Raw genomic sequence first — 115,343 nt, 5'->3', positions numbered from 1 at the left:
GGAAGAGTTCGCGCTCAGCGTCGTAGTCGAAGATGAGGGCCGTGCGCCCGACCGTCAGCCCGGGGGCCTCCTCGGTCGTACGGACCTGGACGGTGGCGGTGGAGCCGTCCTCGGCGGTGACCTCCGCCTGCCCGAAGCCGGCAGTCACCCGGCCGGTGCGGATCACGCAGACCCGGCCGACGAAGTCCCCCCGGGTGGCGGGCCGGTCCTCGGGGAAGAGCCGCGACAGCGGCCGCACGACCGCCCGGGTGCCGAGCCAGGCGGCCACCAGCGCGACGGCGAACACCCCGCCGCGCGCCGGCGCCCCCGAGGTGAGGACCGTCCCGGCCAGGCTCACGAACCAGGCGACCGCGACCAGCAGCGACACCGCCACCGTCACGGGAACCCCGCCCAGGCCCAGCCGGTCCAGCACGCCCCCGTGGTGGTGGGAGCCGGACCCCCCGTGGGCCGCGTCCGCCGTGCCGTGGTGCCCCCCGGCACCATGGCCGGCATGACCGGCGTGACCCACATTCCCGGCGTTCCCGCCGTGCCCGACGTGACCCGGATGGTGTCCGACGCCGTGCCCCCCGTGCAGGGCGTCGAACCCGAGTCCGCCGAGCAGCATCACCAGCCAGTAGCCGACGACCACCACCAGCGCGAAGCTGAACAGCGCGGTCGGGAAGGCAAGCGCGGCCGCGACGAATCCCCCCATCCCGGCCACGCTCCCCCCGCCTCCCCGTCCGCGTCGCCGCACCTCGGCGCCACGGAGATCGTGACAGCGGAGGCGGTGTCCGCACATTGCCAGGTTCCGGCAATCTTTACGGCCCTTTGACACCCTGGTACGTGCGCGCCCGGTGACACTGCCACAGTTCGGCAACAGCCGGTCGACGGGACGGCTGCGGGGGTTTCGGGCGGTGGGGCTACAGGGGCTGCTCGGGCCAGTTCAGCAGTCGCGCGCCCATCGCCGCCGTCTCCAGGGTGAAGCGTTGCAGCGCGTCCGCCGGGTCGTACCCCGTCAGCGCCTTGATGCGCTCCAGCCGGTAACTGAGCGTGCGCACGCTCAGCCCCAGCCGCCGGGACGCCTCCGCGTTGACGTACGCCGACTCCGCGTGCACCACGATCGTGTCCAGCAGCGGACGGGCCCCGCCGCGCGCCTCCGTCAGCGGGCCCAGGACGCTGCCCACCAGGTCCGCCATCGCCGCCCGGTCGCGCATCAGCACCGGGAAGACCAGCAGCTCCTCCGCCTTGAGGTTGCGGGCCGGCAGGTCCAGGCGCCGCGCGTAGTCCAGCGCGTCCAGCGCCTCCTCGTAGCTGCGCAGCACCCCGCTCGCCCCCGAGTGCCGCCGCCCCGTCGCCACCCGCAGCACCGGGAGGTAGCCCGGGCCCGGGCGCAGTGTCAGGTCCGCGAAGGCGTCCAGCACCGCCCGCTCCGAGTCGGGGGCGATGCACACCAGCCGGCCCTGCTTGCTCGCCAGCAGCACGTCCCGCTCGCCGAACCGGCCGGCCAGCTCCCGCTCCACCCGGCTGACCAGCGGGTGCACGTCCTCGAACGGCTCCTCGCCCACCGCCACCGCCACCGTGTAGGCGCTCGCCAGCCGCAGGCCGAAGCGCTCCGCGCGCTCGGCCAGCAGGCCCAGGTCGCCGCGCCCGTACAGCAGGTCCTCGATGAACTCCCGCCTGGCCGCCTCCTCCTGGCGCACCGCCAGGCGCTGCGCCCGCTCGTGGCCCTCGCCCAGCGCGGCCAGCGCGGCCTCGGTGGCGGCCAGGACGGAGTCGCCGGTGCGGCGCAGCTCGGCGACGGTGCTCGCGCCGGGCAGGGTCTGCCAGGCGCGCCGGGCCGCCGCCAGGCAGTGCGCCACCACCGCGCGCAGGCCGTACCCGGCCTCGGCGCAGTGCTCGCCCAGCTTGCGTAGGCCCTCCAGCTCCTCCCGCCGCAGCAGCCGGCCGGTGCGGGAGGCGTCGGCGAGCAGGAGCAGGTACGCCTCCGTCAGCTCGGCCGGTATGTCGTGCTCGATCCCCTCGGCCACCGTGCGCCGCCCCCGTTCTCGTCTCCCGGCTCGTCTCCCGGCGGACAAACGAGCCCCGAACCCTACCAGCCGGTCACCCGGCCGCCACCGGGGTGGCCTTGGCACGGAAGGTGGTGAGGGTCGCGGCGGGGACTCCGCAGGTGGGGAGGAAGGCGGCGGCCCCGCCGTGGTGGGCGTGGACGCCGTCGAGGAAGACGGCCATGGCCTGGGCGGGGGCCTCCAGCAGCGGGGCGGGCACGGTGAGGCTGCGGTCGTTGAGGGCGGTGCGGTGGCGGGCAGCGAGGCCCGCGAAGATCTGCGGCAGGGCGTCGGCGGTGCGGGCGTAGTCGGCGACGATGCGCTCCGCGGGCACGCCGAGCAGGTCCAGCAGCAGGGCGGTGACCAGGCCCGTCCGGTCCTTGCCCGCCGCGCAGTGCAGCAGGACGGCGCCCGGGCGGGACGCCGCCTCGACGGCGACCCGGACGGCCTGCGGGGCGGAGACGGCCAGCTGCACGTAGTACTCGCCGAGGTCGGCCGCCGTGGCCATGGTGCGCAGCCGCTCGGCGAGGCCCTCGGTGGCCGGGTCGACGGGCGCCTCGACGACCGTGATCCCGGCGGCGCGGGCGGCGGCCCAGTCGTCGGGGTGGGCCTCGTGGACGTTGCGCAGGTCGACGACCGTCCGGATGTCGCAGCCGCGCAGCTGGGCGACGACGGCCTCGTCGGCGGCGGGGAAGGGCTGGGCGGAGCGGTACAGCACGCCGGGGCGTATGCGCAGGCCCTCCGGGTCGCTGAGGACGGCGGCGTCTCGGAAGTTGACCAGGGACATGGGAGGGCCTTTCGCTGGAGCCGCGCCCGGCACGTCCGGATCATCCGGAACGTCCGAACCATCGGAACCGGAGGCGACACATCCCTATGTGTCTAACCCGACCCCGGCCCGCCGGGCAAGCGCGGCCCCCCACCTCACACGTCCCGGCGCCTCACACGTCCCGGCGCCGCACCACGACCACCGCCACCGCCGTCGCGACCACCGCCCACACGCCCATGGTGATCCAGGCATCCAGCACGCTCGGCGGGTTCAACCCCATCGTGGTGGAGGAGTGCGGGTTGAGGGTCAGCCGCGCCACCGTGTGCGAGGGCAGGTGGTCGCCGATCCGCTTGAGCCACGGGTAGCGGTCCCCGCCGAACATCAGCGGCAGGATGAACAGCATCAGCACCAGCGACACGATCGAGGCGGTGGCGTGCCGCAGCAGCGCGCCCAGCGCCATCCCGATCAGCGCGCAGGTGGGCACGATCGCCGCGTACCCGAGGACGGCCCGCAGGCACCCGTCGTCGCCGAGGGAGAGCCCGACGTGCCGCGAGGACAGCATCGCGTTGGTGGCGAGGAAGGACGCGAAGGACACCACCAGCCCGGCGATCCCGGTGATCACGCCGATCAGCAGCACCTTCGCGCCGATCACGCCCCGCCGGTCGGGGACGGCGGCGAAGGTGGTGCGGATCAGGCCGGTGGTGTACTCGCCGAACACGGTGATCGCGCCCAGCGAGCCCGCCGCGATGGCCATCAGGTCGCCCGCGATGCTGCTGAGGCCGTGGTGGAGCGGGTCGTAGTGGTACTTGGGGAAGCCGGGAATCGGCGGCGGCGGGTTGTCGATGTACGTCAGGTCGCTGTGCACCGCGTTGAGGTTGATACCGATCGCCACCAGGCAGGCGAGGGCCAGCACCCAGTACGTCGACCGCAGCGAACGCAGCTTGATCCACTCGGCGGCGAGCAGATCGACGAACCGGGGCCTCGGCTCCGCAGCAAGACTCATGGTGCTCATCGGGCCTCTCCAGCCAGGTACTCGACACTGTCGGCGGTCAGGGACATGAACGCCGACTCCAGGGAGGACGTCCGGGTGCTCAGCTCGTGCAGCACCAGACCGTGCCGCAGGGCGAGTTCGCCGATCCGCGCGGCCGGCAATCCGGTGACGATCCCGGACTCCGGCTCGGTGCGCCGCAGTTCCGCGCCCTCCGCCGTCAACACCGCCTCCAGCGAGGCCAGTTCCGGCGTACGGACCGCCACCCCCGTCACCGCGTTGCGCGCCGAGAACTCCGCCAGGCTCTGGTCCGCGATCAGCCGCCCCCGCCCGATCACCACCAGGTGGTCGGCCGTGTGCTCCATCTCCGCCATCATGTGGCTGGAGACGAACACCGTCCGCCCCTCCCCGGCGAGCCGCCGGAACAGCCCGCGCACCCACAGCACCCCCTCCGGGTCCAGCCCGTTGAGCGGCTCGTCGAACAGCAGCACCGGCGGATCGCCGAGCAGCGCGCCCGCGATGCCGAGCCGCTGCTTCATGCCCAGCGAGTACCCGCCGATGCGCCGCCCGGCCGCCTTGGCCAGGCCCACCTCCATCAGCACCTCCTCCACCCGCCCGAGCGGGATGCGGTTGCCGCGCGCCAGCGCCGACAGGTGCGCCCGGGCGGTGCGCCCGCCGTGCACGTCGGAGGCGTCCAGCAGGGCGCCCACGTGCCGCAGCCCGCGCGGCCGGCCCGCGAAGGGCACCCCGTCCACGGTGACGGTGCCCGAGGTGGGGGTGTTGAGGCCCAGGACCATCCGCAGCGTGGTGGACTTGCCCGCGCCGTTGGGGCCGAGGAAGCCGGTGACGGCCCCGGGCCGGACGGTGAAGCTCAGCTGGTCGACGGCCGTGGTGGCGCCGTACCTCTTGGTCAGTCGCTCGATCTCGATCATGGGGACAACGGTGCCGCCCGCGCCCGCCACCCGGCATCGGGCGGCGGGACACAACCGATCGCCCCCGCAGTGGCCTGCGGGATTACGCCCCCGGGCCGATGCGACTTCCCGGCGACCGCGGCTACCATCGCGTCATGATCATCGAGCCCCGCCCGCCGCTGCTCCGGCGCCTGCCGCCAGGCGTGTGGGTGGCGGCCTTCTGGACGACCCTCGTGGTGTTCCGCTGCTTCACCCGCGACCGCGAACTGGAGCACCTCTTCAACTACCAGGGCAACCCCGAGGACATGGCGCTGCTGGTCACCGCCGTCGTCACCACCCTGGTCGCCACCTTCCTCGTCCGGCTGCCCCTGGTCGCCATCGCGGCGGCACTCGCGGGCGGCCTCTACACGCTCGGCATGTGGAAGGTCCAGGAGGCGGCCCCGCTCCAGTTCCTGATCGCGATCACGGTCGTCGGCTACTGCGCGGCCACCCGCGCCCGGCGCGACTCGCTGATCGCCCTCGCCCTGCCCATGGGCACCCTCGCCGCGCTGTACCTGTGGGGCCAGGTGACCCGCTACGGGTCCAACCCGTGGGTCTACCTCGGCTACGGCGCCGTCACCGCCATCGCCTGGCTGGTCGGCAACACCGTCCACCAGAGCCGCAGCCACACCGAGGCCCTGCGCGGCCGCGCCACCGAGCAGGCCGTCACCGCCGAACGGCTGCGCATCGCCCGCGAGTTGCACGACATGGTCGCCCACAGCATCGGCATCATCGCCATCCAGGCCGGCATGGGTCGCCGGGTCATGGACACCCAGCCCGCCGAGACCCGCAACGCCCTCGACGCCATCGAGACCACCAGCCGCGAGACCCTCGCGGGACTGCGTCGGATGCTCGGCGCGCTGCGCCAGGCGGAGGCGGAGGCCGCACCGCTCGAAGTCGCCCCGGGCCTCGCCGAGTTGGACCATCTGGTGGCCGGCACCGCCGGAGCGGGCGTCCGGGTCGCCCTCACCCGCGACGGCGAGGCCCGGCCGCTGCCGCCCGAGGTGGACCTCGCCGCCTACCGCATCGTCCAGGAGGCCGTCACCAACGTGGTCAAGCACTCCGGCACCCGCGACTGCCACGTCACCGTCCAGTACGGCCCCCGCGACCTCGCGCTCAGCATCGTCGACCTCGGCGGGGGCTCGTCCGCCGACCCGGGCACCGGCTACGGCCTCGCCGGGATGCGCGAGCGGGTCGCCCTGCTGCACGGCGAGTTCAGCGCCGGCCCGCGCCCCGAGGGCGGCTTCCGCGTCGCCGCCCGACTGCCCTACCCCGCCGAGGAGCCGGCCCTGTGATCCGCGTCCTCCTGGTCGACGACCAGCCGCTCATCCGCACGGGCCTGCGCGTCCTGATCGCCGACACCCCCGACCTGGAGGTGATCGGCGAGGCCGGCGACGGCGCCGAGGCCGTCGACCTGGTCACCCAGCTGCGCCCCGACGTCGCCGTGATGGACATCCGGATGCCCGGTATGGACGGCATCGAGGCCACCCGCCGCATCACCGCCGACCCGGGCCTGCCCACCCACGTCCTCGTCCTCACCACCTTCGACGACGACGAGTACGTCTACGGCGCCCTGCGGGCCGGAGCCGGCGGCTTCCTGGTCAAGGACCTCGCCCTGGAGACCATCCTCGACGGCGTCCGCACCGTCGCCGCCGGGGACGCCCTGATCGCCCCCGCCATCACCCGCCGGCTCATCGGCGAGTTCGTCGCCCGCCCGCAGCAGCCGGCCCCGGCGCGCAGGCCGCTCACCCCCGGCGTCACCGAACGCGAACGCGAGGTGCTCACCCTCGTCGGCCGGGGCCTGTCCAACACCGAGATCGCCGCCGAGCTCACCATCAGCGTCGCCACCGCCAAGGCGCACGTCGCCCGGCTGTTCAGCAAGCTCGACGCCCGCGACCGCGTCCATCTGGTCATCCAGGCGTACGAGTTCGGGCTCGTCGGCACGCCCTGAGGACGCGCGCCTCGGCAACGGCGGAACGGCGCCGGGAGGACCCACCCCCGGCGCCGTCCCGTCAGCGGTTTCCGGTCAGGGAACGATCGCGTGCGAGATCTGGCACCCGCTCACGGCGTTCGACCAGGTGCCCTGCATCGCGAACGAGCCCGTCGCCATGGCCACGTTCTGCGCGCCGCCCGCCCCGCCGGTGCCCTTCCAGGCGCACTTGTCGGCGTTCTCGTAGCCGGTCGAGTCCGTCCAACCGCCCGCCGGGTTCTGGTCGGTGATCGTCTCCGAGTACTCGTGCCCGTAGACGATCGTCACGCCGTCCAGGGTGCCCGCGCCGCCGCTGTTGACGTAGTTCTGGCCGCAGGAGGTGCCCATGTCGGGCACGTACGGGTCGTTGGTGAACGCCACGTCGCCGTACGGGCTCGGCGCCGCGCCGCCGGTCAGCGTGGTGTCGCCGTTCCAGTCGTGCCAGGCGCAGAAGTTGCCGCCCGCGGTGTTGAAGCCGTCCGGGTGGGTGCCGGTCGGCGAGAGCACCACGTACTGCACGTTGCGGTTGGAGGCCGCCGTGGTGTTGCCGAAGTGCCCGGCCGCCTTCACCGCCTCCGCCGCCAGCTGGTTGCCGGTGGCCTGCCCCGGCGCGGCCGCCGACTCGTCGACCCAGACGCCCGCGAGCGCGCCGCCCGTCGGGTAGCCGACGTGCGCGGCCGTGGACGGGCAGCTGGTGGCGCCCTTGGCGACGCCCTCGCAGTACTGCGTCATGACGCCCGACCAGGTCTCGCCGTTGGTGCCGAGCCCCTTGAACAGCTGCTGCGTCCGGACGGCCTCGCCCTTCGGGTCGCCGGACAGGGTGGTGTAGCCGCTGGAGTCGGTGCCCTGGCTGCCCCACTGGGTGCCCCAGAAGACCAGGTACACCTTCGGGGCACCGGTGGTGACGCCGATCCCGTCGACGCCCCCGCCGTAGCGCAGGTTCGACGTGCGCTGGGCGGCCGCGCTGTTGGCCGCCTCCTTGGTCGGGTGGACGCCGTGCCGGTACGGGTGGCTGTTCCCGGCCGTCTCGCGGACCGGCTGGTCCGCCTGCGCGGCCGGCGCCGCCGCGAACCCGGTCGCGGCCAGCGCGAGCGCGCTCAGCCCGGTCAGGACCCGGTTCCGGTTCCGGCGCAGCCGGGAGGTGGGGGAGATGCCCATCGTGAGGGTTCCTCTCTCGTACCGGCGCGCACCGGTGGGCGGCGACGGCACTGTGGGGGACGAGGGGTGAGGTCAGCGGCGACCGGCAGGAGTCGACCGCACATCGACTCCGGACCGTGGGGTGGTGAGCGCCGATCGCCGCCGACCGCTCGAAGGAAAGCAGAGTCGCCGAAACCGGGTCAACGAGCCCGTACGTAAAGAAAACCCACCCGAACGTAGCGAACGTCAAAACCCCGCAGGCCGCGGCCCGTCGACACGCGTAGCGCAGCAGAGTGCCAACAGTTGACGGGAGGTTCTACACCGTATGCGCGACTCGTGCAGGAACCGCCGGGAATGCCGGGAAGCCTTTACGGCAGGTCGAGTTCGCCGATGCGGGAGATCCGGCCGTGCGGGTCCAGGGCGACGTCGTAGGCGTTGTCGTGGCAGGTGGCCGGGTCCTGGGCGGCGAGGCAGTCGCCGAGGTGGTCGATCAGCTCGTCGAGGGGGACGGGGCGGGGCCGGTCGGCGAGGGTGGCGGTGACACCGCTGTCGGCGAAGCCGTAGTGGACGGCGGGGCCGGTGGGCAGGTAGCGGGTCTGGGCGCAGGAGTAGTCGGCGGGGCGGGCGGTGAGCTCGGAGGAGTCGGCGGTGACGACGAGCACCACCTGGTGCCCGGGCTGCGGGACGCGGGCGGTGCAGCCCGGCGTGGGGGCGGCAGGGGCAGCAGGGACTCCGGGGAGGGAGGGAACGGCGTCGAGGTCGCCCTCGTCGCCGAAGTCGTCGGCCAGCGGGTCCTCGCCCTGGTCGTCCGCGGCCGCGGCGGCGGAGGCGGCGGTCACGGTGGGGCCGGAGTCGGCGGGGTCACAGGCGGTCAGGGCCGCCATGGCGGTACAGCCGAGGAGGGCGGCGGCGAGGAGGGTGCGGGGCACGGCCATGGCACAAGTCTCCCCGTTCTCGGCCGACGTCGGTAACGGGGTACACGTCTGAGGCTCCGTCCACGGTTCCCGTCCCCTCCCGATCCGCACGCCGGGAGGAGACGGGAAGACAGGAGCGAGGTCAGGCCGAGACCTCGTACGCCGCCCGCACCCGCGCCTGGGCCCCGGCCCCCGCGTGCAGGTGGTCGAGCCCGAGCAGGGCCGCGCCCAGCACCGGCGGCGCGACGACCACCCGGGGTTCGGCCAGCGGAGCGGCCTCGGCGAGGCGGGCGGTGACGTTGTCGAGCAGCAGCGGCTGCCGGGAGGCGAGCACCCCGCCGCCGAGCACCACCGGGGCGGGGGAGTCGAGCAGGTCGAGGCGGGTGAGCGCGACGACGGCGAGGCGGACGATCTCGTCGGCCTGGCGGTCGATCAACTTGAGCGCCACCGCGTCACCCTGGCGGGCGACGGCGAACAGCAGCCGGACGATCTCGTGCAGCCGCGTGCCGGGCAGGTGCCCGAGGTGGACGGCCTCCGCGACGGCGCCCGCGGTCGGCAGGCCGAAGTGCTCGGCGATGGCGGCGGCCAGGGTGGTGGGGCCACCGCGGCCGTCCTCGGCGCGGACGGCGTTCCACATGGCGGAGATGGCCAGCCCCCCGCCGCCGCCCCAGTCGCCGGTCAGCTCGCCGAGGGCGGGGAAGCGGGCGGTGCGCCCGTCCGGCAGGAGGCCCGCGCAGTTGATCCCGGCGCCGCAGACGACGGCGACGCCGCGCGGGCCGTCGGTGCCGGCGCGCAGCAGACCGAAGGTGTCGTTGACGACGGTGTTGTCCAGGCCCCACGGGTACGCCTCCAGCGCGCGGCGCAGCCCGTCCTCCTGGACGGGCAGGTCGGCGTTGGCGAGGCAGGCGCTGACGTGCGTGGTGAGCACGCCGCTCCAGCCGGCGTGGCCGGCGGCCGCGGCGGCCTGCTCGACGAGGGGGACGAGCCCGGCGACGGCGGCCGCCTCCCCGACGCTGTGGGGGGTGAAGCCGCCGCCGCGGGCGCTGCCGAGGACGGTGCCGTCGAGGCCGATCAGGGCGACGTCGGTCTTGGAGTTGCCCGCGTCGATGGCGAGGACGCCGGGCAGGGTGGGTTCGGACTGGTGGGTCATCAGATCCCCGGGCTCGTACGTGGCCCGGCCGTGATCCCCGGCCGGGGGCCCGGCCGGGTGAGCGGCCGGGGGTGGTCGGCCCCCGGAGCGGGGGCCTGCCCGGGGCCGTCAGGCCCAGGCGAGGTGGTCGCGGTTGTGGGCGAGCAGCCGGTCGGTGAGCCGGTCGGCGAGTTCGATCTGGCCGACCAGCGGGTGCGCGAGCAGGGCGTCGAAGACCCGATCGCGGCCGCCGTGCAGGGCGGCCTCCAGGGCGAGGTGCTCGTAGCCGGTGACGGCGGCGATCAGCCCGGCGTACAGCGGCTCGACGGGCCGCTGCGGCAGCGGCCGCACGCCCGCGGCGTCGACCTCGGCGGGCACCTCGATCACGGCGTCGTCCGGCAGGAACGGCAGCACCCCGTCGTTGCGGGTGTTGACGACCTGGACGGAGGCGCCGCCGTCGGTGCCGAGCAGGGAGGCGATCAGCTGGACGGCCGCCTCCGAGTAGAAGGCGCCGCCGCGCTTGCCGAGCAGCTCCGGCTTGGTGTCCAGGGCGGGGTCGGCGTACATCTCCAGCAGCTGCCGCTCGATCTCGGCGACCTGCGCGGCCCGCGAGCCCTGCGCCTTCAGCTCCTCCACCACCGCGTCGTGCTGGTAGAAGTACCGCAGGTAGTAGGAGGGCACCACACCGAGCCGCTGCACGAAGGGCTGCGGCAGGTGCAGGTCCTCGGCGATCTCCTTGCCGAAGCCCCGCAGCAGTTCGGGCAGCACCTCGCGGCCGGTCGCCGAGCCGGGGGCGTCGAGCAGGGTGACGCCGCGCTCCCAGGTGAGGTGGTTGAGGCCGACGTGGTCCAGGCGGATCAGCTCGGGGTCGACGTTCAGGTGGGCGGCGAACTTGCGCTGGAAGCCGATCGCCACGTTGCACAGGCCCACGGCCTTGTGCCCGGAGGTCTGCAGGGCGCGGGTGACGATGCCGACCGGATTGGTGAAGTCGACGATCCAGGCGTCCGGGTTGGTACGGCGGACCTGCTCGGCGATGTCCAGCACCACCGGGACGGTGCGCAGCGCCTTGGCGAGCCCGCCGGCGCCGGTGGTCTCCTGCCCGACGCAGCCGCACTCCAGCGGCCAGGTCTCGTCCTGGTTGCGGGCGGCCTGCCCGCCGACCCGCAGCTGGAGCAGGACGGCGTCGGCGTCCGCGACGCCCGCCACCAGGTCGGTGGTCGTGGTGACGGCGGCCGGGTGCCCCTGCCGGGCGAAGATCCGCCGGGCCAGGCCCCCGATGAGCTCCAGCCGCTCGGCGGCCGGGTCGATCAGCACCAGCTCGCCGATCGGCAGGGTGTCGCGCAGCCGTGCGAAGCCGTCGATCAGTTCCGGGGTGTACGTCGAACCGCCGCCGACGATGGCCAGCTTGAGCGTCTTGGGCGTCTTGGGCGACTTGAGCGACTCGAGCGAGGAGGACATCAGCCCTTGACCCCTGTCAGTGTCACGCCTTCGATGAAGGACTTCTGGGCGAAGAAGAAGAGGGCGATCACCGGCGCCATCACCAGCAGGGTCGCGGCCATGGTGAGGTTCCAGTTGGTGTGGTGGGCCGCCTTGAACGACTCCAGGCCGTAGCTGAGCGTCCAGGAGTCCTGGTCGTTGGCGGCGTAGATCTGCGGGCCGAAGTAGTCGTTCCAGCAGTAGAAGAACTGGAACAGCGCGACGGCCGCGATGGCCGGCTTGGCCATCGGCACGACGACGCGCAGCAGGGTGCGCAGGTCCCCGCAGCCGTCGATGCGGGCGGCCTCCAGGTACTCCTTGGGGATGGTCAGCAGGAACTGCCGCAGCAGGAAGATGGAGAAGGCGTCGCCGAAGGCCATCGGGATGATCAGCGGCCACAGCGAGTTGCCCAGGCCCATCTGCTTCGTCCAGAACAGGTACATCGGGATGACGGTGACCTGCGGGGGCAGCATCATCATCGCGATGACCGCCATCAGCGCCAGGTTGCGGCCGCGGAAGCGGAACTTGGCGAGGGCGTAGGCGACGGGCAGGCTGGAGACGATGGTCAGCAGGGTGCCCGCGCCCGCGTACAGCAGGGTGTTGCGCCACCAGGAGAGGAACCCGGGGGTGTTCCAGACCTTGCTGTAGTTGCCCCAGTTCCAGTGGGTGGGCCAGTAGTCGGTGGTGAGCGCCTGCTGGTCGTCCATCACCGAGGTGAGGAAGACGAAGGCGAAGGGCAGCAGGAAGAACAGCGCGGCGGCCACGGCCACCGAGTGCACGGCGACCCAGTTCAGGACGGCGCGGCGGCGGGCGGCGCGGGCGGCGGGGCTGTTGCCGGCCGGGCTCTTGCCGGCCGGGCGGGCCGGGGCCTTGGTCAGGGTGGGGCTGGAAGTCATGTCGGAGTCCTCATCCGTCCGCTAGTCGTCGCTCGCCATGAAGCCGGACCGGCGGCGGAGCAGGATCGAGGTGACGGCCATCGAGATGGCGAACAGCACCATGGCGATGACACAGGCCGCGCCGTAGTTGAAGCGCAGGAAGCCCGTGTTGTAGACCATCTGCGGCAGGGTCCAGGTGGAGCCGTTCGGGTATCCGGGCTCGAACTGCTGGCCGGAGTTGCCGGCGATGCCGCTGGCGACCTTCCCGGCGACGATCGCCTGCGTGTAGTACTGCATGGTCTGGATGACGCCGGTGACCACCGCGAACATGATGATCGGCGAGATGTTCGGCAGCGTGACGTACCGGAACCTCTGGAACGGGCCGGCGCCGTCGAGTTCGGCCGCCTCGTACTGCTCCTTGGGCACGTCCAGCAGCGAGGCCATGAAGATGACCATCAGGTCGCCGACGCCCCACATGGCGAGCAGGGTGAGCGCGGGCTTGGACCAGTCCGGGTCGGAGAACCAGCCCGGCTGCGGCAGTCCGAGCTCGCCGAGCAGGTGGTTGAGCGGGCCGGTGCCGGGGTTGAGCAGGAAGGCGAAGGCGACGGTCGCGGCCACCGGCGGTGCCAGGTACGGCAGGTAGAACGCGGTGCGGAAGAAGCCGACACCGGTCTTGACCTTGGTGATCAGCATGCCGATGCCGAGGCCGAAGGCGACCCGCAGGGTCACCATGACGACGACCAGCCACAGGGTGTTCCGCAGGCCCTGCCAGAAGGCCGGCATGTCGTTGAAGACGTAGTCCCAGTTGTTCAGACCGTCGAACTTCGCGGCGCCGACGCCGTTGTACGAGGTGAAGGAGAAGTAGGCGGTGGAGACCAGCGGGTAGACGAAGAAGACGCCGAAACCGACCAGCCAGGGGGAGAGGAAGGCGAGGGTGCGGGCCGCCTCCCGGCGGCGCTTCCTTCGCAGCTGCTGCTGCGAGGAGAGCGCCGCCGGGCCGGTCGGTCCGGCGGGGCCTTCGGGGGCTGAGCCCTTGCGGGTGCCGAACGCGAGTGACATGGGGGACTTCCGTGGACCGCGGCCGCTACTTGGCCTGGGCGAGGTCGGTGTCGATCTGCTTGGCGGTCGCGGCCAGGCCCGCCGCCACGTCCGTCTGCTTGCCCGACTCGATGTCGTAGCCGAGGTTCTGCAGGGTGATGATGTAGGCGCCGCCGTTGGCGACCGGCGGGGTGGTGCCGGAGTACTTGTTCTTGGCGATGTCGAGGAAGGTCTTGACGTTGGTGTCGGCCTGGAGCTTCGGCGAGTCCAGCGCGGCGAAGGTGCTGGGCACGTTGTGGATCGCGTTGGCGAAGTTGACCAGGGCGTCGGTGTCGGTGGTCAGGTACTTGACCAGCTCCCAGGACGCGGCCTGCTTCTTGCTGCTGCTCGCGATGCCGACGATCGTGCCGGTCTGGTAGCCGCGGCCCCAGGTGTCGGCCTGGTCGTCCGGGACGGGGAACGGCGCGGTGGCCCACTCGAAGTCGGGCTTGGAGGTGGCGAGGGAGGCCGTGCGCCACTCACCGTCGAGGATCATCGCGACCTGGCCGGTGTGGAAGGGGTTCTTGGCGCTGAACTCCTCGCCGAAGGTGGAGCGGAACTTGTCGAGCTTGGCGTAGCCGCCGAGCTGGTCGACCATGTCCTTCTGCCACTTGAGCATCGCGGCGACCTTGGGGTCGGTGGCGAGGTTCGACTTGCCGTCCGCGCCGAAGTAGGTGGCGCCGTACTGGCCGAGGTAGTGCTCGGTGGTCGACTCGTAGCCGTGGTACAGCGGCATGAAGCCGAGCTGCTTGTACGAGTCGCCGTCGGTCTGGGTCAGCAGCTTCGCGTCGGTGGCGAACTCGCTGAAGGTCTTCGGCGGGTTGGCGATGCCGGCCGCCGCGAACGCCTTCTTGTTGTAGTACAGGCCGTACGCGTCGCCCAGCAGCGGCAGCGAGCACTGGTTGCCCTTGTACTGGGTGTAGTTGAGCATCGTGGCCGGGAAGGTCTTGGCCGGGTCGATGCCGGACTTGTCCAGCAGCGGCTTGAGGTCCAGGAACACCTTGGTCGAACAGAACATGCCGACGTTGTTGGTGGTGAAGGAGGACACCACGTCGGGCGCGTCGTCGCCGCCGGCCCGCAGCGCCTGGTTGACCTTGTCGTCGGCGACGTTCCCGACCGCCTTGACGTGGATGTTCGGGTGGGCCTTCTCGAAGGCGGCGATGTTGTCGTTGATCGCCTTGAGCTCGTTGTCCTGGCTCCAGCCGTGCCAGAAGGTGATGGTGACGTCTTTGCCGCTGGCCGAGTCGTCGGTGCCGCCCGTGTCGCTGGAACCGGTGCAGGCGGAGGCGAGCAGGGCCAGGACGGCGCTGCCGGCGAGGGCGGCGATCGTGCGGCGGCCTCTGCGGGAGGTGGTGGCGAGCACTTCGAGGTCCTCCAGGGGGTGCGCGGGCAGGCGTCGTTGCCTCGGCGCCCGCGTTCGGGGGTTGGGGAGAGGTGGGTGCGGGGAGCAGGTGGGTGCGGGGAGCAGGTGACAGGGGAGCGTCAGTGGGTGGAGAAGACCGCCTCGCGGGCGTCCGCCAGGGCGCGCTGCAGTGCGCCGAGGAGGACGGGCGAACCGGACAGGGCACTGCTGCGGACGGGCGGCCGGGCGATGGAGATCCGGGCCAGTTCGTCCTCGACGAGCGCGCGCAGGCGTTCGCCGCCCGCACTCGGCACCGCACCGGAGAGGACCACCAGCCGGGGGTCCAGCACGGTCACGATCGCGGCCAGCCCGACGGCGAGCCGACGGGCCAGTTCGGTGAGGAAGGCGTCGCCGGCACCCGGGGTCTCCAGGGCTCTGGCGATCGACTCCTCGGCGGTGGGAGCGCCGAGCCCGTGCTCGCGGGCCAGGGCCCGGACGGCGAAGGCGCCGACCATGTCCTGGAACCCGCCGTGACTGCGGCGCCGCGCGTCCCACTCGACCGGCGAACCGGGCACCGGCATGTAGCCGACCTCCCCGGCGACACCGGTGAAACCTCGGTACAGCCGCCCCGCGATCACGATCGCGGCGCCGACGCCCGCCCCGGCCCAGAGCAGGACGAAGTCCTCGTAGCCCGCCGCGGCGCCGCCCGCCTGCTCGGCGACGGCGGCCAGGTTCACGTCGTTCTCGATCGACACCGGCGCGCCGATCGCCTCCGTCAACTCCTCCACCAGGCGCGGCGAATGCCAGCCCGGCAGGTGGGAGGCGTAGCGCAGCTTGCCCGTGACGGGATCGGGGGCGCCGCCGATGCCGACGGCGACGGCGCGCAGGCTGCCCTCGGGGAGCCCGACGGCCCGTACGACCTTCGCGGTGGCCGCGGCCGCGGTGGCGACCGTCTCGGCGGCCGGCACACCCTTCGTCGGCTCGGTGTGCTCGGCGAGCGTGGTGCCCGTGATGTCGGCGACGGCGACCCGGATCCCGCTGGGCGTCACATCCATCCCGGCGACGTACCCGGCAGCCGGATTCACCTGGTACAGCTGCGCGTTGGGCCCCGGCCCCCCAGCCGTGGTGCCCACCGGCACCACCAGCCCCGCCGCCTCCAGCCGCGCCAGCAACTGCGAGGCCGTCGGCTTCGACAGCCCCGTCAACGTCCCGATCTGCGTCCGCGACAGCGGCCCGTTCGCCAACAGCAACTCGAGCGCCGCCCGGTCGTTGATCGCCCGCAGCAGGCTGGGCGTCCCGGCGAGGGGCGCCTTCGCAGTGGTTCCCGTCATGCGCGGCATCCTCCTCTTCCGGTGAACTGTTAGGAAACTTTCCAGTCGCTTGGACATGGACCGTACGGCCGCGTCAGCAGGGTGTCAATGCCCGATCGACGGGTGGATGCCGAAGCGTTATCCGGGCAGCGAAGAGCCCCCACCCACCCACCCCGAGAAGCAGCCACACATGGCAACCCCGATGGAATTGGGCAACGGAAAAATGAACTTCGAGAATTTTGTGGGCGGCCCGGCCGAATCGGCCGGGCCGCCCACAAAATTCGCGGGGAATTGCGGGCCCGGGTGCAAGCACCCGGGCCCGCCCAAGCACGGAGTTCCCCGTCCGCCCATCCTTGCCGGAGGTGGAACCCTGCACAGGAAGTCGGTTGGGCCGACTTCCTGTGCAGAAGACTGGAAGGGCTTCGGAAAGTCGAAGTTCGCTGACCAGCCGCCATCATGATCGCGGCTGGTCAGCGCGCAATGCAGTTCCGCGGAGAGGGAAACGAATGCGAAAGGCGGCCCCGGCCAAGCGAGGCCGGGGCCGCCAGTACTGGAACTGGGGATGCTCAAATCCGACCCAATAGGCAATCGCGCACCACTTCGCTGCGATGCGCACTGCCTTGGTGTCTGCCATCCGCATCTCACTCATCGCAGCGCCGATCGACCCGGCCCCTGTCTCGCGCCATCGCCGTGAGGTGGGGTGACTCGGGCGACGGTTGCTGGGTGTTGATGGCCTGATAGCCCCAAGACTTGTACACGGCCTGGACCTTGCCGTCCCCGGCGAACGGGTCGACCAGCAGGGTGACACGGTCCTCGCTCCGGCCAGCCAGGAGTTCATCGTGGATGCGGCGGGCGGTACCGGTTCCGCGCCAGGGAGTCCGTACGCCGATCTCCTTGATGGCGAGCGCGGGTACGTCGGTGTAGCCGTCGGGCAGGGGCTCGGTCATGCGCTTCCAGTACCGATCGCCGGCCTCGACGGTGTTTCCGTAGGCGTACCCCACCGGAACATCCCCGTCGTAGCCGAGGACGAGTTCGAAGCCGGGCTCGGCGGCGTGCCGGTCGAGGCGTTCGGCGAACACCTCGACCCGGTAATTCGCCAGGTGCAGCAGCGGTGCGCGCACGTCCGCGTAGACGTCGAGCAGATCCTGCCGGGCATCGAGGGGCAGGTGGGTGTAGTGGCGGAGCTCGATGGTCACGCGGTGGTCCTCCAAGTGTCGTGGGCATACTCGGCCCAAGTTCGGGCTGACTTGCTCATGCTGCTTGGAGAAGAAACTGGGTGTAGTCCCCCGGCCCGTCGGGGGACTGCACCCAGGAATGGAAAGTGGTCCTGTCACCCGTCGCCGCTTCGGCGGGGCCGAAGCGGCGACGAAGGGGCGGGCGGGAGTTGGATCACGCTTCGAGCCCGTTGCGCAGATACCGGATGCGGCCGTCCGACAGGGCTCGGACGGCCGCAGTGAAGCGGTTGCGTTGCCGGGTTCGCAGCCGGCCGGCGACCTCCAGGGCGGGGAGGAAGACGGCCTCGGACAGCTCGTCGTCGTGCGGGTGCAGGCATGCTGCCAGATCGGGCTGGAGGATGCCCGCGTCGAAGATGAAGGCGAGTTGGTCGTCCCACGGCCCGTGAGGAGCGACCCAGTCCACCACCAGCAGGCGGTGGATGGAGATCTCCAGGCCCAGTTCCTCACGAAGTTCTCGCACCGCGGCGGCGTCCGGCGGCTCGTTGGCCTCGGCCATCCCGCCGGGCAGGTCCCAGCCTTCCTTGTAGGTCGGGTTGACTGTCAGGACCCGACCGGCGTGGTCCCGCAGGATCACGTCGGCCGAGACGCGTTTGCGGGCTTGCCGGGCGTTGCCTTCGGCGAGATGTGCGTTCCAGGCGTCGGTGTCGGTGGGCGCAGGCTTCATCTCGAACCTCCCCGAGGTGACGGGATGATGTCGGCAAGCAGGAGTTGTCGGGCTCTGCGGGCCTCGTCGAATCGTGCCAGATACTCACGGACCGGTCCGTACTCACGGTGCTGCCCGAGCAGGTCACCGAGGCCGTCCAGTTGGTGGACGACACGGACGGACCCGAGCCCGGGATCGGCGGTCAGGAGCTCGGTCCCGACACCGATGGCGGCGTCCAGGTCGCCGCCGTCGACATGGATGCGCGCGAGCGTGATGCGACTGAAGGTGAGCGAACGTGCCCGGTCTTCTTTCCTCAACTCCACGGCCCGTTCGCCGTATCGAAGAGCATGCTTGGAGCTCCCCAGGTCGCTGTACGCCAGGGCGGACTCACTGGCGAGAGTGGCGTCGTCGAACGGGCTCAACCACGGGTGATGGCCATCCGTTCCGGACGCAAGGGCGGCATGGGCATCGTCGAGCGCCTTGACGGCTGGCCCGAACTGCTGGGAAGCCGCCAGCGCACGAGCCATCATGGTGTTCAGCCGAGCCATGAGGCTGGGTAAGTGTGGGCCCCGACAGGCCAGCTGGGCGCCGATCGTGGCCCAGTGCACAGCCCCCGCAGGGTCTCCGGTTTGGAGCGACAGATGGCTGGTGCTGGCTGCCGCATGTGCCGCCAGCGGTAGGTCGCCGGAGACGCGCGCAAGAGGAAGCGCACAGGCGAAGTACCGGGCGGCCAGATCGTCCCGCCCGGAATCATGGGCCATCTAGCCGGCCATCCCGGTCAACGCGGCGGCAGCGGCGAACACCTGTGGGCTGCTCGCGACATCGACCAGGCGGGGCGCGACGTTTCCCGGGAGGTGGTGAACCACGGCCGAGTAGAGGCGCCCACCTCCGGTTTGCCGATCGGCGCTCCTGAACGCATCCACGGTGGCGAGGTCATCTCCATGATTCCCGACCAATCCACCTGCTGGGAACGAGGGTTCGGGTGGTTCGGCCGGTTCCCACGGCCTGCGGGCGAGACCGAGCTCTCTCGGGATGTGGAGTGCATCGGCGATCTGCTCGAACAGAGCCATCTTCTCGACCTTGGTCTTGCCGTTCATGTAGTCGTAGAGCCGACCTTGGCTGATCTCCACGGTCGTGGCGATTCGCCGTGTGCTGATGCCGCGAGCATTGAGGAGTCGGAAGACTGCGCCCATGTCACGAGTCGCACATGCCGTCGAGACCGGTTGCCAGACACGCATGGTCGTCGCCCTGCGGCGCCCCTCGTCCTGATCAACCGCTCCCACTGAACCCCGGCCGGGAACACCAACCCCTTGCGACGGTTCCCCTTATGGCGTCGGCGCGGATCTCCCGTTGTCACTGGTCGCCGCTTCGGCCTGGCCGAAGCGGCGACGGCATGGGTCCGGCCTCTGCGTAGGAAGTCGGCCGGGCCGACTTCCTACGCAGAACAAGCGTCAAGGGCAAGGAGGATGGCCGCCGGAACGGTGCGGTTCCGGCAAGGGATGGGTGGACGGGGCACCCCATGCTGTGTGGGCGGACCGAGTGATGAAAACGGGGCGGCGGCCTCCTCGGGTGAGGAGGCCACCGCCCCGCAGTCGTGCCGGGTTCTTTTCGTGGCGGGGGCTACGGCTTGGCGAGGTCGTCGGCCGGCTTGGGCAGCGGGATGGGCTCGGTGGCCTTGTAGCGGGGGGAGGCCGGGTCGGCGAGGGCGGAGGGGGGTGTGGCGTCGGCGGGTGGGGTGGTGGCTGTGGCGGAGGCGACTACGGCGGCGGAGGCGGCGGCTGCGGCCGCTGCCGCGGCGGCGGGGGTGTCTTCCTTGACCTTGATGCCGGCCTCGTCGAAGGCGGCCTTCAGGCGCTGGCGCAGGGCGCGGGAGACCATGGGGGCCTTGCCGGGGGCGGTGCGGGTCTCCAGGCGGACGATGACCGAGTCGGCCGCGACGGACTCGACGCCCAGGATGGAGAGGGGGGCCCAGACCAGTTCGTCGTAGGGGGGTTGCTTGGCGAGGGCCTCGGCCGTCTCCTCGATGAGGGTCTCGACCCGGGGCAGGTCCTCCTTGTAGGCGACCTGGACGTCCACGGAGGCCGTGGACCAGCCCTGGCTCATGTTGGCGATCCGCTTCACCTCGCCGTTGCGGATGTACCAGATCTCGCCGTTGGCGCCGCGCAGCTTGGTGACCCGCAGGCCGACCTCCAGGACGGTGCCGGTGGCGACGCCGGTGTCGATCTCGTCGCCGACGCCGTACTGGTCCTCCATGATCATGAAGACGCCGGAGAGGAAGTCCGTCACCAGGTTGCGGGCGCCGAAACCGATCGCCACACCGGCGACACCGGCGCTCGCCAGCAGCGGCGCCAGGTTGACGCCGAGTGCGCCGAGGATCATCAGTGCGGCGGTGCCCATGATGCTGAACGAGGCGACGCTGCGCAGCACCGAGCCGATCGCCTCCGAGCGCTGCTGGCGCCGCTCCGGGTTGACGACCCCGTGGTTGGCGAGCAGTCCGCCGAGGCGGCTCTCCTCGTGGCTGTCGTTGGAGCGCGCCATCCGCGTTATCAGCTGGGTGATGAGCTTGCGCACGACGGCCCGCAGCACCAGGGCCAGCACCAGGATCAGGACGATCCGCAGGCCGGACGCCAGCCAGCCCTGCCAGTGGTCGTCGAACCAGGAGGCGGCCTGCTTGGTGGTGTCGGTGACGTCCTGCGCGCTGGTGGGGATGCGCAGGTCCAGGTTCGGCAGCTGCGGCGCGGTGGGGCTGGGATCCGGCGTCGGTGTGGAGAGTGCCGTTGTGGCGCCGGTGCGGAACACGGTGCGGACCTTCCTTGCAGGGGGCGTTACCGGTCCGCACCGCCGACGAGCGGCCCGCGGACCGTGCGCGCTAGCCTATCCGCCGCCGAAGAGCGGTTCTGACACGCCGGGGAACGGGCACGGACCCCGCACAAACCCGCCCCAGGGCGCACGAACGTCGCCGGACGCCCCGTCAACGCCACCACGCGCTCCCCGCGCCGTCGCGCGCCCGCACTGCTCCGACCGGCCGATCCGTCCCCCGGGAGGGCCGCCGTGCCGCGTCACCGGGGCACAGGGTGCAATGCGACCCTTGCCAGGGCATACCGCCTGTGACGGAAACCACGCCCGGAGTTCACGCCGGGTCCGTTACACAGGAGTGGTGGCGCCGTACGAAGGCGTAAGGCGACACTGGTGGAGATCACCCACTCGTTGGGTGATCCAACCGCTCGTCCCGGCGCGAGCCACGCGCCGCAGGCGTCCAAGGAGGCCTCCGTGCCGCATGTCCTGGTCCTCAACGCGTCCTACGAGCCACTCGGCGTCGTATCGATGCGCCGCGCACTCATCCTGGTCCTCAACCACAAGGCGGTCAGCCTGGAGGATTCGGAAGTCACTCTGCACAGCGCCACCAGCGCCCTACCGGCGCCGTCCGTCGTCCGTCTGACCCGGTTCGTCCGGGTCCCGTTCTGCGGGCCCGTCCCGCTCACCCGCCGGGCGCTGTTCGCCCGCGACCACGGCCGTTGTGTCTACTGCGGGGCCGCCGCCACCAGCGTCGACCACGTCATCCCGCGCAGCCGGGGCGGCCAGCACCGGTGGGACAACGTGGTGGCCGCCTGCCGCCGTTGCAACCACACCAAGGCCGACCGCCACCTGACCGAACTGGGCTGGCGGATGAAGCGCCCGCCCGCGCCGCCGACGGGCCTCGCCTGGAGGATCATCGGCACCGGCATCAAGGACCCGCGCTGGCGGCCCTACCTGGAGCCGTACGGCGGCGGTGACCAGCTGCGCGCCCCGCAGTGGGGCGAGTACGAGCACCACGACCATACGGAGCCGCCGGCCCACACCGTCCCGCTGGGCCGGGCACACGGCGTCCACCCCACCCCCGTCCGCCGCGGCGAGCAGCCCGAACCGCTCTCCGCCTGACCGAAGCGACACAGGGCCCGCCCGTCAGTGCACTGCCGGTACGCGCCTCATGGGCCGCCGCGCCCCCCGAATCCGGGGAGTCCGGCGGCCCGCCGCGTTCTACGGCTTGGGTGCCGTCGGTGCCACGGGCGGCTGCGCCGGCGCGGAGACGGCGTACAGCTCGACGCCCCACAGCGAGTACCCGTACTTGGTGGCCCGCGCCACGCCCTGCACGCGCAGGAAGCGCACGCCCTGGGCGTCGAAGCGCACCGTCTCGTCCCCGCCGCGGCCGTTGTCCACGGTGGCGGCGTCCGTCCAGGTGCTGCCGTCCGCCGAGACCTGGATCTTGTACGAGGAGGCGTACGCGGCCTGCCAGTGCAGCACCGCCGAGCCGAGGCGGACGGGCTGCGGCAGCTCCAGCTGCACCCAGGCGTCGTCCTTGGCGGGGGAGGACCAGCGGGTCTTGGGGTCGCCGTCGGCGATCGCGGAGGCGGGGAAGTTCGCGGTCTCGTCGCCCGAGGAGGTGGCCTTGGCGCCGACGGCGAGGTCGGGGCCGCCGGTGGGCGGCACCACGTGCACCTGGAGCACCTGGCGCACGGTGGTGGACCCGGCGGCGTAGGTGACCGGTATCGCGTACGTCCCGGACGGGGTGCCCGGTGCGGCCGTGACCAGCAGCGGGACGCCGACGCGCCCGCCGCGCGGCACGGTGACCCCGCTCGCCGGGGCGACGGTCAGGCCCTTGGCGGCGGCCGGCACCTCGGCGCTGAGCGAGCCGGTGGTGCCCTCGGGGCGACCGGCCTCGACGGTGGCCTGGGTCTTCGCGGGGGTGGCCGCGCCGGTGACCACGTCCAGGGCCGGGTCGGCGAGGCTGAGCCGGGCCGCGGGGGCGTCCGCGTACCAGGGGATGACCTGGTTGACGACGGGCGGGTCGCCGCCGGGCTTCCAGGTCATCCGGAAGGCGTCGGCGAGCTGCCCGCCGGCCGGCAGCTCGTTGTAGCCGGGCTGCACGGTGCCGATGGTGGTCCAGGTGCCGTCGGGGTGGCGCACCGCGACGGTGGCGGTGGCCTTCACGTTCGGGTCGGTGAGCACGGTGAGCCGGTCCAGCGGGCGGGCGGAGCCCAGCTCGAGGGTGAGCGGCTCATCCTGCGCGGTGGGCGCGACGGCGGCGCGGTAGGCGGTGTCCGGGTTGCCGTCCAGGACGGCGGCGGCCGAGGAGCCGGGCAGCGCGGCCGGGCCGCCGGAGACGCTGGCGGGGGGCTCGTCGGGCGCGGTGACGGTGAACTCGCGCACGGCCACGGCGGTCTTCTGCGCGGCGGTGGCCCGCAGCCGTACGGCCCGCACGACGGTGCCGGGCGGCAGCTGGGCGCTGACGGCCTTCTGGTTCTTCGCGACGGCCAGCTGCTTCCAGCCGCCCGCGCCGGTCGTGTACTCGAGCACGCCGTCGCGGATGTAGTCGTCGGCGGCGGTGCGCGCGTCGGGGCCGTCGCCCCAGCCGCCCATCAGCACGGTGACGGAGCCGACGGGGCGGCCGGCGCCGAGGTCCAGGCCGACGGCGTCGCCGGGCTGCGGGGGAGCGGCGCTCCAGTAGAAGGTGTCGGCCCTGCCGTCGGCCATCAGGGCGGGCAGGTGGTCCTGGGCGGTGCCCAGGGTGGAGGTCGGGGTGACGCCGCCGCCCGCGACGCCGGCCCAGTTGTCGGCGGCCCGTACGGCCCGCTCCAGGAAGGGGCCGAGCACGCCCGCGCCGATGGTGGCGGGGCTGGTGGCGAGCTTCTCGCGCAGCTGGTTGAGCTGGACGCGGGCCTTCCAGGCCGCCGCGCCGTCGCCGCCGTGCTGGGCGACGAGCATGTCCAGGGCGGACTGCCCGGCCAGCCCGTAGTCGTGCAGCGGGCCGAGCCAGGGCGAGGCCTCCGCGGCCAGCTGGGCGGTGGCCGCGGTGCCGGTCAGGGTCTCCTGGGCGGAGGCCATCGCGGCGAAGGACTCGCGCAGCGGCGCGGCGGCGGCCGTCAGCTTCGCCAGGTCGGGGGAGGCGCCGGAGGTGGGTTCGGCGGCGGCCCAGAACTGGTCCATCAGCGGGGTCAGGTAGCCGGACTCCTGCTTGGCCAGCGGCGAGGAGGAGCTGTTGCCGGCCAGCGCGGTGACGGCGGACAGCGCCGAGCCGGCCGGGGTGGTGCCGTCGGCGGTGGGGCCGGCCAGCGAGCGCACGGCGGCCTGCCAGGACTCGGCGGGCTTGTAGCCGGCGGGGTTCCAGGCGAAGTCCCCGGCCGTGGAGAGCGCTATCCGGGAGGCGACGGGCTGGCGCATCGCGCCGGTGACCAGCGCGGCCGAGCGGGTGGCCAGCTCGGGGTCGCGGCCGGTGTAGGCGCCGAGGAAGAGCCGGTCGGGGCTGGAGTCGTTGGCCGGGTAGTTGTCCAGGGTGATCAGCGGGTGGCCGTACAGCGAGCCGGTCTCGGAGGCCTGGGCGCCGGTGATCTTCTCCGGGATCACGCCGACCCCGCTCCAGGCGACCTGCACCCCGGCGGGCAGCGCGTCGGCGAGCGCCTTGCGGTACGGGGTGGCGCCCTGCTGGTGGTACTCGGTGGGCACGACGGACAGCGGTGCCAGGCCCGGGTTCTTCGCGATCAGTCGGTCCTGGACCTTCTTGACCAGCTGGGCCTGGGCCTTGGCGGCCGCGGCGGGCCCGGAGCCGTACTCGTCGTGGTCGTCGTCGCAGTGCCACTCGGTGTAGCTGACGTCCAGGAACTGCAGCTGGAAGGCGGTGAAGCCGAGCTTGCGCAGCCCGTCCAGCTTGGCGACCAGGGCGTCCGTGTCCTTGTCGGAGCTGAAGCAGAGCGACTGGCCGGGGTCGATCGCGTAGGCGAGGGTGACGTGGTTCTTACGGGCCCGGGAGGCGAGGGCGCGCAGGTCGTCCTGCTGGGCGGTGGGGTAGGGGGTGCGCCAGTCGGCGAGGCGGTACGGGTCGTCGCCGGGGGCGTAGAGGTAGAAGTTCTGCTTGCCCCGGCCGAGGAAGTCGATCTGGTCCAGGCGCTGGCGGGGCGTCCACGGGGTGCCGTAGAAGCCCTCGGCGGTGCCGCGCACGGCGGCGCCGGTGGGCCAGTCGCGCAGGGTGATGCCGGGCAGGCCGAGGCCGGCCACGCCGGGGGCCTGGCCCTGGCCGGCGGGGACGGCGGCGAGCAGCTGGCGCAGGCTCTGGGCGGCGTAGAAGGTCCCGGCGGCGTCGGCGCCGGCGAGCACGACGACGCCGTAGGTGCCGCCGCCCTGGGCGGGCAGCTGACCGGCCGACAGGACGTAGCCCCCGGAGGGCAGGCCGTCGAGGCTGGGCGCGAGTCCGTCCTTGGCGCCGGCGGCGGTGGCGAGGGCGCGCAGGGTGCGGTCCACCTCGCCGCCGGCGCCCTCGGCGGGGCCGCCGACGTAGACGACCAGGGAGCCGGCGGCGGGGGTGCCGCCGTCCGGCTGCGGGGAGACGTCGGTGGCGCCGGCGACGGCGAGCACCTCGCGGACGGCGTCGAGGGCGCCCTGGTCGGCCTTGTCGGTGGGCACCAGGGTGACGGTGGCGGGCACGGTGACGGCCTTGCCCGCCACGGTCTGCTCCTGCGGCCGGGGGAAGACCTGGGGGTTGGTGACGCTGCCCAGCGGGGTCTGCGGGGTCTGCGGGGCGGTGCTCACGGTGCCGGGCCCGGGGGTGGCGGCGTACGCGGCGCCCGGCACCGGGCCGGCGAGCAGACCGCCGACCACGGCGGCGGCCGCGACGCCGGCGGCGATCCGTACGGCGGTGGCCGCGGGCCGGCGCTCGGCCCGGGAGGTGCGTTCGGCCCGGGAGGTGCGTTCGGCGCGCTCCGTACGCTCCGTACGCTCGATGCGCTCGATGCGCTCGGCGCGGACGGAGGGGAGCAGGGGCGCGGTGCCCTTGAGGTCGGCGATCAGCCGGTCGGCCGCCTTGGGGGCGAGCTGACGGCAGGTCCGCGCGGTGGCCCGCCGGGCCGCGAGCGCCGCCGGGTGGTACAGCACCTCGCGCAGCGCCGGGCTCTGCTCCACCTGCTGCCGCAGCCGACGCCCTGCCGCCTCGGAAACTCGGGCCTGCACGGGAGCCTCCTCGATGGCCTGGACCGCTTCGTCCGCAACCCCACCAGCTACCCGACCCGGTGTCAACGCCGTCGACGGCTATGGCAGGTTTGCCGGATTTATCCGCATGTCGAGGCGTGCCCACGACAGAGCGGGCGCCGCCGTCCGGAGGTTCCGGACGACGGCGCCCGCGGCAGTTCACGACCCTTCAGCGCGGGGTCACGGCCGGTCGCGCGTCAGGCCGCTCACGCCCTCTCGGGGTTGAGCGTCCAGCGCTGGTTCGGCCCGCCGGCGCAGGCGTACAGGATCGGCTGGGTGCCGTTCCCGGTGGCGCCCCCGGGCAGGTCCACGCACAGGTCCACGGCGGTGTTGCGCAGGGTGCCGTCTCCGCGCATCGCCCACTTCTGGCCGTCCAGCCCGGCGCAGGGCTGCATCTCCAGGCCCGTGTTCGGGGTCAGCGCGTTGCCCTGGGTGGAGAGGCAGTAGCCGCTGTTGCGCACGGTGCCGTCGGTGGAGAAGTTGAACCGCTGGTTCTGGGTGTCCCAGCAGCCCCAGTAGGCGATCGTCGCGCCGGGGTGCGCGCCGCCGGAGGCGTCGAGGCAGCTGCCGGTCGCGGAGACCGAGCGGATCGAGACGGCGGCGGTGACCTTGCCCATCGGCTCGCCCTGGGTGAAGCCGTTGACCCAGCCCGGGGCTCCGCCGCCGGTGCCGCGCCAGACGTACATCTGGCCGTCGCCCGCGATGGTCCACAGGTCGGCCAGTCCGTCGCCGTTGAGGTCGCCGGAGGAGCCGACGTACGGGTAGTCGGCGGCGGTGGTGCCGCTGCCGTCGAGGATCAGCCGGCCTCCGTTCGGGTTGGTGAGGGCGCTGTACTCCACGGTGAACAGGCCCGTGGTGGCGTTGACGGCGCCCGAGAGGCCGTACGCGAGGACCCTGCCGCTGTCGCGGTGGCGGGCCCACAGGGTCGCCTGGCGGTAGGAGAGGGTCTCGCTGATCTTGGTGGGGCCGTTGGCCGGGCCCGGGTTGATCAGGTCGTACTCCGCCCAGTCGCCGGTGCCCGGGGTGGTCGGGATCAGCTGGGCGGTGTCGCTGAGCCCGTTGACGCCGCCGGGGCGGAACAGCCAGAGCCGGTGGTTCTCCACCGTCAGCAGCGAGGTGCGGGTGGCCTGGAGCGTGGCGCCGCCGGTGCCGGGGGCGGTGGCCTCGCCCTCGGGGGTGCCGATGGCGACCAGCTGGTCCACGGCGGACCAGTCGGGCGCGTAGACGTCCGGCACGGTGGAGCAGGCGACGGGCGAGCCGCCGAGGGTCAGCACGCACTGGCTCGGGCGCGTGAGCGAGGAGGAGACCAGCTTGTCGAAGTGCCCGGAGCCGTCGTTGTAGACCAGGCTGAGCAGCTTCTTGAGGTCCGGGTCCTTGGTGTTGTGGGCGATGATCTGGTCGACCAGCGCGCCCTTGACCAGGGCGCCCCGGTGGGTGATCAGGTAGTCGTTCCAGGTCGGGTGGTGGTTCTGGTCGTTGCCCGGGGCGCTGGCGGCGACGGCCGAGGTGGTGCGGGTCGGGTCGAGGTTGGCGCCGATCGCGTTGAGGTTGCCGGCGCCGTCGGGGCGCAGGACGTCCGGGTTGCGGTCGCCGTCCACGTCGCCGAAGACCGGCAGGGTGCCGGGGCGCCAGGGGGCGTAGTAGGCGTAGCTTGCGGGCTGGCTGTAGTTGCCCGCGTTGTCCTGGGCCTGGGCGTAGATGATGTTGGTGCCCCAGTTGCCCGCCACGTGCTGGAAGTTGGCGTTGCCGTTGCCGTCCGCCATGACCGTCCCGGGGTCGCCGCAGCGCCAGCCGGTGACGGGCGTCGAGGAGGTGCTGACGCGGAAGCAGGCCAGGCCCGAGGCGTTCAGGCCGTTGCCCGGCGCCGGGTCGGTGCCGTTCAGGGTGAACCAGGCGTTGGTGTCGGAGAAGGCCGTCGGGTGGTCGTTCGGGGTGCCGGACGGCGGGAAGTCGGTCGAGCTGATGCCGACCTGCGGCGAGGTGCGGTCGACGCGGAAGTAGCACCAGTCGCTGGCGGCCGAGGTGGTGGTGCCGTCGGTCACCTGGGCGTTCCAGCCGTACTGGTGGCCGTCGGCGAGGCTGCCCAGGTCCGCGACGTACGGCGAGTTGTAGCTGCCGCCCGGACCGCCGGGCAGGGAGCTCCAGTTGCTGTCGTTGTCGTCCCAGACGTGGAAGCCGGTGTAGAGGTTGAACCCGGTCGGGGACCAGCTGTTGACGGCGATCTGGATGCTCTTGTTGTTGCCGATCCAGGGCGCGTTGTCCCAGGCGTGGGCGCCGCCGCTGGTGCAGTCGAAGTTCTGGTTGTTGCTCGCGAAGCCCGGGGCCGGGATCGTGCGCGGGTACCAGATGCTCGGCGTCAGGTCGTAGTCGGTGGTGATGGACGGGTTGTTGGAGAACCGGTGCCGGTACATCATGTTGTACTCGTCGTCCGGGGCGAGGCCGATGATCATCTGCCCGCGGCCGCGGGCCACCGCCTGCTGCACGCCCCAGGAGACGTCGAGGTTCATCGTGCCGTAGCCGGTGAACGAGCCGTTCCCGCCGATCCAGGTGCAGCCGTCCATGCGGCCCGAGGTGCCGCAGGGCTGGTGCCACCAGTCGGTCCAGGTGCCGATGTCGCTGTTGTCGGCCCAGTAGGCGCCGAACGGCGTGGGCTGCGAACTGTTCGCCGCCCAGCTGACGTTCATGTTCAGCGTCGAGCCGAAGACGGTGGGCGGGGACGGGGCGCCGTCCGGCTTGGTGGAGAGCGCCGGGTTGAGGCCGATCTTGAAGTAGGCGCGCTGGCGTTTCTTGGGGTTGCAGTCGCTGAAGCCGCAGAAGCCGGTGGCCGGGTCGGAGATGACGTTGTAGTTCCTGGTGTCCGGGTGGTTCTCCTGGACCTCCACCGAGCCCTGCGCGGTGCTGGTGGCCGCGACGGTCGGGTCCAGGTACCAGGGGCCGGTGCCCTTGCCGAACGTCGTTGCGTCCGGGGTGAGTTCGAGGGTGCCGTCGCCGACCTTGACGCCCATCGGCGCGACCGCCGCGTGGTCGCCCGGGGCCTGCGGGGTGGAGACCCCGCCCTGGCCGGCCTGGTCGCCCGGGCCGGCCGCCGCCGTGTCGCCGGCCGCCGCCGTGTCGCCGGCCGCCTGGGCCGCCTTCGCCGCGGCCTTGACGCCGGGCGCCGGGGCGGTGGCGGAGTCCCACTGCAGCGGGGTGGGCGCGTTGAACCGCGCCCGGCCCTTGTCGTCCTCGGCGGTGAGGTTGCCCGCGGCGTCGGCCTTGACGGTCAGGCCCTCGGCGCCGGTGCGGAACACCAGGGACTTGAGCTCGGGCCGCGCGGCGGCGGCCGCCGTACGGACGACCAGCACGTTGCGCCAGCCGCCGGCCGGCAGCGCGGTGACCTGGAGGTCGACGTCCGGCAGCACGCCCGGGTACGTCGCGGTGTCGCCGTTCAGCGTGGGCGTGGGCAGGGTGAACGGGGCGGTGACGGAGAGCTTCTTGCCGTCCGGCGTGGTCAGCACGGCCATCGGGCCGGTGCCGCCGCCGGAGAGCGTCAGGGCGGTGCCCGAGACGGCCGGGGCGAGGCTGCCGTCGGCGTTGCGGCGCAGGGTCGGGTCGAGCGCGGCCCAGGCGTCCTTCACCTTCGCCCGGACGGGCCGGGCGGAGTCGGTGCTGCTGAGGCGCCCGGCGGGGTTGACCACGGTCTGCGAGGTCTCGGTGGTCCACGCCTCCACGACCACGGGCTTGCCGGTGGCCTTGGCCTTCGCCAGGGCGTCCCGGTAGGAGCGCTGCTCCTTGGTGGGTTCGACGTTCGGCGAGCCGCTGATCGGCGGGACGGAACCCTGGGTGTGCGAGGGGGCCGGCGGGGCGTCCGCGGCATGGGCGTCCGGTATCGCGCCGACCAGTGCGAGGCACAGGGCGGCGGCCACCGGAAGGCTCATAACCGGACGTGTCGGTCCTGCCCGGCGAATTCCGGTTCTTTTCGGTGTCTTGACGGTGTTTCGCATGGTCTTGGTGAGGGATCCCCCCGGGAAATGCCGCCCCGCTGGCGGACGTTCGGATGGGAACGATGCTCATGAACGCCGGGCTGGTCAAGCCGGATTCTTCTTGTCGGCACATGTCCTGATTGATCCTCAGGGCTTTTCCGAAAAGTGATTTCGGTACGGCTTGTTACTCATGGGTAGGGCTATGTGCGGGCCAGAAGTTACTTCTATGGTCGTCCACGCACTGTGCCCAGGCGTCGAACTGACGCCGCGTCTGAAACAGGGGGAGTCGTGGGGATACGCCATGTCGGCAGAGCGGCCGCGCGCCGTACGCGTTCGGGCCGGCGGTGGTTCGCCGTCGCCGCGGCGGCGGTGATCCTGGCGAGCCCGCTCGCCACCCCGCCGACCGACGCCTGGGCCCACTCCTCGCCCAAGAAGGGCAGGATCTGGACGCCGCCGAACACCCCGCTGGGCGCCGGCACCAAGTCCGTGGCCGGGCACGACCTCGTCCCCGAGAAGATGCCCCCGGCCCCCGGGAAACCCGCCGCCGCCCCGACCCCCGTCCCCCCGCTCAAGCCGGGCAGGGCCAAGGTCACCCTCGGCATCGACGGCCCCAACGCCGCCGCCGCCCGCAAGGCCACCGGCGGCGCCGCCCCGGCCTCCGGTGGCGACACCCCCGCCCGCGCCGGGGACCTGCCCGTCGCCCTCCTGCCCGAGGACGGCGCCGGACTCGGCGCCCGCGAGGTCACCGTCGAGGTCACCCCGGAGGACAAGGGCCGCGCCGCCGGCGTCGACGCCCCGCTGATCACCCTCACCGACGCCCAGCAGCCTGACGCCCGCGGCGGCCGCCAGGTCAAGGTCACCCTCGACCTCGACGGCCTGCGGGCCGGCGCCTGGAGCGACCGCGTCCACGTCGTCGCCCTGCCCGGCTGCGCCCTGACCACCCCCGACCGGCCCGAGTGCCGCACCCGCACCGAACTGCCCACCGTCGCGGACCCGCAGCACGCCGGCATCACCGCCGACGTCACCCTCCCCGCGGCCGACACGTCCAAGGCTTCCGCCAAGTCCCTGTCCGCGCCCGCCGATTCACCCGCCGCCGGCGGAGCGATGGTCCTCGCCGCCGTCACCGGCGCGAGCGGCTCCGGCGGCAGCTACGCGGCCACCCCGCTCGCGCCGTCCATGGCCTGGACCTCCGGCGGCAACACCGGCGGCTTCGGCTACAGCTACCCCATCGCCCTGCCCCCGAGCGTCGGCGGCACCGCCCCGACCGTCGCCCTCGCGTACAACTCCGCCGCCGTGGACGGCCGCACCTCCGCCACCAACTCCCAGTCCTCCTGGATCGGCGACGGCTGGGGCTACGAGCCCGGCTTCATCGAGCGCTCCTACAAGTCCTGCGACAAGTCCGGCATCGCGGGCTCCGGCGACCTCTGCTGGGGCGGCCAGAACGCGACCCTCGCCCTCGGCGGCCACTCCGGCACCCTGGTGCGCGACGACAAGAGCGGCGGCTGGCACCTCCAGAGCGACGACGGCTCCACGATCGAGCAGCTCTCCGGCGCCCAGAACGGCCAGCGCGGCGGCGAGTACTGGCGCGTCACCACCACCGACGGCGTCCAGTACTACTTCGGCCTCGGTCACCTGCCCGGCGGCGACAACAGCGACCCGGCCTCCGGCTCCACCCTCGGCGTCCCCGTCTACTCCCCGAACAGCGGCGACGCCTGCTACGACCCGTCCAAGGGCGCGGCCTCCTGGTGCACCCTGCCCTGGCGCTGGCAGCTCGACTACGTCGTCGACACCCACCAGAACCTGGTCACCTACCGCTACGCGGCCGAGGACAACTACTACAACCGCGGCGGAGGCCAGAACAAGGGCTCCAACACCCCGGAGAAGTACCAGCGCGCCGGCCGCCTGTTGAGCATCGGCTACGGCCTCCGGCTGCCCGAGCAGCAGGCCGCCAAGGGCACGCTCCCCCCGCCCTCCTCCGTCGAGTTCAGGACCGCCGAGCGCTGCATCCCCACCGACACCTTCGGCTGCGACGAGGGCCGGCGCACCAGCGCCAACGCCACCAGCTGGCCGGACGTCCCGATCGACCAGATCTGCGCGGCCGGTGGCACCTGCACCAACACCAGCCCGACCTTCTTCTCCACCAAGCGGCTGACCTCGATCGTCACCTCCGTCCTGAACGCCCGGAACGCCCAGAGCGGCAACTCCCCGGTCACCGTGGACACCTGGAACCTCAACCAGTCCTTCTACGACCCGGGCGACGGCACCGCCAAGACCCTCTGGCTCGACTCCATCACCCGCACCGGTGACAACGGCCGCGGCGACACCCCGGTCCCCGCCGTCACCTTCGGCGCGATGCCCATCGCCAACCGCGTCGACGGCCTCGTGCCCGCCGCGCCCAAGTTCGTCCGCCCGCGCATCTCGCAGATCAACACCGAGACCGGCGGCCGGATCGTCGTCGACTACACCACCGCCGCCTGCTCCCGCGTCGCCGGCCGGATGCCGACGAGCCCGGACAGCAACTCCATGGCCTGCCAGCCCGTCAAGTGGTACAAGGCCGGCACCGCCGAACCCGTCGACGACTGGTTCGACAAGCCGATGGTCAAGAGCGTCACCGAACAGGACACCGTCACCGGCCTGACGCTCGTCAAGACCACCGCCTACACCTACGACGGCGGCGCCGCCTGGCACCGCAACGACGCCGAGTTCCTCGACCCCAAGCTGCGCACCTGGGACCAGTTCCGCGGCTTCCAGTCCGTCACCACCACCACCGGCAGCGCCTTCGACGGCGAGGCCCCGAAGACCCAGTCGCGGACCACCTACCTGCGCGGCATGGACGGCGACGTCCGAGCCGACGGCAGCAAGCGCTCCGTCCAGGTGGCCGGTCCACTGGGCGGCACCGTCACCGACAGCGACTGGCTGGCGGGCAACATCGTCGCCAGCGAGGTCTACGACCGGGCCGGCGGCACCGTCCAGGGCATCAAGGGCGCGGTCTCCACCGGCCAGCAGTCCACCGCCACCCACCAGCGCAGCGGCGGCATGCCCGACCTCGTCGCCCGCTACCCCGCCGCCACCGTCAGCACCGTCACCAAGGACCGGACCGGCCCCGACAGCTGGCGCACCTCCACCACCGTCACCACCACCGACCCGGCCAAGGGCAACCGCACCGTCCGCGTGGACGACCTGGGCGACGGCACCGCCGCCACCCCCGAGGTCTGCACCGTCCACGAGTACGCGAAGAGCACCCGGCCCAACCTGCTGACCCTGGTGGCCGCCAAGCGCAGCCTCTCCGGCCCCTGCACCACCCCGGCCGGCCCCGGCACCACCCTCTCCGAGGTCCGCACCCTGTTCGACGGCAAGCCCTACGGCCAGGCCGGGGACGCGGGGGACGCCACCTCCTCGCTCGCCCTCGACCGCTACGAGGGCGCCAACCCCGTCTACGTCAACACCGGCTCCTCCGGCTTCGACGCCTACGGCCGCGTCGTCGCCACCACCACCGCCGACGGCTCCACCTACGACACCGCGGGCAACGCGACCGGCCAGGCCACCACCACCCCGGGCACCACCCGGGTCGCCTTCACCCCGGCCACCGGCGCCGTCCCCACCTCGGTGGCCACCACCGGCCCGTTCGGCGACGGCTGGACCAACACCGTCACCCAGGACCCGGGCCGCGGCCAGCCGCTGGTCTCCACCGACGAGAACGGCCGCGCCATCACCTGGCGGTACGACGGCCTCGGCCGCCTCACCGCCGTCTGGGCGCCCGACCAGCCGACCGACAGGAACCCCAGCCAGCGGTACACCTACTTCGTCAACGGCACCACCGCCCCCTCCGGCGTCCTCACCGAGTGGCTCCAGGCCAACGACCAGACGTACTCCTCCAAGACCGAGCTGTACGACGGCCTCGGCCGCCTGCGCCAGACCCAGCGGACCTCCTCCGCCCTGCCCAACGGCCGCCTGATCACGGACGTCGTGTACGACTCGCACGGCTGGACGGTGAAGACCTCCGGCGAGTACTACGAGGAGAAGAGCCTGCCCGACCGCTCGATCTTCGTGCCCGGCAACGACTCCCAGGTGCCCGCCCAGACCTGGACCAGCTACGACGGCCTCGGCCGCCCGGTCCGCGCCGAGTTCCGCTCCTACGCCAACCTCCAGTGGGCGACCACCACCGCCTACCCCGCCCCCGGCCGGGTCGACGTCACCCCGCCCACCGGATCCCGCCCGAGCACCCGGATCGCCGACGCCCGCGGCCGCACCACCGCCCTGTGGCAGTACCGCACGGACGCGCCCACCGGAAACCCGGCCGACGCCGAGGTCACCACGTACGGCTACACGCCGTCCGGCCGGCTGGCCACCCGCACCGACCAGGCCGGCAACACCTGGACGTACCGCTACGACCAGCGCGACCGCCAGGTCTCCACCACCGACCCCGACGTCGGCACCAGCACCGTCCACTTCGACGCCGACTCCCGGATCGACCGCACCACCGACGCCACCGGCGCCGTCCTCAGCACCGGCTACGACCTGCTCGGCCGCCGCACCGCCCAGTACCAGGGCGACGTCGCGCCCGCCAACCTGCTCGCCTCCTGGACGTACGACACCCTCGCCAAGGGCCGGCTGACCTCCTCCACCCGCTACGTCGGCGGGAAGGACGGCGCCGCCTACACCAAGGCCGCGACCGGCTACGACGTCATGTACCGCCCGCTCGGCAGCAGCATCACCGTCCCGGCCACCGAGGGCGCCCTGGCCGGCACCTACACCACCCGCAACACCTACCAGACCCACACCGGCGCCCTCACCGGCCAGGACCTGCCCGCCGCCGGAGGACTGCCCGCCGAGAGCATCAGCTACTCGTACACCGACACCGGCCTGCTCACCGGCATGATGAGCGGCGGCGACCAGACCCTCGTCCAGGCCGTCTCCTACGACGCGATGGGCCGCCCGGTCCGCACCACCGTCGGCGACCTCGGCTACCAGGTCGTCGGCACCCAGGAGTGGGACTGGGCCACCGGCCGGGTCCTCAACTCCTACCTGGACAAGCAGACCGGCACCGTCTCCGTCGACAGGACCAGCTACACCTACACCCCGTCCGGCCGGATCACCTCCGTGACCGACCTCCAGGACGCCCGCGACACCGACACCCAGTGCTACACCTACGACCACCTCGGCCGGCTCACCAACGCCTGGACCGACACCGGCGGCACCAGCACCACCGCCGACTGGACGGACAGCGCCGGCGGCAAGCACGGCACCGGCAGCTCCACCACCGTTCCCGGCGTCGGCGGCTGCAACAACGCCACCGGCCCCGCCACCACCGGCCCCGGCACCCCCAGCGTCGGCGGCCCCGCCCCGTACTGGCAGAGCTACGGCTACGACAGCACCGGCAACCGCACCAGCCTGACCTCGCACGACGTCAACGGCGTCACCGCCAACGACGTCACCACGACGCAGACCTTCGGCGCCGCCGGCACCGTCAACACCCCGAGCAACGGCCAGGGCACCGGCGGCCCCCACGCCCTGCTCAGCTCCACCACCACCTCGGCCGCCGGCACCAGCACCACCGGCTTCCGCTACGACGCCCGCGGCAACACCACCGCCGTCACCGACCCGAACGGCACCACCGGGTACGGCTGGAACGGCGAGGGCAAGCTCGCCGCCACCACCGTCTCCACCACCGCCGGCCCGAACACCACCACCTACCTCTACGACGCGGACGGCAACCAGCTGATCCGCCGCAGCCCCGGCAGGACCACCCTGAGCCTGACCACCGACGAACTCACCCTCGACACCACCACCAGCACCGGCGGCACCACCAACGTCCGCTGGATCGGCGCCCCCGGCGGCCTCAGCCTCACCCGGGTCACCGCCCCCGGCGGCGGAAAGCTCTTCATCCAGGCCGCGGACCCGCACGGCACCAACGCCGTCCAGATCTCCTGCGACCCCGACCAGACCGTCACCCGCCGCCCCACCGACCCCTTCGGCGTCGCCCGCGGCCCGCAGCCCGCCCCCTCCGTCTGGGCCGGCAGCAAGGGCTACCTCGGCGGCACTCAGGACGACGACACGGGCCTCACCTCGATCGGAGCCCGCGAGTACGACCCCAGGCGCGCCCGCTTCATCAGCGCCGACCCGCTGCTCTCGGACAACGACCCGCAGCAGTGGAACGCCTACGCCTACAGCAACAACGACCCGGTCAACCTCTCCGACCCCACCGGCCGCCGCCCCGGCGGCCCCGAGGACCCCTGGTACCCGCCGGTGTCCAACTCCACCACCTACCCGCCGGCCAGCTTCTGCGCCACCCTCGCCTGCGCCCAGGGCACCGCGACCGCCTCCTACTGGGAGAGCGCCCTGTCCCTCGCCAGGTCCTCCACCACCGCGAGCAACGGCAGCGGCTCGGCCGCCAAGGAAGGCCCCTGCGGCGTCCAGTGGTGCAAGGACTCGCCCGGCTACGAGAAGCCCGTCCGCACCATCCTCCCCCGGGCCAGCCACAAGCCCAGCGACTACCTCGACAAGAACCCCTTCCACCAGGCCAACAACGACAACGGCGCCAACCTCATGGCCCAGGGCCTCGCCGTGGCGAGGGGCGCCGGCTGCGAACGCCGCGAACTCCAGGTCGTCTGCTACGACTTCTCGCCCGGCGGCGACCAGCCGATGACCATCGGCGACGTCCTCTTCTACCCCCGCGGGTACGACGACCTCGACAAGAAGCTCGAGCGCGAGACCCACGACAACGCGGCCCTCGACGCCAAGCGCGGCAAGGGCTACTCCGAGAAGTTCGGCTCCAACCTGCTCGGCCACGAGGCCAGGCACTCCACCCAGTGGGCCTCCTACCGCAGCGCCAAGGACTTCATCACCGACTACCTCCTCGAGAGCCTGATCTCGCAGGCGAAGACCGGAGGGAACCCGGCGCGGCTCAACAAGTTCGAGCAGGGCGCCAACCTGTACTGGGGCGGCTACCTCGACGCCTCCAAGGCCGACGAGGCGCCGACCGAGAAGGGGGAGCTCCCCAAGCAGACCTGGTACTGGTCGAGGTCCGACACCGGCGACTTCTTCGGCAAGGTCAGCGACAAGCTCGCCGACCCGTTCAAGAAGGCCATGAACTGCCACTGGACCTTCAACCAGTACGGTTTCCCGACATGCTGACCCGTCGCCACCTCCTGCTCCCGGCGGCCGCCCTGCTCCTCCAGGCGGCGGCCACCGGGTGCACCCCCGCCCCCGCCCCCGCCACCCTCGCCCTCCAACGCGACGGCGCCGGCTACGCGGTGGTCGTCCCCCTCTGCCCCAAGGGCCAGATCGTGACGGTCTCCGTCTACGACACCGCCGACCAGACCGCCGACTGGTCCATCTCCTCCTCTTCTTCCTCCTCCCCCTCCTCCTCCGACGACACCCCCAGCACCCCCGACCGCTTCCCCCTCTTCACCACACCCCCCGGCTGGACCGCCTACCACTCCGGCCTCACCACCCTCAAACCCGACATCAAGTACCACACCGCCTTCACCGCCCTCGGCAACACCAAGAACTCCGAATTCACCTTCACCCTCGCCGACCTCCAGCACCTCAAGGACGGCGAAGTCCTCACCCTCACCGACGACGGCACCACCTCCATGCCCGCCGACAAGTTCCGCACCGCCGCCCTCAAACTCTGCTGACCCCCTGAACGAAGAAGGGCCCGCCCCGCCGATACCGGCGGAGCGGGCCTTCTTCCTTGGCCGCGTCGTGTCGCGCTGGGTAGCGAGGCGGTCACACGGGTAGGACTGGGGAGTCCTGAATCGGGTGTTGCCGAGAGATCGCGGGAGCCGTGTGTGGGTGCTTACCTCGACCGTGACGGAGCTGGTGGGCTGACGGTGCCGGCGGAGGATGCGCCGCCGCCTCCACCGGAGTTGGTGGCGTTGGCGCGGGCGTACGGGGTGGATGTGCGGTATCCGGGGGTGGACGGGCGGTGCGTGGGGGCGCGGACGTTGGTGGCGGTGCTGGGGGCGTTGGGGGTGGCGGCCGGGTCGGCGGAGGAGGTGCGGGAGGCGCTGGAGCGTCACCGGGCCGAGCAGCGGGGGAGGTTGCTGCCGCCGTGCGTGGTGGTGCGGCAGGGGCGGCGGACGGCGTTGGACGTGCCGGCGGAGGTGCGGCTGAGGATCGAGCTGGAGGGGGGCGGGGTCTGGGAGTTGCCGAGGGGGCATGCGCACTGGTTGCCGGGGGACCTGCCGCTGGGGCGGCACAGGCTCAGGGCCGACAGCGCGGAGGCGGTGCTGATCGTGGCGCCGGAGAAGCTGCCTCAACTGCCGGGCAGGAGCTGGGGGTTCCTGGCGCAGCTGTACTCCGTGCTGTCGGAGCGGTCGTGGGGGATGGGGGACCTCGGGGACCTCACGGAGCTGGTCCAGTGGGCGGGCGCGGAGCTGGGCGCCGGGTTCGTGCAGATCAATCCGTTGCACCAGGCGCTGCCGGCCGCGCCCACCGACCCCTCCCCGTACCGGCCGTCCTCGCGCCGCTTCGCGGACCCGGTGCATCTGCGGATCGAGGCGGTTCCCGAGTTCGCGTACGCGACGTACGCGAGCAGGGAGCAGGTGGAGCAGGTGGAGGAGCTGGAGGAGTTGGAGGGAAGGGCGAGGCGGCTCAGGGGGGAGGTCCTCGCGCATGACGGGTTGATCGATCGTGATGCGGTGTGGGAGCTCAAGAGGGAAGCGCTCGAGATCCTCCACGACGTACCGCGCGGGCCCGGGCGGCAGGCGGCGTACGAGGCGTATCAGCGGCGCGAGGGTGAGTGGTTGCGCCGGCACGCACTCTGGAACGCGCTCGCGGAGGTGCACGGCACGAACTGGCGGCACTGGCCGAAGGGTCTGCGTCACCCGGAGGGCCCGCACATCGAGCAGGCGGAGAAGGAGTTCGAGGAGGAAGCGGAGTTCCACCGCTGGCTGGCCTGGCAGGTCGATCAGCAGCTGGCAGAAGCGCAACGGGCGGCAGCAGACGCCGGCATGCCCGTCGGGCTCATCCACGACCTCGCCGTCGGCGTCCACCCCGACGGGGCCGACGCCTGGGCGCTCCAGGACGTCCTCGCCGCCGGCATCTCCACCGGTGCCCCGCCCGACGCGTTCAACGCCCACGGCCAGGACTGGGGTCTGCCGCCCTGGCGCCCGGACGCGCTCGCCGCATCCGGCTACGCCCCGTACGCGGAACTCCTCCGCGCCGCGATGAAGCACGCGGGTGCGATCCGCATCGACCACGTGATGGGGCTGTTCCGCCTCTGGTGGGTCCCGGAGGGTCACGCCCCGACCGAGGGCGCGTACGTCCGCTACGACGCGGAGGCGATGCTCGGCGTCCTCGCGCTGGAGGCCCACCGCGCGGGTACGGCCGTCATCGGGGAGGACCTCGGCACCGTCGAGCCCGGTGTACGGGAGGAACTGGAGAGCAGGGGCATCCTCGGCACCTCCGTCCTCTGGTTCGAACGGGACTGGCAGCAGGACGGCCGGATCCTCCCCCCGAACCGCTGGCGCACCGAGTGCCTGGCCACCCTCACCACCCACGACCTGCCCAGTACCGCCGCCCGCCTCTCCGGCGAGCACGTGGAGCTGCGCCACCGCCTGGGCCTGCTGGCCCGCCCGCTCGCCGAGGAGCAGGCGGAGGCGGGGGCCGAGCTCGCGGACTGGGAGGAGGAACTGGCCCGCCTCGGGTTGCTGAAACCCGGCGAGCCCGTCACCATGCAGGCCCTCTACGCCTTCCTCCACCGCACCCCGGCCGAGCTGGTCGGGGTCTGGCTGCCGGACCTGGTGGGCGATCCGCGCCCCCAGAACCTGCCGGGCACCTGGGACCAGTACCCGAACTGGCGCCTGCCGATCGCGGACGCCACGGGCACCCCGGTGACCCTCGAACGCCTGGTCACCAGCGCAGGAGCCATGAGCGTCATCCCCACCCCGACGCGCGCCGTCCCGTAAGTGCCGGGTAAGTTGGAACGGTGGACAAGAGGAACGCTTTGCGAGCCGGCGCGGTCTCCGCAACGGTCACGCTGATGATGCTGCTGTCGTCGCCCGCCATGGCCCTCACCCGGGATGACGGCGACCAACCGGGCTCGGGCCTGAGTGTGGGCCAGACCCTCGGCCTGTACGTGTTCATCCCGCTCGTCGCCTTCGCGGTCATCGCCGGCCTCGCGGCCCTGCCCCTCGGCAAGGGCAAGAAGAAGTAGCACCCGAAAACCCGAAGAACCCGAAGGGGCGCCGAACGGCCGTAGCCGTCCGGCGCCCCTTCAGGCGTTCATCAGGAAGCAGCAGCCGCCCGGTCCACCGCCTGCGCCTTGAGCGCACGCTCGATCCCGGCCCGCGACTCGACGACCTGCCGCCGCAGCGCCGGCGCCGGCTCGGCCGCCGCCAGCCAGGCGTCCGTCGCGTCGAGGGTCTCCTGGGTGACCTGGAGAGCCGGGTACAGCCCCACGATGATCTGCTGCGAGATCTCGTGGCTGCGGCTCTCCCAGACGCCCTTGACGGCCGCGAAGTACTTCGCCGCGTACGGCGCCAGCAGCTCCCGCTGGTCCGACTGCTGGAAGCCGACGATCACGGCCTCCTGCACGTAGTTCGTCAGCTCGTCCGACTCCACCACCGAGGCCCAGGCCTCCGCCTTGGCCTGCGCGGTCGGCCGCGCCGCCCGGCAGGTGGCCGCGTGCTCCTGGCCCGCCGCCGTGTTGTCCCGCTCCAGCTCGGCGGCGATCGAATCATCACCGGCCCGACCGGTGGCCGCCAGGCGCACCAGCAGCGTCCACCGCAGCTCGGTGTCCACGGCCAGGCCCTTGAGCTCGACGGACCCGTCCAGCAGGCCCTCCAGCAGCCCGAGCTGCTCGTCCGTCCGCGCGACGGAGGCGAGCGTACGGGCCCAGGCCAGCTGGTGGTCGCTGCCCGCCTCGGCGCCCCGCAGGAACTCCTCGGCGGCGGCCGCCCACTGCCGCAGCCCGGTCTCCCGCCACGCCGGGTCGGTGTACGCGTCGAGCGCGAGCTTGACCTGCCGCTGCACGGACTGGACGACGCCGATGTCCGTCTCCCGCCCGAGGCCGGAGAGGGCGAGCGCGAGGTAGTCGCGGGCGGCGAGCTCGCCGTCGCGGGTCATGTCCCAGGCGGAGGCCCAGCACAGGGCGCGCGGCAGCGACTCGGTGAAGCCGCCGAGGTGCTCGGTGACGACGGCCAGCGAGTCCTCGTCGAGGCGGATCTTGGCGTACGACAGGTCGTCGTCGTTGAGCAGCACGACGGCCGGCCGGTGCCGCCCGACGAGCTGCGGCACCTCGGTGCGCGCCCCGTCGACGTCCAGCTCGATGCGCTCCACACGCACGAGCGAGCCCTCCACCAGCTCGTACAGGCCGATGGCGATGCGGTGCGGCCGCAGCACGGCCTCGCCCTTCGCCCCGGCGGGCAGCGCGGGGGCCTCCTGCAGCACGGCGAAGGACTCGATCTCACCGTCCGTGTTCAGCACGATGGACGGGCGCAGCACGTTGATGCCCGCCGTCTCCAGCCAGGCCCGCGACCAGGACTTGAGGTCGCGTCCGCTGGCCTCCTCCAGCGCGCCCAGCAGGTCGCTCAGGCGCGTGTTGCCCCAGGCGTGGCGCTTGAAGTACGCCTGCACGCCCTGGAAGAAGGCGTCCTGGCCGACGTAGGCCACCAGCTGCTTGAGCACCGAGGCGCCCTTGGCGTAGGTGATGCCGTCGAAGTTGACCTGGACGTCCTCCAGGTCGTTGATCTCGGCCATGATCGGGTGGGTGGAGGGCAGCTGGTCCTGCCGGTACGCCCAGGTCTTCATCTGGTTGGCGAAGGTGGTCCAGGAGTGCGGCCACTTCGAGCCGGGGGCCTCGGCCTGGCAGACGGCCTCGGCGAAGGTGGCGAAGGACTCGTTGAGCCAGAGGTCGTTCCACCACTCCATGGTGACGAGGTCGCCGAACCACATGTGGGCGAGCTCGTGCAGGATCGTCGCGGCGCGCGACTCGTACGCGGCGTCGGTGACCTTCGACCGGAACACGTACTGGTCGCGCAGGGTGACGGCGCCCGCGTTCTCCATCGCGCCGGCGTTGAACTCCGGGACGAAGAGCTGGTCGTACTTCGGGAACGGGTACGGGAAGTCGAACTTCTCCTGGAAGTAGTCGAAGCCCTGCTTGGTGACCTCGAACACGGCCTCGGCGTCGAGGAACTCACGCAGCGACGGCCGGCAGTAGACGCCGAGCGGCACGTGCTGGTCGCCGTTCCGGTACGCGTCGAAGACGCCGACGTACGGGCCGGCGATGAGCGCGGTGATGTAGGTGGAGATCCGGCCGGTCGGCTCGAAGCTCCAGACCTGGGTCTCCCCGCTGCCGACGGCCACAGGCGTCGGCGAGTTGGAGACCACGACCCACCCCGTGGGCGCCGTCACGGTGAAGGTGAAGGCCGCCTTGAGGTCGGGCTGCTCGAAGTTGGCGAACACCCGCCGGGCGTCCGGCACCTCGAACTGGGTGTACAGGTACGTCTCGCCGTCGACCGGGTCGACGAACCGGTGCAGGCCCTCACCGGTGTTGGTGTAGGCGCAGTTCGCGACGACCCGCAGCTCGTTCTCGGCCGCCAGGCCGGGCAGCGGGATGCGGCTGTCGGCGAAGCTCGCCGGGTCGAGCGCGGCACCGTTGAGGGTGATCTCCTCGACGCCGGGGGCTACGAGGTCGATGAAGGTGTCCGCGCCGGGCGTGGTGGCGCTGAACCGGACCACCGTGGTGGACCGGAAGGTGCCTCCCTCGCGGGCCGACCCCAGGTCGAGGTCGATGTCGTACGAGTCCACGCGCAGGAGCTCGGCCCGGGCGCGGGCCTCCTCGCGGGTCAGGTTGGTGCCGGGCACTGGCTGCACTCCTTCGTCGGCTGATGCTGAGAATCCCCCGCATCCTCGCATGCCCGACGCGCAAGCCCGCCCGATAATCGCAGGCGGGGCGGGCCCGGGCCCTCAAGCCCGTACCCGCCCCGCCCCGTCGTCACTCGGTTCACACCGAGCGGTTCAACCAAGCGTCACTTCTTCCACTTCGTGACCGGCGCATCCGAGCTGTAGCGGCGGAAGGCGTACACCGAACCGCCCTCGTCGCTGATCACGTACTCGGCCAGGCTCACGATGTCCATGCCGTTGCCGCTGGCCAGCGTCCCCAGGTCGGTGGTCGACCCGTCGGTGGGCGAGAGCGTGACGAGCTTGGCGGGCTTGTTGTAGCCCTGGCTGACGACGGCGCGCACCTTGCCCTGCTTGTCGGTGCCGGAGACGAGCCGCATGTCGTTGCTCGAGCCCGAGGAGGTGGTGGACCAGAGGCGCTTGCCGGTGGTCAGGTCGTAGGCGTTGATGCCCGACTTCCCGCCGCCGACCTGGACGTACATCGTGGTGCCGCTGACGACGTTCTGGGTGAACGCGTCGGAACGGCCGGACAGGCGCAGGCTGTCGGAGCCCGGCTCCTTGGTGGACATCTGGTTGCCCGGCTTGAAGTCCTTGTCGAACGGCAGGATGTAGTCACCGTTGGGGCCGCTGGCCATCAGCAGCACCAGCGGCTGCTCCTGGATGACCTTGTCGATCCGCTCGATCGAGCCGGAGAGCGGGATCTGGCCGCCGACGGCCGCGCCGTTCTCCGAGTTGACCAGCTGCAGCAGGGACTTCTGGATGTTGTCGTCGTAGCAGCGGTCGCTGATGGCGATGTTCGGGCCGGCCGCCCGGGCGGTGACGCTGCAGATCTTGGCGCGCTGCTGGTACGTCCAGACCGGGGCGCCGTTGTCGACGTTCAGCCCGCCGACGGCGTTGCCGGCGAAGGCGACGACCTTGTCGGTGATGCTGAGGGTCGGCGAGGAGAGCCGCTCGGCGTTGGCCTTGACGGTCCAGGTGATCTTGCCCTGCGCCACGTCGACGACGCCGATGGTGGAGCAGTCGTAGTCACCGGTGTTGACGGCGATGGCGCCGAGGTTCTTGGTGTTGGTCCCGTACGAGGCGGCGCAGAACTCCTTGCCGCCGGAGGGCACGGGGATGGTCCACGCGTCCTTGCCGTCGGAGGTGTTGAAGGCGCGGATGCCGGTGTTGTCGACGCGCACGACGACCTTGTCCGTGCCCCAGAGCGCGAGCATCTGCGAGCTGGAGTCGGAGTTGGCGGCCTTGGCGGCGTTCCAGGCGATGCCGTACGAGCCGCCGGTGCCGCCCTTGGTGTCGGCGGTCGGGCTGTTGTTGGCGGGGCCCGCGTTGGTGCCCGCGCTGGTGCCCGCCGAGGTGCTGCCGCCCGTGGTGCCGCCCGCGGTGGTGTCCGGGTCGTCCTTCTTCTGGAAGAGGACGACGAGGCCGATCACGATCGCGATGGCCAGCACGCCGCCGATGATCCCGCCCCAGAGCATGACCGGGTTGCGCTGCTTGGGCGCGGGCGGCACCGGCGCACCGGGGAAGCCGTAGCCGGGCTGCTGCTGCGGGTACCCGTAGGCGCCGTAGCCCTGCTGGTTGGGGTCCGGGGCGCCGTAGCCGCCGGGCATCGGGTCGTACGGGCCGACGGGCGCGCCGGCGGGCGGCGGCGGGGCCTGGCTGGGGAAGCCGGCCGCGGTGGGTGCGTACGCCGCGTACTCGGCGCCGGCCGGCGGCTGCACGGGCGGTGCCGGAGGCTGTGCCGGCAGTACCGGCGGCTGGGCCGGTGCGGCCTGGCCCGGGACGGCGGCGCCGTCCAGCTGCGTCATCTGGTCCGCGACCGCGGCCGGGTCGACCCCGGCCGGCTGGCGGCCGAACGAGACGCCGCGATTGTCCTGCGGGCCGTTGCCGGGCGCGTCCCCCGCGCCAGGCGTGGGCTGATCCCCTGCCATCTGATTCCCCGTCATGTCTGGATTCGTCCCCCTGCCGGTACCCTCCGGGTTCCGGCGGGACGGGTGAGATTGGGCACCATGCTAGTGGTGCGTTCTTTTCGGCCATCGCCAGGTCTCCTCCCCGTGCCTCCCCCGCACGTCCTCCGTACCTTCCCCGCACGGCCCCCGTACCTTCCTCGCACTGCCCCCGCACTGCCCCCGTACCTTCCCCGCACCTCCGATTCACCTCCCGGGCGGCCCGCGGGCACTTCCCCGACCCCCTAGGCTTCAGGAGTCGAAGGGGACGCCCGGCGGAGGGTTCCCCCGGCCTGGAGGGTGGATCATGTCGACGGACACACCGGGTTCGCAGTCGTCCCTGCACCGGGCCAACCTGGAGCGGGTGCTGCGCGCGGTGCGGATGGCGGGCTCGCTGACGCAGGCCGAGATCGCCCGGGGCACGGGCCTCTCGGCGGCGACCGTGTCCAACATCGTGCGGGAACTGAAGGAGAGCGGCACCGTCGTGGTCGCCGACACCTCCTCCGGCGGCCGCCGGGCCCGCAGCGTCTCGCTGAGCGGGGACGCGGGCATCGTGGTCGGCATCGACTTCGGCCACACCCACCTGCGGGTGGCGGTCGGCAACCTGGCGCACCGGGTGCTGGCCGAGGAGAGCGCCCCGATCGACGTGGACGTCTCCGCGGCGCAGGGCTTCGACCGGGCGGAGGCCATGGTCGAGCGGCTGCTGGAGCAGGCCGGGTTCCGCCCGGAGAAGGTGATCGGCGTGGGCCTGGGCGTTCCGGGCCCGATCGACGTGGAGACGGGCGCGCTCGGCTCGACCGCGATCCTGCCCGGCTGGACGGGCATCGCCCCCGGCCGGGAGCTGGCCGAGCGGCTCGGCATGCCGGTGCACGTGGACAACGACGCCAACCTGGGCGCCCTCGGCGAGCTGGTGTGGGGCGCGGGCCGCGGGCTGAGCGACCTCGCGTACATCAAGGTGGCCAGCGGCGTGGGCGCCGGGCTGGTGGTCAACGGCCAGATCTACCGCGGCCCGGGCGGTACGGCGGGTGAGATCGGGCACATCACGCTGGACGAGGCGGGGCCGGTCTGCCGCTGCGGCAACCGCGGCTGCCTGGAGACCTTCGTCGGCTCCCGCTACCTGCTGTCACTGCTCGCCCCGACCCTCGGCGCCGAGCTCAGCCTGCCCCGGGTGGTCGAGCTGGCGGACCAGGGGGACCTGGGCTGCCGTCGGGTGATCGCCGACGCGGGCCGCCAGATCGGTACGGGCGTGGCGATGCTCTGCAACCTGCTCAACCCGCGTCGGGTGATCCTCGGCGGGGACCTCGCCGAGGCCGGTGAGCTGGTGCTCGCCCCGATCCGGGACTCGGTGGCCCGCTACGCGATCCCCAGCGCCGCCCGCCAGCTGTCCGTCGTCCCGGGCACCCTGGGCGGCCGGGCGGAGGTGCTCGGGGCGCTGGCCATGGTGATGAGCGAGATGGGCGAGTCCGGAGCCCTCGGCCGGGGCTGAACCGGGGCCGCGCCGAGCTGAAACCACCTGCCCGTCGATCCCACCTATCGAACACCCGTTCGTCAATCAGGATTGACCACCATCCCCGGCGCGACCTCCCGGAATGGCCGCAACCGGACGGCGGCACCGGCGGCGCCGCTCGGTGTCCGGCAAGCGGACACTAGACTCGACCGGTCGGCACCGGCCGGACCCACCGGCCCGCCGCCGGACCGGGGCAGCGACGCCCGCCGGACCCCCGCGGTCCGCGAACACTTGAACGAGGAGGAACGGGTGGCCCTGCTGACCCGCATTCGGGGACCGCGCGATCTCGACCGGCTCACGCCCGGACAGCTGGCCGCACTGGCCCAGGAGATCCGGACCTTCCTGGTGACCGAGGTCTCCAAGACGGGCGGCCACCTCGGCCCCAACCTCGGCGTGGTCGAGCTCACCATCGCGCTGCACCGGGTCTTCGACTCCCCGCGCGACCGCATCCTCTTCGACACGGGCCACCAGAGCTACGTCCACAAGCTGCTCACCGGCCGCCAGGACTTCTCCCGGCTGCGCATGAAGGGCGGCCTGTCCGGCTACCCCTCCCGCGTCGAGTCCGAGCACGACGTGATCGAGAACTCGCACGCCTCCACCGTGCTCTCGTACGCGGACGGCCTCGCCAAGGCCAACCAGGTGCTCGGCAAGAACGACCCGGTCGTGGCCGTCATCGGCGACGGCGCGCTCACCGGCGGCATGGCCTGGGAGGCGATCAACAACATCGCCGACGCCAAGGACCGCCCGGTCGTCATCGTCGTCAACGACAACGAGCGCTCGTACTCCCCGACCATCGGCGGCATGGCCAACCACCTCTCCACCCTGCGCACCACCCAGGGCTACGAGCGCTTCCTCTCCTGGGGCAAGGACGCCGTCAAGCGCACCCCGGTCGTCGGCCAGCAGCTCTTCGAGACGCTGCACGGCGCCAAGAAGGGCCTCAAGGACTTCATCGCCCCCCAGGGCATGTTCGAGGACCTCGGCCTCAAGTACATCGGCCCCATCGACGGCCACGACCTCACCGCCCTGGAGTCCGCCCTCACCAAGGCGCGCGGCTTCGGCGGCCCGGTGATCGTGCACTGCCTCACCGAGAAGGGCCGCGGCTACCACGCCGCCGAGAACAACGACGAGGACCGCTTCCACGCGGTCGGCGTGATCCACCCCGAGACGGGCCTGCCGATCAAGAGCGCCGGCAAGGACTGGACGTCCGTCTTCGCGGAGGAGATGGTCGCCCTCGGCCACGAGCGCGAGGACATCGTCGGCATCACCGCCGCCATGCTCCACCCGGTGGGCCTGGCGCCCTTCGCCGAGGCGTTCCCGGACCGCATCTTCGACGTCGGCATCGCCGAGCAGCACGCCGTCACCAGCGCCGCGGGCCTGGCCACCAACGGCCTGCACCCCGTGTTCGCCGTCTACGCGACCTTCCTCAACCGGGCCTTCGACCAGGTCCTGATGGACGTCGCCCTGCACAAGCTCGGCGTCACCTTCGTCCTCGACCGCTCCGGCGTGACGGGCCCGGACGGCGCCTCGCACCACGGCATGTGGGACATGTCGATCCTCCAGGTCGTCCCGGGCCTGCGCCTGGCCGCCCCGCGCGACGCCGAGCAGGTCCGCGCCCAGCTGCGCGAGGCCGTCGAGGTGAAGGACGCCCCGACCGTCGTGCGCTACTCCAAGGGCACCGTCGGCCCGTCCGTCCCCGCGGTCGGCCGGATCGGCGGCATGGACGTGCTGCGCGCCGCCGAGGAGCCCTCGGGCGCCCACCGCGCCGACGTGCTGATCGTCTCGGTCGGCCCGATGGCCACCGCCGCCCTGGAGACCGCCGACCTGCTGGCCGCCCAGGGCATCACCGCCACCGTGGTCGACCCCCGCTGGGTCAAGCCCGTCGACCCGGCCCTGCCGGGCCTGGCGGCCGAGCACCGCGTGGTCGTCACCATCGAGGACAACGGCCGCGTCGGCGGCGTCGGCGCCGCCGTGGCGCAGGCCCTGCGCGACGCGGACGTGGACCTGCCGGTGCGCGACTTCGGCATCCCGGCGCAGTTCCTGGACCACGCGAGCCGCGACGAGATCCTCGCCGAGATCGGCCTCAACGCCCCGGACATCGCCCGCAAGGTGACCGCCCTGGTCGCCAAGCTCGACGAGGCCGCCCCGGTCGAGGCGCAAGCCAAGGCGTGAACGAAGGCGTGAACGAAGGCGCGAGCGAAGCGGGCGGCGCAACCCCCCTCCCGCTGTAGCTCTGTCACAGTTCGCCACCAAACAAGCTGACAATCGCACCGAAAGGCGGGACCGGCGCCACTCGCGCCGATCCAGCCCGGTAGGTTGTCAACCGTGCCGACCACCCCCACCCGCCCCCGCCTCGCCGGGCTGGCCACCCGCCTGCCCGCGCGCGTCCGTACCCATGTCCGCCAGGGGTACTGGACCAGGCTGGTGCCGGTCCTCGCACTGGTCGCGCTGGCCACCCACGTCCCGTCCTTCGCCCGGCCCGTCTGGAGCCCCGACGAGGGCTTCCTGGCCACCCAGGCCCGGATGCTCGCCGACGGCGGCGTCCTTTACGACACCGTGGTGGACCGCAAGCCCCCGCTGCTCCCGTGGCTCTACCAGGCGTGCTTCTGGGTCTTCGGCTCCGCCTCCCTCTGGCCGCTGCGCACCCTCGCCGTGATCGCCCACCTGGTCACCGCGATCCTGCTCGCCTCGATCGCCCGCGGCCGCTGGGGCAACCGCGCCGGAGCCGGCGCCGGGCTGCTCTACCTGCTGGTCTCCATCGGCCTCTCCCCGGAGGACACCCAGGCGGCGACCTTCGAGGTCTTCATGCTGCCCGCCATGGTGGCCGCCTTCCGCTACGCCGAGCGCCGCCGCTGGCTCGCCGCCGGCATCGCCGTCGCGCTCTGCTCGCTCACCAAGCAGACGGGCGGGGCCGTCCTGCTCCCCGTCCTGTGGATGCTGTTCCAGGACGCCCGCCGCCGCGGGGTGCGCTGGCCGCCCGCCCTGTTCAAGATCGTCTTCGGCTTCACCCTGCCGATAGCGCTGGTCGCCGTCATCCTGACCAAGCCCAAGGGCTTCCTCTTCTGGGTGGTCACCGGCAGCGGCGACTACGCGACCTTCGGCGGCGCCTGGCTCCAGATGGTCGGCCGCGCGCTCGGCAACTCGGCCATCCTGGCCGCCGCCGGGCTCGGCTTCCTGCTGCCCGTCGCGCGCCGGCTCTGGCTCAAGCACCGCCACCGCCCGCTGCCCGTGGCAGGCGAGGAGCACGGCTCCACCGCGGACCTGTGGGTCTGGCTGCTCTCCTCGGTGGTCGCGGTCAGCGTGGGCTTCCACTTCTTCGGCCACTACTACCTCCAGCTGATGCCCGCGCTGGTCCTCCTGGGCACCGGCGCGGTCGCCACCTCGGCGATCCGCTGGCGGCCCGTCCTGGCGTACACCACCGTCGCCGCCACGGTCTTCTGGGCCCTGGCCCTGGCCTGGCCTGGAGAGCAGCTCAACCGCACCACCGAGGTCGCCACCGCCGTCGCCGCCCAGACCAGCCCCAAGGACACCGTGCTCGTCTGGGGCATGCACCCCGAGCTGTACTGGCTGGCCGACCGCAAGCCCGCCACCCGCTACCTGACGGCCGGGTTCCTCACCAACTACAGCGGCGGCAAGGACGGCAGCGTCAACGTGGGCGAGCAGTTCAGCGTCTCCAACGCCTGGCAGACCTTCGACAAGGAGCTGGCCAACGGCCTGCCCGAGGTCGTCGTGGACGACTCCGGCATCGCCCCGTACCAGCCCGTCATGGTGCCCCGGATCGAGAACCTGCTGGACACCCACTACGAGATGGTCGGCGTCTTCGCCGACACCGTGGTCTACCGCCTCAAGAAGTAGCCCCCGGACGGCACGAACGGAGGAGCCCCCGGCGACCAGGTCGCCGGGGGCTCCTTCTCGTACGGGCTACGCCTTACGCGGGCACCGAGGCCACGCCGGGGGCGAGGAACCTCTTGCCGTTCACCCGCTCCGAGACGCCCTCACGGTCCAGGTACGGGGTGATCCCGCCCAGGTGGAAGGGCCAGCCGGCGCCGGTGATCATGCAGAGGTCGATGTCCTGCGCCTCGGCGACGACACCCTCCTCCAGCATCAGGCCGATCTCCTGCGCCACGGCCTCGAGCGAGCGGCTGAGGACCTGCTCCTCGGTCAGCACGGTGTCGCCGAAGGTCAGCAGCTCCAGCACCTCGGGGTCGAGGACCTGCTGGCCGTCCACCCAGGTGTAGAAGCCGCGCTTGCCGGCCTTGACCACCTTGCCGAGGTTCTCGGAGACGGTGAACCGCTCCGGGAAGGCGCGGTGCAGGGTCTCCGACACGTGCAGGGCGATGGCCGGGCCGACCAGCTCCAGCAGCACGATCGGGGACATCGGCAGGCCCAGCGGCTCGACGGCCTTCTCGACGGAGGCGATCGGGGTGCCCTCGTCGATGATGCTCTGGATCTCGCCCATGAAGCGGGTCAGGATGCGGTTCACCACGAAGGCCGGGCGGTCCTTGCACAGGACCGAGGTCTTCTTCAGCTTCTTGGACACCGCGAAGGCGGTGGCCAGCGAGGCGTCGTCGGTGCCGTCGCCGCGGACGATCTCCAGCAGCGGCAGGATCGCGACCGGGTTGAAGAAGTGGAAGCCGACGACCCGCTCGGGGTGCTGCAGCTTCGAGGCCATCTCGGTGACCGACAGCGAGGAGGTGTTGGTCGCCAGCACGCAGGTCGGCGAGACGACCTTCTCCAGGTCCGCGAAGACGCTCTGCTTGACGCCCATCTCCTCGAACACGGCCTCGATGACGAAGTCCGCGTCGCCGAAGGCGGCGGCCTTGTCCAGCGAGCCGGAGACCAGGCCCTTGAGGCGGTTGGCCTTGTCCTGACCGATGCGGCCCTTGGAGAGCAGCTTGTCGATCTCGGCGTGGACGTAGCCGACGCCCTTGTCCACGCGCTCCTGGTCGATGTCGGTGAGGACCACCGGCACCTCCAGACGGCGGGCGAACAGCAGCGCCAGCTGCGAGGCCATCAGGCCCGCGCCGACGACGCCGACCTTGGAGACCGGACGGGCCAGCGCCTTGTCCGGGGCGCCGACCGGGCGCTTGGCCCGGCGCTGCACCAGGTTGAAGGCGTAGATGCCGCTGCGCAGCTCACCGCTCATGATGAGGTCGGCCAGGGCCGCGTCCTCGGCGTCGAAGCCGGCCTGCAGGCTGGCCTTGTCGGCGAAGTCGGCGTCCTTGACGGCGGCGATGATGTCCAGCGCCTTGTAGGCGGCCGGGGCGGCGCCGTGCACCTTGGCGTCGGCGACCATGCGGCCCCACAGCACGGCGTCGTCCCACGCCTTGCCGCGGTCGACGGCCTCGCGCTCGACGGTGACGTCGCCCGTGAGGACCTTGGCGGCCCACAGCAGCGACTGCTCCAGGAAGTCGGCCGGCTCGAAGATCGCGTCGGCGATCCCCAGCTCGAACACGTCCTTGCCCTTGAGCTGCTTGTTCTGGTTCATCGAGTTCTCGATGATGACCTTCACGGCCTTACCGGCGCCGATCAGGTTCGGCAGGATGGTGCAGCCGCCCCAGCCGGGGACGAGGCCCAGGAAGACCTCGGGCAGCGAGAAGGCCGGGACGCCCGCCGACACCGTGCGGTAGTCGCAGTGCAGGCCGACCTCGACGCCGCCGCCCATGGCCGCGCCGTTGTAGAAGGCGAAGGTCGGGACGGACAGCGCGCCGATCCGCTTGAAGACCTCGTGGCCGCCCTTGCCGATGGCCAGCGCGTCGGCGTGCTCCTTGAGGAGCTCGACGCCCTTGAGGTCGGCGCCGACGGCGAAGATGAACGGCTTGCCGGTGATCGCCGCGGCGACGATCTTGCCCTCGGCGGCCTCGGCCTCGACCTGGTCCAGCGCCTCGTCCAGCTTGAGCAGCGAGCCCGGGCCGAAGGTGGTCGGCTTGGTGTGGTCGAAGCCGTTGTCCAGGGTGATCAGGGCCAGCTTGCCGGCCTGCAGCGGCAGGTCCAGGTGGCGCACGTGGGCGGTCGTGACGACCTCGCCCGGGAACAGCTCGGCGCCGCGCTGGAGCAGCTCAGTCGTGGTGCTCATGCTCACTTACCACCCTCGAGCTCGGTGTTCTGGGCCCAGTGCGGGTTCTCCCAGATGACGGTCGCGCCCATGCCGAACCCGATGCACATCGTGGTGAGGCCGTAGCGGACGTCCGGGCGCTGCTCGAAGCGGCGGGCCAGCTGGTTCATCAGGCGCACGCCCGAGGAGGCCAGCGGGTGGCCGAAGGCGATGGCCCCGCCGTACGGGTTGACGCGCTCGTCGTCGTCGGCGATGCCGTAGTGGTCGAGGAAGGCCAGCACCTGGACGGCGAAGGCCTCGTTGACCTCGAACGCCTGGATGTCGTCGATGGTCAGACCGGCCTTGGCCAGGGCCTTCTCGGTGGCCGGCACCGGGCCGATGCCCATGACCTCGGGCTCGACGCCCGCGAAGGCGTAGGAGACCAGGCGCATCTTGACCGGGAGGCCGAGCTCCTCGGCGACGTCCTCGGCGGCCAGCAGCGAGGCGGTGGCGCCGTCGTTCAGACCGGCCGAGTTGCCCGCGGTGATGTTGCCGTGCGGGCGGAACGGGGTCTTCAGACCGGCCAGGGACTCCATCGTGGTGCCCGGGCGCATCGGCTCGTCCGTGGTGGCCAGGCCCCAGCCGGTCTCGCCGACCTCGGGGTTGGTGTTGCGGATCGAGATCGGCACCAGGTCGGGCTGGATGTCGCCGTTGGCGTACGCCTTCGCCGCCTTCTCCTGGGAGCGCACGGCGTAGGCGTCGCAGCGCTCCTTGGTGATGTGCGGGAAGCGGTCGTGCAGGTTCTCGGCGGTCATGCCCATGAACAGGGCGGACTCGTCGACGAGCTTCTCGGAGACGAAGCGCGGGTTCGGGTCGACGCCCTCACCCATGGGGTGGCGGCCCATGTGCTCGACGCCGCCGGCCACGACCACGTCGTAGGCGCCGAAGGCGATGCCGCCGGCGGTGGCGGTCACGGCGGTCAGGGCGCCGGCGCACATGCGGTCGATCGCGTAACCGGGCACGGACTTCGGCAGGCCGGACAGCAGGGCGGCGGTGCGGCCGATGGTCAGACCCTGGTCGCCGATCTGCGTGGTGGCCGCGATGGCGACCTCGTCGATGCGCTCGACGGGCAGGTTCGGGTTACGGCGCACGAGCTCCCGGATGCACTTGACGACCAGGTCGTCCGCTCGGGTCTCGTGGTAGATGCCCTTCGGGCCGGCCTTGCCGAACGGGGTGCGGACGCCATCGACGAAGACGACGTCCCTCGCGGTACGAGGCACGGGGGCTCTCCTCCCAGGGACCAACAGTTCGAGGTGAGCAGGCTGCCGCCGTCGAAGACCCGAGCGGCGCCGCTTCACCGCCATGCTACCCGTCGGTAACCAACCTGCCCAGGCCTCTCGGAGGGTTCGGGCCGTGTGTCCCGCGACACGTCCCACCAGGAGACCTTCGGCGGGGCACGAGAAAGGGGGCGTCACCCGTACGGGCGACGCCCCCTCCGGGGGTCGGTCCTACGACCTCAGTTCTGCGCGGCCGCGGTCGCCGCCGCGGCGGCCGCCGTCTCGGCGGCGGTGGCGAAGGCCGCGGCCATCGCGGGCGCCACCAGGTCGACCTGCCACTGCCGGGCGCCGAGCCGGCGCAGCGCGGCGGCCACGTTCGTCGCCGTGCTCTCCGCCGGCGGCTCCCAGGACACCCGGCGCACGTGGTCCGGGGTGATCAGGTTCTCCGGCGGCAGGTGGTGCCGCTCGGCCAGCTCGCTGACGGCCGTCCGGGCGCCGGAGAGCCGGGCGGCGGCCACCGGGTCCTTCTCGGCCCAGGCGCGCGGCGGCGGCGGGCCGTCGTGCGGCGCGGTGGACGGCGGCAGCTGGTTCTCCGGGATCTCCCGGCCGCGCTGCACGGCGGCCAGCCACTGCTCCAGCTGGCGCCGGTGCACCCGGGGCCCGAAGCCCGCGACGGCCTGGAGGGCGGCGAGGTTCAGCGGCATGGCCAGCGCGGCGTTGACGATCGCGGCGTCCGGGAGCACCCGGCCCGGCGAGACGTCGCGCTCCTGCGCCATGCGGTCACGGGCGAGCCACAGCTCGCGCACCACGGCGAGCTGGCGGCGCCGGCGGATCTTGTGCAGCTGCGAGGTGCGCCGCCACGGGTCGGTGCGCGGGGCCGGGCGGGGCGCGGCGGCGATCGCGGCGAACTCCTCCAGGGCCCACTCGAGCTTGCCCTGGGCGTCCAGCTCCTGTTCGAGTGCGTCACGCAGCTCGACCAGCACCTCGACGTCCAGAGCGGCGTAGCGCAGCCACGGCTCGGGCAGCGGGCGGGTGGACCAGTCCACCGCCGAGTGCTCCTTGGCCAGGCTCAGCCCGAGCACGTGCTCGGTCATCGGCCCGAGGCCGACCCGGGCGAAGCCGGCGATGCGTCCGGCGAGTTCGGTGTCGAAGAGGCGCTTGGGCCGCAGGCCGACCTCGGCCAGGCAGGGGAGGTCCTGGGTGGCGGCGTGCACCACCCATTCGGCGTCCTCCAGGGCCTCGCCGAGGGCGCTGAGGTCGGGGCAGGCGATCGGGTCGATCAGCGCGCTGCCCGCGCCCGCGCGGCGCAGCTGGATCAGGTACGCCCGCTGCCCGTAGCGGTAACCGGAGGCCCGCTCGGCGTCGACGGCGACCGGCCCGGTGCCCGCGGCGAAGGCGGCGACGGTGGCGGCCAGCGCCTCCTCGTCCACCACGACGGGCGGAATCCCCTCCTTCGGCTCGAGGAGCGGGACCGGGGCTGCTTCTTCTGGGATGGCTGCTACGGCGTCGGTCACCCACCAAGGGTACGACGGCCTCCGGAACCAGGAGTGTTGTCGGACTGGTCAGACCACCTCCGACGCCGTTCCGTGACACCGGTCGTGTCCGGTCCGGGCCCCGGTCCGTGTCCCGTCCCTCTCCCGTCCCTCTCCCGGCGGGGACGACTGCGGCGGCCGAGGAGGAAACGTTCCTCCTCGGCCGCCGCAGCGGGATCGGATCGATCGGCTAGTGGATGATTCCGGTGCGCAGTGCGACGGCGACCATCCCGGCACGGTCGCCGGTGCCGAGCTTGCGGGCGATCCGGGCCAGGTGGCTCTTGACGGTCAGTGCCGACAGGCCCATCGCCACGCCGATCGCCTTGTTGGACTGGCCCTCGGCGACCAGGCGCAGCACCTCGACCTCACGGCCCGACAGTTCGCGGTAGGCGGGCTGCTGCGGGCCCTGCGCGCCGGGGGCACCAGGGGCTCCCGGCGCACCGGCGGCGCCCGGCATGCCCGGCATCCCGGGGCGGCGCATCCGGCCGGCCAGCCCGGCGCCCAGCGGCAGGCCCGGGCGGCCCGGCATGGCGATGTTGGTGCGGGTGCCGGTGACCACGTAGCCCTTGACGCCGCCGGCCAGCGCGCTGCGGACGGCGCCGATGTCGTCGGCGGCGGACAGGGCCAGGCCGTTGGGCCAGCCCGCGGCGCGGGTCTCGGCGAGGATCGTCAGCCCGGAACCGTCGGGGAGGTGGACGTCGGCGACGCAGATGTCGCGCGGGGTGGAGACCCGCGGACGGGCCTCGGCGATCGATGACACCTCGATCACGTCCCGGACGCCGAGCGCCCACAGGTGGCGGGTGACGGTGTTTCGGACACGGGGATCGGCGATGACCACCATGGCGGTGGGCTTGGTCGGCCGGTAGGCGACCACGTTTGCGGGGTGCTCGAGAAGGACCGACACCAGGTCTCCTGCGGGGAGTGGCGGACGGAACCCCGATGGGGGCGGTTCGGAGTGTTCCGCGTTCGGAAAGGGTCACAGTCTGCTTCGGCATCAACCGTGCCCGGCTTTAGCGAAAGATCACGATCTAGTGAGTAACAATACGGACAAATCGCGCATATGACTGATGCGACATGCCCCGAATTCGCACAAAATCGATCAGATTCGTTGCGGAACGGTCACGAACCACCGAGGTATTGACGCAGACCGGGTCCGAAGCCACACTCCGTCAGCCCTGGGGGTGGCACCCCGGCCCCGCGCTGCCGACCGGGCCGGGAGCCACCCGTCAGTGCGACCGCGGGCGTCGACGCGCGGGCATCGGGACCACTCCGCCGAGTGACGTGACCTCCGACGGCGCCTGTGGGGCCGGCGCCGACGGCGGCAGGCCCGCGCTCACGCACAGCAGGTCCGCCCAGGCCGCCAGGTGCCGCTCGAACCGGCCGTCCGCCGGCGTCCAGGACGCCCGGATCTCGATCTCCGTCGAGGAGGGACGCTCCGCCAGGGCGCCGAAGTACTGGGACGCGCAGCGCGTCACCGTGCCGGAAGGCTCCGCGTACCCGGCGCCGTGCGCCTGCAGCGCGTCCAGCAGCCAGGCCCAGCCGACCTCGGACAGCAGCGGGTCGCCGGCCATCTCCGGCTCCATCTCGGCCCGGGTCATCGTCACCACCCGGAACTCCCCGTTCCAGGCCTCCTGGCCCGCCGGGTCGTACAGCAGCACCAGCCGGCCGTCGGCCAGCTCCTCGCCGTCCACCTCCACCGAGGCGGTCACCGCGAACGCGTACGGGGCCAGCCGGCGCGGCGCCGGCGTGGGGGAGAGCTGCACCTCGGGCCGCAGCCGCGCCCCGTCGAGGGCCTCCACGGCCGCGCGGAACTCGCTCGGCGCCCCCTCCGGACCCGAACCGCCACCTGCTGTGCCGCCACCTGCTGCGCCACCCTGCGCGGGGTGTCCTCCGACCGCTGCCATGCCCCGAAGACTATGAGGAAAACCCCGGTCGACGCCGCAACTTCCGCGTCAGCGGCGTGCCGGAACGGCAAACGCGACCTGATCCCGCCCTAACTCGCCCGAACCTCAAGCGATCTTGGAGCGGCGGGCCCGGGCGGCCCCGGGAAATCGGCGCCGTCGCCCGTGCGAAGATTCAACCCGTGAGCGAGACTACGGCAGACACCACGGCGGCCACCCACGACGGTCGGCCCACCCCCGCGCGCCGCGGCGCCGCGCACGACTCCGCGTTCCTGCGCGCCTGCCGGCACGAGCCGGTGCCGCACACCCCCGTGTGGTTCATGCGCCAGGCGGGCCGCTCGCTGCCCGAGTACCACAAGGTCCGCGAGGGCACCACGATGCTGGAGTCCTGCACGCGGCCCGAGCTGGTCAAGGAGATCACCCTCCAGCCCGTGCGCCGGCACAAGGTGGACGCGGCCGTCTTCTTCAGCGACATCGTGGTGCCGCTCAAGGCCATCGGCGTCGACGTCGAGATCAAGCCGAGCGTCGGCCCCGTCATCGCCGACCCCGTCCGCACCTTCGAGGACCTGAAGCGGCTGCGCCCCCTCGAGCCCGACGACGTCCCCTACATCACCGAGGCCGTCGGCATGCTCGTCGAGGAACTCGGCGGGACCCCGCTGATCGGCTTCGCCGGCGCCCCGTACACCCTCGCCAGCTACCTGATCGAGGGCGGGCCGTCCAAGAACCACGAGAACACCAAGGCCATGATGTACGGCCAGCCCGAGCTGTGGGCGGCCCTCGTGGACCGGCTCGCGGACATCACCTCGGCCTTCCTCAAGGTGCAGATCGAGGCCGGCGCCTCCGCCGTCCAGCTGTTCGACTCCTGGGTCGGCTCGCTCGCGCCCGACGACTACCGCCGCTCGGTGATGCCCGCCAGCACCAAGGTCTTCGACTCCGTCGCCCACTACGGCGTGCCGCGCATCCACTTCGGCGTCGGCACCGGCGAACTGCTCGGCCTCATGGGCCAGGCCGGCGCGGACATCGTCGGCGTCGACTGGCGGGTGCCGCTGAACGTCGCCGCCGAGCGGGTCGGCCCCGGCAAGGGCCTGCAGGGCAACCTCGACCCGGCCGTGCTGTACGCCCCCACCAAGGTCGTCGAGACCAAGGCCCGCGAGGTCCTGCACGCCGCCCAGGCGCTCGGCACCAGCGGCCACATCTTCAACCTCGGCCACGGCGTCCTGCCCTCCATGGACCCGGACGCCCTCACCCGCCTCGTCGCCTTCGTCCACGAGGCCAGCGCGCGCTGACGCTGTTGTCCGACGGTGGCGGGCCCCTTTCCGTAGGGGGCCCGCCTCCGTCGTGATCACTCCGGCTCCTCCTCCGCAGGCTTCGCCGGAGCAGGACGCCGGCGCCGGAGGAAGCGGTAGGCGACCAGCGCCGGCACGCCCAGGGCCAGCAGGAACGGCGACACCGCCGCCACCGCCACGGCCAGACCGCGCACGATCAGCACCAGCACGTGCCACCCGCCCGACAGGGCGGACCCCACCGAGGACCAGAAGCCCTCGTCCTCCTTCTCCACCTTCTTCGGCGCCGGCTCGGGGATCGCCTCCTCGCCGCGCAGGTTCAGGGTGACCGTCGAGTAGGACGTCTTCGAGCCCAGCTCCTTCTGCTGCTTCTGCAGCGACTCCAGATCCGCCTCGCGCTTGCTCAACTCCGCTTCCAGGGCGGTGACTTCGGCCAGCGACTTCGCCTGCCCCATCAGCGCCCGCACCCGCTCCACGCTCGCCTGCTGCGACTGCACCCGGCTCGACACGTCCGCGACCTGCTGGGTGAGGTCCTCGGCCTGGCTGGTCCGGGACAGCACCTCGCCCAGACCGGCCAGCTGGTCCAGCGAGGACTGGAACGCGGCCGAGGGGAGCTTCAACTGCAACTGCCCCGCCGGAACGGCTCCCGCAGGGGCCGTCACCGACTCCGACCCGACGTACCCGCCGGCGGCGGTCGCCACCTCCCGCGCCTTCGCCAGCGCCTGGTTCACGTCCTTGGCCCGGACGGTGAGCTGCGCGGTGTACGACATCACCCGACTGTCGGCCACCGGCGCCGCCTTCCCACCCGTAGCAGCCGCCGCCGCACTCGGCGCAGCAGCCGCGGCCGGCGCCCCCGGTGCGACCGCATCCGCCTTGGCAGCGCTGCCACTGCTGCCCCGGTCCCCACTCGCGCCACACCCTCCCACCAGCAGCACAGCCACGGCCACCGCCGCCAGCGCCCCTACTCTGCCCTTCATCGGCCCCTCCCCAAGTCCACTGACATTCCTGCCCATTGGACGCGGAGCTCGGCCCTTCGGACCCCACCGGAAGATCGCAGCTCGATCACAGCTCGGCACCGGACCGGACAATCCCACCCCTCGGATTTGAACTCTCCGTGGAATTCGAGGCACGGAGCGTGATGAATCGCTAGGTTGGCGCCGTGGACGAACTGCCGGAGTGGATGTACCCGCCGCGAGACGAGGGCTGGTTCGCCGAGGACCTCGATCACCTGCCCGAAGCGCCCAAGCACACCGAACTGATCGACGGCGTACTGGTGTTCCGCGGCCGGCCACAGACCTCCTGGCACAGCCAGGTCGGCGGGAGGCTGACCGAAGCGTTGAACGCCCTCGCGCCGGACGGGCATTCGGTGGTGTCGGGCATGACCGTCACCCTGGACCGGCGCAATCGCATGGAGTCCGACGCGTTGGTCACCACCGCCGATTGGGACCCCGGTCGCACCTGGTTCGCCCCGGCCGAGGTCCCGCTCGTCGTCGAGGTCGTCCTGCCGGAGTCCGCGCACCGCGATCACGGGGTCAAGCTCCGCAAGTACGCGGAGGCGGGCATCCCGCACTACTGGGTGGTCGAGAACGAAGGTTGGCGGCCGGTGGTGCACGTGTACGAGCTGGGGCGGGCTGTTTCCTACGCGCCCGCTGGGATTTTCCGTGGCGTGCTGGAGCGCCCGGTGCCCTTCCCGATCACGATCGACCTGAACGCGCTGGTGAGTTGACGGGCCGGGCTCAGTCCTCGCAGAGCTGGTGGCGGCGTACCCGGAACTCGTGGCGGCCGCAGGGGGTTTCGAGAGCCCAGGGCAGGGCGGTGGAGATCGTGGCGATCTCGTCCTCGGCGGTGCCGGTCGTGTTCAGGACGGTGCAGTCGATCGTGACCGGGAACGGGAACGGAGAGTCCGGCTCGATCCAGACGCCTCGCCCGAGGGCCTGGTCCGCCCCGAACATTGCGGTCTTGTCGACGATCGACCACCACCGGCCGTCGACGTCCGTGAAACGGACCTCCACCACCCCCGGCTGCGGCTCGTCGTCAACCCAGCGGATCGCTTCACCCCACAGGTACACCATGGGCGGGACGGTAGCGGGGGTGGGGCGGCGGGGGCATCCGGTTTCCGGCGGGCGTGCAGGGGATTGAGGGGCTGGGGGTAAGACCTGGGAGACTGCGGAGCATGTCGCAAGCACAGGTCGTCGTCGTCGGTGGTGGGATCGCGGGGCTGGCTGCGGCCGCCTTCCTGAGTGGGGTGGCCGGGGGGCCTGCGCGGGCGCGGGTGACGGTGGTGGAGGGGGCTTCGCGGGTCGGGGGGAAGTTGTGGGGCGGGGAGGTCGGCGGGGTTCGGGTGGACCTCGGGGCCGAGTCGGTGTTGGCGCGGCGGCCGGAGGCCGTGGAGTTGGCGCGGTCGGTGGGGCTGGGGGAGGCGCTGGAGGCGCCGACGACCGCGAAGGCCGCGATCTGGACGCGTGGGGCGCTGCGGCCGCTGCCGGGCGGGCAGGTGATGGGCGTCCCGGGTGATCTGGCGGCGCTGGCCGCCTCCGGGGTGCTCACCGAGGAGGGGCTGGAGCGGGCCCGGCACGAGAGGCCCGCCGCGTTCGGCGAGGACGTGGCGATCGGGCGGTACGTGGCGGAGCGGCTGGGCCAGGAGGTGGTGGACCGGCTGGTGGAGCCGCTGCTCGGCGGGGTCTACGCCGGTCGCGCCGAGGAGATCTCGCTGCGCGCCGCCGTCCCCCAGTTGCTGGCGATCGCCCGTGGCGGCGGCTCGTTGGTCGAGGGGGTGCACGCGCTGGCCTCCCGGCCGCAGACCGTCGGCACCCCGGTGTTCGCGGGCCTGCGCGGCGGGCTGGGCACCCTGCCGGAGGCCGTCGCGGCTGCCTGCGAGAAGGCGGGCGTGGAGATCCGCACCGACGCCCCGGTGGAGGAGCTGCGCCGTACCCCCGGGGGCTGGCGCGTCGTCGTGAACGGCGAGGCGCTGCACGCGGACGCCGTGGTGCTGGCCGTGCCGGCGCCGGCGGCCGCCGCGCTGCTGCGCGCCGACGCCCCGGCGGCGGCCGCCGAGCTGGAGACCGTCGAGTACGCGGGCATGGCGCTGGTCACCCTGGCGTTCCGCCGCTCGGACCTGGCGGAGACCCCCGTCGGCAGCGGCTTCCTGGTGCCGCCGGTGGACGGCCGGCGGATCAAGGCGTCGACGTTCTCCTCCAACAAGTGGGGCTGGCTGGAGCGTTCCGCCCCGGACGCGTTCCTGCTGCGCACCTCGCTGGGCCGCCACCGCGAGGAGGAGGCGCTGCGGCTGCCGGACGAGGAGCTGGTGGCCCGCTCGCTGACGGACCTGGGGGAGGCGATCGGCCTGACCGCCCGGCCGTACGACTCCTTCGTCTCGCGCTTCGGCGCGGGCCTGCCGCAGTACCCGGTGGGCCACCTGGAGAAGGTGGCCCGCATCCGGGAGGCGGCGGGCCGGGTGGGGGGCCTGGCGCTGTGCGGCGCCGCGTACGACGGGGTGGGCATCCCGGCGTGCATCGCTTCGGCCGCCGCGGCGGCCGCGGCCGTCGGAGAGCGGATCGACCAGCCGGCGACCCCGGAGACGGGGGAAGGTTCCACGGAGAGGACAATGGGCGCATGACTGAGACCGTTGATCAGCAGCCGGAGCAGCAGCCCGAGAAGAAGAAGGCGCGCGACCTGAACCAGGTCATCCGCTACACCATGTGGTCGGTGTTCAAGCTCAAGGGCGCCCTGCCCGAGGACCGCACCGGCCTGGCCGCCGAGGTGGAGGAGCTGTTCGCGCAGCTCGCCGCCAAGGACGTGACGGTGCGCGGCACGTACGACGTGTCGGGCCTGCGCGCGGACGCGGACATCCTGGTCTGGTGGCACGCGGCCGACTCGGACGACCTGCAGGACGCGTACAACCGCTTCCGCCGTACGGGCCTGGGCCGCCAGCTGGAGCCGGTCTGGTCGAACATGGCGCTGCACCGCCCGGCGGAGTTCAACAAGTCGCACATCCCGGCGTTCCTCGCCGACGAGCGCCCGCGCGACTACGTCTGCGTGTACCCGTTCGTCCGCTCCTACGAGTGGTACCTGCTGCCGGACGCCGAGCGGCGCGCGATGCTCGCCGAGCACGGGCAGATGGCGCGCGGCTACCCGGACGTGCGGGCCAACACCGTGGCCTCGTTCGCGCTCGGCGACTACGAGTGGCTGCTCGCCTTCGAGGCGGACGAGCTGCACCGGATCGTCGACCTGATGCGCGACCTGCGCCCGTCCCGCGCGCGGCTGCACGTGCGCGAGGAGGTGCCGTTCTTCACCGGCCGCCGCCGCCCGGTGAGCGAGCTGCTGAACGGCCTGGTCTGAGCCGACCCGTCGAGGCCGGTTCCCCTTCCACGACGGAGGGGGAACCGGCCTCGCGGCGTTCTACAGCCGGTGCGGGCGCAGCGCCTCCCGCAGGCGGGCGTCGGGGAGGACGGCGGGGCCGTTCATGGCGACGGCGGTGAGCAGGTCGCGCTCCTCGTCGTCGGCGAGGCCGTGCTGGCGGGCCGGGCGCAGTTCGCGCAGCACCTCCTGGCCGACGGGGGAGGCCCAGCGGGTGTACGGGTAGACGTCGACCCGGGCCATCAGCAGGGTGCCGGAGGTGAGGATCAGCGGCAGCGAGAACCAGGCGAAGGGGGCGATGACCTCGCCGCCGGTGAAGCCGCTGAGGGCGACGGCGGCGGCCAGCAGCACCAGGGTCAGCAGCAGCGCGTGCCGTACCTGCCGCACGACGACGACGGTGTTGCGCTGGACGAGCGCGGGCGTGGCCAGGCCCGCCAGGGAGAGCCGGGCGCCGATCTCCAGGACGGTGGGGTGCTCGCCCATCGCGCGACGCAGCTCGTCCGTACCGCACTGGCCCTCGGGGCCGACGGCCGCGACGACGGCGCGCTCCAGGCGGCTGCGGCCCTTGGGGTCGACGACGGTGGTCCAGCCGGTGTGGGCCAGGTGCAGCCGGCCGCGGCCGGCCATCAGGACGAGGGCGAGCTCGACCACCCGGTCGGGCCCGCCGGCCAGGTACGCCGTCTCGTACAGCCCGATCCCGACGGCTTCGGGCGGCCGTAGCGCGTCCTGGTCGGCGAGGGCGTCGGCGGTGGCGGTCATCCGCACCAGCCTCAGGCAGGAGAGAACCGCCGCCACGCAGGCCGGGATCAGGAACAGCAGCCACATGGGCTTGTTCTATGCCTGGGCACGCGGCCCGGGGAACGGCTTCCCGGGCCGCGATACCGAACTGTGACGTGGTCGGTGTGCATGTCAGGAGCCGCAGCCGCCCCCGCCGCCGCAGCTCGAGCCGCCTCCGCAGCTGGAGCCGCCGCCGCAACTGGAGGAGGACCCGCAGCTGGAGGACGAGGACGAACCGCAGCTTGACGAGGAGGACCCGCAGCTGGAGGATCCGCAGCTCGACGAGGAGGAGCCGCTGTCGGAGGAGGAGCCGCACCACGAGGAGGAGGTGCTGCAGCTGGAACCGCCGCCGGAGGAGGAGGACGAGGACGAGGAGGAGCCGGAGGAGAGGGAGGAGCCGCGGCCGACCGCCGTCATCGCGTCCTGCTGCGCCGCCGCGCCGAGCAGCGACTGCTGCAGTTCCTCGTTGTCCAGCTCCGTCCCGGCGGCGACGATCCCGCCGAGCGCGATGGCGCCGAGCAGCGCACCGCCCGCCGCCGCGGGGTAGAGGCCGTGGCTCGGGGTCCAGGGGCGGCCGGGGTCCATCAGGGAGAGCTGGCGGCGCCCGGCGGGGGTGACGCGGGCCTTGTCGACCCCGTTGGCGCTCAGCACGCCGAGGCCGACGATCACCAGGACGACCGGAGTGGCCAGGCTCGGACGGTCGTAGCCGGGGCGCCCGTCGTCGAGGAGGAAGGAGAGCACGGCGAAGGCGACGATGCCGAGCATGGCCAGCCAGAGCCACCGGCGCGCCCGGCCGAGGGCCCGCAGCAGGTCGGGGCGGCGCATCAGGCCGCGGGCGGCGAGCTCGTCGCCGATGGCCTGGACGGCGGCGGAGCGCATCACCTCGGCGCGCAGCGCGGCCAGGGGGCGGCTGCCGCCGGGGCCGACGGCGTCCATGAGGGCCTGCTCGACGGCGTCGTGGGGGCGGTGGTGAGTGAGGGTGACGGTGCCGTCGCGGCTGACGAGGACGCGCTCGGCGAGGTGCATCCGTACCAGGACGGTGTCGAAGACCCGGCCGGGGCCGCCGGACAGGAAGGCGGCGCTCAGCAGGGGCAGGCCGCGCCCGGGCAGGCCGAGCGGGTTGTCGACCCGTACGGCGCGGCGGCGGGCGACGAAGACGTGGACGATGGCCGCGATCAGCACGGCGGCCGGGACGAGGTAGTAGGCGTCGTACCACATGGTGGTTCCCCCCGAGGTCTTGACGTGGTGCTATCCGCGCAGGGCGCGGCGCAGGCGGGTGAGCGGTCCGGGTGGCCGCTCGGGGGCCGGGTGGAGCCACTGCTCCAGGGCCCGGCGGTGGTCGGCGGCGGTCGGGCCGCCGGAGGTGAGCGCCCACTCGGCGAAGGCGCGGGCGTCGGCCCGGTAGCCGCCGGTCTGCGGGTGGGTGCGGGCGTAGGCGAGGAACAGCGGCCCGTACGCGCTCCCGAGCAGCCGGGGCAGCTCGGGGGCGACCTTGGCGGCGGTGTCGCGCCGCTTGGAGGCCAGGCCCGCGCACTGGGCGCGGACCTGGGCCGGGTCGAAGCCGGGCGGGACGGGCCCGGCGGCCACCAGGGCGGCCAGCAGCTCGCCCTGGCGCAGGGCCAGGTGCTCGCGGTCGGCGTCGGTGGCGGGCTCGCCGCCCTTCGTCGTCACGGCCGCGGGGGCCGCCATCCGCGGGGTGCTCCCCTCCAGCACCCCGCGGATGGCGTCCAGTTCGCCGGCCAGCTCGCTGGGCGGCGGGAAGGCGGCGTCCCGCTCCAGCAGGACGCCGGGCGGAGCGACGCGGGAGCACAGTTCGGCCAGCACCTCGAGCACCGGGGCGGTGACGGGGTGGGCGTGGGTGTCGTGCCAGACGCCGTCGACGAGGGTGCCGCCGGCCACGTGGACGTAGGCGAGGGCCTCCAGCGGCAGCCGGTCCAGCTCGGCGGCCGGGTCGAGGCCCAGGTTGACCCGGTTGGTGTGCAGGTTGGCGACGTCGATCAGCAGCCGCACGCCCGTGCGCGCCACCAGCTCCGCGAGGAACTCACCCTCGGTGAACTCGTCGTCAGGCCAGGCGAGTTGGGCGGCGATGTTCTCCAGGGCCAGCGGTACGGGCAGCTGCTCCTGCGCGATGCGGACGTTCTCCGCGATCACCCGCAGCGAGGCCCGGGTGCGCGGGACGGGCAGCAGGTGACCGGCCTCCAGGCCGCCGGCCCGGACGAAGGCCAGGTGCTCGGTGACGAGCGGGGAGCCGAGTGCGAGCGCCAGCTCGCCGAGCTTCGCCAGCCGTCCGGCGTCGGGCCGCTCGGCGCCGCCGAGGCCCAGGCCCACGCCGTGCGGGACGACGGTGACCCCGCGGGCGCGCAGCACGGTCAGCGAGGTGGGCAGGTGGTCGGCGCAGAGGTTCTCGGCCACCACCTCGACCCAGTCCAGGCCGGGCTGGCGTTCCACCACGGTGTCGATCTCGCTGCGCCAGCCGAGGCCCACGCCCAGCCGGGGCGCGGCGTCGGTGAGCGGCTGCTGACTGGCAGGGGAGAGGGCAGGGGAAGTCATCGTTTCGCCCCCTTCGGAGGGCCGGAATAGAGGAGGCCGTCGGCGGTGCGGGCGTCGTCGCCAGGACCGCGCGGCCGTTGTTGCCGAGGATGTCCCCGGGCGGAGGGGCTGCCAAGCCCCGTCCGTTCTTCTCAGAGCATTATTTGAGCTTGCCGCCCGGGTCTCGCGACCGGGCTGACGGCAACGTAGCAGGTGGGAGGGCGTATGGGAAAGAAAGCGGAGGCGCCCGGCATTCGGGGTCGGGTAGCGTGCGAACCCATGACCCCCCTGACGATCCGTGAGTTCCGCCCCGAGGACGCCGAGGCCGCGTACGCCGCCCACCGCACCGGGCGCGAACACCTGGTGACGACGCCGGAGGCGTTGGTGTGGCGCAACGCCCGGGAGCAGCCCGGCGCGTACTTCCGCACCTTCGTCGCCGAGCTGGACGGGCAGGTGGTCGCCTCGGTGCGCTGCGCCGTGACGACCGGCACGACCCGTACGGGCGTCGGCCACGCCGGCGGCAGCGTGCTGCCCGCCTTCCGTCGCCGCGGCGTCTTCACCGCCCTGCTCGCCCAGGCCGAACGCCACCTCGCCGCCCACGGGGTGACCGAGCTGCAGTGCTGGGTGGACGACGACCCCGGCTCCCTCGCCTTCGCCGCCGCCCGGGGCTTCCGGCTCGGCAGCGCCGCCCAGTTCTCCGGGCTGGACCTCACCCTGCCATTGCCGCCCGCCCCCGAGACCCCGGCGGGCGTCGAGCTGCGCCCGGCCACCGAGTGGGCCGAGGACCCGTACCCGCTGTACCTGATCGACGCGGAGGCCAGCCGGGACGAGCCCGGCGAGGCGGCCCTGGACGACCTCGGCTACGACGAGTGGCGGGGCGACGCCTGGGACCGGCCCGACATCGACCACGCCCTGACGATCGTCGCGGTGGTCGACGGCGAGCCGGCCGCGATGGCGCTGGTGCAGACCGACGGGCGGGGCGCGTACTGGTCCGCGTTCACCGCCTGCCGCCGGGAGTTCCGGGGGCGCGGACTGAGCAAGCTCGCCAAGCGGGAGTCGCTGCGCCGGGCGGTGGAGGCGGGCTGCCGGCGCGCGTACACCTCCAACGACGTGACGAACGCCCCGATGCTCGCGATCAACCGCTGGCTGGGCTACGAGCGCTGCGCGGGGGAGCGGATGGGCCTCAAGACCCTCGGCTGACCGGCGGATCCTCGCTCAGGTGTCCACCGGTTGTCCCGCACCATGAGACGATTGGTCTCGACCACTAGGGGCGAATCGGGACAGCTCGGGAGAGTCTGGGACACGAACTCCTTGTGGTCGTACAGGTTTTACCCCATCCTTGACACAGCTTGGGCATAATCGCGCACATGACGATCAACCGCGCGAACGTCAGCGCGATCGCCGAGGACCTGTACGTGTGGCTCCCCCCGAAGCGGGGCTGGGGCCTGGCCAACTGCGGCCTGCTGGCATCCGAGACGACCGCGCTGTGGATCGACACCCCGTACGACCCCTCACTGGCCGGGGAGTTCCTCGCCGCGAGCCGGCTGCTGCTGCCCGCCGGGGTGCGGATCGACCGCATCGTCGTCACCCACGCCAACGGCGACCACCTCTGGGGCGCCGGAGTGCTCCCCGACGCCGAGGTCATCGCCACCCGTGAGGCCCTGGACCACATCCACTGGGAGCCCACCCCGCAGCAGACGCACGCCCTGCTCACCAACAGCGACCCGGACTCCCCGCTCGGCGGCTACCTGCGCGAGCACTTCGGCGTCTTCGACTGGTCCGCCACCGAGCCGGTGCACCCCGACACCGTCTTCACCGGCGAGCTCGAGATCACCGTCGGCCGCCACCCGGTGCAGATCACCAGTCTGCCCGCCGCCCACACCGGCGGCGACCTGATGGTTCACCTCCCGCACCAGCGCGCCGTGTTCACCGGCGACATCGTCTTCTCCTCCACCCCCGAGCAGCCCGGCGACCACCCCTCGCACTGGGCCGGCCCGCTGGAGAACGTCATCGGCGCCTGCGAGCAGGCCCTGGCCACCGGAGCCGAGATCTTCGTCCCCGGCCACGGCCCCGTCCTCGACCGCGACGGCGTCCACGGGCACATCGCCTACCTCGCGTACGTCCGCGAGCGCGCCCACGCCCTGCACGCCGCCGGGATACCCGCCCTGGACGCGGCCCGGCGGATCATCGCCGAGCAGCGCCACCCCGAACTCGGCCTGCCCGAGCGGCTGGTGCTCACCGTCGCCGCCGAGTACCGGCACCTGGACGGCTCCCCGACGCCCGGCATCCTGGACGCCATGAGCGAGGTCGCCCTCGTCGCCCGCGAACTCGCCGCCGACGCCGTCGGCCGCATCCCGCGGCCGCGCACCGGCGTCTGACCCGCCCCTGCATCCGAAGCACCCAGCACCCGCACCACCCCTCCCCGGCCCGAGCCCAGCCCCCCTCCACGAGGAACCCGATGACGCTGATCGCGCTGATCGCCCTGGCGCTGGTCGCCTTTGTGTCCGCCGTCCTCCTCGCCCGGGGCTGGGCCCGGGCCGACAGCCGCGCCAAGGCCGCCGAGACCGCCCGCGGCCACGCCGAGGAACGCACCCGCGCCACCGAGGGCCGCCTCGCCCGCATCGAACAACAGGTGCGCGAGGCCCAGGAGGACAACCGGCGCACCGCCGACCGGGCCCTCGGCACCGAGGACAACCTGCGCACCGTCGAACGGCAGCTCAACGCCGCCCGGGACGAGACCCGGGAGGCCGAGCGGCACGCCACCGCCGAGGCCACCCGCGCCGACCGGGCCGAACAGCGCCTCGCCGTCGTCGAAGGCCGCCTCACCGAGGCCGAACGGCAGGCGTCCGCCCTGTTCGCCGAGATCGGCCACCTCGCCCAGGAACGCATCGCCGCCACCGCCGTACGCCTCAGCCACGCCAGCGCCCCCCTCGTCGGCCCGCTGGACGCCGAGGCCATCGGCCCGGAGGCCGTCCGCGCCCTCCAGTCCGTCCTGGACGCCGCCGCCGCGGCCCTCGCCGACGAACGCGAGCGCGTCGACGCCGCCGCCCGCGCCACCATGCGCGGCGCCACCTCCCGCATCCAGACGCTGCTCTACCAGATCCAGAGCCTCGTCCAGCAGCTCCAGCACGAGAACGACGACCCCCGGCTGCTCGAACTCGACTTCCGCAACGAGGTCGCGCTGCGCCGCATCCAGACCGTCGCCGTGCTCTGCGAAGCCTGGCCCGGCCTCGCCCGCACCGACTCCCCGCTCGCCGAGGTCGTCGTCGGCGCGCTCTCCCGGGTGCCCGGCTACGCGCGCATCAAGGTCGCCAACCACCTGCGCGAACAGCGCCTGGCCGTCGTCGCCCGCGCCGCCGAGCCCATCGCCGTCACCCTCGCCGAGCTGCTCGCCAACGCCACCGCCTACTCCCACCCCGAGACCGACGTCCCCGTCAGCGTCCAGCAGGGCGGCCGCGGCGCGCTGGTGATCATCGACGACAGCGGCATCGGCATGGACGAGGACCAGCTGCGCCGCGCCCGGCGCCTGCTCGCCGGCCCGCCCGACGTGCTGCTCACCGAACTCGGCAACCCGCCCAAGACCGGCTTCGCCGTCGTCGGCAAGCTCGCCCGCCAGTACGGGTTCTCCTGCCACGTCGAGCCCTCCCCGTACGGCGGCACGCGCGCCATCCTGCGCATCCCGGCCGCCCTGGTCACCGTCGTCGACGAGGAGCAGCCGCTGTCCGTCCTCACCCCGCTGCCGCTGCGCGCCGGCAACGGGCCCACGCCCGCACCCACCGTCGTCGGCGTCCCGCCGATGCGCGACGCCGACGAACGGGACTTCCCCGACCTCGACGACCGCCACCACCAGCCCGGGCCGCCGCCCATCCGGGTCGTGCCCGACGCCGCGCCGGATGCGACCCCGCAGGCATCTCCTGAGCCATCTCCGGAGGCCACTCCGAAGCCATCTCCCGAGGCCGCTCCGGACGACGACGGCAGCGGACTGCCCAGCCGGCGCCGCCGCCGGCCCCTGACCACGGGCGACGACGGCACCGGGGCGCCCGTACGGGCCGAGCAGGCGGAGCCGTCCGCCGAACACCTGCCGCCCGCGCGCAGCGCCGAACGCGCCGCCGAGAGCTGGCAGGCGCTCCAACGCGGCACCGGCGCCGGCCGGGCCGCGGTCGCGGAACGCGAGGCCCGGGAGGCGGGCGACGCCCCCGAAGACACCGCCCCCGCAGGAGCCACAGGCACGACCAGCACCACCGGCGACACCACCGCCGGCCGTGACAGCCGTGACACCGGTGACACCACCACCGGTCAGACCTTAGAAGGAGCCGAGCAGTGAGCAGCTCGCCCAGCCCGACCCCCGTCGACGAGATCTCCTGGGTCCTCAACCCCCTGCTGGAACTGCCGGGGGTGCTGCACGCCGTCATCGCCACCGGCGACGGCCTCGTCGAAGGCGCCTCCAACGGCCTCGGCCGGGCCTCGGCCGAACGCGTCGCCGCCATGACCGCGACCCTGCACGCCGCCGCCCGGGCCTTCACCACCGCCTTCACCGACACCGAACGGCCCCGGCTCGCCCAGACCGTCGTCGAGTCCGACCTCGGCTACGCCATCGTCGTACCCGCCGGGGAGAACACCTCGCTCGCCGTCTTCGCCGGCCCCGACGCCCAACTCGGCAACGTGGCCTACCAGATGCAGATCCAGGTGGCCGCCCTCGGCCGCGCACTCGCCAGCCCGACCCGGCAGCAGGACGCGGCCACCGCCCGGTCATGAGCATCCCCAGAAGGCGGATGGTGCCCGCCTACCTCGCCACCGGCGGCCGCAGCCGCCCCGGCACCGAGGGCTTCGAGCGGCTGACCGTGCTCTTCGCCGGCCGCACCGAACCGCCCACCGGGCTGGAACCCGAACACCACCGGCTCTGGGACCTGCTGCGCCCCGGCGCACTGACCGTGGTGGAGGCCGCCGCGCACCTGCGCCTGCCGGTCAGTGCCACGATCTTCCTCGCGGCCGATCTGGTCGAGGCGGGCTGCCTGCACGCCCGCGCGCCGATCCCGCGTGCCCAGCAGACCGACCGCTCCGTCGTCGAGAGGCTCCTCGTTGGACTCCGTGCGCTCCGGTGAACCGGACGACCCGGTCGTCGGCCCGCCCGACAGCCGGCCGAACCGGGTGGGCTACCTGCCCGACCGGGACCAGACCCTGATGAAACTGCTGGTCGCCGGCCCGTTCGGGGTCGGCAAGACCACGCTCATCCGCACCCTGTCGGAGATCGCCACCCTCCACACCGAGGAGGCGATGACGGAGACCGGACGGCCGGTGGACGACCTGGCGGGCGTGCCCGAGAAGGTCACCACCACCGTCGCCGTCGACTTCGGGCGCCTCACCCTGCCCGGAAACGTCGTGCTCTACATGTTCGGCACCCCCGGCCAGCGGCGGTTCTTCCCGCTCTGGCAGGACATCGCGCGCGGCGCGGTCGGCGCCCTGGTGCTCGCCGACACCCGCAGGCTCGCCGACTCCTTCGAGATCATGGACATGATCGAGGAACAGGGCCTGCCCTACGCCGTCGCCGTCAACTGCTTCCCCGAGTCCCCGCTCCACCAGGTCGAGGTGCTCCGCGGACGGCTCGACCTCCACCCGGCCACGCCGCTGCTGCTCTGCGACGCCCGCGACCGCGACAGCAGCCTCGACGCGCTGATCGCGCTGGCCGAGCACGTCCTCGACACCCTTCCCGCCGCTCAGCCCGCCGTTCCCACCGCCGTTCCCACCGCCGTCGCCGCCCAGGAGACACCGTGACCTCGGCCCCGGCCGCCCCCGCCGCCACCCCGATCCACGGCCCGGCCTTCGCCGCCGACCCGCAGGCCGTCTACGACCGGCTGCGCCGCCACGGCGCGCTCGCCCCGGTCGAGGTCGCCCCCGGCGTCGAGGCGCTGCTCGTCACCGACTACCAGGCCGCCCTGGACCTGCTGCGCGACACCGACACCTTCTCCAAGGACTCCCGCGCCTGGCAGCAGACCGTCCCGCCCGACTGCGCGCTGCTCCCCGTCCTCGGTTACCGGCCCACCGCCTTGTTCAGCGACGGCGAGACCCACGCCCGCTACCGCGCGGTCATCACTGACGCCCTCGCGCTGTTCGAGCCCCACCGGCTCCAGCGCCAGGTCGCCGAGGCCGCCCACGAACTCATCGGCCGCTTCGAGGCCGCCGGGCACGCCGACCTCATCGCCCAGTACGCCCGGCAGCTGCCCGCCTTCGTGCTCACCACCTGGTTCGGGGTGCCCGAGGAGAATCACGCCCGGGTCGTCGGCGCCATCACGGGCCTCATCGAATCCGGGGCACGGGCCGCCGCCGCGTACGCGGACCTCGTCGCCGTGGTCACCGAGATGGTCGCCGAACGCCGCGAAAAGCCCCGGCACGACCTCACCACCTGGTTCGTCACCCACCCCGCAGGGCTCGACGACCAGGAGGTGATCCGGCAGATCACCCTCACCATGATCGCCGGACACGAGCCGACCACCAACCTCATCGGCAACGCCCTGCTGCGACTGCTCACCGACGCCCGCTACGCCGGCTCGCTGTTCGGCGGCGCGATGACCGCGCACCAGGCGATCGACGAAGTCCTGTGGCACGAACCGCCGCTGGCCAACCTCTCCGCCCACTACCCGCGCTACGACCTCACCTTCCACGGCCGCGAGATCAAGGCCGGCACCCTGATCCTGGTCTCCTACGCCGCCGCCAACTCCCAGGCCGCCCCGCCCACCGACGGCACCGACCTGCGCAGCGGCGAGAGCGCCCACCTCGCCTGGGCCGCCGGCCCCCACGCCTGCCCGGCCCGCGACCCCGCCCTCCTCATCGCCATCACCGCCATCGAACAGCTCACCAGCCGCCTCAGCGACCTCTCCCTCGCCACCCCCGCCACCGACCTCCTCTGGCGCCCCGGCCCCTTCCACCGCGCCCTCGTCCACCTCCCCGCCCACTTCGCTCCGGTCACCCCCTGACCCTGGGCCAGCCCAATTCGGCCGGGCCGCCCACAGCTGCGAGATTCCCAGGACCGCAGAAACAGCAAGTGCAAATTTGGGCGGGCCCGAGTGCAAGCACCCGGGCCCGCTCAAAAGACCGATCTCCCCACCCACCCGCCCTTGCTGGAAACGCACAGCACTGGCGGCCCCGGCCAGAGCTGGCCGGGGCCGCCAGAAATCAAGCGTTGCACAGGAAGTCGGCCAGGCCGACTTCCTGTGCAGGGCAAGAAGTGCAGCGGCATGCGGCTATTACCGCTGCCCGCCGGAAGGTTCCGGCGGGCAGCGGGACAAGAGCCTGGGACGGATCAGAGGCGGCAGCTCAGAATGCCGCCGAGACGTGACGGTGAACGAGCCCCGGGCCTCGATGGTGGCGGTGACGATCTGGGCGGCCCGGCGGACGGTCTCGTGGAAGGGACCGCCCACAACAGCGGGGATAAACAGCACAACTTTGCGGGCCCGAGTGCCAAGCACCCGGGCCCGCCCAAGCACTGAGCTCCCACCCGCCCTTGCCGGAAACACACACCGACGGCGGCCCCGGCCAGGGCTGGCCGGGGCCGCCGGAACCGGAACCCTGCACAGGAAGTCGGCCCGGTCGACTTCCTGCGCTTACGTTGCTCGGGTGGCGTTGAGGCGGCATTGGGTGAGGGCGTAGGTGAGGCGGGGGTCGGGGGAGGGTTGGGTGAGGAGGAGTTCGCCGGCCCGGATGAGGGTGGCCCAGTAGCGGGTGGGGTCGCCGGTGCGGGCCAGGGGCCGGGCGGCGGTCAGGGAGAGGTAGGCGGTGGTGAGGTTGCCGGTGGTGAACCAGCGCGCCAGGCCGTGCTGGTGACCGGCCCGGATGCCGCCCATGGCGTCGATCGCGGCGAGGAACAGCTCGACGATCGCGGTTTCGCGGTCGTCGAGCTGCTTGGGAACCTCGAAGATGCCGAGCGCTTCGAGTGGTGAAGGATCGGACAAAGGAGCAGCCCCGCCCAGGCGAACCCGGACGGAGCTGATTGGGTCATGCGGGTGTGGACTGTCCGCCGTGACCGCTGGGCCCAGCGTTCGGCCGATGCCTCCGGGGCCGGTAGGGCCGACCCTTCGCCGTGTACCGGTACGGCTCCAACTGATCCGGGTAGCTGGTCACCCACTGCGCGCACCGAAAACAGAACCCTTCGCCCACTTCCGGGTCAAACACAATGGGCTGATCACACAGCGGACAGTCCACGGCTCTCCTGCGCGCTCAGGTCGAACTCTCCGCCCTTCACGGCGCTGGTGAACTCCACCCACGCCTCGCGGGTCATGGTGACCACCTCACCGGGCCGCTCGCTGTCGCGCAAGGCGACGACGCCGGGGATGTTGGTGGCCACCTGCGGGCACGCCTTGCGTACCGTGTTCTGGCACGCCGTGATGGTGACGAACTCGAATTCGGGACGGGCGATCATTGCACTGTCCTCTCTCTCTCTCGATCTTCCTTGCGGTCCCCACCCCCTTGGGGGTGGGAGTCTCAAATCCTCCAGCGGGAGCGGGCGTTGGCGATCGCCGCCGCAATCCTGAGGCGGGCCATGGTCGGCGAGTCGGGGACGGGCTCCAAGGGTGGCAAGGCGGCCTCCTCGACGCTGTCTTGGTCGCCCTGGTCAACCGGGTACGGCACCGGTCCGCCCAGGAAACTCGTCCAATTCGGCGACAGGTACTCCGGCTCATTCGGCGCCATCGGCCACCGCCAGACACTCGCCGTTCGCGACGTGCTGCGCCCGCCTACGCGCCAAGTTCCGTGCGATCGTGGGGAATTCATCGGCCGGGTACCGCGCTTGCGCGAAGTCGAAGTACTGGCAGTCGGGGCACTGGTCATGGTCCGGCGCGGGCGTGTCCGGTGCCTGCCGGGCGATCTCACGAAGCGACACGCGCCACCGCCTCACAGATGAGTTCGTGAGCGAGGCGACGAAGCTCGATCTCGCGCAGCACCGACTGATCCGGAAGCTCGGGCGACTCGGCGAACACGCGGGTGATCTTGTCGAAGGACGCGCAAACGGCGCACCTCGGCCAGCTGTCAGGCGGCGCCACTGGTCACGTCCTCCCACCCCAGCGGGGCGTACTTGAAAGGGTCTGGGGCGCGCCGGTCGTCATCCGCCTTGGCCTTGAGGTAATCGGCGCGGCATGCGGCGATCAAGGCCGGGCTGGCGCGCTTACTGGGCGGTCGCCTGCGCCGATCGGCTTCGTCTTCCTCGCGTGTCATCGTCACCGCTCTCCGACTCCGGTCCCGTGATCCCCCACTGCCAGCAGACCGAGCGTGCCCTGACCCAGCGAGCCATTGCGACGGCTGGAAGGCGTCACTCCGGAGTCCTGGCAAGACGTCATTTCGGCGTCGTTAGACGATGTTTGGGCCTATCGTCTAGTCATGACTACGCCGAATGAGACCCTTCGGGCCGTACGCCTCGGGCTCCGTCTCAGCCAGGACGAGTTCGCGAAGCGGCTGCGGGCAGTCGGGGAGGACCAAGGGGAGCCGAACGACGCCAGTAAGCGCCTGGTGCAGCGCTGGGAGTCAGGAGAGGTGAGGTATCCCCGCCCGGTGTACGTTCGAGCCCTTGAGGCCGTCACCAAGATTCCCGTTGACCGCCTCGGCTTCGACTCGCCACAGTTGCCGCCAAGGGTCAGTGTGGACGGTACGGGAGGGCACGACGTGACCAGTGATGAACCAGGCGTGCCCGTGCAGGCTGCGCCCGCGCCCACGGGTGAGGACTACTCGGGAGTATGGGTCAGCCACTACGAGTTCTTCAGCAGCAGCCGGGAGAACACATTCACTGGCCTGCACCACGTCGTGCTGTCTCAGAACGGGAACAGGATCACAGGGCGATCCCTCCCCGGCGCGTCCTCCAATCCCGACTCGCCCTTGTCATTCGATCTCACTGTTGATCGAAACGTCGTCACCGGCTCATGGGTGGAACAGACCGCCCAGGACGGTTACTACCAGGGGGCGAGGTACCACGGTGCCATCCAGTTGCTGGTCGATCCGACCGGGCGCCGCATGGCAGGTAAGTGGGTCGGCTTCGGCAAGGAGTTCGACGTCAACACCGGACCGTGGGAACTGCGCCTTCTGGACAAGTCCACGACTGACGACGTTCTGAGCCGTTACAGCGTCCCGCCGGAGGCGTAGCCTGCCCGCAACGCAACGACGAAGGAGCCCCTGCACCTTCCTCACCCGAACCTCTGGGCAGGACAGCGCGGGGGCTCTCGTCGGCACCTACACCGACCCCCGCCACGTGTTCGCCTACGACGACGGCGAGGTCCGCCAGGAGTTCTCCGTCTGCCTCCTCGGACGCCCGCTCGGTGGGGAGTTGCGGGTGTCGGACGAGTCCCACGAGGTGGCGTGGTTCTCCCCGGCCGAGACGGACGGGTTGCCGATGGTGTCGAACATCCGCAAGCGGCTGGCTGACTGGCGGTCCGGGAAGATCCCCGTGGTGCGCTGACCACCCGTCCGCACAGCGCAGCGGGGCCGTGGACACGTCCACGGCCCCGCTGGCGTGGAGGGTTACTCGGTGGGGCGGAGGGTGAGGGAGATGCTGTTGATGCAGTAGCGCTGGTCGGTCGGGGTGCCGTAGCCCTCGCCGTCGAAGACGTGGCCGAGGTGGCCGCCGCAGCGGGCGCAGCGGACTTCGACGCGGCGCATGCCGAGCGTCGTGTCCTCGATGTACTGGACGCGGTCCTCGGCGAGGGGGGCGTAGTAGGAGGGCCAGCCGCAGTGGCTGTCGAACTTGGTGTCGGAGCTGAACAGTTCGGCTCCGCAGGCGCGGCAGCTGTAGACGCCGACGGTCTTGGTGTCGGTGTATTCGCCGACGAAGGGGCGCTCGGTGCCGGCCTCGCGGAGCACGTGGTACTCCTCGGGGCTGAGCTGGGCGCGCCACTCGGCCTCGGTCTTCTCGATCTCGTAGCTCATGACGGCTCCTGGAACGGCTCCTGAAAGCGATGGTCAGACGTTGGAGGCAACGTTCGCGAGGTGCTTCAGAATTTCGGGGCCCAGGTTGGTGACGTCCCCCGCGCCCATGGTGAGCAGCAGGTCGCCGGGGCGGGCGAGGCCGGCGAGGAGGGCGGGGGCGGCGGCGAAGTCGTGCTCGGGGGTGACGTCGGCGCCGGCGCGGCGGGCGGCGTCGAGGATGAGTTCGCTGGTGACGCCGGGGATCGGGTCCTCGCGGGCCGGGTAGATGTCGAGCACCACGGAGGCGTCGGCGAGGGCGAGGGCGGCGCCCATTTCCTCGGCGAGCTGCTGGGTGCGGCTGAACAGGTGCGGCTGGAAGACGACGAGGACGCGGCCTTCGGTGGCCTCGCGGATGGCCTCGAGGTCGGCGGTCATCTCGGTGGGGTGGTGGGCGTAGGAGTCGATGACCTGGACGCCGCCCGCCTCGCCCTTGAGCTGGAGGCGGCGGCGCACGCCGGTGTAGGCGCCCAGCGCCTTGGCGAGGTCCGCGGCGGGGACGCCGAGGGCGACGCCCGCGGCGAGCGCGGAGACGGCGTTGTGGGCGTAGTGGCGGCCGGGCACGGAGACGGTGAAGGACAGCTCGGTGCCGTCCAGCAGGACGGTGACCTCGCTGGTCATGCCCCGGGCGACGACGGACAGGACGCGCAGGTCGGCGTCCTCGGCGGCGCCGACCGTCACCACGTTGAGGCCCTCGCGGGCGGCGACGCGGGAGGTCAGCTCGCGGGCGCCGTCGTGGTCGGCGGAGACGACCAGGGTGCCGCCGGGGGTGATCCTGGCGACGAAGGTCTCGAAGGACTCGTGGATCTCGTCGATCGAGGCGTAGTTGGCGTGGTGGTCGAGTTCCACGTTGAGCACGATCGCCACCTCGGGCGCGTACTTGTGGAAGCTGCGGTCGCTCTCGTCGGCCTCGGCGACGAAGATCTCGCCGGTGCCGTGGTGGGCGTTGGAGCCGGGCGCGTCGAGGTCGCCGCCGATGGCGTAGGACGGGTCCAGGCCGAGCTCGCCGAGGGCGACGGCCAGCATGCTGGTGGTGGTGGTCTTGCCGTGGGTGCCGGCGACGGCCAGGGCGCGGCGCCCGCCCATCAGCGCGGCGAGCGCGTCGGAGCGGTGCACCACGGGGATGCCGCGTTCGCGGGCGGCGGCCAGTTCCGGGTTGTCGGCGCGGATCGCGCTGGAGACGACGATGCTGCTGGCGCCGTCCGGCACGTGCTCGGCGGCGTGGCCGACGTGCACGGTGGCACCGAGGGCGCGCAGCGCGAGGACGGTCTCGGACTCCTTGGAGTCGCTGCCGGAGACGCTGGCGCCGCGCACCGCGAGGATCTTCGCCAGGCCGGACATGCCGGCGCCGCCGATGCCGATGAAGTGCGGGGCGTGCAGGTCGTGCGCGGCGTCGTTCAAGGCTGGGCTCCGTACGGGCGGGGGCTGGCAGTGGGGCGGGCGGGGGCCGGACGCGAATCGTCCTCGCGGACCGGCCGCAAGGACGATTCTGCACCACCGGCGCGCCCAGGCAGGAGCGGAGGCGGGAGCGGAGCCGGGTGGAGTCGGGGCGGAGTCAGGAGTCGCTGGCGAAGAGCCTGAGCACCGGGACGCCGACCTTGTGCCTGGCCTGGGAGGCCCAGTCGCGGTGGAAGAACTCCTCGACGAAGTGCGGGGAGGTGAGCACCACCACCTCGTCCGCCTCCTGCCGCTGGACGACCTCGCGCAGCCGTTCCAGGGGCTTCTCCTCCACCAGTTCGCCGATCGCCTCGGCCCCGGCCGCGCGCAGGTGGCGCAGGCTGTGCTCCAGCGACTCGGTGGCCACGGTCGGGCCGCTCTCGGACTCGTCGTGCTCGTGCACCACCTTGTCCAGGTGGCCGAGGGCGACGTCGTCGAGCGCCCGCAGCAGTTCGTCCTGCTTGCCGCGCGGCTGCATCAGGACGACGAAGGACACCTTCTCGTCGCTGTGGAGCGTGGTGACCAGCTCCACGTCCGCGTCGGAGAGAGCCTTCTCGATCATCAGTACCGTCTTGAACACGTGAGTCCCTTCCAGTGGCCGGCCCCCGGGCCCCGGCATCGCATAACGGGATCACGATCGGGGGGTCACGGGGTCTGCGAGCCCGGGTGACGCAGGTAGCGGGTGAAGAGGAATCCTTTCTGCTCGATCAATGAGACCAGCCGCATCCGCTGCACGTCAGGCATTTCCGCATCGTGGATGATCCTCGGCGCGTCGCCGCCGGTGATCAGCGGGGCCAGTGACAGGCACAGCTCGTCCACCAGGCCGGCCTCGGCCAGCTGCCCCAGCAGCCGCGGGCCGCCCTCGCTCAGCAGCCGCGTCCAGCCCCGTTCGGCCAGGGCCGCCACGCCCGCCCGCAGGTCCACCGAGCCGCGCCCGGCGAGCACCAGGTCGGCCACCTCGGCGACGGCCCGGCGGCGCTCCTCGGGGGCGTCCTCGGTGGTGATCACCACCGTCCTGACCAGCGGTTCCGTGAACAGCGGCGCGGTCAGGTCCAGCTCCAGCGAGCGGGTCACGATCGCGATCACCGGGGCCGGGGCCTGCCCCGCCGCCGCCCGGGCCGCGGCGAACTCCGTACGGGCCCGGGCCGGCCGGTAGCCCTCCGTTCGGACGGTCTCCGCGCCGACCAGCACCACGTCCGAGAGCGCCCGCAGGACCCCGAAGATCCGCTTGTCGGCGTCCCCGGACAGGCCCTCGGACACACCGTCGAGCCTCGCCCCGCCGTCCAATCCCGCGACCATGTTCGCGCGCAGCCACGGCAGCCCCCGATTCACCTGGTCGGGGTACGCGTAGAGCGCGGACAGGGCCCCCAGGGAGGACGGATCGTCGATGGGCCCGGCGAGCGGGTTGATCAGCAGCTGCATGCCCCAAGTCTTCCACCGCAGGCCGGTCGGGGGGCGTTCCGGGGGCGTTCAGGGCCGGGCCCGGGCAGGCGTACCCTCTACTGATGTGCCCGCAGCCTCCCGCCCCGCCGCCGACGCCGACCCGATAGCCGCCGTGAGCGTGCCCGGCTCCGCGACGCCCGGTTCCCCGATCGCGCTCACCGACCGCCGCCCCGTGGTGCCCGCCGAGCGGCTGGTCGCCGAGATGGTCCCGCCGCCGCGCTTCTCGCAGGTGAGCTTCGGGACGTACATCCCGGACCGGACCCAGCCCAGCCAGTACGAGGCCGTCCAGGTGCTGGAGCAGTTCGCGACCACCCTCGGGAACGGGAACGCGCGCGGAAACGGTTCCGCACCCAAGCGCAGCTGGTTCCGCCGCAGCGCCCCCGCGCCCACCGGCCCCGCCGGCGTCTACCTCGACGGCGGCTACGGCGTCGGCAAGACCCACCTGCTCGCCTCGCTCTGGCACGCCGCCCCCGGCCCCAAGGCGTTCGGCACCTTCGTCGAGCTGACCAACCTCGTCGGCGCGCTCGGCTTCCAGCAGGCGGTCCAGACCCTCTCCGGGCACACCCTGCTCTGCATCGACGAGTTCGAGCTCGACGACCCGGGTGACACCGTCCTGGTCTCCACCCTCCTCGGCCGCCTCGTCGACAACGGCGTCAAGCTCTGCGCCACCTCCAACACCCTGCCCGAGAAGCTCGGCGAGGGCCGCTTCGCCGCCGCCGACTTCCTGCGCGAGATCCAGGGCCTGTCCGCCCACTTCCGCCCGATGCGCATCGACGGCCAGGACTACCGCCACCGCGGCCTGCCCGACGCCCCGCCCCCGTACACCGACGAGACCGTCGCCGCCGTCGCCGCCCGCACCCCCGGCGCCTCCCTCGACGACTTCGACGCCCTCCTCACCCACCTCTCCGCCGTCCACCCCAGCCGCTACGGCGCCCTCCTCGACGACGTCACCGCCGTCTGCCTGCGCGGCGTCCACCAGGTCGACGACCAGTCCACCGCCCTGCGCCTGGTCGTCCTCGCCGACCGCATGTACGACCGCGAGCTCCCCATCACCGCCTCCGGCCTCCCCTTCGACCAGGTCTTCCCCGAGGACATGCTCCGCGGCGGCTACCGCAAGAAGTACCTCCGCGCCATATCCCGCCTCGTCGCCCTCGCCCGCGACAGCGCGAAGTAGCCCACGCTTGTCGGTGGTGGGTCGTACGGTTGAGGCGTGCGTCCCATCACGAGTATTGAGCGGTCCGTGGCGCCCTTCGAGGTCGTCAGTCCCTTCCAGCCCAACGGAGACCAGCCGGCGGCGATCGCCGAGCTGGAGCGGCGCATCCGGGGAGGGGAGAAGGACGTCGTCCTGCTGGGTGCCACCGGTACCGGTAAGTCGGCCACCACGGCGTGGATGATCGAGAAGCTGCAGCGGCCCACCCTGGTGATGGCGCCGAACAAGACGCTGGCCGCGCAGCTGGCGAACGAGTTCCGGGAGCTGCTGCCCAACAACGCGGTCGAGTACTTCGTCTCGTACTACGACTACTACCAGCCCGAGGCGTACGTCCCCCAGACGGACACCTACATCGAGAAGGACTCCTCGATCAACGAGGAGGTCGAGCGGCTGCGCCACTCGGCCACCAACTCGCTGCTCACCCGGCGGGACGTGATCGTGGTCGCCTCCGTCTCCTGCATCTACGGCCTCGGCACGCCGCAGGAGTACGTGGACCGGATGGTGCAGCTCAAGGTCGGGCAGGAGGTCGACCGGGACGACCTGCTGCGCCGCTTCGTCGACATCCAGTACGCCCGCAACGACGTGGCGTTCACCCGGGGCACCTTCCGGGTGCGCGGGGACACCATCGAGATCTTCCCGGTGTACGAGGAACTCGCCGTCCGCATCGAGATGTTCGGCGACGAGATCGAGGCGCTGTACACCCTGCACCCGCTCACCGGCGAGATCATCAGCCAGGACCAGTCGATCTACGTCTTCCCCGCCTCCCACTACGTCGCCGGCCCCGAGCGCATGGAGCGCGCGATCAACGGCATCGAGACGGAGCTGGAGACCTCGCTCGCCAGGATGGAGAAGCAGGGCAAGCTGCTGGAGGCCCAGCGGCTGCGCATGCGCACCACCTACGACATCGAGATGCTGCGCCAGATCGGCACCTGCTCCGGCATCGAGAACTACTCGATGCACTTCGACGGCCGCGAGCCCGGCTCCCCGCCGAACACCTTGCTCGATTACTTCCCCGAGGACTTCCTCCTCGTCATCGACGAGTCGCACGTCACCGTCCCGCAGATCGGCGCGATGTACGAGGGCGACGCCTCGCGCAAGCGCACCCTCGTCGAGCACGGCTTCCGGCTGCCCTCCGCGATGGACAACCGCCCGCTCAAGTGGGAGGAGTTCCTGGAGCGGATCGGCCAGACCGTCTACCTGTCGGCGACGCCCGGTCCGTTCGAACTCTCGCGCGGCGACGGCCAGGTGCAGCAGATCATCCGCCCGACCGGCCTGATCGACCCCGAGGTGATCGTCAAGCCCACCGAGGGCCAGATCGACGACCTGGTGCACGAGGTCCGCAAGCGGGTGGAGCGGGACGAGCGCGTCCTGGTCACCACGCTGACCAAGAAGATGGCCGAGGACCTCACCGACTACATGCTCGGCCTGGACATCCGGGTCCGCTACCTGCACAGCGACGTGGACACCCTGCGCCGCGTCGAGCTGCTGCGCGAACTGCGCGCCGGCCGCTACGACGTGCTCGTCGGCATCAACCTGCTGCGCGAGGGCCTCGACCTGCCCGAGGTGTCGCTGGTGGCGATCCTGGACGCCGACAAGGAGGGCTTCCTGCGCTCCGGCACCTCGCTGATCCAGACGATCGGCCGCGCCGCCCGTAACGTCTCCGGCCAGGTCCACATGTACGCGGACCGGATCACCCCCTCGATGGAGAAGGCGATCGAGGAGACCAACCGCCGCCGCGAGGTGCAGCAGGCGTACAACAGGAAGCACGGGATCGACCCGCAGCCGCTGCGCAAGAAGATCGGCGACATCCTGGACACCCTCGCCCGCGAGGACGTGGACACCGACGAGCTGCTCTCCACCGGGTACCGCGGCTCCGGAAAGGGCAAGGCCCCGGTGCCGGCGCTCGGTTCGGACCGCAAGCCCGCCAAGTCCCTGCCGGCGGCCGAACTCGCCGACCTCATCCAGGAGATGACCGACCGGATGCACGCGGCCGCCGCGGACCTCCAGTTCGAGCTCGCGGCGCGGCTGCGCGACGAGGTGAAGGAGCTGAAGAGGGAGCTCCGGCAGATGCGCGAGGCGGGGGTGGCCTGACACCCGGAGCCCCGGCCCGGGTGGTTCGGACACCGGTCAAGTCCGGCGGTGTCTCAGGCTTGCCACAAACGGGGAAACCCGAGGGAGGAGAGGGGTCCGCAGGCCCTAGGCTGGCCTGCGGACTCGCGCTCTCGGGCTCTCGGGCAGGAGCGGGGGCCCGCAGCAGAAGGGGGCCTCAGCCGGGGGACGGCAACGGGGTGTTCCACCGTGACGCCGGGCGGCCTTGGCCGCGCGGCCGTGCAGAGAGGACAACGCCGTGTCGGTGAACCTTGCCAAGGGCCAGCAGGTCAGCCTCCGGAAGGGCTCGGGTGCGTCCCTGGCCGTGGTCCGGATGGGCCTGGGCTGGGAGGCCGCCCCCAAGCGGGGCCTGTTCGGCAGCCGCACCCGCAAGATCGACCTGGACGCCTCGGCGCTGCTCTACGCCGAGCGGACGCCCTCGGACGTGGTGTTCTTCCAGCACCTGGAGTCCACGGACGGTTCGGTGCGCCACACCGGGGACAACCTGGAGGGCGGCTCCGGGGACGCGGACGACGAGGCGATCCTGGTCGACCTGATGCACGTGCCGCCGCACATCACCCAGGTGGTGTTCACCGTCAGCTCGTACACCGGGCAGACCTTCGCCGAGGTGAGCCGGGCCCACTGCCGGCTGGTGGACGAGACGACGGGCGAGGAGCTGGCCCGCTACGAGCTGGCGGGCGGCGGGCCGCACACCGGCCAGATCATGGCGAAGGTGTTCCGCGACGGGGAGGGCGGCTGGTCGATGCTGGCCATCGGTGCCCCGGCGAAGGGGCGGACGTTCCAGGACCTGCTGCCGGCCATCGAGCCGTTCCTCTAGAAGGTTCTTTACCTTCCTTTTGCCATCTCTGTTACTCTTCATGGCAGCGGAGGGGAGTATTCCTCGACAGCCGACCCCGTCATCACGGGTGCCCGTCGTGGCACCCCGGGGCGCTGGCCCGATGGGCGGAAGAGACCTCCGGCAGTGACGATGACTGTCTCGCCTACCTGCCGGAGGAGCAGTAGTGGACGTTTCCATGACCATGTGGGTCGCGACGATCGGTGTGCTGATCGCCCTGATCGTGGCCGATTTCTTCATCGGAGGGCGCAAGCCGCACGAGGTCTCCCTCAAGGAGGCCGGGATCTGGACGGCCGTCTGGGTCGCCCTGGCGGTGCTCTTCGGTGGCTTCCTCTGGTGGCACTCCGGCGCCGAGCCGGCCGGTGAGTTCTTCGCCGGGTACATCACCGAGAAGTCGCTCAGTGTCGACAACCTCTTCGTGTTCATCCTGATCATGGGCAAGTTCGCGGTGCCCAGGATCTACCAGCAGCGCGTGCTGATGTTCGGTGTGATCATCGCGCTGGTGCTCCGGGCGATCTTCATCGCCGGCGGCGCGGCGCTGGTCTCGCAGTTCTCCTGGGTGTTCTTCATCTTCGGCGCCTTCCTGATCTGGACGGCCTGGAAGCTGATCAAGGAGGCTCGCGCCGACGAGGAGGACGAGGAGTTCGAGGAGAACCGCCTCCTCAAGTCCATCACCCGGCGCTTCCCCGCCACCGAGGACTACCGCGGCACCAAGCTGATCGTCCGCGAGCACGGCCGCCGGCTGATCACCCCGATGCTGATCGTCATGCTGGCGATCGGCACCACGGACGTCCTGTTCGCCCTGGACTCGATCCCGGCCATCTTCGGCCTCACCCAGGACCCGTACGTCGTCTTCACGGCGAACGCCTTCGCCCTGATGGGCCTGCGCCAGCTGTACTTCCTGATCGGCGGCCTGCTGAAGAAGCTGGTCCACCTGAGCTACGGCCTCTCGGTGATCCTCGGCTTCATCGGCGTGAAGCTGGTGCTGCACGCCGCCCACGAGGCCGGCGCGACCTGGGCCCCGGAGATCGGCATCCCGGTCTCCCTGGCCGTCATCGTCCTGGTCCTGGCCGTCACGACGGTGACCAGCCTGATGGCCTCCAAGAAGCAGCAGCAGGAGGCCGAGCGCGAGAAGCTCGACGCCTGACCCGAGCAGTAGTCGAGCCCCGCCGCCGGATCACGCATCCGGCGGCGGGGCTCGGTGCTACGGGTGGACGGTCACCAGCCGCGGTCGCGCCACTCGTCGAGGTGGGGGCGTTCGGTGCCGAGGGTGGTGTCGTTGCCGTGGCCGGGGTAGACCCAGGCTTCGTCGGGGAGGGGGTCGAAGATCTTCTCCGTGACGTCGCGGTAGAGGGTGCGGAAGGCTTCCGGGTCGCCCCAGGTGTTGCCGACGCCGCCGGGGAAGAGGCAGTCGCCGGTGAAGACGTGGGGGTGGCCCTGGGGGTCGTCGTAGATCAGGACGATGGCGCCCGGGGTGTGGCCGACCAGGTGGCGGACGGTGAGTTCGACCTCGCCGACGCGCAGTTTGTCGCCGTCGGCGAGCAGCAGTTCGGTGGGGACGTCGATGCCCTCGGCGTCGTGCTCCCCGGCGGCGGTGCGGGCGCCGGTGGTGGCGACGACCTCGGCGAGGGCCGCCCAGTGGTCGTGGTGGCGGTGGGTGGTGACGACCGTCTCCAGGTCGTCGCCGACGGTCTCCAGCAGCACCGGGGCGTCGGCGGCCGCGTCGATCAGCAACTGCTCGTCGGTGGCCCGGCAGCGCAGCAGGTAGGCGTTGTTGTCGAACGGGCCCACGGCCACCTTGGTGATGATCAGGTGGGCCAGCTCCCGTACGTCCGGCGGTCCGCCGACCTTGACCGCTCCGTGGTACGTCATTCGTGCGCTCCTCGTCCGAAAGCTCCGTCAGCAGGGTTCAGGATCATCGTCCCGCCCTCAGCCCATCGGCGGAAGCTGGGGGAGCGCGGTGTCGGGGGTGCGGCGCAGGTCGGCTCCGTCGGAGCGGCCGGAGAGCCAGGCCGTGAGAGCGCGCTGCGGGCCCTCGACGCCGAGCTCCGGGCGGCTGCGGCCGGCGCTGTCGGGGACGCCCCTGCCGATCATGCCGCCCCACCCGGTGTCCTCGGCGCGCACCTCGGTGAGGGGCAGGTCGGAGCCGTGCAGCTTCGCCGTGAGCCGGCGGAACTCGTCGACGGCGAACTCCTCCGGCCACTGCTCCGGGGTGTATCCGGCGGCGAGGTCGACGTGGTGGTACTCGACCTCCAGGAGGCGCTTCAGCGGGATCTCGTGCGCCGGGAAGAGGTAGCCGGCGCGGTGCCTGACCTCGCTTCCCCAGAACTCGGCGGTCGTCGAGGCGGCCGCGGCGGCGAGCCGCGCGTGGGAGTCGCGCAGGTCGGCGAGGTGGACGTCGAGCGGCCGGGGCGCGTCGCGCTCGATGTCGCCGTCGCGGGCCTCGTCGCTGGCGTACTGGGGGAGGCCGTGGAGCAGGTTGACCAGGGAGTCCGCGTTGCGGGAGAGGTGGGCGAGCACGTGGCCCCTGGTCCAGCCGGGCAGGCCGGACGGCTCGGCGACGGCTGCGGGATCCATTCCGGCGACGGTGGCGAGCAGGCGCGTGGTGGCCTCCTCGACCTGGGCGAGCCAGGCGGTGGCCTCGGACTGCGGGTCGGTCATCGGGTCTGCCTTCGGTACGGGAGGGCGCGTTGCCCACACGGGTTTCACTCGTTGACCAGTCGACGCTATCGCCGAACCACGGCCCTGAGCAGGGGGTTTTCGGTCCGGGTGCGGACGGTCGGCGAGGCGCCCTCACTCGTTCGGGTGGACTCGGCTGGACAAGGTCGATATTCGAACGTCTGAGCTATAGGCTGGCTGCCGCATCCTTGAAGAAGAACACGCACTCAAACGCCAGCTGTCTCGTCCCGGAGAAAGGCGCCAGAAGCTGTGGCCGACCGTCTCGTCGTCCGCGGTGCACGCGAGCACAACCTCAAGAACGTCTCGCTCGACCTGCCCCGCGACTCACTCATCGTCTTCACGGGCCTCTCCGGCTCCGGCAAGTCCTCGCTCGCCTTCGACACGATCTTCGCCGAGGGCCAGCGCCGCTACGTCGAGTCGCTGTCGTCCTACGCCCGCCAGTTCCTGGGCCAGATGGACAAGCCCGACGTCGACTTCATCGAGGGCCTCTCCCCGGCCGTCTCGATCGACCAGAAGTCCACCAACCGCAACCCCCGTTCGACCGTCGGCACGATCACCGAGGTCTACGACTACCTGCGCCTGCTGTTCGCCCGGATCGGCAAGCCGCACTGCCCGCACTGCGGCCGCCCGATCGCCAAGCAGTCGCCCCAGGCGATCGTCGACAAGGTGCTGGAGCTCGCCGAGGGCACCCGCTTCCAGGTGCTCAGCCCGGTGGTGCGCGAGCGCAAGGGCGAGTTCGTCGACCTCTTCGCCGACCTCCAGTCCAAGGGCTACTCCCGCGCCCGGGTGGACGGCGAGACGATCCAGCTCACCGAGCCGCCGAAGCTCAAGAAGCAGGAGAAGCACACCGTCGAGGTGGTCATCGACCGCCTCACCGTCAAGGAGAGCGCCAAGCGCCGCCTCACCGACTCGGTGGAGACGGCCCTCAGGCTCTCCGGCGGCATGGTCGTCCTCGACTTCGTCGACCTCGCCGAGGACGACGCCGAGCGCGAGCGGATGTACTCCGAGCACCTCTACTGCCCGTACGACGACGTGTCGTTCGAGGAGCTGGAGCCGCGCTCGTTCTCCTTCAACTCGCCGTTCGGCGCCTGCCCGGACTGCTCGGGCCTGGGCAACCGGATGGAGGTCGACCCGGAGCTGGTCGTCCCCGACCCGGAGCGCTCGCTGGAGGAGGGCGCCATCCACCCCTGGTCGGCGGGCCACGCGAAGGAGTACTTCGCCCGCCTGATCGACGCGCTGGCCGAAGAGCTCGGCTTCCGCACCGACATCCCCTGGGCCGGGCTGCCCGCCCGCGCCAAGAAGGCGCTGCTGTACGGGCACAAGCACCAGGTGCAGGTGAAGTACCGCAACCGGTTCGGCCGCGAGCGCTCGTACAGCACGGGCTTCGAGGGCGCCGTCCCGTTCATCCAGCGCCGGCACACCGAGGCGGAGAGTGACAGCAGCCGCGAGCGCTTCGAGGGCTACATGCGCGAGGTGCCCTGCCCGACGTGCCGGGGCACCCGGCTCAAGCCGGTGGTGCTCGCCGTCACCGTCCAGGAGAAGTCGATCGCCGACGTCTCCTCGATGTCGATCAGCGACTGCTCCGAGTTCCTGGGGGCGATGAAGCTCAATGACCGGGACAAGCAGATCGCCGAGCGCGTCCTCAAGGAGGTCAACGAGCGGCTGCGCTTCCTGGTCGACGTCGGCCTGGACTACCTCTCGCTGGACCGCGCGGCCGGCACCCTCTCGGGCGGCGAGGCCCAGCGCATCCGGCTGGCCACGCAGATCGGCTCCGGCCTGGTCGGCGTGCTGTACGTGCTGGACGAGCCGTCCATCGGCCTGCACCAGCGCGACAACCACCGGCTGATCGAGACGCTGGTGCGCCTGCGCGACATCGGCAACACCCTGATCGTGGTCGAGCACGACGAGGACACCATCAAGACCGCGGACTGGGTGGTGGACATCGGCCCGGGCGCCGGTGAGCACGGCGGCAAGGTGGTGCACTCCGGGTCGCTGAAGCAGCTCCTCGCCAACAAGGAGTCGCTGACCGGGCAGTACCTCTCCGGCAAGCGCTTCATCCCGATCCCGGACACCCGCCGCGACCGGGACAAGAAGCGCCAGCTGACGGTGCACGGCGCCCGCGAGCACAACCTCAAGGACGTCACGGTCGGCTTCCCGCTGGGGACGCTCACGGCGATCACCGGTGTCTCCGGCTCCGGGAAGTCCACGCTGGTCAACGACATCCTCTACACCCACCTCGCCCGGGAGCTGAACGGCGCCCGCAGCGTGCCCGGCCGGCACACCCGGATCACCGGCACCGACCTGGTGGACAAGGTGGTGCACGTCGACCAGTCGCCGATCGGCCGCACCCCGCGCTCCAACCCGGCCACGTACACCGGTGTGTTCGACCACGTGCGCCGGCTCTTCGCGGAGACGCAGGAGGCCAAGGTCCGCGGGTACCTGCCGGGCCGGTTCTCGTTCAACGTCAAGGGCGGCCGCTGCGAGAACTGCACCGGCGACGGCACGATCAAGATCGAGATGAACTTCCTGCCGGACGTCTACGTGCCGTGCGAGGTCTGCCACGGCGCCCGGTACAACCGGGAGACGCTGGAGGTCCACTACAAGGGCAAGTCCATCGCCGAGGTGCTGGACATGCCGATCGAGGAGGCCCTGGGCTTCTTCGAGGCCGTCCCGGCGATCGCCCGCCACCTGCGCACGCTCAACGACGTGGGTCTGGGCTACGTCCGGCTCGGCCAGTCCGCGCCGACGCTCTCCGGCGGCGAGGCGCAGCGCGTCAAGCTCGCCTCCGAGCTGCAGAAGCGCTCCACCGGGCGGACGGTCTACGTGCTGGACGAGCCCACCACCGGTCTGCACTTCGAGGACATCAGCAAGCTGATCAAGGTGCTCAGCGGGCTGGTGGACAAGGGCAACACGGTGATCGTCATCGAGCACAACCTCGATGTGATCAAGACCGCCGACTGGGTCGTCGACATGGGCCCCGAGGGCGGCTCCGGCGGCGGCACGGTGGTCGCCGAGGGCACCCCGGAGCAGATCGCGGCCGTCGCGGAGAGCCACACCGGCAAGTTCCTGCGGGACATCCTGCCGGGGGACTTCGCGGACGCCCCGGTCGCCGCCCCCGCCAAGAAGGCGCCGCGCAAGCGGGCCGTCGCGGCGAAGAAGTAGCCGCGCCACGCACCCCGCCGCTCCCGGCGCCCCGGGAGCGGCGGGGTGCGTGCCGCATAGACTTCCGTGGTCCCTCGCAGCAGCAACCGGCAGCAACCGTAGGAGCGCACCCGATGTCCGAGGCCCCCGAGACCAGCCCCGCCGCCTCCCGCCGCACCCTGCTCTGCGGGGCGGCCGTCCTGGCGGCCGGCGGCGCCGTGGCGCTCACCGGCTGCGGCTCCTCCTCCGGCGGCTCGTCCTCCGGCGGCTCGGACAAGGGCGGCGCGGCCAAGGGCCCGGTGGACCTCGGCCCGGCCACGGACGTCCCGGTCGGCGGCGGCAAGGTCTACCGCGAGCAGAAGATCGTCGTCACCCAGCCCACCGAGGGCCAGTTCAAGGCGTTCAGCGCCAAGTGCACCCACGCCGGCTGCATCGTCGACCAGGTCAAGAAGCAGCAGATCCAGTGCCCCTGCCACGGCAGCCGCTTCTCCGTCACCGACGGCTCCGTCCAGGAGGGCCCGGCCCCCAGCCCGCTGCCCTCCTACGCCGTCGCCGTCGAGGCGGGGAACCTCAAGGTGACCGCGAGCTGACGCAGTTGATCTCCCTCCAGCCGAAATCGGTACGGTGGACCCATGGCTGACCCGAGCACCTACCGCCCGGCGCCGGGCGCGATCCCGACCTCCCCGGGCGTCTACAAGTTCCGTGACGCCCACGGCCGGGTCATCTACGTCGGCAAGGCCAAGAACCTCCGCCAGCGCCTGACGTCCTACTTCCAGGACCTCGCCGGCCTGCACCCGCGCACCGCGACGATGGTCACCACCGCCGCCTCGGTGGAGTGGACGGTCGTCGGCACCGAGGTCGAGGCGCTGCAGCTGGAGTACTCCTGGATCAAGGAGTTCGACCCCCGCTTCAACGTCAAGTACCGCGACGACAAGAGCTATCCGGAACTCGCCGTCACCCTCAACGAGGAGTTCCCGCGCGTCCAGGTGATGCGCGGGGCGCACAAGAAGGGCGTGCGCTACTTCGGCCCGTACGGCCACGCCTGGGCGATCCGCGAGACCGTCGACCTGCTGCTGCGCGTCTTCCCCGTCCGCACCTGCTCCAACGGCGTCTTCAAGCGCGCCCAGCAGGTCGGCCGCCCCTGCCTGCTCGGCTACATCGGCAAGTGCGCCGCGCCCTGCGTCGGCAAGGTCACCGCGGACGAACACCGGGAGCTGGCCGAGGACTTCTGCGACTTCATGGCCGGGCGCACCGGCAACTACCTGCGCCGCCTGGAGACGGAGATGCAGGAGGCCGCCGAGGAGATGGAGTACGAGAAGGCGGCCCGGCTCCGCGACGACATCGGCGCCCTCACACGCGCCATGGAGAAGAACGCGATCGTCTTCACCGACGCCACCGACGCCGACCTGCTCGCCGTCGCCGAGGACGAACTCGAGGCCGCCGTACAGATCTTCCACGTCCGCGGCGGCCGGGTGCGCGGCCAGCGCGGCTGGGTCACCGACAAGGTCGAGGACGTCGACACCGCGGGCCTGGTCGAGCACGCCCTCCAGCAGCTGTACGGGGGCGCCGGCGAGTCCGTCCCCCGCGAGGTGCTGGTGCCCGCCCTGCCCGAGCCCGTCGCCCCGATACGGGACTGGCTGAGCTCCCTGCGCGGCAGCCAGGTCGACCTGCGCATCCCGCAGCGCGGCGACAAGAAGGACCTCATGGCCACCGTGCAGCGCAACGCCCAGCAGGCGCTGGCGCTGCACAAGACCAAGCGCGCCTCCGACCTGACCACCCGCAGCCGCGCCCTCCAGGAGATCGCCGACGCGCTGGAGCTGGACTCCGTCCCGCTGCGCATCGAGTGCTTCGACATCTCCCACCTCCAGGGCGAGGACGTGGTGGCCTCCATGGTCGTCTTCGAGGACGGCCTGGCCCGCAAGAGCGAGTACCGGCGCTTCCAGATCAAGGGCTTCGCCGGCCAGGACGACGTCCGCTCGATGCACGAGGTGATCGGCCGCCGCTTCCGCCGCTACCTCCAGGAGCGCGAGCAGACCGGCGAGTGGGCCGTGCCCGAGGCGGACGACGCCGAGGACGCCGCGCAGACCGAGGACGCCGCGCAGACCGAGGACGGCCCCCGCACCGAGGACGGCCGCCCCCGCCGCTTCGCCTACCCGCCCCAGCTGCTGGTGGTCGACGGCGGCCAGCCGCAGGTCGCCGCCGCCAAGCGCGCCCTGGACGAACTCGGCATCGACGACGTCGCCCTGTGCGGCCTGGCCAAGCGCCTGGAGGAGGTCTGGTTGCCCGGCGAGGACGACCCCGTCGTGCTGCCCCGCGCCAGCGAGGGCCTCTACCTGCTCCAGCGCGTGCGCGACGAGGCCCACCGCTTCGCGATCACCTACCAGCGCGCCAAGCGTTCCAAGCGACTCACCGCCGGGGAACTGGACTCCGTCCCGGGCCTCGGAGAGACTCGCCGCCGGGCGCTGCTCAAGCACTTCGGCTCGCTGAAGAGGCTCCGGGCGGCCACCGTCGACGAACTCTGCGCCGTACCCGGCATCGGACGCCGCACGGCGGAGACTGTTGCGGCGGCGTTGTCGTCCCGTACACCCGCGGCACCCGCGGTCAACACCGCGACAGGCGAGATCATCGAGGACGGGGCCGACGAGGTCGCGGAGCCGGTGGCCGCGACACCCGCCGCAGCACCCGCAGCACCCCAGAACGCACCAACCCAGGAGACGCCATGACGGCCGACGCCGCCCGTCAGCTGGCCCGACCCGCCACCGCGGCCCGCCTGTCCGGGCCGGGGAAGCGCGCGGCCGCCGAACGCGTTCTCCCCAGCAGGAAGACCGAGAGCGGGGAACCGAAGTGACCGTGTCAGACGTGGCCGAGAACGCGCCGGAGCTGGTGATCATCTCCGGCATGTCCGGAGCCGGCCGCTCCACCGCGGCCAAGTGCCTGGAGGACCTCGGCTGGTTCGTGGTCGACAACCTGCCGCCCGCCCTGATCCCGACCATGGTCGACCTCGGCGCCCGCTCCCAGGGCAACGTCGCCAGGATCGGCGTGGTCGTGGACGTGCGCGGCCGCCAGTTCTTCGACGACCTGCTCACCTCCCTCGACGAGCTGGAGAAGAGGGGCGTGCGCCTTCGGGTGATCTTCCTCGACTCCTCCGACGAGGCCCTGGTGCGCCGCTTCGAGAACGTGCGCCGCCCCCACCCGCTCCAGGCCGACGGCCGCATCGTCGACGGCATCGCCCAGGAGCGCGACCTCCTGCGCGACCTGCGCGGCGAGGCCGACCTGGTGATCGACACCTCCAACCTCAACGTGCACCAGCTGCGCGCCAAGCTCGACGCCCAGTTCGCCGACCACGACGAGCCCGAGCTGCGCGCCACCGTGATGTCCTTCGGCTTCAAGTACGGCCTGCCCGTCGACGCCGACCTCGTCGTGGACTGCCGCTTCCTGCCCAACCCCCACTGGGTCCCCGAGCTGCGCGCCCGCACCGGCACCGACGCGGACGTCGCCGACTACGTCTTCCAGCAGCCCGGGGCCAACGAGTTCCTGGACGGCTACGCCGATCTGCTGCGCATCGTCGCGGAGGGTTACCGCCGCGAAGGGAAGCGCTACATGACGCTTGCCGTAGGCTGCACCGGTGGCAAGCACCGCAGCGTCGCCATGTCCGAGCGTCTGACCAAGCGTCTCATCGCCGACGGAGTCGAGACGGTGCTCGTCCACCGTGACATGGGACGGGAATAGTCCGCCTCCTTCTCGCCGGACGACCCCCGGCGCAGCCGGTGGCGGGGGAGGAACGCGAGGTGATTCGTGGCGGGAGTGGCGGGATACGGACCCGGGCGGCAGCCGCAGGGCAGGGGAGGTGACCGGGCGGCCGTCCCGGTCCGGCCCCCGGCGCCCAGCCGGCCGCGCAACAGCCCCGCCCGGGCCAACCCCGCCCCCCGCATCACCGCGCTCGGCGGCGGCCAGGGCCTGTCCGCCTCGCTGTCCGCGCTGCGCCGCCTGACCAGCGACGTCACCGCCGTGGTCACCGTCGCCGACGACGGCGGCTCCAGCGGACGGCTGCGCAGTGAGCTGGGCGTGCTGCCCCCGGGAGACCTGCGCAAGGCGCTGGCCGCGCTGTGCGGGGACGACGACTGGGGCCGCACCTGGTCCGAGGTGATCCAGCAGCGCTTCACCGGCAACGGCGAGCTGGGCGGCCACGCGGTGGGCAACCTGCTGATCGTCGCCCTCTGGGAGAAGCTGGGGGACCCGGTGGCCGCCCTGGAGTGGGTCGGCCGCCTGCTGAACGTCCAGGGCCGGGTGCTGCCGATGTCGGCCGTCCCGCTGGACATCGAGGCGACGGTGCGCGGCCACGACCCGGCCCGCCCCGCCGAGGTCGGCGCCGTACGGGGCCAGGCCAGCGTGGCCGCGACCCCGGGCACCGTGCAGTCGATCCGGCTGGTGCCCGAGGAGCCGCCCGCCGTGCCCGAGGCCGTCGCGGCCGTGCGGGAGGCGGACTGGGTGGTGCTCGGCCCCGGCTCCTGGTTCACCAGCGTCCTGCCGCACCTGCTGGTGCCCGAGCTGGCCAAGGCGCTGGTGGAGACCCGCGCCCGCCGCCTGCTCACCCTGAACCTGGCCCCCCAGCCCGGCGAGACGGAGGGCTTCACCCCGCAGCGTCATCTGGAGGTCATCGCCGACCACGCTCCCGACCTCGCCGTGGATGCGATCCTGGTGGACGAGCGCGCCGTCTCGGGCGGCGCCTTCGGCCAGGCGGACCTGGCCGGTCTGGAGAAGGCCGCCACGAGGATGGGCGCCGCTCTGGTGCTCGGTTCGGTGGCCCGGACCGACGGCACCCCGCGACACGACCCGGAGCTGTTGGCAGCCGCGTACGACCGGATTTTCCGGACACATGGAAGGATCGGGCCATGGCGATGACTCCAGCGGTGAAGGACGAGATCAGCCGGCTCCCGGTCACCCGGGCCTGCTGTCGCAAGGCGGAGGTGTCGGCGATCCTGCGGTTCGCGGGCGGACTGCACATCGTGAGCGGCCGCATCGTGATCGAGGCGGAGCTGGACACCGGCGCGGCGGCGCGGCGGCTGCGCAAGGACCTCCTGGAGATTTTCGGGCACTCCTCGGACCTCGTGGTGATGGCCCCCGGCGGGCTGCGGCGCGGCAGCCGGTTCGTCGTGCGGGTCGTCAAGGACGGCGAGCTGCTCGCGCGCCAGACCGGGCTCGTGGACGGCAGGGGCCGCCCGATCCGGGGCCTGCCCCCGGCGGTCGTCTCCGGGGCGACCTGCGACGCCGAGGCGGCGTGGCGCGGGGCCTTCCTGGCGCACGGCTCGCTCACCGAGCCGGGCCGCTCCTCCTCGCTGGAGATCACCTGCCCCGGCTCCGAGGCGGCCCTCGCCCTGGTCGGTGCCGCCCGCAGGCTCGGCATCCCGGCCAAGGCCCGCGAGGTGCGCGGCGTGGACCGGGTGGTCATCCGTGACGGCGACGCGATCGGCGCGCTGCTGACCCGCCTGGGCGCGCACGAGTCGGTGCTCGCCTGGGAGGAGCGCCGGATGCGCCGCGAGGTGCGGGCCACCGCCAACCGCCTGGCCAACTTCGACGACGCCAACCTGCGCCGCTCGGCCCGCGCCGCGGTGGCGGCCGGCGCCCGGGTGCAGCGCGCGCTGGAGATCCTCGGCGAGGAGGTGCCCGAGCACCTGGCCGCCGCGGGCCAGCTGCGGATGCAGCACAAGCAGGCGTCGCTGGAGGAGCTGGGCGCGCTCGCCGACCCGCCGCTGACCAAGGACGCGGTGGCCGGCCGGATCCGCCGGCTGCTGGCGATGGCCGACAAGCGGGCCTCCGAGCTCGGCCTGCCGGGCACCGAGGCGAGCCTGACCGACGAGATGGCGATGAACTGAGTGGCGGTGAACTGAGCTCCGCGCTCCAGAGCGTTCACTCACGGCCGGTACCCCGAGGAGGGGGTGCCGGCCGTGAGCCGTAGCCGGGTCCGGCCGTACATTCAAATTGGTAGAGACCATTGGCCCGGGACCAACTGCCCGGCGAACCAGGGACGGACGGCCTGAAATGGGGGTTGCGCCGCGCCACGCCCGGTCTCACCACGCGGCGCGATGTGCCCTCCCAGCCCCGGGAGGGGTAGGGTCATAGGCGGTCGGGGACTTCCCAAATCTCATCCCCGTCGGCCTTCGCGCCGGCGTACCTAACGAGGAGATCGGTTCGTGACGATCCGGGTAGGCATCAACGGCTTCGGCCGCATCGGCCGCAACTTCTTCCGCGCCGTCAAGGCCCAGGGCGCGGACATCGAGATCGTCGGTGTCAACGACCTCACCGACACGAAGACCCTGGCCCACCTGCTCAAGTACGACACCACCCTGGGTACCTTCCCGGGCGAGGTCTCGCACACCGAGGACACCATCACCGTCGACGGCCACACCTTCAAGGTGACGGCCGAGCGTGACCCCGCGAACCTGCCGTGGGCCGCCCTGGGCGCCGACATCGTCGTCGAGTCCACCGGCATCTTCACCAAGGCCGAGGCCGCGAAGAAGCACATCGCCGCCGGTGCCAAGAAGGTCATCATCTCGGCGCCCGCCACCGACGAGGACATCACCGTCGTCCTGGGCGTCAACGACGACAAGTACGACGCGGCCAACCACCACGTCATCTCCAACGCCTCCTGCACCACCAACTGCGTGGCGCCGATGGCGAAGGTGCTGAACGACAACTTCGGCATCGTCAAGGGTCTGATGACCACCGTCCACGCGTTCACCAACGACCAGGTCACCCTGGACTTCCCGCACAAGGACCTGCGCCGTGCTCGTGCGGCGAGCCAGAACATCATCCCGACCTCGACGGGTGCCGCCAAGGCGACCGCCCTGGTCCTGCCGGAGCTGAAGGGCAAGCTGGACGGCACCTCGCTGCGCGTCCCGGTCCCGACCGGCTCGATCACCGACCTGGTCGTGACCCTCGAGCGCGAGGTCACCAAGGACGAGGTCAACGCGGCCTTCCAGAAGGCCGCTCAGGAGGGCTCGCTCGCGGGCGTCCTGGCCTACACCGAGGACCCGATCGTCTCCTCGGACATCGTGAACGACCCGCACTCGTGCATCTTCGACTCCCAGCTCACCATGGTCCAGGGCAACCAGGTCAAGGTGCTCGGCTGGTACGACAACGAGTGGGGCTACTCGAACCGCGTCGTCGACCTGGTCGGCATCGTCGGAGAGCAGCTCTGACCCGTTGGGAGCTGACGTGATGTAGGGGCGAGGGCCCGGACGGCGCACGACGCCGACCGGGCCCTCGCGCCGCGCTCAAGGACTTCCCAGGCGGCCCCTGCGCCGTGCCGCCTCTCTGCGCATCCCCATCTCCCCAGGAGACCGAAGAACCCGTGAAGACCATCGAAGACCTCGACGTCGCAGGCAAGCGCGTCTTCGTCCGCGCCGACCTGAACGTCCCGCTGGACGGCAGCACGATCACCGACGACGGCCGCATCCGCGCCGTCGCGCCGACCATCGCCAAGCTCCTGGAGCGCGGTGCGAAGGTCGTCGTCGCCTCGCACCTCGGCCGCCCCAAGGGCGAGCCGGACCCGAAGTTCTCGCTCGCCCCCGTGGCCGCGCGCCTCGGCGAGATCCTCGGCCGTCCGGTCGCCTTCGCCACCGACACCGTCGGCGAGAGCGCCACGGCCGCCGTCGCCGCGCTGGGCGAGGGCGAGGTCGCGCTGCTGGAGAACCTCCGCTTCAACGCCGGCGAGACCAGCAAGGACGACGCCGAGCGCAAGGCCTTCGCCGAGCAGCTCGCCGCCCTCGCGGACCTCTACGTCGGTGACGGCTTCGGCGCCGTGCACCGCAAGCACGCCTCCGTGTTCGACCTGCCGGCCCTGCTCCCGCACGCCGCCGGTGACCTGATCGCCACCGAGGTCGGCGTCCTCAAGCGGCTGACCGACGAGGTCGCCCGCCCGTACGTCGTCGTGCTCGGCGGCGCCAAGGTCTCCGACAAGCTCGGAGTGATCGACAACCTGCTGAAGAAGGCCGACCGCATCCTCATCGGCGGCGGCATGGCGTACACCTTCCTCAAGGCCAAGGGCCACGAGGTCGGCATCTCGCTGCTGCAGGAGGACCAGATCCCGACCGTCCTGGACTACCTCAAGCGCGCCGAGGACACCGGCGTCGAGTTCGTCCTGCCGGTGGACGTCCTGGTCTCGGCCGAGTTCCCGGACCTCAAGACCAAGGCCCCGGCGGACTTCGAGACCGTCGACGCGGACGAGATCCCCGCCGACAAGGAGGGCCTGGACATCGGCCCGAAGTCCCGCGAGCTGTTCGCGAGCAAGCTGGCCGACGCCGGCACGGTGTTCTGGAACGGCCCGATGGGCGTCTTCGAGCACCCGGACTACGCCGGCGGCACCTCCGCCGTCGCGCAGGCCCTGGTCGACAGCGACGCGTTCACCGTCGTCGGCGGCGGCGACTCCGCCGCGGCCGTCCGCATCCTGGGCTTCGACGAGACGAAGTTCGGGCACATCTCGACCGGCGGTGGCGCGAGCCTGGAGTACCTGGAGGGCAAGCAGCTCCCCGGTCTCACCGCCCTGGAAGGCTGAAAGCATGACTGAGCGTCTCCCGCTGATGGCGGGCAACTGGAAGATGAACCTCGACCACTACGAGGCCATCCGCCACACCCAGAAGCTGGTCTTCACCCTGGCCGACAAGGACTACGAGGCCGTCGAGGTCGCCGTCCTGGTGCCCTTCACCGACCTGCGGTCGCTCCAGACCCTGGTCGACGGTGACAAGCTGAAGATCAAGTACGGCTCGCAGGACATCTCCCAGCACGACTCCGGCGCCTACACCGGCGAGGTCTCCGGCCCGATGCTGGCCCGGCTCAAGTGCACCTACGCGGTGATCGGCCACTCCGAGCGCCGCCAGTACCACGGCGAGAACGAGGAGATCGTCAACGCCAAGGTCAAGGCCGCCTACCGCGCCGGGGTCACCCCGATCCTGTGCATCGGCGAGCCGCTGGAGATCCGCAAGGCCGGCACGCACGTCGAGCACACCCTGGCCCAGCTGGACGGCGCCCTCGACGGCGTCCCGGCCGACCAGGCCGAGTCGATCGTCGTGGCCTACGAGCCGGTCTGGGCGATCGGCACCGGCGAGGTGGCCACCCCGGAGGACGCGCAGGAGGTCTGCGCCGCGATCCGCGCCCGCCTGGCCGAGCTGTACGACGCCGAGCTGGCCGGCAAGGTCCGCGTCCTGTACGGCGGCTCGGTCAAGTCCTCCAGCGCGGCCGGCCTGATGGCCAAGCCCGACATCGACGGCGGCCTGATCGGCGGTGCCTCCCTGGACGCCGACGAGTTCGTCAAGATCGTGCGCTACCGTGACCAGGCAGTAGGCTAACGCCGCCGCAGCAACGTAGGCTTTGGGGCCGGACCGCCGTTCGCGGGCCCGGCCCCTTCGCCGAAGATACGAGAGAGTTGGTCCCGTCGTGGTTCTCGGGTTCTCGATTGCCCTGATCGTCCTGAGCTTGCTGATGATCCTGCTTGTGCTGCTGCACAAGGGGAAGGGCGGCGGCCTGTCGGACATGTTCGGCGGCGGCGCGATGTCCACCGGCGGCGGCTCGGCCGTGGCCGAGCGCAACCTGGACCGCATCACGATCGTGATCGGCCTCGGATGGTTCGCCTGCATCATCGTTCTCGGCCTGGTGCTCAAGTTCCAGAAGTGACGCGGGTCTGACACCCCGTCTCCCGAGCGTTTATCCTGGGACGGCCGGGGGCGTAGGCGATGGTGGCGGACCCTTAACTCCTGCTTACACTAGGACGACTTTCGCCACCGACGCGCACGCGGCGGGTCGGCGCACCAGCACGCAGGGAGTCAGACCGTGGCAAGTGGCAACGCCATCCGTGGCAGCAGGGTCGGAGCGGGCCCGATGGGCGAGGCGGAGCGCGGCGAGTCCGCCCCGCGCAACCGGATCAGCTTCTGGTGTGCCAACAAGCACGAGACCAAGCCCAGCTTCGCGGCCGAAGCGGTCATCCCGGAGACCTGGGACTGCCCGCGCTGCGGCTTCCCGGCCGGGCAGGACGAGGACAACCCGCCCGCCCCGTCGCGCAACGAGCCCTACAAGACCCACCTCGCCTACGTCCGCGAGCGTCGCACCGACGCGGACGGCGAGGCGATCCTCGCCGAGGCGCTGGCCAAGCTGCGCGGCGAGATCTGAGCTCCCGCGCGTTCAGCGCGTTCAGCGCGTTCTGTGCGTTCTCGCGCGTTCACGCCGAAGGGCGCCACCGTCGACGACGGTGGCGCCCTTCGGCGTCGGCCCCTCTACGCCGAGGCCGGCGGGTACAGCTGCGGCGGGATCCGCTCCGCGGCGGCGCGGTCCAGCAGCCACAGGGTGCGGCTGCGCCCGTACGCGCCGGAGGCCGGGGCCTGGATCTCGCCGGGGCCGGTCAGGGCCAGCGCCACGGCGCCCGCCTTGTCCTCGCCGGCGGCCAGCAGCCAGACCTCGCGGGCCGCGCGGATCGCCGGGAGGGTGAGCGAGATCCGGGTCGGCGGGGGCTTGGGGGCCCCGCGCACGCCGACCACGGTCAGCTCGGTCTCCCGCACGCCCGGGTGCTCCGGGAAGAGCGAGGCGACGTGGGTGTCCGGGCCGACGCCGAGCAGCAGCACGTCGAAGGCCGGGACGCCGAGCCTGTCGCCCGGCCCGGCGGCCTTGGCCAGTTCCTCGGCGTAGCGGGCGGCGGCGGACTCCACATCCGAGCCGTCCGCACCGTCCGCGTCGCCCGCGTCGTCCGAGGCGGGCATCTCGTGCACCCGCGCCGGGTCGAGCGGGACGGCGTCCAGCAGCTCGGCACGGGCCTGGACGGCGTTGCGGTCCGGGTCGGCGGCGGGCACGTAGCGCTCGTCGCCCCACCAGAGGTCCAGCCGGCCCCAGTCGACCGCGTCGCGCGCCGGGGAGGCGGCGATCGCGGCCAGCAGGGCGTTGCCGTTGCGGCCACCGGTGAGCACCACCGAGGCGGTGCCGCGGGCGGCCTGGGCGTCCACGATCCGGGTGATCAGCCGGGCCGCGGCCGCCTGGGCCATCAGCTCCTTGTCCCGGTGGACGACCAGCTGCGGGGTCGCGTTGGTCATGCGCTCCCCTTGGCGGCGCGCTTGCCCGCGGACTTCTTGGCGGGGGCCTTCGTAGCCTTCACGGGGGCCTTGGCGGGGGCCTTCTCGGCGGGCGCCTCCACAGCCTCCACGGGCTTCGCGGCCGCCACAGGCTTCGCAGCCTTTACGGGCTCCGCGGCTTCCGCCGCCGCTGCGGCCTCGGCGGCCTCCGCCGCCTCGACGACCGCGTGGGCGATCTCCTCGGCGGCGGCGGTCTCGGCGGTGGCCGGTTCGCGCAGCCGCTCGACGGGCGTGCGCACGGCCGTCGCGTAGATGTCGTCCGGGTCCAGGCGGCGCAGCTCCTCGGCGATCAGCTCCGAGGTCTCGCGCCGCTTGAGGGCCACCTGGCGGTCCGGCGAGCCGGGCATGGAGAGCGTCCCCAGCAGGCCGTCCGGGCGGTCCAGGGTGATGTCCCCGTCTTTGGTGCGCAGGTGCACCGCGGTGATGCCCGGGCCGCCGGTGACGACGCGCTCGACCGGCACGTGCAGCCGGTTGGTGAGCCAGAGGCCGAGCAGCTCGACGCTGGGGTTGTACGACTCGCCCTCGACCACCGCGGAGGTGATCTGGGCGGGCCGCTGGTCCAGCGCGGCGGCCAGCATCGAGCGCCAGCCGGTGACGCGGGTCCAGGCCAGGTCGGTGTCGCCGGGGGTGTAGCTCTGGGCCCGCTGGGCGAGCTGGCCCACCGGGGACTCGGCGGTGACGGCGTCGGTGATCCGGCGCTGGGCGAGCGAGCCCAGCGGGTCCTGGGCCGGGTGCAGCGGCGCGTTCTCCGGCCACCAGACGACGGTGGGGGCGTCCGGCAGCAGCAGCGGCAGGACCACCGACTGGGCGTGCGCGACGAGTTCGCCGTGCATGCGCAGGATGACCGTTTCTCCGGAGCCGGCGTCGGAGCCGACCAGGATCTCGGCGTCCAGGCGGGTCTCGGCGCGGGCCCGGGGCGAGCGCCCGGCGCGCTTGATCACCGCGAGGGTGCGCATCGGGTGCTCGCGGGAGGCGTCGTTGGCGGCCTTGAGGGCGTCGTAGGCGCTGCCCTCGTCGGTCACGATCACCAGGGTGAGCACCATGCCTGCGGCGGTGGAGCCGCTGGCCCGGCGCGCCTCCATCAGCGCGGCGTTGATCTTGCTGGACGTGGTGTCCGTGAGGTCGATCTTCATGGCCGGCGCCAGCTCCTGCCGTCTCGTGCGAGCATCTCGTCCGCCTCGTCGGGGCCCCAGGTCCCGGCCGCGTACTGGGCGGGCTTGCCGTGGGTGTCCCAGTACCGCTCGATCGGGTCGAGGATCTGCCAGGAGAGCTCGACCTCCTGGTGCCGCGGGAAGAGGTTGGCGTCGCCGAGCAGCACGTCCAGGATGAGCCGCTCGTACGCCTCCGGGCTGGACTCGGTGAAGGACTCGCCGTAGGCGAAGTCCATCGTGACGTCGCGGACCTCGAAGGAGGTGCCCGGCACCTTGGAACCGAAGCGCACCGTCACGCCCTCGTCCGGCTGGACCCGGATGACCAGGGCGTTCTGCCCCAGCTCCTCGGTCGCGTACGAGTCGAAGGGCAGGTACGGGGCGCGCTGGAAGACCACCGCGATCTCGGTGACCCGGCGGCCCAGCCGCTTGCCGGTGCGCAGGTAGAACGGGACGCCCGCCCAGCGGCGGTTGTTGATCTCCAGCTTGATGGCCGCGTAGGTGTCGGTCTTGGACTCGGGGTCGATGCCGTCCTCGTCCAGGTAGCCCGCCACCTCCTCGCCGCCCTGCCAGCCGGCCGCGTACTGGCCGCGCACGGTGTGCTTGCCCAGGTCGGCCGGGAGCTTGACGGCGCTGAGCACCTTGAGCTTCTCGGCCACCAGCGCCTTGGGGTGGAAGGAGGCCGGCTCCTCGATGGCGGTGAGCGCCATCAGCTGGAGCAGGTGGTTCTGGATGACGTCACGGGCGGAGCCGATGCCGTCGTAGTAGCCGGCCCGGCCGCCGATGCCGATGTCCTCGGCCATCGTGATCTGCACGTGGTCGACGTACGACCGGTTCCAGATCGGCTCGAACATCTGGTTGGCGAAGCGCAGCGCCAGGATGTTCTGGACCGTCTCCTTGCCCAGGTAGTGGTCGATCCGGAAGACCTCGTCCCGGGGGAAGACCTCGTGGACGACCTTGTTGAGCTCCTGCGCGCTCTCCAGGTCGTGGCCGAAGGGCTTCTCGATGACCGCGCGGCGCCAGGACCCCTGCGGGGGGTCGGCCAGGCCGTGCTTCTTGAGCTGCTGGACGACGGTGGGGAAGAACTTCGGCGGGACGGACAGGTAGAAGGCGAAATTGCCGCCGGTGCCCTGGGCCTTGTCCAGCTCCTCGATGGTCTCGCGGAGCTTGTCGAAGGCATCGTCGTCGTCGAAGGTTCCGTGGACGAACCGCATGCCCTTGGCGAGCTGCTGCCAGACCTCCTCCCGGAACGGGGTCCGGGCGTGGTCGCGGACGGCGTCGTGGACCTCCTTGGCGAAGTCCTCGTCGTCCCACTCGCGGCGGGCGAAGCCGACCAGCGAGAAGCCCGGCGGGAGCAGCCCGCGGTTGGCCAGGTCGTAGACGGCCGGCATGAGCTTCTTGCGGGACAGGTCACCGGTGACGCCGAAGATCACCAGGCCCGACGGCCCCGCGATGCGCGGGAGCCGTCGGTCGGTGGGGTCGCGCAACGGGTTGACGGGCGCCGGCGGGGCGTCGTCCGCATCCGACTCGGCCGTCAACTCGGGGAAGTCAGTGCTCACTTGATGTGCTCCACTTTCGTGCGGCGGATGTGTGAGCGGGGGTCACTTCTCGTCGGCGAAGGAAGCCAGCGAGGCGGTGACGGTGTCCAGCAGCTCCTGCCAGGACTGCTCGAACTTCTGCACGCCCTCGTCCTCGAGGACCTGGACGACGTCGTCGTAGTCCACGCCGGCCGCGGCCACGGCGTCCAGCGCGGCCTTGGCGTCCGCGTAGTTGGGGACGATGGTGTTGCCGGTGATCTCGCCGTGGTCGGCGGTGGCCTCCAGGGTGGCCTCGGGCATCGTGTTGACCGTGCCGGGGGCGACCAGCTCGGTGACGTACAGGGTGTCCGGCAGGGCCGGGTCCTTGACGCCGGTGGAGGCCCACAGCGGGCGCTGGGTCTTGGCGCCGGCGGCCTCCAGGGCCGTCCAGCGGGCGCTGCCGGCCTTCTGGCCGTCGACGCTGCCGAAGACCTCCTCGTACGCCTCGTAGGCGAGGCGCGCGTTGGCGAGGGCGGCCTTGCCGCGCAGCTCCTTGGCCTCGCCGCCGATGGCGTCCAGGCGCTTGTCGATCTCGGTGTCCACGCGGGAGACGAAGAACGAGGCGACCGACTCGATCTGGGAGAGGTCCAGGCCCTTGGCCTTGGCGGCCTCCAGGCCGGTCAGGTAGGCGTCGATGACGGCCTTGTAGCGCTCGAGCGAGAAGATCAGCGTGACGTTGACGCTGATGCCCTTGCCGATGACCTCGCTGATCGCGGGCAGGCCGGCCTTGGTGGCGGGGATCTTGATGAAGACGTTCGGGCGGTCGACCAGCCACCACAGCTGCTTGGCCTCGGCCACGGTCGGGGCCGTCTCGTGGGCCAGGCGCGGGTCGACCTCGATGGAGACGCGGCCGTCGCGGCCGTTGGAGGCGTCGTAGACCGGGCGCAGCACGTCGGCGGCGTCGCGCACGTCCGAGGTGGTGATCATGCGGATCGCCTCGTCGGTGGTGACCTTGCGGACGGCGAGGTCGCGCAGCTGGCCGTCGTAGGAGCTGTCGCCGCTGCCGGCGATGGCCTTCTGGAAGATCGTCGGGTTGGTGGTGACACCCACCACGTGCTTGTTCTGCACCAGCTCGGCCAGGTTGCCGGAGTTGAGCCGGGTGCGGCTCAGGTCGTCCAGCCAGATCGCAACGCCTTCGTCGCTGAGGCGCTTCAGTGCGTCAGTCATGGTGCTCAGTCCTTTTTTCGTGCTGCTGTGTGGGGTGGTCCAGAGGGGGCCGGGCCCTCGACGTGCGGGTCTCGGGCCCGGCCGGGGGGAGCGTCAGCGGTTGACGGCTTCCAGGGAGCGCAGGGCGTTGTGGGCCTCGGCCACGACGCGCTCGGCGGTGATGCCGAACTCCTCGAACAGCACCTTGTAGTCGGCGGAGGCGCCGAAGTGCTCCAGCGAGACGATCCGGCCGTGGTCGCCGACCAGCTCGCGCCAGCCCTGGGCGATGCCGGCCTCCACGGAGACGCGGGCCTTGACCGACGGCGGCAGGACGCTGTCGCGGTACGCCTGGTCCTGCTCCTGGAACCACTCGAAGGACGGGACGGAGACCACACGGGTGGCGATGCCTTCGGCCTCCAGCGCCTCGCGGGCCTGGACGGCCAGCTGCACCTCGGAGCCGGTGCCCAGCAGGATGACCTGCGGGTCGCCGGTGGACGCCTCGGCCAGCACGTACGCGCCCTTGGCGGTGCCCTCGGCGGAGCCGAAGACCTCGCGGTCGAAGGTCGGGACGTTCTGGCGGGTCAGCGCCAGGCCGACCGGGCCGGGGTGGGTGGTCTGGCGCTCGATGACGGTGCGCCAGGCGACGGCCGTCTCGTTGGCGTCGGCCGGGCGGACGATGGCCAGGCCCGGGATGGCGCGCAGCGAGGCCAGGTGCTCGACCGGCTGGTGCGTCGGGCCGTCCTCGCCGAGGCCGATGGAGTCGTGCGTCCAGACGTAGGTGACCGGCAGCTTCATCAGCGCGGCCAGGCGCACGGCCGGGCGCATGTAGTCGGCGAAGACGAGGAAGGTGCCGCCGTAGACGCGGGTCCTGCCGTGCAGGGCGATGCCGTTCATCGCGGAGCCCATGGCGTGCTCGCGGATGCCGAAGTGGATCGTCCGGCCGTACGGGCTCGCCGACTTGAGCGGGTTGCCCTCGGGGAGGAAGGAGCTCTCCTCGTCGATGGTGGTGAGGTTGGACTCGGCGAGGTCGGCCGAGCCGCCCCACAGCTCCGGGATCACCGCGCCGAGGGCCTTGAGGGTCTCGCCGGACGCCTTGCGGGTGGCGACCTCCTTGCCGGCCGGGAAGGACGGGACGGTCTTCTTCCAGCCTTCGGGCAGCTCGCCGGCCGAGATGCGGTCGAAGTCGGCGGCGCGCTGCGGGTTGGCGGCGCGCCAGGCGTCGAAGCCCTGCTGCCACTGGTCGCGGGTGGCCTTGCCGCGGGTGATGACCTGGCGGGCGTGCTCGATGACCTGGTCGGAGACCTCGAAGGTCTTCTCCGGGTCGAAGCCCAGGACCTTCTTGGTGGCGGCGATCTCGGCGGCGCCGAGCGCGGAGCCGTGGGCCTTGGCGGTGTTCTGCGCGTCCGGGGCCGGCCAGGCGATGATCGTGCGCATCGCGATGATCGACGGGCGCGAGGTCTCGGCCTTGGCGGCGTCGAGCGCGGTGGCAAGGGCGGCCACGTCGATGTCGCCGTTGTCCTTCGGGGTGACGCGCTGGACGTGCCAGCCGTAGGCCTCGTAGCGCTTGAGGACGTCCTCGGAGAAGGCCGTCTCGGTGTCGCCCTCGATCGAGATGTGGTTGTCGTCGTAGACGGCGACCAGGTTGCCCAGCTTCTGGTGCCCGGCCAGGGAGGACGCCTCCGCGGAGATGCCCTCCTCCAGGTCGCCGTCGGAGACGATGGCCCAGATGGTGTGGTCGAACGGGGACTCGCCGGCCGGGGCCTGCGGGTCGAACAGGCCGCGCTCGTAGCGGGCGGCCATCGCCATGCCGACCGCGTTGGCGATGCCCTGGCCGAGCGGGCCGGTGGTGGTCTCCACGCCCGCGGTGTGGCCGTGCTCGGGGTGGCCGGGGGTGCGGCTGCCCGCGACGCGGAAGGCCTTGAGGTCGTCCAGCTCCAGGCCGTAGCCCGACAGGTAGAGCTGGGTGTACAGCGTCAGGCTGGTGTGCCCGGGGGAGAGGACGAAGCGGTCGCGGCCGACCCAGGAGGGGTCGGTGGGGTCGTGGCGCAGGAACCGCTGGAAGATCAGGTACGCGGCCGGGGCCAGCGACATGGCCGTCCCGGGGTGTCCGTTGCCGACCTTCTGCACGGCGTCCATGGCCAGGACTCGGGCCGTGTCAACCGTACGGTCGTCCAGATCGGTCCACTCGAATGCGTTCGTCGGCGCAGTGCTCACCCTGTCTCAGGGCTCCTTCCATTGTGAAGAGTGACCCCGTGAATGGGGACCGGGTCGGCCACGGCGCTGTGGTCCCGACGCTGGGTGGTGCCGGTCACGGAGGGTAGATCCCGCTTCTGCCAGGGAGCCTACCGTCCGGGCCGCACTCACCCTCCGTGCTGAGACAACCGGGCTTTTCGCACCGCCATTCCCACTGGGGCGGTCTGTCCGATTCTGTCCCAGGCGCTCCCGGTTCGCCGGTCACCGCGCGTCCCGCCGGACGAGACGCGTTCCGGCGGTGTCCGCAGGCCGCGTGGCGGCTGTGGCGGGGCCTTCACCCGGACGGTTCACGGGCGGGTGATCGTCACGCCTCGCCGGGGACCCCGGGGCCGGAAGGGATATATGGAGCGTCTAAGGTGGCGTGGTACGCGCAGAGCGGACGATTCGGGACCCATCGTTCCTGTGGACGCCTGCGAAGATTCATCTTCAGTTGGGGTGTTAGTGACCGCCGTCGAAACCCGTCCCGCCGGGGTCACCGGGGCGACTCCTGGGCACCGGCCGATCGGGGCCCGTGTCGGCGCCTTCGTCGCACTGACCAAGCCCCGGATCATCGAGCTGCTGCTGATGAGCACCGTGCCGGTCATGTTCCTCGCCCAGCAGGGCGTTCCGGACATGTGGCTGGTGGCCAAGGTCGTCGTCGGCGGCTACCTCTCGGCGGGCGGCGCCAACGCGCTCAACATGTACATCGACCGGGACATCGACGCGCTGATGACCCGCACCGAGCGGCGGCCGATCGTCACGGGGATGGTCTCTCCGCGCGAGGCGCTGGTGTTCGGCGTCGTGCTCGCCGTCGTCTCCACGCTGATCCTGGGCGTGGGGGTCAACTGGCTCTCGTCCGGGCTGGCGCTCGGCGCGCTGCTGTTCTACGTGTTCGTCTACACGCTCGGGCTCAAGCGGCGTACCTCGCAGAACATCGTCTGGGGCGGCATCGCCGGCTGCATGCCGGTGCTGATCGGCTGGTCCTCGGTCACGAACTCGATGTCCTGGGCCGCGGTGGCGCTGTTCCTGGTCGTCTTCTTCTGGACGCCCCCGCACACCTGGGTGCTCTCGATGAAGGTCCGCGACGACTACGAGCGGGCCGGCGTGCCGATGCTGCCGGTCGTCAAGGGCAACGTGGCGGTCGGCAAGCAGGTCGTCGCCTACTCCTGGGTGATGGTCGCGACCTCGCTGGCCGTGTGGCCGCTGGGCCACATGAGCTGGCTGTACCCGGTCGTCGCGGTGCTGCTCGGCGGGGCGTGGCTGCGCGAGGCGCACGCGCTGTACGGGCGGGCCAAGGCCGGTGTGGTGGGCGCCAAGCTCAAGGAGATGCGGCTGTTCCACTGGTCGATCACGTACCTGTCGCTGCTGTTCGTGGCGTGTGCGGTCGACCCGTTCCTGAAGTAGGGCTTCGTGTGACGGGCTCGTGTGACGGCTTTGCTTGACGGCCTCGTGTGACGGCTTCGTGTGACGGAGGAGCCCCGGTCCTGGTGGACCGGGGCTCCTTCCTTTACGCGTTCTCCTCTACCTGCTCGGCAGTTCCGACGGGCCGACGTGGCCGTCCAGCCAGTCCCTGAGCGGCTGGGAGGCGTGCAGGAAGTCCGTGATCCGGGTGTACGCGGCGCGGGTGCCCAGCCACTTCGCGGGCTCCCACTCCTGCCAGGCCACCAGGCCCTTGTGGCGCAGCAGCTCGATCCTCGGGTGGTCCTTGGGGTAGCCGCGCGGGGCGGACTTCAGGGAGTCGCGGCCGTGGACGGTCGGGCCCTGCTTCTCCACCGCCGCGATCACCCGCTCCAGCTCGGCACCGCTCACGTCCTCGGCGACGGCCGCGCGGTAGCGCTCCAGCTGGTCGGAGGCGAGCTGGTAGAAGCCGTTGCCGCAGGCCAGGCCGTCGGCGGAGAGCTGGATGTAGCCGCCGGACTCCAGGTGCGCGCCGATCTGCGTCTTGTACGGGGCCTTGTCGGCGCTGAAGCGGACGTCCCGGTTGGGGCGGAAGATCTTCCCCGGCCCGAACTCCGGCTCCAGGTCGGCGAGCAGCGCCTCCGTCGGGGCCCGTACGACGTCGTCGTACTGTTCCTTGTGGGCCTGCCAGAACGTCTTCGAGTTGTCGGCCTCCAGGCGCTCGTAGAAGTCGAGCGCCTCGGTCGGCCAGCCTTTGAAGGTCACGTCCCCCAGTATGTGGCCCGGTGCACAGGACGCTCCCGTCGCCAGCACCACTACCGGTGGGTAGCATGCGGGGCATGAGCAGCGCAGAGACCGCCACCCCCGCCGCGTCGGACGCCCGCACCGAGCGCCGCGCCAAGCGCATCGCCAAGCACCTGTCCAGCTTCGCCCGTGAGCACGGGGGCGGCGGCGACGCCGTCGTCGAGTACGTCGGCTCCGTCGCCACCCGCATCGTCGTCGTCGGCGCCGACGGCGCCTGGGGCGACCAGGTGGCCCCCAGCTACGCCGTCGGCAAGCGCGCCGCCGAGCTCGCCGGGCTGACCCTGCACGACGACTTCGAGGGCGAGCTGGGGCTGAAGGTCAAGACCGGCCCGTACGAGTGGAAGCGCATGGCCGGGATCCAGATCTGAGCCCTGCGGGCTGCCGGCCCGGGTTCCCCGAGCAGGGGAGCCCGGGCCGTTCCGTCAGCGCGCGAGGTCCAGCCAGGGCCGGGAGCCGGGCCCGGTGGGATGGGTGCCCGTGACGGCCATGACGACCGAGTAGAGGCTGGTCTCCGCGGTGATGAAGAGGCGGTTGCGCTTGGCGCCGCCCCAGGCGATGTTGGAGACGGTCTCGGGGACGTCGATCCGGCCGATCAGCGTGCCGTCCGGGTCGTAGCAGTGGACGCCGTCGGCCATGGCGGCCACCCAGAGCCGGCCGCCGTCGTCGAAGCGGAGGTTGTCGAAGCGGGCGCCCTCGCGGGCCGCGGCCTCGGCGAAGACCTCGCCGTCCGACAGCGTGCCGTCACGGCGCACGTCGAAGACCCGGATCACGCCTCCCCGGGTGTCGGAGACGAACAACCGCTGCTCGTCGGGCGAGAAGACCAGTCCGTTCGGGGCGCTGAAGCAGTCGGCGACCAGGTCGACCGAGCCGCTGACCGGGTCGATCCGGTACACGTTGTTGGAGCCGATCTCGCTCTGGGCGCGGTAGCCCTCGTAGTCACTGCTGATGCCGAAGTCCGGGTCGGAGAACCAGATCGAGCCGTCCGACCTCACCGCCGCGTCGTTCGGGCTGTTCAGACGCCTGCCCTGCCAGCGGTCGGCCAGCACGGTGACCGTGCCGTCGTGCTCGGTCCGGGTCACCCGGCGGTTGCCCTGCTCGCAGGTGACGAGGCGGCCCTCGCGGTCGAGGGTGTTGCCGTTGCTGTGCCCGGCACGGTGACGGAAGACGGCGACCGCGCCGGTCTCCTCGTCCCACCGCAGCATCCGGTCGTTGGGGATGTCGCTCCAGATCACCTGCCGCCAGGCGGGCAGGTAGACGGGGCCCTCGGCCCACCGGCAGCCGGTGTACAGGACCTCGAGGGCGGCGTCGCCGTTCATGCACTTCCCGGTGCGGAACCGATCATCGAACATCTCGTAGGGCGTGGGGCGTTCGGCGTCCACGGGTATCCTCCCCGACCATCGTGCGGTGAACCTGCTTCGACCGAGAGCCTAGACCTCAGGATGGGATATGGTCAGACCCGGAATCCATCGAATGGAGTGCAGTGGATCACATCGACCGGGCGCTGCTCGCACGACTCCAGCAGGACGCCACCCAGTCCTACGCCGTCCTGGGCAAGGCCGTCGGCCTCTCGGCCGGCGCCGCCCACGAACGGGTGCGGAAACTGCGCGAACGCGGCGTGATCCGGCGCACCGCCGCCGAGGTGGACCCGGCGGCGGTGGGCGGCGGCGTGCTGGCCTACGTCACCGTCGACTCGACCTCGTGGATGGGGGACTCCAAGGAGAGCTTCGCCGCGCTCCCCGAGGTCCTGGAGGCGCACATCATCGCCGGCAGCGCGTCGGTCCTGGTGAAGGTCAGGACCGCCACCACCGAGCAACTGCAGGACGTGCTGCGCCGGATCTACGCCATCGACGGAGTCAGCGGGACGCAGGCCACGGTGGTGCTGGAGACCTTCTTCGAACGGCAGGTCTCGCCGCTCACCGACCCCCGGGCGGACGTGGACGACCGGCTCTAGCGGCGCGGGCCGGCGGCGGGGCGGTGAATCATGCCCGGCACCGTAGCGGAGCCCCCGACGGTCAGACTGGCAGGTTCCAGCCGGGGCCGCCCTCCTGACCGATCCAGACACGCTGGCCCTGGCGCGTGACGGTGATCCCGAACCCCTCCTGATGCGGCTCGCCCGCTTCCTGCCACACCTCAATGGCGCTCTCCACCTGATCCCAGAGGCGGAGCGGGCCGCGCTGGATGACGCTCCACCCGCCGGCCGGATTCGGCATGGTCCGCGCCTGCGAGCCAGTGGCCACGTCCGAGAGAATCTGGTGCCCGCCGGCACCCATGCGTTCGGCCGAGGGCGCGGCCAGCTGGGCCACCCAACTGCCCGTCCAGGTGCTGATCACCTCCGGGTCGATCCGGGTCGGCCGCTCGTCCCCGGGAAGCAGCGCGAGGCTCTGGCGGGGGCGGGTGGTCGTGGGGCCGGGCGATCATGAAGCTGGTGTAGCAGGGCAGGAAGCGCCCGGTGGCCTCGCCGAACCCGGTCACCTCGAGCAGCGCGAGTGCGTTCGCGTAGCTCCACCCGGACAGGGTGACCAGGATGCGGCCTCCGGGCTTCACCTGGTGAAGCCACGGGAGCGGGATGTAGCGGACCGCACAGGTGGCGATGAGCCGGTCGTAGTCCTCGTTGTCCCGGTCGCCGAGAAGCCCGTCCCCGATGATCAGTCGGGGCTCGTAACCGGCCGCCGCGATGGCGGCTGCTGCGGCTGCGCCGACCGTCGGGTCGTACTCGATGCTGGTGAGGTTGATGCCCCCGAGCCGGTGCGCACCGAGGGCGGTCGAGTAACCGGTCCCGGTGCCGACTGCCAAGCCCATTGGCCGTTCGGGTTGCACTCAAGGAAGTACCAGTTCCCGGAGGCGGTCACGGCGAAGTCGAACGCGCCGTAGACCAAACGGAGTTGGCCGAGGTAGGTGGTGACCGAGCGTGCGACCGGCTCGGGTACGGTGATTGGCTTGCAGGTCATCCGGGTCTGGCGGCGGCGCCAGTCGAGGTCGGGGCTGTCGATGCGGAGGCCGAAGAGGCGGTCGCCTACTGCAGTCACCCGCGCGTCGAACACCTTCGGCACTCTTGCCTGGAAGAGGTGTGGGCAGACGGATACGGCGTCGGTGATGTCGGCCGGGCGGACCTCGCGGACCCACACGGCGTGTGGTCGTCCGTCGATCGAGTAGGGCGTGTTCCAGAGGGGTTTGTACACCGCCCCGGCGGGCTGGGCCGCCACAAACCTCCGGGCCTCGTCCGCGCTGTTCGTGATCACTGTGGCGGGGACCGCGAGTCCGAAGCGCTGCGCGGCTGCCAGTTGTGCCGGTTTGTGCTCGGCGGCGCGGTTGGCCCACGGGTGGTTCACGTAGTGCGCGTGTGGGAGCGATGCGAGGATGCCGCCCGTGGCCCACAGGGATTGCGAGGCGGCGAACCGGCGGTCCTGGCCGTCCAGTTTGGACGGGCCTTCGTAGGGCGAGGACCGGCGCACCCAGACCGACCGGACCTCGGAGAGATCGAGTTCTCGGCTGGCAGTGCGTAGGGTGCCTCGTTGGTCGTCCGTGCGGTACGCGGCGGTCAGTGAGGTACCCGTGTGCAGATCGGTGCCGGGATCGAGACGGACCACCGGAACTCGGCGCTCGGCAAGCACCCGTAGTACCGCATCTGCGGTCACATCAAAGGGATTGGTCAGTACCAGCACCGACCTGCTTCGGTCGTCCATCAGCCGTTGCTCTGGTCCTGGTCGTAGGACTCATAGCTGTCGGCATCGGTGGGCCCGCCCGGTTTGGCCCCATCACCGGGAACGGTTTGGGTGGCGGTGACACCGCTGGTGTTGGTGCCGTGGCTACCCAGCTCGACCGTTCGGCCGTGCTCGTCCACACTGACGGCGATCTGCGTCTCGGGGTCGATGACGGACGTGAACGCCGGGAGCGTGGCAGTGGCCGCGTAGGGACCCATCCTGCTGATGCCCCACGGCACGGGGGTTCGGATCATGTCCTCCTTGTTTTGACAACCCGCCCCCGGGGTGGGGCGGAGGTTGGTGGTGCGCAGGAAGTCGGTGGGCCGCCTTCCTGCGCTACGGGGTTTTAGCGTGGGTGCGGCATTGGGTGAGGGCGTAGGCGAGGCGGGAGTCGGGGTTGGGGGTGGTGGTGAGGAGTTCGCCGGCCTGGACGAGGGCGGACCAGTAGCGAACCGGGTCGCCGGTGCGGGCAAGGGGGCGGGCGGCGGTGAGGGAGAGGTAAGCGGTGGTGAGGTTGCCGGTGGTGATCCAGCGAGTGAGTCCGTGCTGGTGTCCGGCGCGGATTCCGCCGAGGGCGTCGATGGCGGTGAGGAAGAGCTCGACGATCGCGGTTTCGCGGTCGTCGAGTTGTTTGGGGATGTCGAAGATGCCGAGGGCTTCGAGGAGTTCTCCGGTGTCGGATTCGGAGCCGGGGCGGGGGTTGGCGAGGAGGGCGTGGTAGCACTCGTCGAGGCGGTGGTTGGCTTCGGTGGCGGGGATGGTGAGGGCCGCGCAGACGGCGCGGGCCGAGCGCAGGGGATCACGGGTACGGCGGGCGAGGTTGGCGTACACCTCGGCGGGGGTGGATCCGGTGTCGAAGAGGTGCCGCGCGGTGAGGGCGAGTCGCACGGGGAGTTGTCCTGTTCAAGTGGTGGGGGCGATGAGGGCCCGGGCGGGGCTCAGTGAAAGCGGGGGACCAGAACCCGGGGCCGCGACGATGATGTGGAGTCCGGCAGTGGCCGAAACCCCGATAGCAGCCCAGAATCGGAGGGGATCGGGGACCGACGGCGACCCGCCCTCGTGGTCCTGGCTTACTGAGAGGTTGCCGTGGGCACGGTGAGGTCAGCGTGGACGATCTTTCCGAAGGGGTGAGGCGTGACGCCCCAGCAGCCATGGGTGAGCCGATCGACCATCGCCAACCCCCGGCCCGACGTGGCGTCGGGCCCAGCCTGGACCATCACGGGCATCGAGCGAGAACCGTCACCGACGAGGACGCGGATGATGTGATCGGCCGGACGATGGAGGCCGACGAACATGCGGGTCCGGCAGCAGGTCTCGACCGAGTTGGTGACCAACTCGCTGACGATCACCATGGCATCGTCCATCAAGTCGTCCAGTTCCCACTCCCGCAGCTGCGAGCCGGCGAATCGGCGCGCAGCTGCCACCGATTCCGGCCGGTAGGGCAGTAGCACGCTGACGACCGGCGTCGAGTGGACGCACGGAGGCCCGTGAGTCTCCAGCAACGCATTCGGCATGGCAACTCCATTGTGAACTGGCCCGCCCGGCAACGGGTCGAGTACCTAATTCGGCTGAGGAACCGGACGTTCGAGGCCAAGTGATGCTTCGTCGGAACTACGCTTTCCGAGCCACATCGCGGCCCCGCTTCGTGCATAAGACGCTACGCCGCGTAACGAACGGCTTCGATGGACTGCCAGTACGAGTTACCCGGCCGATCACGGCCAAGGGGAGTGCCGATGGCTGCTCAAGCGCCGAAAGAGCGAGGACCAACACCGACTGGGAGTCCGCCTTCGTCCGAGCGAGAACCGGAAGGTGCCATCGTCGGCTACCTCTTCAAGGTCATCCGCGAGCAGATCCCGCGGACCCAGGAGGAGTTGGCCGAAGAGCTCGGTGTGGACAAGAGCACTCTTCAAGGGTGGGAGTCCGGACGGCGTCCGCTGTCGTCCACCAGAGCGGGCAACCTCGTGGCGATGCGCCGCAAGCTGATTCTGCTCGGAGCCCCGTCGGGCTTGGTGGACATGCTCTCCACTGCGATGGACGCCGACCTCCTCCTTGGCGAGATTCTCAGAGCAGAGCCGACCAGGGCACGGCTTTGTGAACACCCGCTCGCCGGATGGGTTCTCACACGAGACACCACGCACATGATCGGCTGGGCGGTCAGCGGGATCCTCCCTGGAGTGGTCGCTGAGTACTCGACGATTCCGGCTGCGCGACGTGGACCTGTCTCGTCGTCGCCCTTACTCGAGCCCGGGCTGCGAGAACGGTTTTTTCAGATGATCCGGACGGCCTCTGACGTCGCGGAGCAGGCCGGGGCGGAAGCGGCTCTTCTGCGTCGACAAGCCTGGTACCTGGCTTCGTACGACCAGCAATGGGATGCTTCGAACTGGTTTGATGGGTTGCGACGCCGGGGTGCGCTGACTGCGACTCTCGACGGTTGGTCTCCACGGTGGGCCGAAGCCAGATCCGTGGCAGCGGCGCTAGGGGTCGTCTTCAAAGCTGATCAAGTGATGAGGGATCATGTCCGCCATGGTGCGTCGTCATGAGCTTTCGGATGCCGAGTGGGCGGTGCTGTCGCGGTTTCTGCCGGCTTCGGGGGTGGCCGGTCGTCCGCGGTCGGACGACCGGCTGGTGCTGAACGGGATCGTGTGGAAGCTGCGGAC

95 protein-coding genes and 3 pseudogenes (1 of these 98 running past the window's edge) are annotated in these 115,343 nt (G+C 71.9%); 44 read left to right on the top strand and 54 right to left on the bottom strand.

Annotated elements, in window-relative coordinates; all coding sequences use genetic code 11:
* The 5 genes from ACIBCA_RS30475 to ACIBCA_RS30455 form a co-directional block, all read right to left on the bottom strand.
* Window positions 1-691: the 5' portion of a hypothetical protein gene (locus ACIBCA_RS30475; RefSeq protein ID WP_396286252.1), read on the bottom strand. 38 nt of this gene lie to the left of the window's left edge; 691 of the gene's 729 nt are visible here — the first part of the coding sequence; the start codon lies at window positions 689-691; its stop codon lies off the left edge, out of view.
* A gap of 208 nt (window positions 692-899) precedes the next feature.
* Window positions 900-2,006: a PucR family transcriptional regulator gene (locus ACIBCA_RS30470; protein WP_396286251.1), complete on the bottom strand. Its 1,107-nt coding sequence runs from the start codon at window positions 2,004-2,006 to the stop codon at window positions 900-902.
* A 73-nt stretch (window positions 2,007-2,079) separates the two neighbouring features.
* Window positions 2,080-2,811 (bottom strand): tyrosine-protein phosphatase, encoded by a 732-nt coding sequence (locus ACIBCA_RS30465; protein WP_396286250.1) that lies wholly within the window; start codon window positions 2,809-2,811, stop codon window positions 2,080-2,082.
* 151 nt (window positions 2,812-2,962) lie between these two features.
* Entirely contained in the window at window positions 2,963-3,802 is an 840-nt protein-coding gene (locus tag ACIBCA_RS30460) for an ABC transporter permease (protein ID WP_396286249.1), read from the bottom strand.
* Window positions 3,799-4,710, bottom strand: a complete 912-nt coding sequence (locus ACIBCA_RS30455; protein ID WP_396286248.1) for an ABC transporter ATP-binding protein — start codon at window positions 4,708-4,710, stop codon at window positions 3,799-3,801. The genes ACIBCA_RS30460 and ACIBCA_RS30455 overlap by 4 nt, the downstream gene beginning before the upstream one ends.
* A gap of 134 nt (window positions 4,711-4,844) precedes the next feature.
* On the opposite strand from ACIBCA_RS30455, the gene ACIBCA_RS30450 reads away from it, so the two are divergent.
* Together ACIBCA_RS30450 and ACIBCA_RS30445 are read left to right on the top strand one after the other, a co-directional pair.
* Window positions 4,845-6,023, top strand: coding sequence for a sensor histidine kinase (locus ACIBCA_RS30450; RefSeq protein ID WP_396286247.1), 1,179 nt, complete (start codon window positions 4,845-4,847; stop codon window positions 6,021-6,023).
* Window positions 6,020-6,679, top strand: coding sequence for a response regulator (locus tag ACIBCA_RS30445; protein ID WP_396286246.1), 660 nt, complete (start codon window positions 6,020-6,022; stop codon window positions 6,677-6,679). Before ACIBCA_RS30450 ends, ACIBCA_RS30445 begins: the two co-directional genes overlap by 4 nt.
* A gap of 75 nt (window positions 6,680-6,754) precedes the next feature.
* On the opposite strand, the gene ACIBCA_RS30440 is transcribed toward ACIBCA_RS30445, so the two are convergent.
* The 13 genes from ACIBCA_RS30440 to ACIBCA_RS30380 all read right to left on the bottom strand — a co-directional run bounded on the left by ACIBCA_RS30440 (window position 6,755) and on the right by ACIBCA_RS30380 (window position 20,634).
* Window positions 6,755-7,855, bottom strand: a complete 1,101-nt coding sequence (locus ACIBCA_RS30440) for a hypothetical protein (RefSeq protein ID WP_396286245.1) — start codon at window positions 7,853-7,855, stop codon at window positions 6,755-6,757.
* A gap of 347 nt (window positions 7,856-8,202) precedes the next feature.
* Window positions 8,203-8,769: a hypothetical protein gene (locus tag ACIBCA_RS30435; RefSeq protein ID WP_396286244.1), complete on the bottom strand. Its 567-nt coding sequence runs from the start codon at window positions 8,767-8,769 to the stop codon at window positions 8,203-8,205.
* A 121-nt stretch (window positions 8,770-8,890) separates the two neighbouring features.
* Window positions 8,891-9,898, bottom strand: coding sequence for an N-acetylglucosamine kinase (locus tag ACIBCA_RS30430; protein ID WP_396286243.1), 1,008 nt, complete (start codon window positions 9,896-9,898; stop codon window positions 8,891-8,893).
* A 108-nt stretch (window positions 9,899-10,006) separates the two neighbouring features.
* Window positions 10,007-11,335: a 6-phospho-beta-glucosidase gene (locus ACIBCA_RS30425; RefSeq protein ID WP_396286242.1), complete on the bottom strand. Its 1,329-nt coding sequence runs from the start codon at window positions 11,333-11,335 to the stop codon at window positions 10,007-10,009.
* Complete coding sequence (locus ACIBCA_RS30420; protein WP_396286241.1) at window positions 11,335-12,249, bottom strand: carbohydrate ABC transporter permease; 915 nt, start codon at window positions 12,247-12,249, stop codon at window positions 11,335-11,337. Before ACIBCA_RS30420 ends, ACIBCA_RS30425 begins: the two co-directional genes overlap by 1 nt.
* A 21-nt stretch (window positions 12,250-12,270) precedes the next feature.
* The gene (locus ACIBCA_RS30415; protein WP_396286240.1) at window positions 12,271-13,287 is read right to left on the bottom strand and encodes a carbohydrate ABC transporter permease; all 1,017 of its coding nucleotides are present in this window, start codon (window positions 13,285-13,287) and stop codon (window positions 12,271-12,273) included.
* A 25-nt stretch (window positions 13,288-13,312) separates the two neighbouring features.
* Entirely contained in the window at window positions 13,313-14,668 is a 1,356-nt protein-coding gene (locus ACIBCA_RS30410) for an ABC transporter substrate-binding protein (RefSeq protein WP_396286239.1), read from the bottom strand.
* A gap of 119 nt (window positions 14,669-14,787) precedes the next feature.
* Window positions 14,788-15,978, bottom strand: a complete 1,191-nt coding sequence (locus ACIBCA_RS30405; RefSeq protein WP_396286238.1) for an ROK family transcriptional regulator — start codon at window positions 15,976-15,978, stop codon at window positions 14,788-14,790.
* 620 nt (window positions 15,979-16,598) lie between these two features.
* Window positions 16,599-17,147: a GNAT family N-acetyltransferase gene (locus tag ACIBCA_RS30400; protein WP_396286347.1), complete on the bottom strand. Its 549-nt coding sequence runs from the start codon at window positions 17,145-17,147 to the stop codon at window positions 16,599-16,601.
* Between the two features lie 199 nt (window positions 17,148-17,346).
* Window positions 17,347-17,856 carry an NUDIX domain-containing protein gene (locus ACIBCA_RS30395; RefSeq protein WP_396286237.1) on the bottom strand — a complete coding sequence of 170 codons (510 nt, stop codon included), beginning with the start codon at window positions 17,854-17,856 and terminating at the stop codon, window positions 17,347-17,349.
* Window positions 17,853-18,383, bottom strand: a complete 531-nt coding sequence (locus tag ACIBCA_RS30390) for a hypothetical protein (RefSeq protein ID WP_396286236.1) — start codon at window positions 18,381-18,383, stop codon at window positions 17,853-17,855. Before ACIBCA_RS30390 ends, ACIBCA_RS30395 begins: the two co-directional genes overlap by 4 nt.
* 213 nt (window positions 18,384-18,596) lie before the next feature.
* Window positions 18,597-19,028 carry a helix-turn-helix domain-containing protein gene (locus ACIBCA_RS30385; RefSeq protein ID WP_396286235.1) on the bottom strand — a complete coding sequence of 144 codons (432 nt, stop codon included), beginning with the start codon at window positions 19,026-19,028 and terminating at the stop codon, window positions 18,597-18,599.
* A 427-nt stretch (window positions 19,029-19,455) separates the two neighbouring features.
* A complete protein-coding gene (locus ACIBCA_RS30380) occupies window positions 19,456-20,634 on the bottom strand; it encodes a mechanosensitive ion channel family protein (RefSeq protein WP_396286234.1) in 1,179 nt (392 codons plus the stop codon).
* Between the two features lie 471 nt (window positions 20,635-21,105).
* Between ACIBCA_RS30380 and ACIBCA_RS30375 the strand changes: the two are divergent.
* Window positions 21,106-21,615 (top strand): annotated as a pseudogene (locus tag ACIBCA_RS30375) (HNH endonuclease); the annotation flags it as partial.
* 237 nt (window positions 21,616-21,852) lie between these two features.
* Here the strand turns inward: ACIBCA_RS30375 and ACIBCA_RS30370 are convergent.
* The 4 genes and pseudogenes from ACIBCA_RS30370 to ACIBCA_RS30355 all read right to left on the bottom strand — a co-directional run bounded on the left by ACIBCA_RS30370 (window position 21,853) and on the right by ACIBCA_RS30355 (window position 29,747).
* On the bottom strand, window positions 21,853-22,683 hold the full coding sequence (locus ACIBCA_RS30370) for a discoidin domain-containing protein (protein ID WP_396286346.1): 831 nt from the start codon (window positions 22,681-22,683) through the stop codon (window positions 21,853-21,855).
* A 777-nt stretch (window positions 22,684-23,460) separates the two neighbouring features.
* Window positions 23,461-23,799, bottom strand: a pseudogene (locus tag ACIBCA_RS30365) (hyaluronidase); the annotation flags it as partial.
* Window positions 23,800-23,919: 120 nt separating this feature from the next.
* Window positions 23,920-25,395: pseudogene (locus ACIBCA_RS30360) on the bottom strand (beta-N-acetylglucosaminidase domain-containing protein); the annotation flags it as partial.
* Between the two features lie 641 nt (window positions 25,396-26,036).
* A complete protein-coding gene (locus tag ACIBCA_RS30355; RefSeq protein WP_396286233.1) occupies window positions 26,037-29,747 on the bottom strand; it encodes a ricin-type beta-trefoil lectin domain protein in 3,711 nt (1,236 codons plus the stop codon).
* A 333-nt stretch (window positions 29,748-30,080) separates the two neighbouring features.
* On the opposite strand from ACIBCA_RS30355, the gene ACIBCA_RS30350 reads away from it, so the two are divergent.
* The 4 genes from ACIBCA_RS30350 (at window position 30,081) to ACIBCA_RS30335 (ending at window position 39,954) form a co-directional block, all read left to right on the top strand.
* Entirely contained in the window at window positions 30,081-36,926 is a 6,846-nt protein-coding gene (locus ACIBCA_RS30350) for an RHS repeat-associated core domain-containing protein (protein WP_396286232.1), read from the top strand.
* A complete protein-coding gene (locus tag ACIBCA_RS30345; RefSeq protein WP_396286231.1) occupies window positions 36,920-37,432 on the top strand; it encodes a hypothetical protein in 513 nt (170 codons plus the stop codon). The genes ACIBCA_RS30350 and ACIBCA_RS30345 overlap by 7 nt, the downstream gene beginning before the upstream one ends.
* A gap of 195 nt (window positions 37,433-37,627) precedes the next feature.
* Window positions 37,628-39,706, top strand: a complete 2,079-nt coding sequence (gene malQ / locus ACIBCA_RS30340; RefSeq protein ID WP_396286344.1) for a 4-alpha-glucanotransferase — start codon at window positions 37,628-37,630, stop codon at window positions 39,704-39,706.
* Window positions 39,707-39,780: 74 nt separating this feature from the next.
* A complete protein-coding gene (locus ACIBCA_RS30335) occupies window positions 39,781-39,954 on the top strand; it encodes a hypothetical protein (protein WP_396286230.1) in 174 nt (57 codons plus the stop codon).
* Between the two features lie 71 nt (window positions 39,955-40,025).
* On the opposite strand, the gene pepN is transcribed toward ACIBCA_RS30335, so the two are convergent.
* Both pepN and ACIBCA_RS30325 read right to left on the bottom strand, forming a co-directional pair.
* The gene (gene pepN / locus ACIBCA_RS30330) at window positions 40,026-42,605 is read right to left on the bottom strand and encodes an aminopeptidase N (RefSeq protein ID WP_396286229.1); all 2,580 of its coding nucleotides are present in this window, start codon (window positions 42,603-42,605) and stop codon (window positions 40,026-40,028) included.
* 164 nt (window positions 42,606-42,769) lie between these two features.
* Complete coding sequence (locus ACIBCA_RS30325) at window positions 42,770-44,569, bottom strand: PQQ-binding-like beta-propeller repeat protein (RefSeq protein ID WP_396286227.1); 1,800 nt, start codon at window positions 44,567-44,569, stop codon at window positions 42,770-42,772.
* Between the two features lie 322 nt (window positions 44,570-44,891).
* Here ACIBCA_RS30325 and ACIBCA_RS30320 point away from each other — a divergent pair, with 322 nt between their 5' ends.
* From ACIBCA_RS30320 to ACIBCA_RS30310, 3 genes are all read left to right on the top strand, one after another.
* On the top strand, window positions 44,892-46,070 hold the full coding sequence (locus tag ACIBCA_RS30320) for an ROK family protein (protein WP_396286226.1): 1,179 nt from the start codon (window positions 44,892-44,894) through the stop codon (window positions 46,068-46,070).
* A gap of 270 nt (window positions 46,071-46,340) precedes the next feature.
* The gene (dxs, locus tag ACIBCA_RS30315; RefSeq protein WP_396286225.1) at window positions 46,341-48,260 is read left to right on the top strand and encodes a 1-deoxy-D-xylulose-5-phosphate synthase; all 1,920 of its coding nucleotides are present in this window, start codon (window positions 46,341-46,343) and stop codon (window positions 48,258-48,260) included.
* A 153-nt stretch (window positions 48,261-48,413) separates the two neighbouring features.
* Window positions 48,414-49,943, top strand: coding sequence for an ArnT family glycosyltransferase (locus tag ACIBCA_RS30310; RefSeq protein WP_396286224.1), 1,530 nt, complete (start codon window positions 48,414-48,416; stop codon window positions 49,941-49,943).
* A gap of 73 nt (window positions 49,944-50,016) precedes the next feature.
* Here the strand turns inward: ACIBCA_RS30310 and ACIBCA_RS30305 are convergent, their stop codons facing one another.
* The 5 genes from ACIBCA_RS30305 to ACIBCA_RS30285 form a co-directional block, all read right to left on the bottom strand.
* Window positions 50,017-52,164, bottom strand: a complete 2,148-nt coding sequence (locus ACIBCA_RS30305; protein ID WP_396286223.1) for a 3-hydroxyacyl-CoA dehydrogenase NAD-binding domain-containing protein — start codon at window positions 52,162-52,164, stop codon at window positions 50,017-50,019.
* 2 nt (window positions 52,165-52,166) lie between these two features.
* The gene (locus ACIBCA_RS30300; protein ID WP_396286222.1) at window positions 52,167-53,402 is read right to left on the bottom strand and encodes a thiolase family protein; all 1,236 of its coding nucleotides are present in this window, start codon (window positions 53,400-53,402) and stop codon (window positions 52,167-52,169) included.
* A 236-nt stretch (window positions 53,403-53,638) separates the two neighbouring features.
* Window positions 53,639-54,913 carry a ribonuclease D gene (locus ACIBCA_RS30295; protein WP_396286221.1) on the bottom strand — a complete coding sequence of 425 codons (1,275 nt, stop codon included), beginning with the start codon at window positions 54,911-54,913 and terminating at the stop codon, window positions 53,639-53,641.
* Window positions 54,914-55,121: 208 nt separating this feature from the next.
* Complete coding sequence (locus ACIBCA_RS30290) at window positions 55,122-55,835, bottom strand: LuxR C-terminal-related transcriptional regulator (RefSeq protein WP_396286220.1); 714 nt, start codon at window positions 55,833-55,835, stop codon at window positions 55,122-55,124.
* Between the two features lie 322 nt (window positions 55,836-56,157).
* Window positions 56,158-56,835: a DUF3000 domain-containing protein gene (locus tag ACIBCA_RS30285; RefSeq protein ID WP_396286219.1), complete on the bottom strand. Its 678-nt coding sequence runs from the start codon at window positions 56,833-56,835 to the stop codon at window positions 56,158-56,160.
* A gap of 179 nt (window positions 56,836-57,014) precedes the next feature.
* Between ACIBCA_RS30285 and hemE the strand changes: the two genes are divergently transcribed.
* Window positions 57,015-58,118: a uroporphyrinogen decarboxylase gene (hemE, locus tag ACIBCA_RS30280; protein ID WP_396286218.1), complete on the top strand. Its 1,104-nt coding sequence runs from the start codon at window positions 57,015-57,017 to the stop codon at window positions 58,116-58,118.
* Window positions 58,119-58,174: 56 nt separating this feature from the next.
* Here hemE and ACIBCA_RS30275 read toward each other — a convergent pair whose 3' ends face one another.
* Window positions 58,175-58,885 carry a DUF4349 domain-containing protein gene (locus ACIBCA_RS30275; protein WP_396286217.1) on the bottom strand — a complete coding sequence of 237 codons (711 nt, stop codon included), beginning with the start codon at window positions 58,883-58,885 and terminating at the stop codon, window positions 58,175-58,177.
* A gap of 389 nt (window positions 58,886-59,274) precedes the next feature.
* Here ACIBCA_RS30275 and ACIBCA_RS30270 point away from each other — a divergent pair, with 389 nt between their 5' ends.
* Window positions 59,275-59,841, top strand: coding sequence for a Uma2 family endonuclease (locus tag ACIBCA_RS30270; RefSeq protein ID WP_396286216.1), 567 nt, complete (start codon window positions 59,275-59,277; stop codon window positions 59,839-59,841).
* Between the two features lie 10 nt (window positions 59,842-59,851).
* Here the strand turns inward: ACIBCA_RS30270 and ACIBCA_RS30265 are convergent, their stop codons facing one another.
* Window positions 59,852-60,187, bottom strand: a complete 336-nt coding sequence (locus ACIBCA_RS30265) for a hypothetical protein (protein WP_396286215.1) — start codon at window positions 60,185-60,187, stop codon at window positions 59,852-59,854.
* 101 nt (window positions 60,188-60,288) lie between these two features.
* Between ACIBCA_RS30265 and hemG the strand changes: the two genes are divergently transcribed.
* Entirely contained in the window at window positions 60,289-61,731 is a 1,443-nt protein-coding gene (gene hemG / locus ACIBCA_RS30260; protein ID WP_396286214.1) for a protoporphyrinogen oxidase, read from the top strand.
* Window positions 61,728-62,453, top strand: coding sequence for a hydrogen peroxide-dependent heme synthase (gene hemQ / locus ACIBCA_RS30255; protein ID WP_396286213.1), 726 nt, complete (start codon window positions 61,728-61,730; stop codon window positions 62,451-62,453). The genes hemG and hemQ overlap by 4 nt, the downstream gene beginning before the upstream one ends.
* Before the next feature lie 60 nt (window positions 62,454-62,513).
* On the opposite strand, the gene ACIBCA_RS30250 is transcribed toward hemQ, so the two are convergent.
* From ACIBCA_RS30250 to ACIBCA_RS30240, 3 genes are all read right to left on the bottom strand, one after another.
* Window positions 62,514-63,296, bottom strand: coding sequence for a TIGR04222 domain-containing membrane protein (locus ACIBCA_RS30250; protein WP_396286212.1), 783 nt, complete (start codon window positions 63,294-63,296; stop codon window positions 62,514-62,516).
* 84 nt (window positions 63,297-63,380) lie between these two features.
* Window positions 63,381-64,466, bottom strand: coding sequence for a TIGR04222 domain-containing membrane protein (locus ACIBCA_RS30245; protein ID WP_396286211.1), 1,086 nt, complete (start codon window positions 64,464-64,466; stop codon window positions 63,381-63,383).
* 30 nt (window positions 64,467-64,496) lie between these two features.
* Window positions 64,497-65,798, bottom strand: a complete 1,302-nt coding sequence (locus ACIBCA_RS30240; protein ID WP_396286210.1) for a DUF692 domain-containing protein — start codon at window positions 65,796-65,798, stop codon at window positions 64,497-64,499.
* A 258-nt stretch (window positions 65,799-66,056) separates the two neighbouring features.
* Between ACIBCA_RS30240 and ACIBCA_RS30235 the strand changes: the two genes are divergently transcribed.
* The 7 genes from ACIBCA_RS30235 (at window position 66,057) to ACIBCA_RS30205 (ending at window position 72,748) form a co-directional block, all read left to right on the top strand.
* Window positions 66,057-66,977 carry a GNAT family N-acetyltransferase gene (locus ACIBCA_RS30235; RefSeq protein WP_396286209.1) on the top strand — a complete coding sequence of 307 codons (921 nt, stop codon included), beginning with the start codon at window positions 66,057-66,059 and terminating at the stop codon, window positions 66,975-66,977.
* 167 nt (window positions 66,978-67,144) lie between these two features.
* Window positions 67,145-68,155: an MBL fold metallo-hydrolase gene (locus ACIBCA_RS30230; RefSeq protein WP_396286208.1), complete on the top strand. Its 1,011-nt coding sequence runs from the start codon at window positions 67,145-67,147 to the stop codon at window positions 68,153-68,155.
* Window positions 68,156-68,235: 80 nt separating this feature from the next.
* Window positions 68,236-70,101, top strand: a complete 1,866-nt coding sequence (locus ACIBCA_RS30225) for an ATP-binding protein (RefSeq protein ID WP_396286207.1) — start codon at window positions 68,236-68,238, stop codon at window positions 70,099-70,101.
* Entirely contained in the window at window positions 70,098-70,532 is a 435-nt protein-coding gene (locus ACIBCA_RS30220; RefSeq protein WP_396286206.1) for a roadblock/LC7 domain-containing protein, read from the top strand. The genes ACIBCA_RS30225 and ACIBCA_RS30220 overlap by 4 nt, the downstream gene beginning before the upstream one ends.
* A complete protein-coding gene (locus tag ACIBCA_RS30215; RefSeq protein ID WP_396286205.1) occupies window positions 70,529-70,879 on the top strand; it encodes a DUF742 domain-containing protein in 351 nt (116 codons plus the stop codon). The genes ACIBCA_RS30220 and ACIBCA_RS30215 overlap by 4 nt, the downstream gene beginning before the upstream one ends.
* A gap of 79 nt (window positions 70,880-70,958) precedes the next feature.
* The gene (locus tag ACIBCA_RS30210) at window positions 70,959-71,549 is read left to right on the top strand and encodes a GTP-binding protein (RefSeq protein ID WP_396286343.1); all 591 of its coding nucleotides are present in this window, start codon (window positions 70,959-70,961) and stop codon (window positions 71,547-71,549) included.
* On the top strand, window positions 71,546-72,748 hold the full coding sequence (locus ACIBCA_RS30205) for a cytochrome P450 (RefSeq protein ID WP_396286204.1): 1,203 nt from the start codon (window positions 71,546-71,548) through the stop codon (window positions 72,746-72,748). Before ACIBCA_RS30210 ends, ACIBCA_RS30205 begins: the two co-directional genes overlap by 4 nt.
* A gap of 627 nt (window positions 72,749-73,375) precedes the next feature.
* Here the strand turns inward: ACIBCA_RS30205 and ACIBCA_RS30200 are convergent.
* Both ACIBCA_RS30200 and ACIBCA_RS30195 read right to left on the bottom strand, forming a co-directional pair.
* The gene (locus ACIBCA_RS30200; RefSeq protein WP_396286203.1) at window positions 73,376-73,723 is read right to left on the bottom strand and encodes a hypothetical protein; all 348 of its coding nucleotides are present in this window, start codon (window positions 73,721-73,723) and stop codon (window positions 73,376-73,378) included.
* A 230-nt stretch (window positions 73,724-73,953) separates the two neighbouring features.
* The gene (locus ACIBCA_RS30195) at window positions 73,954-74,190 is read right to left on the bottom strand and encodes a DUF397 domain-containing protein (RefSeq protein WP_396286202.1); all 237 of its coding nucleotides are present in this window, start codon (window positions 74,188-74,190) and stop codon (window positions 73,954-73,956) included.
* Between the two features lie 953 nt (window positions 74,191-75,143).
* Between ACIBCA_RS30195 and ACIBCA_RS30190 the strand changes: the two genes are divergently transcribed.
* Together ACIBCA_RS30190 and ACIBCA_RS30185 are read left to right on the top strand one after the other, a co-directional pair.
* Window positions 75,144-75,899: a helix-turn-helix domain-containing protein gene (locus ACIBCA_RS30190; protein WP_396286201.1), complete on the top strand. Its 756-nt coding sequence runs from the start codon at window positions 75,144-75,146 to the stop codon at window positions 75,897-75,899.
* A gap of 106 nt (window positions 75,900-76,005) precedes the next feature.
* Window positions 76,006-76,212, top strand: a complete 207-nt coding sequence (locus ACIBCA_RS30185; protein WP_396286200.1) for a hypothetical protein — start codon at window positions 76,006-76,008, stop codon at window positions 76,210-76,212.
* Between the two features lie 62 nt (window positions 76,213-76,274).
* Here the strand turns inward: ACIBCA_RS30185 and msrB are convergent, their stop codons facing one another.
* From msrB to ACIBCA_RS30165, 4 genes are all read right to left on the bottom strand, one after another.
* Complete coding sequence (msrB, locus tag ACIBCA_RS30180) at window positions 76,275-76,679, bottom strand: peptide-methionine (R)-S-oxide reductase MsrB (RefSeq protein ID WP_396286199.1); 405 nt, start codon at window positions 76,677-76,679, stop codon at window positions 76,275-76,277.
* Window positions 76,680-76,712: 33 nt separating this feature from the next.
* Complete coding sequence (gene murC / locus ACIBCA_RS30175; protein ID WP_396286198.1) at window positions 76,713-78,116, bottom strand: UDP-N-acetylmuramate--L-alanine ligase; 1,404 nt, start codon at window positions 78,114-78,116, stop codon at window positions 76,713-76,715.
* 154 nt (window positions 78,117-78,270) lie between these two features.
* Window positions 78,271-78,732 carry a hypothetical protein gene (locus ACIBCA_RS30170; RefSeq protein WP_031065401.1) on the bottom strand — a complete coding sequence of 154 codons (462 nt, stop codon included), beginning with the start codon at window positions 78,730-78,732 and terminating at the stop codon, window positions 78,271-78,273.
* Window positions 78,733-78,797: 65 nt separating this feature from the next.
* The gene (locus tag ACIBCA_RS30165) at window positions 78,798-79,574 is read right to left on the bottom strand and encodes a pyrimidine reductase family protein (RefSeq protein WP_396286197.1); all 777 of its coding nucleotides are present in this window, start codon (window positions 79,572-79,574) and stop codon (window positions 78,798-78,800) included.
* A gap of 85 nt (window positions 79,575-79,659) precedes the next feature.
* On the opposite strand from ACIBCA_RS30165, the gene zapE reads away from it, so the two are divergent.
* From zapE to ACIBCA_RS30145, 4 genes are all read left to right on the top strand, one after another.
* On the top strand, window positions 79,660-80,769 hold the full coding sequence (gene zapE, locus ACIBCA_RS30160; protein WP_396286196.1) for a cell division protein ZapE: 1,110 nt from the start codon (window positions 79,660-79,662) through the stop codon (window positions 80,767-80,769).
* A gap of 36 nt (window positions 80,770-80,805) precedes the next feature.
* Entirely contained in the window at window positions 80,806-82,896 is a 2,091-nt protein-coding gene (gene uvrB / locus ACIBCA_RS30155) for an excinuclease ABC subunit UvrB (RefSeq protein WP_396286195.1), read from the top strand.
* A 256-nt stretch (window positions 82,897-83,152) separates the two neighbouring features.
* On the top strand, window positions 83,153-83,731 hold the full coding sequence (locus ACIBCA_RS30150) for a TerD family protein (protein ID WP_396286194.1): 579 nt from the start codon (window positions 83,153-83,155) through the stop codon (window positions 83,729-83,731).
* A 184-nt stretch (window positions 83,732-83,915) separates the two neighbouring features.
* Complete coding sequence (locus ACIBCA_RS30145; RefSeq protein ID WP_396286193.1) at window positions 83,916-84,896, top strand: TerC family protein; 981 nt, start codon at window positions 83,916-83,918, stop codon at window positions 84,894-84,896.
* A gap of 71 nt (window positions 84,897-84,967) precedes the next feature.
* On the opposite strand, the gene ACIBCA_RS30140 is transcribed toward ACIBCA_RS30145, so the two are convergent.
* Both ACIBCA_RS30140 and ACIBCA_RS30135 read right to left on the bottom strand, forming a co-directional pair.
* Window positions 84,968-85,621, bottom strand: a complete 654-nt coding sequence (locus ACIBCA_RS30140) for an MBL fold metallo-hydrolase (RefSeq protein ID WP_396286192.1) — start codon at window positions 85,619-85,621, stop codon at window positions 84,968-84,970.
* Between the two features lie 57 nt (window positions 85,622-85,678).
* Window positions 85,679-86,410 (bottom strand): maleylpyruvate isomerase family mycothiol-dependent enzyme, encoded by a 732-nt coding sequence (locus tag ACIBCA_RS30135; protein ID WP_396286191.1) that lies wholly within the window; start codon window positions 86,408-86,410, stop codon window positions 85,679-85,681.
* A gap of 267 nt (window positions 86,411-86,677) precedes the next feature.
* Between ACIBCA_RS30135 and uvrA the strand changes: the two genes are divergently transcribed.
* The 12 genes from uvrA to ACIBCA_RS30075 all read left to right on the top strand — a co-directional run bounded on the left by uvrA (window position 86,678) and on the right by ACIBCA_RS30075 (window position 99,730).
* Entirely contained in the window at window positions 86,678-89,590 is a 2,913-nt protein-coding gene (gene uvrA / locus ACIBCA_RS30130) for an excinuclease ABC subunit UvrA (RefSeq protein WP_396286190.1), read from the top strand.
* 113 nt (window positions 89,591-89,703) lie between these two features.
* A complete protein-coding gene (locus ACIBCA_RS30125) occupies window positions 89,704-90,159 on the top strand; it encodes a Rieske (2Fe-2S) protein (RefSeq protein ID WP_396286189.1) in 456 nt (151 codons plus the stop codon).
* A gap of 42 nt (window positions 90,160-90,201) precedes the next feature.
* Window positions 90,202-92,292: an excinuclease ABC subunit UvrC gene (gene uvrC / locus ACIBCA_RS30120; RefSeq protein ID WP_396286188.1), complete on the top strand. Its 2,091-nt coding sequence runs from the start codon at window positions 90,202-90,204 to the stop codon at window positions 92,290-92,292.
* A complete protein-coding gene (locus tag ACIBCA_RS30115) occupies window positions 92,289-92,417 on the top strand; it encodes a hypothetical protein (protein WP_396286187.1) in 129 nt (42 codons plus the stop codon). Before uvrC ends, ACIBCA_RS30115 begins: the two co-directional genes overlap by 4 nt.
* A 2-nt stretch (window positions 92,418-92,419) precedes the next feature.
* Window positions 92,420-93,298, top strand: coding sequence for an RNase adapter RapZ (rapZ, locus tag ACIBCA_RS30110; protein ID WP_031065357.1), 879 nt, complete (start codon window positions 92,420-92,422; stop codon window positions 93,296-93,298).
* Window positions 93,299-93,373: 75 nt separating this feature from the next.
* Window positions 93,374-94,471 carry a uridine diphosphate-N-acetylglucosamine-binding protein YvcK gene (yvcK, locus tag ACIBCA_RS30105; RefSeq protein WP_396286186.1) on the top strand — a complete coding sequence of 366 codons (1,098 nt, stop codon included), beginning with the start codon at window positions 93,374-93,376 and terminating at the stop codon, window positions 94,469-94,471.
* Window positions 94,462-95,442, top strand: coding sequence for a DNA-binding protein WhiA (gene whiA, locus ACIBCA_RS30100; protein ID WP_396286185.1), 981 nt, complete (start codon window positions 94,462-94,464; stop codon window positions 95,440-95,442). Before yvcK ends, whiA begins: the two co-directional genes overlap by 10 nt.
* A 318-nt stretch (window positions 95,443-95,760) precedes the next feature.
* Complete coding sequence (gene gap / locus ACIBCA_RS30095; protein WP_396286184.1) at window positions 95,761-96,768, top strand: type I glyceraldehyde-3-phosphate dehydrogenase; 1,008 nt, start codon at window positions 95,761-95,763, stop codon at window positions 96,766-96,768.
* Between the two features lie 152 nt (window positions 96,769-96,920).
* Window positions 96,921-98,123 carry a phosphoglycerate kinase gene (locus ACIBCA_RS30090; protein ID WP_396286183.1) on the top strand — a complete coding sequence of 401 codons (1,203 nt, stop codon included), beginning with the start codon at window positions 96,921-96,923 and terminating at the stop codon, window positions 98,121-98,123.
* Between the two features lie 4 nt (window positions 98,124-98,127).
* Window positions 98,128-98,913 carry a triose-phosphate isomerase gene (gene tpiA, locus ACIBCA_RS30085; protein WP_396286182.1) on the top strand — a complete coding sequence of 262 codons (786 nt, stop codon included), beginning with the start codon at window positions 98,128-98,130 and terminating at the stop codon, window positions 98,911-98,913.
* An 88-nt stretch (window positions 98,914-99,001) separates the two neighbouring features.
* Window positions 99,002-99,238, top strand: a complete 237-nt coding sequence (secG, locus tag ACIBCA_RS30080) for a preprotein translocase subunit SecG (protein WP_396286181.1) — start codon at window positions 99,002-99,004, stop codon at window positions 99,236-99,238.
* Between the two features lie 204 nt (window positions 99,239-99,442).
* Entirely contained in the window at window positions 99,443-99,730 is a 288-nt protein-coding gene (locus tag ACIBCA_RS30075; RefSeq protein ID WP_031065345.1) for an RNA polymerase-binding protein RbpA, read from the top strand.
* Between the two features lie 104 nt (window positions 99,731-99,834).
* On the opposite strand, the gene pgl is transcribed toward ACIBCA_RS30075, so the two are convergent.
* The 5 genes from pgl to tkt form a co-directional block, all read right to left on the bottom strand.
* Window positions 99,835-100,641 (bottom strand): 6-phosphogluconolactonase, encoded by an 807-nt coding sequence (gene pgl / locus ACIBCA_RS30070; RefSeq protein ID WP_396286180.1) that lies wholly within the window; start codon window positions 100,639-100,641, stop codon window positions 99,835-99,837.
* Window positions 100,638-101,813, bottom strand: a complete 1,176-nt coding sequence (gene opcA, locus ACIBCA_RS30065) for a glucose-6-phosphate dehydrogenase assembly protein OpcA (protein WP_396286179.1) — start codon at window positions 101,811-101,813, stop codon at window positions 100,638-100,640. Before opcA ends, pgl begins: the two co-directional genes overlap by 4 nt.
* Window positions 101,810-103,366: a glucose-6-phosphate dehydrogenase gene (zwf, locus tag ACIBCA_RS30060; protein WP_396286342.1), complete on the bottom strand. Its 1,557-nt coding sequence runs from the start codon at window positions 103,364-103,366 to the stop codon at window positions 101,810-101,812. Before zwf ends, opcA begins: the two co-directional genes overlap by 4 nt.
* 63 nt (window positions 103,367-103,429) lie before the next feature.
* Window positions 103,430-104,572, bottom strand: a complete 1,143-nt coding sequence (tal, locus tag ACIBCA_RS30055) for a transaldolase (protein ID WP_396286178.1) — start codon at window positions 104,570-104,572, stop codon at window positions 103,430-103,432.
* Between the two features lie 93 nt (window positions 104,573-104,665).
* A complete protein-coding gene (gene tkt, locus ACIBCA_RS30050) occupies window positions 104,666-106,765 on the bottom strand; it encodes a transketolase (RefSeq protein ID WP_396286177.1) in 2,100 nt (699 codons plus the stop codon).
* A 474-nt stretch (window positions 106,766-107,239) separates the two neighbouring features.
* Here tkt and ACIBCA_RS30045 point away from each other — a divergent pair, with 474 nt between their 5' ends.
* Entirely contained in the window at window positions 107,240-108,187 is a 948-nt protein-coding gene (locus tag ACIBCA_RS30045) for a heme o synthase (RefSeq protein WP_396286176.1), read from the top strand.
* A gap of 117 nt (window positions 108,188-108,304) precedes the next feature.
* Here ACIBCA_RS30045 and ACIBCA_RS30040 read toward each other — a convergent pair whose 3' ends face one another.
* The gene (locus ACIBCA_RS30040; RefSeq protein WP_396286175.1) at window positions 108,305-108,946 is read right to left on the bottom strand and encodes a DUF2461 domain-containing protein; all 642 of its coding nucleotides are present in this window, start codon (window positions 108,944-108,946) and stop codon (window positions 108,305-108,307) included.
* A gap of 74 nt (window positions 108,947-109,020) precedes the next feature.
* On the opposite strand from ACIBCA_RS30040, the gene ACIBCA_RS30035 reads away from it, so the two are divergent.
* Window positions 109,021-109,353: a hypothetical protein gene (locus tag ACIBCA_RS30035; RefSeq protein WP_396286174.1), complete on the top strand. Its 333-nt coding sequence runs from the start codon at window positions 109,021-109,023 to the stop codon at window positions 109,351-109,353.
* A gap of 54 nt (window positions 109,354-109,407) precedes the next feature.
* Here the strand turns inward: ACIBCA_RS30035 and ACIBCA_RS30030 are convergent, their stop codons facing one another.
* Window positions 109,408-110,364, bottom strand: coding sequence for an SMP-30/gluconolactonase/LRE family protein (locus ACIBCA_RS30030; protein ID WP_396286173.1), 957 nt, complete (start codon window positions 110,362-110,364; stop codon window positions 109,408-109,410).
* Between the two features lie 101 nt (window positions 110,365-110,465).
* On the opposite strand from ACIBCA_RS30030, the gene ACIBCA_RS30025 reads away from it, so the two are divergent.
* Window positions 110,466-110,936 carry an Lrp/AsnC family transcriptional regulator gene (locus ACIBCA_RS30025; RefSeq protein ID WP_396286172.1) on the top strand — a complete coding sequence of 157 codons (471 nt, stop codon included), beginning with the start codon at window positions 110,466-110,468 and terminating at the stop codon, window positions 110,934-110,936.
* Window positions 110,937-111,115: 179 nt separating this feature from the next.
* Here the strand turns inward: ACIBCA_RS30025 and ACIBCA_RS30020 are convergent, their stop codons facing one another.
* The 5 genes from ACIBCA_RS30020 to ACIBCA_RS30000 all read right to left on the bottom strand — a co-directional run bounded on the left by ACIBCA_RS30020 (window position 111,116) and on the right by ACIBCA_RS30000 (window position 114,200).
* Entirely contained in the window at window positions 111,116-111,718 is a 603-nt protein-coding gene (locus tag ACIBCA_RS30020) for a hypothetical protein (RefSeq protein ID WP_396286341.1), read from the bottom strand.
* Window positions 111,631-112,668 (bottom strand): ATP-grasp ribosomal peptide maturase, encoded by a 1,038-nt coding sequence (gene tgmB, locus ACIBCA_RS30015; RefSeq protein WP_396286171.1) that lies wholly within the window; start codon window positions 112,666-112,668, stop codon window positions 111,631-111,633. Before tgmB ends, ACIBCA_RS30020 begins: the two co-directional genes overlap by 88 nt.
* Window positions 112,668-112,940, bottom strand: coding sequence for a putative ATP-grasp-modified RiPP (tgmA, locus tag ACIBCA_RS30010; RefSeq protein ID WP_396286170.1), 273 nt, complete (start codon window positions 112,938-112,940; stop codon window positions 112,668-112,670). The genes tgmB and tgmA overlap by 1 nt, the downstream gene beginning before the upstream one ends.
* An 82-nt stretch (window positions 112,941-113,022) precedes the next feature.
* Window positions 113,023-113,574 carry a hypothetical protein gene (locus ACIBCA_RS30005; protein WP_396286169.1) on the bottom strand — a complete coding sequence of 184 codons (552 nt, stop codon included), beginning with the start codon at window positions 113,572-113,574 and terminating at the stop codon, window positions 113,023-113,025.
* Window positions 113,575-113,756: 182 nt separating this feature from the next.
* Complete coding sequence (locus ACIBCA_RS30000; RefSeq protein ID WP_396286168.1) at window positions 113,757-114,200, bottom strand: ATP-binding protein; 444 nt, start codon at window positions 114,198-114,200, stop codon at window positions 113,757-113,759.
* 219 nt (window positions 114,201-114,419) lie between these two features.
* Between ACIBCA_RS30000 and ACIBCA_RS29995 the strand changes: the two genes are divergently transcribed.
* Both ACIBCA_RS29995 and ACIBCA_RS29990 read left to right on the top strand, forming a co-directional pair.
* A complete protein-coding gene (locus tag ACIBCA_RS29995; protein ID WP_396286167.1) occupies window positions 114,420-115,226 on the top strand; it encodes a helix-turn-helix domain-containing protein in 807 nt (268 codons plus the stop codon).
* Window positions 115,201-115,343, top strand: a 143-nt coding sequence (locus ACIBCA_RS29990) for a transposase (RefSeq protein WP_396283581.1), incomplete at its 3' end; no start/stop codon positions are given. The genes ACIBCA_RS29995 and ACIBCA_RS29990, both read left to right, overlap by 26 nt.

It is taken from the genome of Kitasatospora sp. NPDC051170 (genome assembly GCF_044455705.1).
Classification (GTDB): Bacteria; Actinomycetota; Actinomycetes; order Streptomycetales; family Streptomycetaceae; genus Kitasatospora.
Note: the sequence above shows the minus strand (reverse complement) of the source record. Positions and strands in the feature narration are given on the sequence as shown.

Coding starts and splice junctions, on each gene's coding strand:
- ACIBCA_RS30465 (WP_396286250.1), bottom strand. CDS start 2,811: ATGTCCCTGGTCAACTTCCGAGACGCCGCCGTCCTCAGCGACCCGGAG.
- ACIBCA_RS30460 (WP_396286249.1), bottom strand. CDS start 3,802: ATGAGCACCATGAGTCTTGCTGCGGAGCCGAGGCCCCGGTTCGTCGAT.
- ACIBCA_RS30455 (WP_396286248.1), bottom strand. CDS start 4,710: ATGATCGAGATCGAGCGACTGACCAAGAGGTACGGCGCCACCACGGCC.
- ACIBCA_RS30450 (WP_396286247.1), top strand. CDS start 4,845: ATGATCATCGAGCCCCGCCCGCCGCTGCTCCGGCGCCTGCCGCCAGGC.
- ACIBCA_RS30440 (WP_396286245.1), bottom strand. CDS start 7,855: ATGGGCATCTCCCCCACCTCCCGGCTGCGCCGGAACCGGAACCGGGTC.
- ACIBCA_RS30435 (WP_396286244.1), bottom strand. CDS start 8,769: ATGGCCGTGCCCCGCACCCTCCTCGCCGCCGCCCTCCTCGGCTGTACC.
- ACIBCA_RS30430 (WP_396286243.1), bottom strand. CDS start 9,898: ATGACCCACCAGTCCGAACCCACCCTGCCCGGCGTCCTCGCCATCGAC.
- ACIBCA_RS30425 (WP_396286242.1), bottom strand. CDS start 11,335: ATGTCCTCCTCGCTCGAGTCGCTCAAGTCGCCCAAGACGCCCAAGACG.
- ACIBCA_RS30420 (WP_396286241.1), bottom strand. CDS start 12,249: ATGACTTCCAGCCCCACCCTGACCAAGGCCCCGGCCCGCCCGGCCGGC.
- ACIBCA_RS30415 (WP_396286240.1), bottom strand. CDS start 13,287: ATGTCACTCGCGTTCGGCACCCGCAAGGGCTCAGCCCCCGAAGGCCCC.
- ACIBCA_RS30405 (WP_396286238.1), bottom strand. CDS start 15,978: ATGACGGGAACCACTGCGAAGGCGCCCCTCGCCGGGACGCCCAGCCTG.
- ACIBCA_RS30395 (WP_396286237.1), bottom strand. CDS start 17,856: ATGAAGCCTGCGCCCACCGACACCGACGCCTGGAACGCACATCTCGCC.
- ACIBCA_RS30390 (WP_396286236.1), bottom strand. CDS start 18,383: ATGGCTCGGCTGAACACCATGATGGCTCGTGCGCTGGCGGCTTCCCAG.
- ACIBCA_RS30385 (WP_396286235.1), bottom strand. CDS start 19,028: ATGGGCGCAGTCTTCCGACTCCTCAATGCTCGCGGCATCAGCACACGG.
- ACIBCA_RS30370 (WP_396286346.1), bottom strand. CDS start 22,683: ATGACCTGGAAGCCCGGCGGCGACCCGCCCGTCGTCAACCAGGTCATC.
- ACIBCA_RS30355 (WP_396286233.1), bottom strand. CDS start 29,747: ATGAGCCTTCCGGTGGCCGCCGCCCTGTGCCTCGCACTGGTCGGCGCG.
- ACIBCA_RS30345 (WP_396286231.1), top strand. CDS start 36,920: ATGCTGACCCGTCGCCACCTCCTGCTCCCGGCGGCCGCCCTGCTCCTC.
- ACIBCA_RS30335 (WP_396286230.1), top strand. CDS start 39,781: ATGATGCTGCTGTCGTCGCCCGCCATGGCCCTCACCCGGGATGACGGC.
- ACIBCA_RS30325 (WP_396286227.1), bottom strand. CDS start 44,569: ATGGCAGGGGATCAGCCCACGCCTGGCGCGGGGGACGCGCCCGGCAAC.
- ACIBCA_RS30320 (WP_396286226.1), top strand. CDS start 44,892: ATGTCGACGGACACACCGGGTTCGCAGTCGTCCCTGCACCGGGCCAAC.
- ACIBCA_RS30305 (WP_396286223.1), bottom strand. CDS start 52,164: ATGAGCACCACGACTGAGCTGCTCCAGCGCGGCGCCGAGCTGTTCCCG.
- ACIBCA_RS30285 (WP_396286219.1), bottom strand. CDS start 56,835: ATGGCAGCGGTCGGAGGACACCCCGCGCAGGGTGGCGCAGCAGGTGGC.
- ACIBCA_RS30275 (WP_396286217.1), bottom strand. CDS start 58,885: ATGTCGTACACCGCGCAGCTCACCGTCCGGGCCAAGGACGTGAACCAG.
- ACIBCA_RS30265 (WP_396286215.1), bottom strand. CDS start 60,187: ATGGTGTACCTGTGGGGTGAAGCGATCCGCTGGGTTGACGACGAGCCG.
- hemG (WP_396286214.1), top strand. CDS start 60,289: ATGTCGCAAGCACAGGTCGTCGTCGTCGGTGGTGGGATCGCGGGGCTG.
- hemQ (WP_396286213.1), top strand. CDS start 61,728: ATGACTGAGACCGTTGATCAGCAGCCGGAGCAGCAGCCCGAGAAGAAG.
- ACIBCA_RS30250 (WP_396286212.1), bottom strand. CDS start 63,296: ATGTGGCTGCTGTTCCTGATCCCGGCCTGCGTGGCGGCGGTTCTCTCC.
- ACIBCA_RS30245 (WP_396286211.1), bottom strand. CDS start 64,466: ATGTGGTACGACGCCTACTACCTCGTCCCGGCCGCCGTGCTGATCGCG.
- ACIBCA_RS30240 (WP_396286210.1), bottom strand. CDS start 65,798: ATGACTTCCCCTGCCCTCTCCCCTGCCAGTCAGCAGCCGCTCACCGAC.
- ACIBCA_RS30235 (WP_396286209.1), top strand. CDS start 66,057: ATGACCCCCCTGACGATCCGTGAGTTCCGCCCCGAGGACGCCGAGGCC.
- ACIBCA_RS30230 (WP_396286208.1), top strand. CDS start 67,145: ATGACGATCAACCGCGCGAACGTCAGCGCGATCGCCGAGGACCTGTAC.
- ACIBCA_RS30225 (WP_396286207.1), top strand. CDS start 68,236: ATGACGCTGATCGCGCTGATCGCCCTGGCGCTGGTCGCCTTTGTGTCC.
- ACIBCA_RS30215 (WP_396286205.1), top strand. CDS start 70,529: ATGAGCATCCCCAGAAGGCGGATGGTGCCCGCCTACCTCGCCACCGGC.
- ACIBCA_RS30210 (WP_396286343.1), top strand. CDS start 70,959: ATGAAACTGCTGGTCGCCGGCCCGTTCGGGGTCGGCAAGACCACGCTC.
- ACIBCA_RS30195 (WP_396286202.1), bottom strand. CDS start 74,190: ATGATCGCCCGTCCCGAATTCGAGTTCGTCACCATCACGGCGTGCCAG.
- ACIBCA_RS30190 (WP_396286201.1), top strand. CDS start 75,144: ATGACTACGCCGAATGAGACCCTTCGGGCCGTACGCCTCGGGCTCCGT.
- msrB (WP_396286199.1), bottom strand. CDS start 76,679: ATGAGCTACGAGATCGAGAAGACCGAGGCCGAGTGGCGCGCCCAGCTC.
- ACIBCA_RS30165 (WP_396286197.1), bottom strand. CDS start 79,574: ATGCAGCTGCTGATCAACCCGCTCGCCGGGCCCATCGACGATCCGTCC.
- ACIBCA_RS30140 (WP_396286192.1), bottom strand. CDS start 85,621: ATGACGTACCACGGAGCGGTCAAGGTCGGCGGACCGCCGGACGTACGG.
- ACIBCA_RS30135 (WP_396286191.1), bottom strand. CDS start 86,410: ATGACCGACCCGCAGTCCGAGGCCACCGCCTGGCTCGCCCAGGTCGAG.
- ACIBCA_RS30125 (WP_396286189.1), top strand. CDS start 89,704: ATGTCCGAGGCCCCCGAGACCAGCCCCGCCGCCTCCCGCCGCACCCTG.
- uvrC (WP_396286188.1), top strand. CDS start 90,202: ATGGCTGACCCGAGCACCTACCGCCCGGCGCCGGGCGCGATCCCGACC.
- ACIBCA_RS30115 (WP_396286187.1), top strand. CDS start 92,289: ATGACGGCCGACGCCGCCCGTCAGCTGGCCCGACCCGCCACCGCGGCC.
- whiA (WP_396286185.1), top strand. CDS start 94,462: ATGGCGATGACTCCAGCGGTGAAGGACGAGATCAGCCGGCTCCCGGTC.
- tpiA (WP_396286182.1), top strand. CDS start 98,128: ATGACTGAGCGTCTCCCGCTGATGGCGGGCAACTGGAAGATGAACCTC.
- ACIBCA_RS30075 (WP_031065345.1), top strand. CDS start 99,443: ATGGGCGAGGCGGAGCGCGGCGAGTCCGCCCCGCGCAACCGGATCAGC.
- pgl (WP_396286180.1), bottom strand. CDS start 100,641: ATGACCAACGCGACCCCGCAGCTGGTCGTCCACCGGGACAAGGAGCTG.
- opcA (WP_396286179.1), bottom strand. CDS start 101,813: ATGAAGATCGACCTCACGGACACCACGTCCAGCAAGATCAACGCCGCG.
- tal (WP_396286178.1), bottom strand. CDS start 104,572: ATGACTGACGCACTGAAGCGCCTCAGCGACGAAGGCGTTGCGATCTGG.
- ACIBCA_RS30035 (WP_396286174.1), top strand. CDS start 109,021: ATGAGCAGCGCAGAGACCGCCACCCCCGCCGCGTCGGACGCCCGCACC.
- tgmB (WP_396286171.1), bottom strand. CDS start 112,668: ATGGACGACCGAAGCAGGTCGGTGCTGGTACTGACCAATCCCTTTGAT.
- tgmA (WP_396286170.1), bottom strand. CDS start 112,940: ATGATCCGAACCCCCGTGCCGTGGGGCATCAGCAGGATGGGTCCCTAC.
- ACIBCA_RS30000 (WP_396286168.1), bottom strand. CDS start 114,200: ATGCCGAATGCGTTGCTGGAGACTCACGGGCCTCCGTGCGTCCACTCG.
- ACIBCA_RS29995 (WP_396286167.1), top strand. CDS start 114,420: ATGGCTGCTCAAGCGCCGAAAGAGCGAGGACCAACACCGACTGGGAGT.